Consider the following 87,019-nt stretch of genomic DNA (forward strand, 5'->3'; position numbering starts at 1 on the left):
GAAGAAAGGGATAAATAAGGGCGGGCGGCGAGGGAAACAACCGCAGCACCAGAGCGCAATGGTGCTTGCCGCCGCCGCACAAGTACAGTCAAGTGTGTCGATAGTAAGTATTAAGTCAACGCGGTCATAACCGCTTTCTGGTAAGCCGGACGCTGCTTCAAGCGCTCGTACCAGGCTTGCAGATGCGCTTGTGGCGCGCGTTCGATGGGCATCTCGAACCAGGCATAAATGAAACTGCCGAGCGGGATATCGCCCATGCCGATGTCTTGTCCAGAGAGATATGGCTGACTGGCCAAGGCATGATCGGCCATGCTCAGCAACTCATTGCATTCCTTGATCGCGGCGTTGATCGCAGCCCAGTCCTGCTTGTCCGCCGGCGTGCGCAAGACGCCCCAGAACACCGTGCGGAAGGGACCGGCAAAACTTGAAGTGGTCCAGTCCATCCATTTGTCAGCGATGGCTCGCGCTTGCGGATCCGCCGGATACCAGTGACTGTCGGGCGCATGTCTGGCCAGCAGATAGCGGACGATGGCGTTGGACTCCCACAGCACGAAACCGTCGTCTTCGATCACCGGCACCCGGCCATTCGGGTTCATCGCCCGGTACTCGGGAGTGTCGACTACTCCAAATGCGCCGCCGGCATCGATTGCCTCGTAGGCCAGGCCAAGCTCTTCAGCCGCCCACAATGGCTTCCTGACATTCGATGAGTTTTTCCGTCCCCAGATCTTCAGCATGACCGCCTCTTTTCAAATGAGTGGGCAGGCAGCATACGCCGGATCAGGTACGGCTCAAATCACTCTGCATATCGCCCAGCCGTTGCGGCTGCTGATCAGTGAACAGATGCGGATAGCACTTTTGCAAATGTTCGAAGAAGAACGTTTCCGGGACATCGGCGAATTGGCCGTGATCGACCAGATACTCCATGAGCTGCGCGCCGTCGCGATTGAACGGGTGGAAAACGCTGTCATTGATACCGTCGAACTCCAGCGGCGCAACGTTGAACAATTCGCATAGCTTCTGATTGAACGCCGGTGTGGCTTTGACCCAGCGTCCATTGAGGAACAGTTCGGTGTACCCGTGCATGGCGAACATGTCGCTTTTCAGCAACTCAAGCAGACGTGGCGTCGATAAGTGATTTTTTACGTCGGCCAGACCGATACGCGCCGGGATCCCGCAATGCCGCGCACAACCGGCAAGCAGCGTGGCTTTGGGCACGCAATAACTCTCCCCCGTCGTCAGCGCATAGCTGCCACGCAAGGTCTGCGGATCGCGACTGAAGGTGTAGGGGTTGTAGCGCACCGCCTCACGCACCGCGTAATAAAGATTGATCGCCCGCTCGAGCGGATCGCGGCTGGCACCCCGATGCTGTTCGGCGAACTCCACCACTGCCGGGTGGTCACTATCGATGAAGCGGCCGGGACTCAGATACTCGCGCATGACGACAATCTCCTGGGTGAGCCCCGAGTCTAGCGACAGCGTCAGCACAGAGATAACGACGTTTCGGCCAAACTTGGACGCAAAGACGCGGGATCAGCGAACGATTTCCCACACGTGTTGCCCACCGAACCTACGAAAACCATCCGGGGTTTCCCACGATTTCAATCACCTTGGTCTGACCACCCGGTTTTACAGATGCCGTCTAAGCTCTGGAGGGTCGATTTGCCTTGGTTCACGGAGGACTGAATATGCTGTTGTTGTGGATACTGGTTTTGATCGTTGGAGTGGCGTATCTCGCCCACCGGCGTATTTCACCTCTGCCTGCGTTGGGCATCGTGGCCGTCTACCTGCTGGCGATGGGTATTTTCAGTCATGCGCCGGGCTGGTTGTTGCTGGTGTTCTGGGTGCTGCTGGCGGTGGTCGCTGCCCCGCTGCTGCTGCCTGATCTGCGTCGCAAGCATTTCACTGCGCCGTTGTTCAACTGGTTCCAGAAAACCCTGCCACCCATGTCGCAGACCGAACGCGACGCAATCGACGCCGGCACCGTGTGGTGGGACGGTGAGCTGTTCAGCGGCCGCCCGGACTGGGACAAATTGCTGGCCTATCCCAAGGCGCAATTGAGTGAGGAAGAACAGGCGTTCATTGACGGCCCAACCGAGGAACTCTGCGCGATGGTCACTGACTGGCAGATCGGCCAGTCGATGGACCTGCCACCCGAAGCCTGGGCGCATATCAAGGAACACGGTTTCTTCGCCCTGATCATCCCGAAAGAATTCGGTGGCAAAGGCTTCTCGGCTTACGCCCACTCGCAGGTGGCGATGAAACTCGCTACCCGTAGCGGTGACCTCGCGTCCACCGTGATGGTGCCGAACTCCCTCGGCCCGGCCGAACTGCTGCTGCATTACGGCACCGACGAACAACGCAATCACTACCTGCCACGGCTGGCCCGTGGCGATGACATCCCGTGCTTCGCCCTCACCGGTCCGCTCGCCGGGTCCGATGCCGGTGCGATGCCCGACACCGGGATAATCTGCAAAGGCCAATGGGAAGGTCAGGAAGTCATCGGCCTGCGCCTGAACTGGGAAAAACGCTACATCACCCTCGGTCCTGTCGCGACCCTCCTCGGCCTGGCTTTCAAGGCCTACGACCCGGAGCATCTGCTGGGCGACAAGGAAGACCTTGGCATCAGCCTCGCGTTGATTCCGACCGATACCGCTGGGGTGGAAATCGGTCGTCGTCACCTGCCACTCGGCGCGGCGTTCATGAACGGCCCGAACTCGGGCAAAGACGTGTTTATTCCGCTGGACTTCCTCATCGGCGGTCAGGAGATGCTCGGCAAGGGCTGGATGATGCTGATGAACTGCCTGTCGGTCGGCCGTTCGATCTCGTTGCCGGCAGTCGGCACTGGCGCGGCCAAATTCACCAGCCTGGTCACCGGTCAGTACGCGCAGATTCGCGAGCAGTTCAATGTACCGCTGTCGGCTTTCGAAGGTATTCAGGAAGCCATGGCGCGCATCGGCGGCAACGCCTGGATGATGGACGCGGCGCGGATGCTCACTGCCAACGCAGTGGATCTGGGCGAGAAACCGTCGGTGCTCTCGGCGATTCTCAAGTATCACCTCACCGAACGCGGCCGCGAGTGCATCAGCCACGCCATGGATGTTCATGGTGGCAAGGCGATCATCATGGGCCCGAACAACTACCTGGGGCGTAGCTGGAACGGCGCGCCGATCTTCATCACCGTGGAAGGTGCAAACATCCTGTCGCGCAACCTGATGATCTTCGGTCAGGGCGCGATTCGTTGCCATCCATTCGTGCTGAAGGAGATGGCCCTCGCCGGTCGTGAGGACAAGGATCAGGCGCTGAAAGAGTTCGATGGTTTGCTGCTCAAACACATCGGTTTCGCCGTAAGCAATGCGGCCAGTACGCTGGTGTTGAACCTCGGTTTCGGCCACTTCGAACACGCGCCGGGCGACAAGATCAGCCAAGGCTACTTCCGCGCACTGAACCGTCAGGCAGCGGCGTTCGCCATGCTCGCCGACTTCAGCATGATGTTGCTGGGCGGCGAACTGAAACGTCGCGAGCGTCTGTCGGCACGTCTGGGTGATGTGTTGAGCAACCTGTATCTGGCCTCCGCCGCGCTCAAGCGTTATCACGATCTGGATTCGCCAGCGTACATGGAGCCACTGTTCCGTTGGGCGATGGAAGAAAGCCTCGGCCAATCGGAACGGGCGCTGGATGAATTGCTGCGCAACTTCCCGAACAAGGTATTCGGTTGCCTGCTGCGAGCCATCGTGTTCCCGTTCGGTCGTCGTCACAAAGGCCCGTCGGACAAACTCGGTGCCGAAGTGGCAGGCGTGATTGGTCGCGCCAAAGGTGATCCGGCGCTGGAAGAACTGCTTGCCGGTTGCTATCGCCCGCAGTCGGCAGACGATGCCGTCGGCGCGCTGCAACACGCCAGCGATCTGCTCAATGCTGCGCAGCCGTTGCACAAAAAACTGCACACCTCGCTGAAAAGCGGTCAGGTCAAACCGGTCGCGGGCGAACACGCCATCGATGCAGCGCTTGAAGCTGGAGTATTGCAACCGGTGGAAGCACAGAGCCTGCGCGATGCCGAAGCCGCGCGACGCAAGGTGATCGACGTCGATGACTTCGACAAAGAGGAACTGAAACTGGCAGAGGGCAAAGTCCGCTGATCCTGACAACCATGTCCAAGAGGGCGCGGGAGCTTTATACTCCCGCGCCCGTTTTGCTCTTGAGGACTTATCTCGTGTCCAACGTCGTTGCCGATCATCTTGTTTTGCTCGACCACCTGCGCAGTATCCTGGTCGCCGTAGGTGAGGCCGAACAGGTTCCCGAAGAAAGCCATGCCTTGTTCCTGGAGCGCTTCGACGAACTGCTGGCATCGCTGCCGATCGATCCGATCGAAAGCCAGTACCTGGGCCAGGACATCCTGACTCAAGTGATTAGCCGTTATCCGCAAATCGCCCACCTGATCCCGCGCGATCTGTTGTGGTTCTTCGCCGGCGACTGCCTGCATTACTTGTCCGATGAAGAGATCGACCTGTATCAGGCACTGGAAGAACGTCGCTACGAAGCCGAACAGAACGATGAACCGTTCGACTGGAACCAGGAAAAACAACTGCTGGCGATGTCCGCTCAGGACAGCAAGCACTGATATAACAGTGGGTTGAAGATCAAAAAATCGCAGCCTTCGGCAGCTCCTACAGTGGACTCACGCAATCCTCTGTAGGAGCTGCCGAAGGCTGCGATCTTTTGCTTTGCGCTACAACAACCCTTCACTTTCGGGCAATTCATACGCCATCGCCGCGTTGCTTTCCCCCACTGATTTGCCCGGCTTGCTCAAGGTCGGCTCTTTCTGCAGGCACTCCACCAGATAGTCGATGAACACCCGCAACTTGGGTGGCAGATAGCGCGTCGGCGAATGCAGCAACCACAATCCGCCGTGATAGGACGCGAGGAACGTCCAGTCCGGCAACACCTGCACCACCAACTTTTGCTCAAGCGCGTAACGGGCGGTGAAATACGGCAGGCTGCCGATGCCGATGTGCTGCAACACCGCGCCCAGCCGCACGCCTGTGTGATTGGCGGCATAGCGACCGCGGACACCTACCGTCACCGCCTTACTACCCTTCTTGAATTTCCAGCGCGCATCACTCGGGGTTTCCCCCAGATAAATACAACTGTGATTGAGCAGATCATGCGGGTGAGTCGGTATGCCGTGCTCGGCCAGGTACTGCGGCGTGGCACAGAGCAAGTGGTCGATGGTCAGTAGTTGCCGCCCAACCAGCCCGGCCGGTGGTCGATCGGTGATGCGAATCGCCAGATCGACATGGTCGTCGATCAAATCGACCTGCCGATCCTCCAGCAACAACTCGACATCGACCTTGGGATAACGCCGCAGAAACTCGGGCATGTGCGGATGAATCACAAAGCGCCCTACTGCTTTCGGCACGCTGACGCGCACCAGTCCTTCCGCTTCATGGGTGAACTGGCCACTGATTTCCATCACCGATTTGGCCGCGCTGACCATCTCCTGGCAACGCTTGAAAACCTCTTCCCCGCCGTCACTCAAACGCAGCTTGCGCGTGGTGCGCTGCAGCAACCGCGTGGCCAAGGCTTTTTCCAGCCGCGAAATACTGCGGCTCACCGCTGATGGCGATGAACCCAGTTGCCGAGCGGCTTCAGAGAAACTGCCGGTCTCCACGACCTTGACGAAAATCGCCATTTCACCGAGCAGCGGTAGCGGCAGATTGATGCTCACAGCGCACAAGTCCTTTGATGTTTGAACGGATTATCACGTTATTGCACGATTCATATAATAAAAACAGAAACTTTAATAAGGGCATGGAATATGACGCTTCGCCTCTTTTTCCATAGTGATGACCTCAAGGCTAATGTGGAAGTCCTCGACTGCACGCCCCAAGAGAACGAATTCGCCGTGGTCTTGCGCGCCACACTGTTTCATCCGCAAGGCGGCGGACAGCCGTGTGATACCGGTTGGATCGGTGAAAGCCAGGTATTGCGTGTGGTGCAGGAGCCGGACCGGATCATTCATTTTGTCGACCGGCCGGTGGAACTGGGCATGACCTGCATCCGCATCGACGAACAGCGCCGCCACTTCAATACACGCATGCATTCGGCCGGGCACCTGATCGGGCATTTCGTCCAGGCGCTGGGCTGGATGCCGATCAAAGCCCATCACTGGCCGGATGAAGGCCGAGTGCAATTCAAACCCGGCGACACCGCGCAGGAAGTCGATGCAGAGACCGTTCAACACGGGATCGACCAGTGGATCGAACACGACCTGCCCCGCCTGACCTCACTGCGCGAAGGCGCGCGGGAAATCGGTTTTGGTGAACTGCCCGCCTACGGCTGCGGCGGCACCCATGTACGCAGCCTGAAGGATCTGGGCACAGTCACGATCGCGTCCCTTTCGCAGAAGAAAGGCACGCTGTCCGTCCACTACAGCGTGGATTGAGCATTTCGGACGCTGCCTCACGCAGCGTCCGACGCCGGGGAACCGCATTCGTGGGTTCCGTTGACTATCGATAGATGGACCTAAAAAAATGATGCTAGACGTCGAGCGTCTCGATGAGACGTGCATAAAAAAACTGGCCAACGAAGAAGTCCTCGCCATTCGCGTCAAAGGCTTTTTGCCAGAACCGCTGGCCATTCAGATTGGCGACAAGATTCTCGCTCCAGGCTTTGAGGGTTACATCAACGCCCCCAGTATCGGCCGCATCGGCATGGCATTTTACGAGGCGGAAAATCAGCCGCTGCTGATTGAGGACTACTTCGAACGCGCCACCAGCAACATCGCTGAACTGCGCAATCGCTGCGCGCCCTACTCCTCACCGATCGACACCTTGCGCTGCATGCTCGACGAATCCTGGCCGGCCGGCGCGCACCTGGAAAACCTCTACGGCCGGAAAATGTATGTCGGCCTTTCGCGCGTGGTGAAACCCGGCGTGTGCTTCCTCGCCCATCACGACATCTTCGCCAAGGATGCTCCGGACAGCTTCCAGGCCCGCAGTCTGGAAGCGCAGTTCGCCTGCAACGTCTATCTGAACATGCCAACCGAGGGCGGTGCGTTGCAGATGTGGGACGACGACATCAGCCCGGATCAATTCGATGAAATGCGTGGCGACAGTTATGGCATTGAACCAGCGCTGCTCGGTCCACCTGCGCTTGAAGTCCGACCGCAACCCGGTGATTTCATCATGTTCAACTCGCGGCGCATGCACTCGGTGACCCCGGGCGTGGCCGATCCGCGTTTGAGCCTTTCCTTTTTTGTCGGCTATCGCGGCAATGCTTCACCCCTGACCTATTGGAGCTGAGATGTATTCGAATTATCTGGGCGAGTTTCTGGCGCTGGCAACCATTCACTTTCTGGCTGTGGTTGCTCCCGGCCCGGACTTCGCAGTCACCATTCGCCAAAGCGTACGGTTCGGCCGATTGGTAGGGATCTGCACGGCGTTGGGGATTGGCGCAGGGATTTCCGTGCACGTGCTCTACACATTGCTTGGCGTCGGCGCGCTGATGCACACCACGCCGTGGTTGCTGACCGTGGCCAAAGTGGTGGGCGGTGCTTACATCCTGTATCTGGGCGTCAGCCTGTTGCGCAGCAAACCCAAATCGGCCGTTGAAGGTGAAAAAGCTGCGGACGAGCCCGTGGTCGAACAAACGCTGCTCAAAGCTTTCAGCACCGGTTTTCTGACCAATGCAACCAACCCCAAGGCCACACTGTTTTTCCTGGCCATCTTCACCACGATCATCAGCGCCAGCACGCCCCTGCAGATCCAGGCCTTTTACGGGCTGTGGATGTGCTTTGTGAATGCATTGTGGTTTGTCGTGGTCGCGCTGTTCTTCTCAAGCAATCGGGTTCGCCTGCTGTTCATGCGCATGGGCCATTGGTTCGAGCGCACCATGGGCGTGGTGCTTATTCTGTTTGCAGGCCGACTGATGCTGTCCTGGTAAGCAGATGCAAAACGCAAAAAGGCCCGCCGAATCGCTTCGGCGGGCCTTTTTCTTTATGACAGATGACACAACCACAAATCGCGCGCATACAAAAACGCCGCTCTGTTGAGCGGCGTTTTTGTGAATATGGAGCGGGAAACGAGACTCGAACTCGCGACCCCGACCTTGGCAAGGTCGTGCTCTACCAACTGAGCTATTCCCGCAATGGCGTCCCCTAGGGGACTCGAACCCCTGTTACCGCCGTGAAAGGGCGGTGTCCTAGGCCACTAGACGAAGGGGACACGCTACCCGGAACACATGGTGTGTGTTTCGGTGTCCAGATCCGTATCCGAAGACTTGGTTCTGGTTTCACTCAGCACCGCCCGAAAGCGCTGCTGTTTAAAATTGGAGCGGGAAACGAGACTCGAACTCGCGACCCCGACCTTGGCAAGGTCGTGCTCTACCAACTGAGCTATTCCCGCATTGGCGTCCCCTAGGGGACTCGAACCCCTGTTACCGCCGTGAAAGGGCGGTGTCCTAGGCCACTAGACGAAGGGGACACACTACAACATTCACTCCCTGCCGCGCTTCGCTGTGTGCTTTACGCTGCAAGTGGCGCGCATTCTATGGATGGATTGAGAGGTCGTCAACCCCCTGATATAAATTTATTTAAATCAATGACTTCGACGACCTTTACGGCGGCAATCGGGCTTTTCCGTCGCCCGACGATTGACGCCTATATTCCGCCACTCGCCAAGACGCTATAGTCCACCCACAGTGATGGCAATCTGCACTCGCAGAGCCAGCATTCATATAAGCAGCGTGCGGCCGATACAGATTGAACCTGCCGATCCAACTCGTCGAGCGGCGCTAGGCGGCTAAATGCCCAGCCACTACACTCGCATGCGAACCCTATAAAGAGGTCTTACCGGTGACACCACTCATGATCACCCTGCTAGTCGTAGCCGGGATCGCAATTCTGATCGCCATTGGCTACATGAACCATGTGGTGGAAAACAACAAACTGGAGAAGGCCCGCACCAAGGTCGAACTCAACGACCGCCTGCGCCGTTGCGGCGAACTGACCGAAACCTTCCCCGGCCAGTTCATGACCCCGGCGCTCAAGCTGCTGCTGACCCGTCTGGAACTGAACGTCTGCCAGCGCCTGCTGAACCTGGAAAAAACCAGCGCCACCACCAAATCACGCATCACCGAACTGAGCGCCCTGGTCGCCCAAGGCGAATCGATCCCGGTCAACAACCCACCGGCACCGATCCTGACCGAAGCCAAAGCCAAAGACGTGCGCTTCCTGCTCGAAGCCCTCCACGGCCAGATCACCCGCGCCGCCCACGATGGTTTCCTGCCACCGAATGAAGCCAAACACTGGATCCGCGAAGTTCGCCACATTCTGGTGCTGCTGCACATCGAATTCTTCAACAACCTCGGCCAACAGTCCCTGCAACAAAACCAGCCCGGCCAGGCCCGCCTCGCCTTCGAACGCGGCGTGCAATACCTGCGCAAACAGCAGGATCCGCAGATGTACGCAGAACAACTGCAATACCTGGAAAAACTCCTGGCCCGCGCGAACGCCCAGGTCATGGACAAGATTGCACCGGTTGAAGGTGAAGAAAACCAACTGACCGCCGGCCTCAAAGATGTCGAGGCCGATGCGGACTGGAAGAAGAAAGTGATTTACGACTGATTGCAGATGCTGGAAGAGAAGCCACCGAAAGGTGGCTTTTTTGTGGGCTCGCGGGAGTGAACCTGATAGAAAACCGGTGAATGTGAGGCCGCTTTCGCGAGCAGGCTCGCTCCCACAGGGGGCTGAGTACATCTGACAGAGGTTGGTCGGCTATCCGGCCGCCATCGCGAGCAGGCTCACTCCCACATTGGGACTGAGTACATCCGATAGCGGATTGGTCGGCTATCCGGCCGCCTTCGCGAGCAAGCTCGCTCCCACAAGGGGCGCTGAGTACATCTGACAGAGGTTGGTCGGCTATCCGGCCGCCATCGCGAGCAGGCTCACTCCCACATTGGGACTGAGTACATCCGATAGAAAATTGGTCGGCTGTCAGGCCGCCTTCGCGAGCAGGCTCGCTCCCACAAGGGGGCTGAGTACATCTGACAGAGGTTGGTCGGCTATCCGGCCGCCATCGCGAGCAAGCTCGCTCCCACAAGGGGGCTGAGTACATCTGACAGAGGTTGGTCGGCTATCCGGCCGCCATCGCGAGCAGGCTCACTCCTACATTGGGACTGAGTACATCCGATAGAAAATTGGTCGGCTGTCAGGCCGCCTTCGCGAGCAAGCTCGCTCCCACAGAAAAGCAAAAGCAACGCCCACCTCGCAACCGCATCAGCTTCTCACCACTCAACAGGATGAGCGTTAGCTCGGCTGCCGCTCTTGATCTTGATCCACCAGCGACGTCGGAAGGCTGAGTGGAGGGATTGATCCGGGCGTGGGAGCGCAGCGACCGTTTGGCGCAGCCAAACACAGCGAGAGGAGGTGCAGCGAAGCAAACCGTAGGCGCTGCGCCCGGATCGATCCCGGAGCGAAGGAACCCCGAGCCCCAGCGAGCGGGCCGCACGTAGGAGCAAGCGTTTTTGGTTACTTTTTAGGCGTTTGTAAAAAGTGACCCGCCGTAAGGGCGGAACCCTAATCAGCAACACCCGAAGCAACGGATATCCCCCCAAAACCCCAAGAGCCTGGTCGGCCCAAAGGCCGCCAAGCGTCAAAGCGTCAAAGCGTCAAAGCGTCAAAGCGTCAAAGCCGAAAATGCCCAACCATCCCGCGCAACTCCCCCCCCAACTGCGCCAGCTCAACACTCGAAGCCGCATTTCCACGCATCGCGATCGACGACTGATCCGCACTCGCACGAATACTCGTCACACTGCGATTGATCTCCTCCGCCACCGAACTCTGCTCCTCGGCCGCCGCCGCAATCTGCTGATTCATCTGCTGAATCAACGACACCGCCGCCGCAATACTCCCCAGCGCACTCTCGGTCTGCAACGCATCACTGACCGCCAGCTTCACCAACTCCCCGCTGCTCTGAATCTGCTGCACCGACGAATGCGCCGCCAAGCGCAAAGCACTGACCAGCCGTTCAATCTCCTCAGTCGATTGCTGCGTGCGCCGAGCCAAAGCACGTACCTCATCAGCCACCACCGCAAAGCCCCTGCCCTGCTCCCCGGCCCGCGCCGCCTCGATGGCGGCATTCAGCGCCAATAGATTGGTCTGTTCGGCAACACTCTTGATCACCCCGAGCACCGTGCCGATATTCTGGATTTCAGCACTGAGGCTTTCGATGCTCGAACTGGCCGACGTCGCCGAGTCAGCCAATTGCTCGATGCGCGCCATGCTCTGGCGCACCACCTGCTGCCCACTCTCGACTTTGTCATCCGCCGTTTGCGCGGCCAGCGCCGCTTCTTCGGCGTTGCGTGCAACGTCGTGAACGGTGGCGGTCATCTGGTTCATCGCCGTGGCAACCTGCTCGGTTTCTTCCTTCTGACTGCTGACCTCAAGGTTGGTCTGCTCGGTGACCGTCGACAACGATTGCGCTGAACTGGCCAATTGCTCAATCCCCGCCTGCAAACCACTGACGATGGTACTCAGACCCGCGCCCATCTGTTGCATCGCCAGCATCAACTGGCCAATCTCGTCGCGACGGGTCACTGCCACAGTCGCACTCAAGTCACCGGCGGCAATCTGCTGCGCGACCTGAATCACACTGCGCAATGGCGCGACGATAAGTCGGGTGATCAGCCACGCGGCGAGTAATCCCACCAGCAATGCCAGCGCCGATGAGCCGATGATCAGCAGCGAGTTTTTCTTCAGTTCTGCCTGCATCGCGCCGTCTTCAGCGACATACGCCTGATTCACCCGCTCAACCACTTGGTCGGCACGCTGGTGCAATTGCTCGTAGACGGTTTTTTCCTGCGCGAGCAACCCGGTGTATTCGGCCAATTTGTCGTTGAAACCGGCGATGTGCCCAGACACTTCATTGAGCACGGTGAGATAGCCCTCGTCCTTGACCGTGGTTTTCAATTCTTCGGCCTGCGCCTGCGCTTGTGCGGCCTGTTCGATATTGCCCTTGCCAGCACTGTCGGCATCGCCCTTGCGGCTTTGATCGAGACGAATCCGCGCTTCGTTCATCGCTTGCAGCATCAACCGCGAAACCTGGCTGACCTGACTGGCCTGCTCGATGAACTGTGCGCCGTCCTTGCCCTCGGTGTCCTTCAAGGTATAAGCACCGTCGTCGGCAAGTCCGGCCTGCAATACGTCAAGATTGTTGGCCACACTGGACACCGACCAACTGGCCATTTCCAGCGCCAGGTCCTTGGCCTGAGTCAACGACACAAACTCGTCGAACGCCTTACGATAAGCGCCCAGCGACTGCTGCACATCATTCATGACCGGCACATTCGCCGCCGACTGCGCTTTGAGCTGATCAGCCAGAGCAACCAGTTCGTCGACGCCCTTGCGCAGGGCATCGGCCGTCTTCGGATCGCCCCGCAAGGCATATTCCTGCTCGAGCAGGCGCACCTTGAGCAAGCCACTGTTGAGCGAAGACATCTGTTTCAGCCCGTCGAAACGCTGACTGATGGTTTGCAGGGACCAGACGCCGATGGCCGCCACCAGCGCGGTCAGAAGCAAAACCAGCACAAACCCGATACCCAGTTTTTTCGCCATACCGAGGTTGGCAAAACGTCCTTGCATGGCCGAAATCATTGCGCGTAGTCCCCTGCCATTGTCAGTAGAGCGAAGAGTCGCAACGGCCATGAAGCAGCACAAGTCTCTGGCGTCGGAATAATGGCAAAAAGCTACGCCTGCGTCGTTTTCAGAACACTTGAGGTCGATCCGAACCGGTGTAGCGAAAAAACTGCCGGGCGCGTGGATCACAAGCGTAGGCGACGTTGATGCGCAGCCAATCGCCCGACTCGCCATTGGGACTGAATGCATCAGGCGCTGACAGCAACACGCCGCAACGTTGAGCCTGCCGACGCAGCCGAATCTGATCGGTCATGCGCGAGCGCGCCCAGATGAACAAGCCACCCGCAGGCTTGCCGAAAACCTCCCAGTCGGCGTCCTCCAGCGCCTGCAACGCGGCCGCGCGATCGGCATTCAGGCGTTGACGCTGGCGCTGCACCAGTTTGCGGTAAGCGCCGCTGACCATCAGGCTGGCCAGCACCGCTTCGGTAAACCTTGACGCCCCCAGACCGCTGATCATCTTGACCTGCGCCAGCCGTCTGACCATGTCGCTGTCGGCAAAAACGAAACCGACCCGCAACGAGCTGCTCAGCGTCTTGGAAAAACTGCCCACGTAAATGACTCGCCCCTCATCATCCAGAGCCGCCAGGCGCGTGCCGTTGCCGGTGTGCAAGTCTGCGTAGACATCGTCTTCGATCACGCGCAAATCGTAGGTCTTGCTCAGTTGCAGGATGCGTTGCGCTACGCTCGGCGACAGGCAACTGCCGGTGGGGTTGTGATGATGGCTGTTGATGAATAACGCGCCGGGGCGAAACTGTTGCAGCAACGCTTCCAGTGCGTCGATATCCGGCCCGTTCGGGGTGCGACGCACCTCGAGCATGCGCACGCCGTGCATCCGCAGGAGATCGAACAACGGCGCGTAACCGGGCGTCTCGACCACCACGCAGTCTCCAGCCTTGAACAAGGTGCGCACGATCAGATCAAGCGCATGGCTGGCGCCGCAGGTACTTAGCAACTGCGCACTGCGGGCCTCGATACCGAACAGTTTCAGGCGCTTGGCGATTTGCTCGCGCAACGCTGGAAGCCCCAAGGGCGTGCTGTAGTTGAACAGGCTGGCCATGTCGGTGCGGGCCACCTCGCGCAGGGCATAACTGAGGTCGTCAGGTTCACGCCAGCTATGCGGCAGTCCGCCCGCGCCAAGTTTCAAGCCGCCCGCGGCCTCGCACACGGCATCGCACCAGGCGAACCGGCCCTCGAATGGCGCCAGCTCATCTTCTGCGCCTGTTACCGAGGGCGAGGCGGCGACAATGAACCCGGTGCCCTGGCATGAACTCAGAACACCCTGCGATACCAGCCGCTCACACGCCTCGACCACACACGACTGGCTGAGCAGATTGCCCCGGGCGATTTGCCGCACGGACGGCAAACGGGTGGCCGGCGGTACGCCACTTTGCAGGATCCACTCGGTCAGTCCGTCAACAATCTGCTGCACGACCGGCACCATTGCCTGTCGATCAATTCTCAATTCCATGAGCAAGCAAACTCCTGTCCGTTTTGCTGGCGGCAGTAAATCACAGCCGCGCCGGACAGGCTGTGCGACAACGCCGCCAAAAGCGACCGTTCTAACCGTTTGATACACATTGTTTAAGAGGCTTCACGGAACTGACCGCTGCCCACAAAAAAGCCCGCAACGAATGCGGGCTGTTGTTCTTGGGCGTGATTCAGAAAGCGGTGACGCCACCATCCACTGCCAGCGAGTGGCCGGTGGTGAATGCCGCACCGTCGCTGCACAGGTACAACACGGCACTGGCGATTTCTTCGACCTTGCCGATGCGCCCGACCGGGTGCATGGCGTTGGCGAACTCGCCTTTCTTCGGATCGGCCTCATAAGCGCGGCGGAACATGTCGGTATCGATCACCGCCGGACACACAGCGTTGACGCGGATTTTCTTCTTCGCGTATTCGATGGCTGCCGATTTGGTCAGACCGATCACCGCGTGCTTCGACGCCGCGTAGATGCTCATCTTCGGCGCCGCGCCCAGTCCCGCCACCGAGGCGGTATTGACGATCGCCCCGCCACCCTGCGCCAGCAGCAGTGGCAGTTGATACTTCATACATAGCCAGACGCCTTTGACGTTGACGCCCATGATTGCGTCGAACTCATCCATCGAGCCTTCGGCCAGTTTGCCTTTTTCAATTTCGATGCCGGCATTGTTGAAGGCGTAGTCGAGACGGCCGTAGGTATTGATGACCTCGTCCATCAGATTCTTCACTTCGCTTTCGACGGTCACGTTGCAGCGCACGAAGGTCGCTTCGCCGCCGGCTGTACGAATCAGCGCCACCGTGCCCTCGCCCCCTGCCGCGTCCAGATCGGCGACCACCACTTTCAGGCCTTCGGCGGCGAACGCCTGCGCGGTCGCACGGCCGATGCCGTTGGCCGCGCCAGTGACTACAGCAACCTGACCGGAAAACGTCATGCTCATTGTTATGTCCTCGAAGGGATAGATGCAGGGGATGTATGGAATGGCAGCATAGCCATTGAGGTCTGCCGAGCGTCAGCACTATCCAATGGCTGTTTATGTGCCCATGCGTCGCAGTGATAAAACCGGCCAGGTGATCATCACTGCACTGGATCGGCGTGCATTCGCCGCATCAGCCAACCTTGCGCCAATGCCGGCGAAGGTCTATCAACAAGGCTTCATTCCGTTCGAGTGCCTGCCATGACCAACCAGACCAATCGCCAGTTCCTGCTCGCCAAACGCCCGGTGGGAGCGGCCAACCGCGAGACCTTCACCTATCAGGAAGTACCGGTCGGCGAACCGGCGGCGGGCCAGATTCTGGTCAAGAACGAATACCTGTCCCTCGATCCGGCGATGCGTGGCTGGATGAACGAGGGCAAGTCCTACATCCCGCCGGTCGGTATCGGTGAAGTCATGCGCGCGCTGGGCGTAGGCAAAGTCATTGCTTCGAACAACCCTGGCTTTGCGGTCGGGGACTACGTCAACGGCGCCATTGGCGTGCAGGATTATTTCCTCGGCGAGCCAAGAGGTTTCTACAAAGTCGATCCGAAACTGGCACCGCTGCCGGTGTACCTGTCAGCGCTGGGCATGACCGGCATGACCGCCTACTTCGCCCTGCTGGATGTCGGCGCACCGAAGGCCGGCGACACCGTAGTGTTGTCCGGTGCAGCGGGCGCAGTGGGCAGCATCGCCGGGCAGATTGCCAAGCTCAAAGGCTGCCGCGTGGTTGGCATTGCCGGCGGCGCCGACAAGTGCAAATTCCTTATTGATGAGTTGGGTTTTGACGGTGCCATCGACTACAAGTCCGAAGATGTCGTGGCCGGGCTTAAACGCGAATGCCCGAAAGGCGTCGATGTGTATTTCGATAACGTTGGCGGCGACATCCTCGATGCGGTGTTGAGCCGTTTGAACATGAAGGCGCGGGTGGTTATCTGCGGCGCGATCAGCCAGTACAACAACAAGGAAGCGGTCAAGGGGCCAGCCAACTACCTGTCGTTGCTGGTCAATCGTGCACGGATGGAAGGTTTTGTGGTGATGGATTACGCGGCGCAATACGCCAGCGCCGCGCAGGAAATGGCCGGCTGGATGGCCAAGGGGCAGCTCAAGAGCAAGGAAGATATCGTCGAAGGGCTGGAGACCTTCCCGGAAACGCTGATGAAATTGTTCAGCGGTGAGAACTTCGGCAAGTTGGTGCTGAAGGTTTAAGACCAGCACAAAAACCAATGTGGGAGCGAGCCTGCTCGCGAAAGCGGTGGTTCAGTCGATACTGACTTCGACTGATACACCCTCTTCGCGAGCAGGCTCGCTCCCACATTTGGATCTTCAGTGTGGCTTAGGCGATTTCGGCGACAACCGAAGCCAGCGCCTGCGCCGGATCCGCCGCCTGGCTGATCGGACGGCCAATCACCAGATAATCGGAACCGGCATCCAGCGCCTGACGCGGGGTCAGGATGCGGCGCTGATCGTCCTGCGCGCTGCCCGCCGGACGAATTCCCGGGGTCACCAGTTGCAGCGAAGGGTGCGCAGTTTTCAGTGCCGAGGCTTCCAGCGCCGAGCACACCAGACCGTCCATGCCAGCCTTTTCGGCCAGCGCGGCCAGACGCAGAACCTGCTCTTGTGGCTCGATATCCAGACCGATACCGGCCAGGTCTTCACGCTCCATGCTGGTCAGCACGGTCACGCCGATCAGCAACGGCTGCGGGCCGCTGCGTTTATCCAGCTCTTCACGGCAAGCGGCCATCATGCGCATACCACCGGAGCAATGCACGTTGACCATCCACACGCCCATCTCGGCAGCGGCTTTCACGGCCATCGCGGTGGTGTTGGGAATGTCGTGGAATTTCAGGTCGAGGAATACTTCAAAACCCTTGTCACGCAGGGTGCCGACAATTTCGGCGGCGCAACTGGTGAACAGTTCCTTGCCCACTTTGACCCGGCACAGTTTCGGGTCCAACTGGTCGGCCAGCTTCAGTGCGGCGTCACGGGTAGGGAAATCCAGGGCGACGATGATAGGAGTCTGGCAGGCGGACATGAATGGGCTCTCAGGCAGGTCGAAATCGGCGCGCATTGTAGCGGAACCGGCGGCAGCGCGGCACCCGATGATCGGTAAATCGTCGCGCTGGCCGTGATCAGCATAGCGCTCGCTGCTATTGTGTCGACTCCGATACACAACCGACACGCCAGCAACAAGCACCCGCGCTAGCCTCGCCAGCCGCAATACGTCCTTACATCAGCACTTCCCGCCTCACGGCCGGACGCCTATGCTGAAACCACAACCTCGCAGCCCATCTTTTGTGGTTGGCGGCCTACTGGCAGATGAACAGCCTCATGCACAACACCCAAATGACCGCGACGGATGAGCCTAAAGACGACAAGCGCTGGAGCATTCGCGCGCTGATCGTCGATGATGACGTACCGATCCGCGAGCTGATGATTGACTACCTCGCGCGCTTCAATATCCAAGCCAGCGGCGTCACCGACGGCGCGGCGATGCGTCAAGCGATGCAGGCCGAGCATTTCGATGTTGTCGTGCTGGATCTGATGCTGCCCGGCGAAGACGGCTTGTCGCTATGCCGCTGGCTGCGCGCTGAATCGGACATCCCGATCCTGATGCTCACCGCACGTTGCGAACCGACCGACCGCATCATCGGCCTGGAACTGGGTGCCGATGACTATATGGCCAAACCGTTCGAGCCACGCGAACTAGTCGCGCGCATTCAAACCATTCTGCGCCGGGTGCGCGACGATCGAACCGAACAGCGCGCGAACATTCGTTTCGACAACTGGCGTCTGAACAGCGTCCTGCGCCAGTTGATCGCCGACGATGGTCTGGTGGTGCCGCTGTCCAACGCCGAATTCCGCCTGCTGTGGGTGTTTATCGAACGTCCGCGTCGGGTACTCAGCCGCGAGCAACTGCTCGATGCGGCCCGGGGTCGCTCGATCGAAGCCTTCGACCGCAGCATCGACCTGCTGGTCTCGCGTCTGCGGCAGAAACTCGGCGACGACCCGAAAGCCCCGCAGTTGATCAAAACCGTGCGCGGTGAGGGTTACCTGTTCGACGCGCGGGACATCGGCTGATGCGGGCGCGCTTCGACACGCTGTTCGGGCGCCTGTTTGGCGTGCTGTTCGTGGCGATTGTCCTGGCGCACCTGCTGGCGTTCGCCTGGTTCCGCCTCTACGGGCCACCGCCGCCCCCGCCGCCACCGGAGTTCTCCCAAGGCGCCGAAGGGCAACCGATGGCACATGATCCGCGCTACCCGCCACGGCCACCGCGTCCGTGGTTCGGTGGCCCGGTGGTGCCGCTGACCTTTCAGTTCATCACGCTGATGATCGCGGCCTGGTACGGCGCCAAACTGCTCAGTCGCCCGATCCAGCGCCTGAGCGACGCCGCCGAACGTCTCAGCGAAGACCTCGACAGCCCGCCACTCGACGAGTCCGGCCCGCGGGAATCGCGACAAGCCGCCTACACCTTCAACCTGATGCAGCAACGCATTCGCGAACAGGTGCAACAGCGCGCACGGATGCTGGGCGCGGTCTCACATGACCTGCGCACACCGCTGTCACGCTTGAAACTGCGCCTGGAGAACATCAGCGATGAAAAGCTGCAAGGCCAGATGCGCCAAGACCTCGACGACATGATCGGCATGCTCGACGCCACCCTCACCTATCTGCACGAACAGCGCACCAGCGAAGCCTTGCAGTTGATGGATGTGCAGGCGCTGGTCGAATCGCTGTGCGAAAACGCTCAGGACCAAGGTGCCGACGTGCAGGTCAGCGGCCATTGCGCACCTCTGCCGGTGCAGCCGATGGCGCTGCGTTCGTGCCTCAACAACCTCATGGACAATGCCCTGCGTTATGCCGGCCAGGCACGCATCGAATTGCAGGATCAACGCGAGCAACTGCTGATCCGCGTGATCGACCACGGCCCGGGGATTGCCGAGGACAAGCGTGAAGCGGTGTTTGAACCGTTTTATCGCCTGGAAGGCTCGCGCAATCGCAACTCCGGCGGCGTCGGGCTGGGTATGACGATTGCCCGCGAAGCGGCACAGCGTCTGGGTGGTCAGCTCAACCTAGAAGGAACCCCCGGCGGCGGCCTCACCGCCATCATTCGCCTGCCGCGCACCTGAGAAACAAACACTCCTACAAGGTATTTGGTGTTCATTCCATCGTGTGTACCCACCGGTACAAATCCCACATACCCCCGACAACTTGCGCCCCGACGCTGCATAAGCCGGTACACCCACCGGTTTTCCATTCCAGGGAGTGAATCCGATGATTGGTAGCGTCAGCAACTACACGAGCTATACCAGCACCAGCAGTACCTCCACGCAAAACGCCCGCAGCCAGCAACTGCAAAAAGAACTGTTCGCCAAACTCGACAGCAACGGCGACGGCGCGGTGGATCAGGACGAACTGAAAAGCGCCCTGTCACAGAAATCCGACGACGGCCTGCTGGTCAACCTGAGTAAACAGTTCGGCGATCTGGACAGCGATGCCAGCGGCAGCCTCAGCGCCGAAGAATTGACCGCCATGGCGCCCCCGCCACCGCCACACGATCAAGCACCGGACACTGACCTCGCCGACGCCCTGATCAGCGCCCTCGACAGCGACGGTGACGGCGCCATCAGCAGCGACGAACTGTTCAGCCAACTTGATGCGGATGGCGACGGCAGCGTGACCGCGACAGAACTCGGCAGCGCACTGCAAGCCAGCGACAGCGCGACTTCAACCACCAGCACTGACACCAGTGCCGCGCTGCTCAAGGTTCTCGATAGCGACAGCAGCGGCGGTGTAAGCAGCGACGAGCTGAAAGCGGCTTTACAGGCAGGGCGAGAACGGCCGGATGAAGAACAGACCGCTTCTACCCAGAGCACCACCGAAGCCCTGAACCGCATGATTGCCAATTTGAGCAAACAGTACTCGCTGGAGAAAACGGCGTCGGTGGGCAAGTATTTGAATGTGGCGACTTGAGTCGAAGACACTATTTGCCGCGGACAATCAAAAGCCCCTCACCCTAGCCCTCTCCCAGAGGGAGAGGGGACTGACCGAGGTGTTTGGGAGAGCTACGCCGACTTGAAATACCGAGTCGAACTCAGATTCTGGAACAGATCAAAAGCCCCTCACCCTAGCCCTCTCCCAGAGGGAGAGGGGACTGATCGAGGTGTTTGGGAGAGCTACGCCGACATGAAATACCGAGTCGAACTCAGATTCTGAAACAGATCAAAAGCCCCTCACCCTAGCCCTCTCCCGGAGGGAGAGGGGACTGACCGAGGTGTTTGGGAGAGGTACGCCGACGTGCGATACCGCGTCGAACTGAGGCTTTGAAAAGCACACATTTCAGCCCCCTCTCCCTCGGGAGAGGGCTGGGGTGAGGGGCAGCAACAACGCAAATCAAAAGCCGAACACCCGCGCTCTTCACCACTCAATAGGCCGAGTGTCAGCTCGCCTGCTCTTGATCTTGATCCACAGGCGACGTCGGAAGGCTGAGTGGAGGGATTGATCCGGGCGTGGGAGCGCAGCGACCGTTTGGCGCAGCCAAACACAGCGAGAGGAGGTGCAGCGAAGCAAACCGTAGGCGCTGCGCCCGGATCGATCCCGCAGCGAAGGAACCCCGAGCCCCAGCGAGCGGGCCGCACGTAGGAGCAAGCCTTTTGGGTTACCTTTTCGGCGTTTGGAAAAGGTGACCCGCCGTAAGGGCGGAACCCTAAGCAGCCGTTACCGCAGCAATGGATATACACCCAAACCCAAAACCCAAAACAGCTACCGCCGATCCTCAACCCGCCCCTGACTCTTGCTCCAATCCGTCAACAAACTATAAGCCACCGCCAACAACGTAGGCCCGATAAACAACCCGATAAACCCAAACGCAATCAACCCGCCAAACACCCCAAGCAACACAATCACCAACGGCAAATTCCCCCCGCGGCTGATCAAATACGGCTTGAGCACGTTATCCACCCCACTGATGACAAACGTCCCCCAGATCCCGAGAAACACCGCCATCCCGTACTCACCCTTCCACGCCAGCCAGGCCGTCGCCGGCACCCACACCAACGGCGGCCCCATCGGAATCAGACTCAACAGGAAGGTAACAATCCCGAGCACCAGCGCCCCCGGCACCCCGGCAATCAAAAACCCGATCAACGCCAGAACCGCCTGCGCCGCCGCCGTGCCGATCACCCCGTTGACCACCCGCTGCACCGTACCCGCCACCAACTCGATGTAATACCCGGCACGATCCCCGATCAAGCGCTCCAGCAGACTGTGCACAAACGCCGCCAGTCGCGGCCCGTCACGATAGAAAAAGAACACAAAGACAATGCTCAACGTCAGCTCGAGAATCCCGCCACCAATCTGCGCACTGCGCGCCAGCAGCCAGTTACCGACCTGCCCCAGATAAGGTTTGATCGACACCATCAGCGCGGCGCCCTGCTGATCGATGCTGTTCCACAGCCCGACCAGGCGCTCGCCCACAAACGGCAAAGTCCCCAGCCACACCGGCGCTTCCGGCAGACCGTCGACCTGCACATCCTTGATGAACGCCGTGGCATCACGCACATGATCCCCCACGTTGAACCCCAGCCAGACCAGCGGCGCGGCCACCAGCAGCATCCAGCCCAGCGTCAGAATCCCCGCAGCCAGCGACTCACGGCCATTGAGCCAGCGGGTCAACAGACGCATCAGCGGCCAACTGGCGAATGCCAGCACCGCGCCCCAGAACAGGGCCGACCAGAACGGCGCCATCACCCACAGGCTGGCACCAAACAACACCAGCAGCAGGATCTGCACCAGCAGGCGATCGTTATTGAGCATGTAAGGTCTCGAAAAAGTCAGTCAGGCAAAGAGTAGGCGAACACGCAGTTCGTGCTCGCCCGAAACAGCTTAACGCAACAGATCAATGCGCAGGCCAGAGCCTTCTACACTGCCGGTCTCCATGCGTGCCGCCCGCACGCCCTGATTGATCAGAGCCTGTCGCCAGGCCTCGGCTTTCGGCCCGGACACCGTCACGCGCAACGTCGTATCGAGATTAAGGCCACGGGAAATCAGGCGTAGCCAGGTGTCATCCGGGTCATTCACGCGATCAGGAAAATCCAGCTCACCGGTGCTTTTCAACTGACGCAACAGGGTCGCCGAGGTCGGCAGCAGCTCACCCAACGGTGCAGCCGCCTCGAACTGTTCGACATGCAGATAGGCTTTGCGGTTGCCGCGCGTGATGCTGTAAAGCGCCACCAGCGTGTTGTCACGCGGTGCGGCCAGTCTCAACAACAGATACGCCTGTTGTTCGTCAGCACCGTACAACTTGGCGTTGCCGAACACCTCGTTGGCCCACAGGCTGCTTTCACCGCAATCACGCGCCTGACACCAGAACAGCAATTCGGCGTCCTGCTTTTGCAGGGCTTCACGAGCGGCAGTAAAGGCTTCGGTGGCGGAGTGTTCGGGGGGCAACTCGTAGGTCACCGAAGTGGTCTGGCCACGGGCGGTGACCTGACCGTCGAAACGCAGCTGCCCGCTGATCTTGCGGATCGAGCCCAGCGGATAGATCCGCTCAAGCTCCACAGGCGGGCGGTAGTCGACGATCTGTGCATCGGCCAGACGCGGCACGATCTGCAGATCCTGACTGCCCGGCACATCGGCGGCAAACGAAACGGTACTGAAACAGCACAGTGCCAACAGACTGAGTGACCGCATAGTCAGGCTCATCGGATCGGCAATGCTGGATGATTCGAGGTCGCAGCGGTATAGAAATCCATCGTAGTTGTCTCCCATTTCAACCCGTCCAGCCTCGACAGTTGCCTGCGGCAAGTCAAGGAATGGCGAAGAACCGATTGAAACAGTCTGCGACAAGGTCCGCTCCGGCCTCATCGTTCAGGTGCAAATGGTGCCCGCCCGCCAACTGTTCCCGGCTAAAGGGTAGACGCTCCAGCAGCTCCGGATGTTTGGCGAGCATGCCGTCAGCCGCGACCACCAGTTGCGCCGGGCAACTGACCCGAAGTGCGAAAGCCATTGCCTGTTCCTGGGTCAGACGCAGCGGCGATGGCAGGGTCAGGCGATTGTCGGTGCGCCAGGTGTAACCGCCGGGCACCGGCATCAGACCGCGCTGGGCCAACAATTCAGCCGCCTCACGGCTGACCGCCACCAGACCTTTCATGCGCGCTTCGATGGCACGGTCGAGGGTGCTGTAAACCGGTTTGCGCTTCTCGCGCAGATCCAGTTGCGCTTGCAGGGCCATGCCCATGCGCTCGGCTGCATTTTCGCCTTTGTCTGTAGGAGGAATGACGCCGTCGATCAGCGCCAGATGGCTGATGCGCTCCGGCAGCGAACCCGCCAGCACCAGCGAAACAATCGCGCCCATCGAATGCCCGAGCAGGCCGAAACGTTTCCAGCCCAGTTGCTCGGCGACCTGCAGCACGTCATGGGCGTAATCCCACAGCGCATAGCCGGCGCCGTTCGGCCGGTGCCCGGAATGTCCGTGCCCGGCCATGTCCAGCGCGATGATGCGCAAGCCTTTGAGCTTCGGCGCCAGACGGGCAAAGCTGTTGGCATTGTCGAGCCAGCCATGCAGTGCAATCACCGGCAGCCCGTCCTCGGGACCGAATAAATGCGCGGCCAGTTCGATATGCGGCAGGCTCAGGCGCACTTCTTCGAAGGTCGGACTCATGCGCAATCCTTGTTCTGACGGTGCTCCCAACGGGTAAACAGATTCTTCAACAACCGCGCGGTGTCCTGCGGACGCTCAAGCGGGAACATGTGGCCGCCGGGCATGCTCAACGCCTCGCCCTGGGCCAGACGCGAAACGAAACGGGTGTGATGGCGCATGACCACACGGCTCTTGTGCCCGCGCACCACCGCCAGCGGCACCTGTAATTGCCGGGTGCGTCCGGGGCTGGTGTGCGGCACGCCGCGATAGATGCTGATTTCGGTCGCCGGATCGAAGCGCAGGCGCAGCTTGTCGCCGACCTGGTGCAAACCGTGCTGCAGGTAGGCATCGAAGCATTCCGGGTCGAAACCACGGAACAGTGTCTTGCCAGCAAAATAGCTGCGCGCACTGTCGAGGTCGGCGAACTCTTCGCGGCGCCCCAGCGTCCGTCCGGCCGGGGTCAGTCTGTCGATGAAGCCAAAGCGCTTGGCCGCGCGGATTACCCACTGATCAGTGCGGGTCAGCACCGGCGAATCGAGCATCACCACGCCGCGATACAGCTCAGGGCAACGCAGCGCCGCGTGCAAGTGCAGTACGCCGCCGAACGAATGGCCGACGCCCCACACCGGCTGATCCTGCTGCTGCAAATGGTGGATCAACTCGTCGACGAGGTTGTACCAATTGTCATCCGCCGGAAAACGCGGGTCATGGGCATGCTGCTCCAGATGCGCAACCCGGTACTCGGGCGCCAGCGCCGCGAACAACTTGCCATACGTGCCCGAAGGGAAGCCGTTGGCGTGGGCGAAAAAGATCGGTTGCGACATGCTGGCAAATCCATGAGCGGGAAACGTGGCGTTGATTGTCCGTAAGACCGCGCCTTACAGCAATGACCGTAACTGCCAGGAATGATGACAGTCCGGTCAGCGTGATGGTGTGTCAGAGAGATCGCGTCCCCCCTCACCCCAGCCCTCTCCCCCAGGGGGCGAGGGGGAAAGGGAGCCGATCTGCATGAATTTCAAAACCTGAGTTCGGCTCGGTATCTCAGGTCGATGTACTTCGAATAAACCACTCGGTCAGTCCCCTCTCCCTCTGGGAGAGGGTTAGGGTGAGGGTGGCTGCTCACCCAACGGCACCACCGCCATGGTCAACCGCGACACACAACTGGCCTTACCTTCATCACTGGTCAAGCGAATGTCCCACACATGCGTGGTGCGACCAATGTGAATCGGCTTGGCCACCGCCGTCACCCGCCCACTGCGCAAGCCGCGCAGATGGTTGGCGTTGATCTCAAGTCCCACGCAGTAAAACTTGCTGGCATCGATGCACAGATAGCTGGCCATCGAACCGACGGTTTCCGCCAGTACCACCGAGGCGCCACCGTGCAACAAACCATAGGGCTGATGGGTGCGATGGTCGATGACCATGCTCGCGGTCAGCGATTCTTCGTCGAACGCTTCGAAGCGGATGTCCAGCACTTCGCCGATGGTGTTCTTCTGGATTGCGTTCAACTGCTCGATGTTCGGAGTGGTTCGCCACAAGCTCATCGCAGACTTCCTTTGTTGTTTTAGTGGTCGCTCAATCCTGCCACAGCACCGCCTCGCTGCGCTCGCTCCATTCTTCGAAACGCGCGCCATAGGTGTCTTCGATGACGTTGCGCTTGATCTTCAGGGTTGGCGTGAGGAAGCCGTTTTCCACCGCCCAACTGTCCTTGACCACCACCAGTCGACGCAGGCGTTCGTGCTTGTCGAGCACGGCGTTGACCTCTTCGAGGAGTTTTTCCAGGCTCGAATGCAGGCTCGCCCGGCCCTCCTCCTGATTGACCGTCGACAAGACGCACAAGCCGAGTGGCGCGCTTAGGCCGTCACCTACCACACACACCTGTTCAATCCGCGAATGCACGGCCAAGCGATTTTCGATCGGTGCCGGGGCAACATATTTGCCCTTGCTGGTCTTGAAGATTTCCTTGAGGCGACCAGTCAGGCGCAGGCGCCCTTCAGCATCCTGCTCGCCCTTGTCGCCAGTGCGCAGAAAGCCGTCCTCGGTCAACGTTTCGGCGGTTTTCTGCGGTTCCTTGAAATAGCCGAGCATGTTCGCCTGACTGCGCACCTGCACCTCGCCCGACTCATCGATACGTACTTCGACATCCGGGCACGGCTTGCCGATCCAACCCTGCTTGTATTGCCCCGGCAGGCAGATGTGCGAGTAGCCGCAACTCTCGGTCATGCCGTAGACCTCCAGCACATCCAGGCCAAGTTTCTGATACCAGGCGAGCAAGGTCTGCGGCACCGGCGCGGCACCGGATAACGCCACTCGCAAAGCATCCAGCCCCAGGCCTGCCAGTACCTTGTGACCAACGCGCTTGCCAATGAATGGCAGACCGAGAAGAAAATCCAGACGTTTCGCCGGGATCTTGCTGTACACGCCCATCTGGAATTTGGTCCAGATGCGCGGCACACCGAACATCGCGGTCGGCCGCGCTCGCTGCAGGTCAGTGATGAAGGTCTCAAGGCTCTCGGCGAAGAAAACCGTCTGCCCGGTGTAGATCGACGCCAGTTCCACGAACATGCGCTCGGCGACGTGGCACAGCGGCAAGTACGAGAGCAATCGATCGTTCTCGTTAAGCCCGAACAGTTGCGTGCCGCGCGTCGTGGCGAAACCGAGATTGGCAAAACTGTGCATCACGCCTTTGGGCAGGCCGGTGGTGCCGGAGGTGTAAATGATCGTCGCCAATTGCTCGGCATCGGGACGGGGATCATCCTGAATCGGCGAACTGCGCTGCAAGTCGGCCCAAGTAAAATCGAAATCCCCGGGCGGGTGCAGTGGCAAGCTGATGGTCGGCAGATCCGCCGGCACGCCTTTGCACATGCCCGGCCAGTCGTCGAGCTTGCCGATGAAGGCCAGGACGCTTTCCGAGTGATTGAGCACTTGCGCGACAGAGTCGGCGGTGAGGTTGGGATACAGCGGAACGGAGACGTGCCCGGCCATCCAGATCGCCAGGTCGGCGATGATCCAGTGCGCACAGTTTTTCGAGATCAGGGCGATATGGCTGCCCTGCGGCAACTCCCGCGCACGCAACCAATGTGCGGCGCAGCGGGCCTGATGGCCAACATCCGCCCAGCTCAGCGTCTCGACCTGGCCGCCGCCAATGGGCTGCACGAGGAAGCGCTGGCGCGGGTGCCGGGCTTCACGTTCGTAGAACACGTCCAGCGGCAAACGGAAGGCGGCAGACATGCGACTCGCTCCTGTTTTTTGGGTCTGGAGCAAGCGTAGTCAACCAAGCAAGTGCTTGGTTGGAAAATTCACACAAATAATTTCAGGCTGTACGCGGTACCTGTAGGCCTTCGCCTGCTCGCGATAGCGGGTTGTCAGTCGACATAAATAGCGACTGATATACCGCTATCTCGAGCATGCGAAGGCCTACAGGGTCGGTGTTTACAATTTCAGGGATGTTTGAGGCTGTTGAGGTTCATCGAGCCGATCAGCAGTTCAGGGCTTTCCAGCTCCGCCAACCCGGCAGTACTGACCTTCTCCGGCGGATACCCGGCGCCATGTTGCAGATAACTCAGCAGATTGCCCACCAGCGGGTTGTGACTGACCAGCAGGACGTTGCTCACCGACACCAGTTGATCGGTGACCTTGTCCGGATCAACCTCCGGCGTCAGCCACTCGACCGTGCGAATCTCCGGCTCGAAACCCAGCGCCTCACGAACTATCTGCGCAGTCTGTTGCGCGCGCAGATAAGGGCTGGCGTAGATCGCCGTCAGCGGTTGGCCGATCAAATGGGCCGCGCTGTTCAAGACTTCTTTACGGCCGTGATCGGTCAGTTCCCGTTCGGAGTCGGGGCACGAGCCGTAAGGCACGGCTTCACCGTGACGTAATACCCAGAGTTTCATAGCTTGGGTTCCTCATCTCGAACCGGATGCGGTGCCGGTGCGACGGCGTGCGGCGCTTCACCTTCCGGAGTACGCGGGGTTGGCCAGTCGGCGAACGGCCACGGTTTCTGGTCGCTGTGGAAACTGCCGAAACGGCCGATCTGCGCCAGAAACTGGCTCAGGCTGTCGCCGAAATTCATCAGGCTGGCGCTCGGGGCGCCATAGATCAAACGATAGATCAGTTGCACCAGCACCACCGCGCCGAGGATGAACTGCGCCACTTGCCAGACCAGCACGTAGACGATCATCCACAACACGCGCAGAAGGATGGATTCGTACTTGGCTTCGGTTTTCGGATCGTTCATGACTTGCTCCGTGCTGAATCAGTTGAAACCACTGGTGGAAATAAAATCGACGTCGGTTTTCGGTTCGGCTCGCATCAGTAGACCGATCACCTGTTCCAGCGTGCGTCCTTCGAACAGGATTGCGTGCAGCCCGGCGACCAGCGGCATGTACACGCCGACTTCCTGCGACTTGGCCTTGAGCACCTTCAAGGTGTTGACCCCTTCAGCGACTTCACCGAGACGTGACACCGCTTCGTCGAGACTCAAGCCCTGACCCAGCGCAAAACCGACTTGATAGTTGCGACTCTTCGGCGACGAACAGGTCACGATCAGATCGCCGACACCGGCCAGACCGAGGAAGGTCATGGGGTTAGCGCCCTGATTCACGGCAAAACGGGTCATTTCCGCCAGTGCCCGGGTGATCAGCATGCTCTTGGTGTTCTCGCCCATCTCCAGCGCCACCGCCATGCCGGCGATGATCGCGTAAACGTTTTTCAACGCACCGCCCAACTCGACACCGAAACGGTCAGCACTGGCGTAAACGCGGAAGGTACGACCATGCAACGCAGCCTGCACGGTTTTACACAGTTCTTCGTCTTCGCTGGCGACCACGGTGGCGGTCAGTGCGTGCTCGGCAATCTCGCGCGCCAGGTTCGGCCCGGACAACACGCCGATGCGCGCCTGCGGGGCGATTTCTTCGAGAATCTGGCTCATCAGTTTGAAGGTCTGCGCTTCGATGCCTTTGGTCAGGCTGACCAGCATCTTGCCGCTCAACCGCTCGGCGTGAGCGGCAAGCACCGTGCGCAACGCGCTGGACGGCAGCGCGACAAAGCACAGATCGCAGGCGTCGAGGGTTTCCTGCAGGTCGGTGACGGCAGTCACCCCCGGCAGAATCTTGATGCCTTTGAGGTAACGCGGGTTTTCGCGATTGACCCGGATGGCCTCGGCCTGCTCGGGGTCACGCATCCACTGCCGGACTTGATGGCCGTTCTCGGCCAAAAGATTGGCCACGGCGGTACCAAAACTTCCGCCTCCCAGGACCGCAATCGGGCGCTGTTCAGTCATATGCAATCCGTTAATCCATACCAGTGGCGATGCTGGCATTATACGGGGCGGCCAACGCGCGGCCAGCCCCAGCAACAATTACCGACACTTGTAGGAAGAAGACCAATAAAACCTAGGAAAATGCCTGCAACGTGACTGGAAATGTCGCTGCCCTCGGTTAACATGCGCGCCAATTCTTCGCTATCAAGGTTGTGTCGTGTCATTTGGCTCTGCGTCCCCGCGTTCGTCCGTCTTACTGGCGCTGCTGTTCAGCCCGCTAGTGCTGGCCGACGACCTGTTCATGGACAACGAAGCACTGCCACAGGTACTGACTGCCACGCGCCTGAAACAAACCCCGGCGGAAGTGCCAGGGAGCATGACCGTAATTGACAACGAACTGATCCACGCCAGCGGTGCCCGCGATATCAGCGAACTGCTGCGACTGGTACCGGGGATGATGGTCGGCAACATCAGCGGCAATCAGGCGGCGGTCAATTACCACGGCACCAACGCCAGCGAAGCGCGGCGCATGCAGGTGCTGATCGACGGTCGCTCGGTGTACCGCGCCGGTTTGTCCACGGTGGACTGGAGCGATATTCCGGTGGCCATGGAAGACATCGAGCGCATCGAAGTTTTTCGCGGCCCCAACACTGTCAGCTACGGCGCCAACGCGCTGATGGCGGTGGTCAATATCATCACGCGAAACCCGGCGGACAGCCACGGTACGCGGCTGAAGTACACCCGCGGTCAGCGCGGCATCAACGATTTCTACGCCAGCCAGGGCACCGGCTGGAATGGCGGCGATCTGCGCCTGTCGCTGTCCGGGCAAGAAGACGACGGCTTCGACAGCGATCGCAGCGGCGCCGATTACCGCGACAGCCGGCGCTTGAACCGTTTCAGTCTCGCGGTCAGCCACACCCTCAGCGATAACCAGAGCCTCGACTGGCAGGTCAACGCCAAGGACGGCAGCAACCAACGGCCGTACACCTATCGTCCGGTGTTCTCCGGGATTACCGCCGCCGGGAACAATTCCGACGTAGTCGCCAAAGATTACGCCGGCTCGGTGCGCTGGAACCTCGATCTCAACCCGGAGCACAGCCTTTATATACAAGGCTCGGCGCAACACTGGGATCGCCAGCAAACCTGGCGCGCCTGTGATGCCGAGGTGTCATTCAGCCCCGAACTGACGCAACTGTGGCAACTCAACCCGAATTACACCGAACGTCTGGCGCGCAACATCACCCGCTTCACCGGCCCCGGCGCGGCGCCCGGCACCCCGCAGGAAATGGCCCTGGCCAATCAGGTGCTCGAGCAATGGCGTAACGGCGCCAGCCGCACCCTGTGCGGCGACATCGACCAGAGCGCGCGGGAATCGCGTTACGACCTCGAATTGCAGGACACCCTCAGCCTGTCTGACAGCCTGCGTCTGGTCAGCGGTATGAACTATCGTTACGACCGCGCCGACTCCGAAACCTACTTCAACGGCACACTGGACGACACCACGTGGCGCGCGTTCGGCCAACTGGAATGGCGCGCCACGGAGCATTGGCTGTTGCAGGGCGGTGCGATGTTCGAAAACACGCAACTGATCGGCAGTTCGCTGACCCCGCGATTTGCCGTCAATTACCTGATCAACCCGCGCCACGGCCTGCGCGCGGTTTACTCGGAAGCGATCCGCTCGCCGGACATGTTCGAGAACAACGTCAACTGGAGCTATCAGGTCAGCAACCTGCGGCCTTCGGCTTACGGCCAGTCGTCGGCGCGGTACTTCGTCAAGACGCGCGGCCCGGGCGATCTCGATCAGGAGCACATGCGCTCGCGGGAGCTGGGCTACAACGGCTACTTCGCCGAGCTGGGCCTGGCCCTGGATGTGAAGCTGTTCTACGACGAGATCACCGGAATGATCAGTGAGCCGCTGCGTAACAACCAATACATCGCCAGCAACGCCAACAGCTCGCGGTTTCGTGGCACCGAAACCCAGCTCGACTGGCGCGTGAGTCTGGCCGACCGCTTGCGGTTCACCTACGCCTTCGTCGATGCCGAAGCGAGCAATCCGCTGGATCAACAATTCACCTCACGCAATAGCGGTTCGGCCGGTTGGCTGCGCGATTGGGGCCATGGCTGGAACAGCGCCCTCTTCTATTACGGCGACAACGCGCTCAATGGCTACCGTTTCGAGCGGGTCGACACGCGCATCGCCAAACGCATCCCGCTGGGCAAAGCCCAGCTGCAACTGGCCGGCGTACTGCAACAGCGCCTCGACCATGAGCCGACCACCTTCGTCGACAATAATTACGACGAGCGTCGGGTGATGTATTTCAGCGCTGAGCTGGAGTTCTAGGATGCGCTACGGGCCGTCACGGAAGCTGCCAACCCTTGGCCACTGGCTGGCCGGGGTTTGCCTGTTTCTGACCGCTTGGCTGCATGGCGTGGCGGTGCAGGCCGCCGATATTCTGTTGACCGGTGCCGAGGAAAGTCCCGGCGTGCAAGCATTCGTCCAGGCACTCAGCGAATTGCGTCCGACTGACAACGTGCATTTCCAGCCGTTGGCCAGTCTGCCGGCACCGGGAAAACTGCCTGCCAGTCTGCGCCTGATTCTGCTCGACCTGCCGAGCCTCGACTGGCGCCTGCAAGACCCCCAAGGCCCGGCAACGCTGGTGCTGCGCATCAGTCGTCTGCAAGCGCGCCAGCGCCTCGGCAGCGCGCAACCGGCGCACCTGAGTTTGCTCTGGAGTGATCCACCGCTGAGCCGCCAGTTGCAGTTGATCCGGCGCATCCTGCCCCAGGCCCGGCGGATCGGCGTGCTGTTCGATGAGCACAGCGAATTCCTCCTCAAGGAGCTGAATCTCGCCGCTGCGCCGCTGAATCTGCAAATCGTCAGCGAGCGCTGGGACAACACCCACGACAGCCGCCCTTTGCAAACCGTGCTGAAAAACAGCGACGTATTGCTGGGGCTCGACGATCCCGATCTGTACAACCCGAAAACCGCGAAAAACCTGCTGCTCAGCAGCTATTCACGGCAAGTCGCGCTGGTCGGTCCCAACGTGGCGTTCGTCCGCGCCGGCAGCCTGGCGAGTACCTACAGCGATCAGAACGACTGGCTGGCCGTGCTCGATCATTTGCTCGACCAATCGCCGGCCAGTTGGCCGCGAACGCTTTACCCCGCACGTTTTAAAGTCTCAAGTAATGCGCAGGTCGCTCGTTCCCTAGGGATCGAGCCGCTGAATGAAGCGTCTGTCGCCCAAGCGCTGGCTGAAGGAGAACGCCGTCCATGAGTTTTCGTCGCCGTTGGGACATCAACACCCGCACCCAGTTGATCAGTCTGGGCCCGGCGCTGTTGTTGACCTTGTTGCTGATCAGCTTCTTTACCTTTGTGCGCATTCAGGATTTGCGCCAGGAGCTGAACCACACCGGCCAACTGATCGCCAACCAACTGGCACCCGCCACTGAATACGGGGTGATTTCCGGCAATAACGAAGTGCTGGAAAGCCTGCTCAAAGCGACACTGGCCACGCCCAACGTGCGCTTTCTCGAAATACAGGACAGCGCCAACCGGATTCTGGTGTACGTCGAACAGCCCGCCGCCGCGCACAGCCGCCCGCATCAGGTTGAAGTGTTTCAGGCACCGGTGCGCCTGCAACGCATCGCCCTGCACAATGATTTCTTTCAGGACGGCAAGGTCAGCAACGGCGGGGCCAGCGAGGACTATCTGGGCCGAGTGATCGTTGGCTTGTCCAACGATGCCTTCAGCCAGCGCCAGCAGGAGATTCTGTTCAAGGCTGGGATTCTCGCGCTGTTCGCCCTGCTCTTCACTTTTGTATTGGCACGACGCCTGGCCGGCAGCCTGTCGCAGCCGATTCGCGACATCGGCGATGCGGTCAAGGCGATTCAGGACGGCGATTACAAAACGCCGCTACCGATTGTCGATGACACCGAACTGGGCGCGCTGTCGCAGCACATCAATAACCTCGCCCAAGCGCTGGAACAGGCCAGCCGTGAGCAGCACCAGGCCATGGCGCAACTGATTCAGACCCGCGAAGAGGCGGAAAAGGCCAACAACGCCAAGTCGGACTTTCTGGCGATGATGAGCCACGAACTGCGCACGCCCATGAACGGCGTGCTGGGCATGCTGCAACTGCTGGAAACCACTGAGATGACCGAGGAGCAGGTCGAATACGCCGCCCTCGCCTCGGAGTCCACCGAACACCTGCTGAAAGTCATCAACGATATTCTCGACTTCTCGCGCATCGAACGCTCGGAGCTGGAACTGGAGCACATCCCGTTCAACCTCGCCGAACTGATCGGCGCCTGCGCCCAGTCGTTCCAGCACAGCGCGGTGCAGCGAGGGCTGGCGCTGAATCTGCGGATCCCGGACGACATGCGCGGTTTGCAGGTGCAGGGCGATCCGACGCGGATCCGGCAGATTCTGGTCAACCTGGTTGGCAATGCGCTGAAATTCACCGAACAGGGCCGGGTCAGCATCGAGGCGCAGTGGCAATCGCTGGATCACGAATTACTGTGGTTCACCTGTTCGGTGCGTGACAGCGGCATCGGCATCTCTTCTGAAAGTCTGGAGTTGATGTTCAATGCCTTCCAGCAGGCCGACAGTTCGATTTCACGGCGCTATGGCGGCACCGGTCTCGGTCTGCCGATCGCACGTACATTGGCCGAACGCATGGGCGGCACCTTGCGCGCGCAGAGCGAGGAAGGTCGCGGTTCGGTATTCACTCTGGAAATTCCGCTGGCACTCTATAAGCAGGCGCTGCCGCCCCTGGCTGCGCCGCGTGCACTGAACGGCAAAGAGCATGGTGAAGGACGCAATGTCTTGCTGGTCGAAGACAATCCAGTGAACCAGACAGTTATTGAAGCGATGCTGCGCAGTCTGGGCTTTACTGTCAGTGTTGCTACCGATGGCGCACAAGCTGTGCGCAGCGCCGAGGGCAGCGACTTCGAAGTGATTCTGATGGATTGCCGTTTGCCGATCATCGATGGCTATGAGGCCACCCGACAGATCCGTTGCCTACCCGGACGCAGCGAAGTGCCGATCATCGCGCTGACCGCCAACGCCTTGCAGGGCGACCGGGAAACCTGCCTGTCGGCGGGCATGAACGATTATCTGGCGAAGCCGTTCAAACGTAATGATCTGCAGCAGATTCTGCAGCGCTGGGTGTCGTAGTGTGGGCCTTTCGACCATCTGCGACTGGCGTGAAAAGCGAAAGTGCGGCAGTCTTAGGCACCCGAACGAGCCTCAAAAGGGGCTTGAATAAAAATTTCAGTGCACAAGTGTACATTCATGTCCTTGGTGCTGTGACTTTCACCACAACGCAATAGTCTATGAGTAGGCTGCCGGTTCGAGGCATGAACGCTTCGAACGGTCGGGAAGATTTGCCCCACCTGCCGCATGGGATTATTGAGGAGCTCGCATGACCAAACAAAACGCCTTTACTCGGGAAGATCTGCTGCGCTGCAGTCGCGGTGAGCTGTTCGGCCCAGGTAACGCGCAACTGCCCGCCCCGAACATGCTGATGGTCGATCGCATCACCCTGATCAGCGAAGAAGGCGGCAAGTACGGCAAAGGTGAATTGGTCGCCGAGCTGGATATCAACCCTGACCTGTGGTTCTTCGCGTGCCACTTCGAAGGCGATCCGGTGATGCCGGGCTGCCTGGGTCTGGATGCCATGTGGCAACTGGTCGGTTTCTTCCTGGGCTGGCAAGGCCTGCCGGGCCGTGGCCGTGCGCTGGGTTCAGGCGAAGTGAAGTTCTTCGGTCAGGTGCTGCCGACCGCCAAGAAAGTCACCTACAACATTCATATCAAACGCGTCCTCAAGGGCAAGCTGAACCTGGCCATCGCCGATGGTTCGGTGACTGTCGACGGTCGCGAAATCTACACCGCCGAAGGCCTTCGCGTCGGCGTGTTCACCTCCACTGACAACTTCTAAGGGTTATTCGCATGCGCCGCGTCGTTATCACTGGTCTGGGCATCGTTTCGTGCCTGGGCAATGACAAAGAGACCGTCTCCGCTAACCTGCGTGCAAGCCGCCCTGGCATCCGGTTCAACCCGGAATATGCTGAAATGGGTCTGCGTAGCCAGGTTTCCGGCTCCATCGACCTCAACCTTGAAGAACTGATCGATCGCAAGATCTATCGCTTCGTCGGCCACGCAGCCGCGTACGCCTACCTGGCCATGAAAGACGCCATCACTGACTCCGGCCTGACCGAAGAGCAAGTGTCCAACCCGCGTACCGGCCTGATCGCTGGTTCCGGTGGTGCTTCCACGCTGAACCAGATGGAAGCGCTGGACATCCTGCGCGAGAAAGGCGTCAAGCGCGTTGGCCCGTACCGTGTAACGCGGACCATGAGCAGCACCGTTTCCGCTTGTCTGGCCACGCCATTCAAGATCAAAGGCCTGAACTACTCCATCGCATCTGCCTGCGCCACCAGTGCTCACTGCATCGGTACCGCCATGGAACAGATCCAGATGGGCAAGCAGGACATCGTCTTCGCCGGTGGCGGTGAAGAAGAGCACTGGAGCCAGTCGTTCCTGTTCGACGCAATGGGCGCTCTGTCCAGCAAGCGTAACGACACCCCGGAACAAGCTTCCCGTGCCTACGACGCTGACCGTGACGGTTTCGTCATTGCCGGCGGTGGCGGTATGGTCGTGGTTGAAGAACTGGAACACGCTCTGGCCCGTGGCGCGAAGATCTACGCCGAAATCGTTGGCTACGGCGCAACGTCCGACGGCTACGACATGGTTGCCCCGAGTGGCGAAGGCGCGATCCGTTGCATGCAGATGGCGATGTCCACCGTTGATACGCCGATCGACTACCTGAACACCCACGGCACTTCGACTCCGGTCGGCGATGTTGCGGAAATGAAAGGTGTGCGTGAAGTGTTCGGCGACAAGGCTCCAGCGATCAGCTCGACCAAGAGCCTGTCCGGTCACTCCCTGGGCGCCGCCGGCGTTCACGAAGCGATCTACTGCATGCTGATGATGGAAGGCAACTTCATTGCCGGTTCCGCCAACATCGACGAACTGGACCCTGAAGTGGCCGATCTGCCGGTGCTGACCAAGACCCGCGAAAACGCCACCATCAATACCGTGATGAGCAACAGCTTCGGCTTCGGCGGCACCAACGCCACGCTGGTACTGAAGCGCTGGGAAGGCAAGTAATTCCCCGCTGAGCCACACATGAAAACGCCCCGACTGGTTCGGGGCGTTTTTTTGCCCGAAGAAAATAGCAGGTACACCGCAAAACCCTGTGGGAGCGAGCCTGCTCGCGAATGCGATATTCCAGTCATCCTATCGTCGTCTGACCCACTGAATTCGCGAGCAGGCTCGCTCCCACAATGGGTTTCGGCGCTTCTGAAAATGAAACTTCTGTCATGAAACCTACCGCCCTGCGACCGAATGTCGCGGATTACGCGGGCTGCAGCACTGTTGCAAAAAACGCAATAACACCTTGCGCAAATCAAGCGTTTACTTAGCAAGCTAACAAATCATATAAAAGAGTCCTGCACACGCCTTGCTGCAGATAACTTGAGATTTGGAGCTAGCAGATGACTGTAAAAGTAACTGAACGCGACGATTCACACATGTCCCACGAAGGTGTAGCCGCCGGTATCCGCATCTGGGATGTGCATCAACAAGACTTGCTGGTCGGCATGTTCCACAACGAGATCGATGCCCACAACTACAAGGCCGAACTCGAAGTGCAAGAGCAACAACGCGAAGCCCGTTCCTCCTGATTCAACCACAGCATTGAAAACGACAAACCCCGCCATGAGCGGGGTTTGTCGTTGTTACAGCTTTATCGATTTACCACATCAGATCATCAGGGATCTGATAAGCCGCGTACGGATCGTCCTCGGTGCTGACCTCTTCGGTCTGCACGTTGAGCTGGACGATGCGCTGTGGATCGCGCTCCTGGATCTTCAGGGCCGCTTCACGCGGGATCACTTCGTAGCCGCCGGCATGGTGCACGATCGCCAGCGAACCGCTGCTGAGCTTATTGCGCATCAGCGTGTTGACCGAGATGCGCTTGACCTTCTTGTCGTCGACGAAGTTGTAGTAATCCTCGGTGGTCAGCTTCGGCAGACGCGAGACTTCGATCAGTTGCTTGACCTGTGCTGCACGCGCCTTGGCTTCGGCTTTCTCTTTCTGCTGGCGGTTCAGCTCCTGGTCACGCTTGACCTTCTCGGCCATGGCTTCCTGGGCGGCACGCTGCTGCGAGTCATCCAGTTCGATCTGACCTTTGTGCGCCAGACGTTGCTGCTTTTGCTTGTCCTTGCTGACTTGCTTGGCCTGCTTTTGGTTGACCAGGCCTGCTTTGAGCAACTGGTCGCGAAGGGAAATACTCATGGTGCTTACTCACTTGGGCAGTGGCTCAGCCGCAGCCGGGCAAATTCTTTTCCTGACGTTTGGCTTCACCCCACAGGGCGTCCAACTCTTCGAGGGTGCAATCTTCTATGGGACGGTGGGTGTCGCGCAATGCCTGTTCGATAAATCGGAAACGTCTTTCGAACTTGCCGTTGGCGCCACGCAGCGCAGTTTCCGGGTCGACCTTCAGATGCCGGGCCAGGTTGACCACGGAAAACAGCAGATCGCCGATCTCGTCAGCTACGGCGACGGGATCGTTTTCGGACATGGCTTCGAGGACTTCATCGAGTTCTTCACGCACCTTGTCGAGCACCGGCAAGGCGTCTGGCCAGTCGAAACCGACCTGGCCTGCGCGCTTCTGCAACTTGGCCGAACGCGACAATGCCGGCAACGTTGCCGGCACGTCATCGAGCAGTGACAGTTGCTCGGGCGCGGCAGATTTCTCCGCGCGCTCTTCAGCCTTGATCTCTTCCCAGCGCTGCTTGACCTGTTCTTCGCTCAAGCGCGGCACATCCAGCGGTGCGTAGAGATCACCGGTGGGGAACACGTGGGGATGACGACGGATCAGCTTACGGGTAATGCTGTCGATCACCCCGGCGAATTCGAAGCGCCCTTCTTCCCTGGCCAACTGGCTGTAATACACCACTTGGAACAGCAGATCGCCGAGCTCGCCCTGCAAGTGATCGAAGTCGCCGCGCTCGATGGCGTCGGCCACTTCGTAGGCTTCTTCGAGGGTGTGCGGAACGATGGTCGCGTAGGTTTGCTTGATGTCCCACGGGCAACCGTATTGCGGATCGCGCAGACGGTTCATCAGGTGGAGCAGGTCTTCAAGGCTGTACATACAAAATCTCACTCAACCCTTTCTGCGATCTTGATCGTTCCCACGCTCTGCGTGGGAATGCAGCCCGTGACGCTCCGCGTCACTGGACGCAGAGCGTCCCTAGAGGCATTCCCACGCGGAGCGTGGGAACGATCAATCGAAGTCATCTTCAAGGGGTACGGTTACGCCGCGTTTCGATGATGTTCGGCAACTGCGAAATCCGCCCGAGCAACCGCCCCAGCGCATCCAGCCCCGGGATCTCGATCGTCAGGGACATCAGCGCGGTGTTGTCTTCCTTGTTCGAGCGGGTGTTGACCGCCAGCACGTTGATGCGTTCGTTGAGCAATACCTGCGAGACGTCACGCAGCAGACCGGAACGGTCGTAGGCGCGGATAACGATGTCCACCGGATAGGTGAGCACCGGCACCGGGCCCCAACTGACCTGGATGATCCGCTCCGGTTCGCGCCCACCCAGTTGCAGCACCGAGGCGCAGTCCTGACGGTGAATGCTCACGCCACGGCCCTGAGTGATATAGCCGACGATCGCATCGCCCGGCAGCGGCTGGCAGCAACCGGCCATCTGCGTCATCAGGTTGCCGACGCCCTGAATCTGAATGTCGCCGCGCTTGCCCGGTTTGTAACCGGTGGCTTTGCGTGGAATCAGTTCCAGCTGCTCGTTGCCGCGCTCCGGTTCGACCAGTTGCTGCGCGAGGTTGACCAGTTGCGCCAGACGCAGGTCGCCGGCACCGAGGGCGGCAAACATGTCTTCGGCGGTTTTCATGTTGGCCTTGTCGGCCAGCTTGTCGAAGTCCACCGCAGGCAGACCGAGGCGCGTCAGTTCGCGCTCGATCAGGGTTTTACCGGCGGCAACGTTCTGATCGCGCGCCTGCAATTTGAACCAGTGAACGATCTTCGCCCGCGCCCGCGAGGTGGTGACGTAACCGAGGTTCGAGTTCAGCCAGTCGCGGCTCGGCGTGCCGTGCTTGCTGGTGATGATCTCGACCTGCTCACCAGTCTGCAGGCTGTAGTTGAGCGGTACGATGCGGCCGTTGATCTTCGCGCCACGGCAGTTGTGGCCGATCTCAGTGTGCACGCGATAAGCGAAGTCCAGCGGTGTCGCGCCTTTCGGCAAGTCGATGGCGTGGCCATCGGGGGTGAAGATGTAGACCCGATCCGGCTCGATATCGACGCGCAGCTGTTCGGCCAGACCACCGATATCGCCCAGCTCTTCGTGCCACTCGAGGACCTGACGCAGCCAGGAAATTTTCTCTTCGTAGTGGTTCGAGCCGGATTTGACGTCGGTGCCCTTGTAGCGCCAGTGCGCGCAGACACCGAGCTCAGCCTCTTCATGCATCGAGTGCGTACGGATCTGCACCTCGAGCACTTTACCCTCAGGGCCGATCACCGCCGTGTGCAGCGAGCGGTAGCCGTTCTCTTTCGGGTTGGCGATATAGTCGTCGAACTCTTTCGGGATGTGCCGCCACAAGGTGTGGACGATGCCGAGCGCGGTGTAGCAGTCACGCATTTCCGGGACCAGCACGCGCACCGCACGCACGTCGTAGATCTGGCTGAATTCCAGACCCTTGCGCTGCATTTTGCGCCAGATGGAATAGATGTGTTTGGCCCGGCCGCTGATGTCGGCATCGACGCCGGTGGCCTGCAATTCATCCTTGAGCTGGGTCATCACATCGGCGATGAAACGCTCACGGTCCAGCCGTCGCTCGTGGAGCAACTTGGCAATCTGCTTGTATTGATCCGGCTCGAGATAACGGAAGGACAAGTCCTCCAGTTCCCATTTGATATGACCGATGCCGAGGCGGTGCGCGAGCGGCGCATAAATGTCGAAGACTTCGCGGGCGACGCGGTTACGCTTTTCGTCGTCGGCGGTTTTCACCGCACGAATCGCGCAGGTGCGTTCGGCGAGTTTGATCAGGGCAACGCGAACGTCATCGACCATCGCCACCAGCATCTTGCGCAGGTTTTCCACCTGCCCTTGCGTGCCCATGACCATCGACTGACGCGGGCTGAGGCTGGCACTGATGGCGGCCATGCGCTGCACGCCGTCGATCAGCTTGGCCACCACCGGGCCGAAGCGCTGGCCGACGGCCGCGAGTTCGATCTGGCCTTCGCGCACACCGCGATACAAAACCGCTGCGACCAGCGAATCCTGATCGAGCTTGAGGTCGGCGAGAATCTCGGCGATTTCCAGGCCAGTACTGAAGCTGCCGGAGCCTTCGGCCCACAGATTCTTCCTGGCATTGGACTGTTGTTCGGCCTCGCGAGCGAACTCGCAGGCTTCTTTCAAGGCTTCGCGATCCAGTGCCAGATCGACACTGACCGCGTGATCGAGCCAAGCCTCGAGATTGATACTGCCGTCAGTGTTGATCGGCTGGTGTGCTCTCACCTGTACCATCTTGCTTTACCTTCCCTACGACGCAGATTCAATGCGTCAAATCGCTGACCCTTGTTGCCCGTTTGCGCTCGCGGGGCTAAAGCGAGCGCTGCACGGACAGATCAGGCGGATTCAGACGAGCCATCCTGGCTCGCTTCAAATAACGCCATGGCCTCGACATGTGCCGTCTGAGGAAACATATCGAGAATCCCGGCACGTTTTAACCGGTAGCCCTGCTTGATCAATTCGACCGTATCGCGCGCCAGAGTTGCAGGGTTGCACGACACATACACCAACCGTTTGGCACCCAGGGTCGCCAGCTTGCGAACCACCTCGAAAGCACCGTCACGCGGTGGGTCCAAGAGTACCGCAGAAAAGCCGTTTCCGATCCACTGGGCATCGGTCAAAGGCTGGGATAAATCGGCTTGAAAAAACTTTGTGTTATGCAAATTGTTACTAGCCGCATTGGCTTCGGCGCGATCGACCATGGTCTGCACGCCTTCGACCGCAACGACTTCGCGAACGGTTTTGGCCAGCGGCAAGGCAAAGTTGCCCAGGCCGCAGAACAGATCCAGCACGCGCTCGTCGCTACCGGGTTGCAGCCAGTCCAGCGCTTGCGCAACCATGGCTTCGTTGACGCCGGCGTTGACCTGGATGAAGTCACCCGGGCGGTACGCCAGATCCAGATCCCACTGTTCCAGGCGATAGCCCAGCGCCTGGGTCGCATCGACCGGTTGCGGCTCGCCTTCGCCATGCAGCCACAATTGCGCTTCATGGAACTGGCAGAAGTCCTTGAGAATGGTCAGATCCGCTTCCGACAACGGCGCCATGTGCCGCAGCAGCACCGCCAGTGACGAGCCACTGAACAACTCGACATGGCCCAATGCTTGCGGTTTGCTCAAACGACGGAGCATCTCCGGCAAACGGGTCATGATCGGTTGCAAGGGCTGTACCAGCACCGGGCATTCGTTGATCGCGACGATGTCCTGGCTGCCGGCGGCACGGAAACCGACTTCGAGTTTCTTCGCCTTCATGTCCCAGCGCACCGCGATGCGGGCACGACGGCGATAGCCAAATTCGGGACCGGTCAGCGGCGCTGCCCACGCGTCAGGTTCGACACCGGCGACACGCGACAATTGCTCGGCGAGCATGCGCTGTTTCAGGGCAAGCTGTTCGCTGTGGGGCAAGTGCTGGACGCTGCAACCGCCGCAACGACCGGCGTGCTGACACGGTGCCGGGCGACGCAGTTCGCTGGCCTTGAACACGCGCTCGGTGCGCGCCTCGACCACTTTGCCGTGGGCGCCGAGCACCCGCGCTTCGACCTCTTCGCCGGCGAGGGCGCCGAGGACGAACCAGGTTTTGCCTTCGAAAAACGCGATACCGCGACCGTCATTGGCCAGGCGCTCGATGGTCAAGCGCTGCTTTTTGCCGGTCGGAATTTGCGCGGCCTTGCTCCCACCTGTGGGCTGGAAGCGCAGGCCTCTCTCGTGCTTGGCCATCAGTTGGGCGCGTCGAAAATGCCGGTCGACAGGTAACGGTCGCCACGGTCGCAGATGATCGCGACGATCACCGCGTTTTCAACTTCTTTGGACAGGCGCAGCATCGCTGCCACCGCACCGCCAGAGGACACGCCGCAGAAGATACCTTCTTCGCGGGCCAGACGACGGGTGACGTCTTCGGCCTCGCTTTGCGCCATGTCGACGATACGGTCAACGCGGTCGGCCTGGTAAATCTTCGGCAGGTATTCCTGCGGCCAGCGGCGGATGCCGGGAATGGCCGAGCCTTCCATCGGTTGCAGACCGACGATCTGCACGCTGTCGCTCTGCTCTTTCAAGTAGCGCGACACGCCCATGATGGTGCCGGTGGTGCCCATCGAACTGACGAAATGGGTAATGGTGCCCTGGGTCTGACGCCAGATTTCCGGACCTGTGGTGGTGTAGTGCGCCTCAGGATTGTCGCCGTTGGCGAACTGATCGAGCACCTTGCCACGGCCTTCGGCTTCCATCCGCTGGGCGAGGTCGCGGGCGCCTTCCATGCCTTCTTCCTGGCTGACCAGAATCAGCTCGGCACCGTACGCGGTCATCGCCGCTTTACGCTCGGCGCTGGAGTTGTCCGGCATGATCAGGATCATCTTGTAACCCTTGATCGCAGCGGCCATGGCCAGCGCGATCCCGGTGTTACCCGAGGTCGCTTCGATCAGCGTATCGCCGGCGTGGATCTGCCCGCGCAACTCGGCGCGAGTGATCATCGACAACGCCGGACGGTCCTTGACCGAACCTGCCGGGTTATTCCCTTCGAGCTTGAGCAATAGGGTGTTGCTGGTAGCACCGGGCAGGCGCTGCAAACGCACCAGCGGCGTGTTGCCGACGCAATCGGCGATGGTTGGGTACTGCAAGGTCATGGCGTATTCGCAATCCAGACGTGCGGGGGCGCCTATCATACCGGCAAACCCGCGCAGGCCATATCACGCAAAGTGCGGTGCTTATGGTTTATGGGAATAAGGGATTGAAAGTCGCACCAGTGGTGCGACTTTTACGGTGGGTCATCTTAATTGGCGGTGATGCGTATGGCCTCTTCGCGAGCAGGATCGCTCCCACAGGGAGTAGTGTCATTCGCAGAATAGTGTCAGCAGTGATGACACTATTAACTGTTGATCACACAATCTGCGGCGAACCGAGTTCCAATGTGGGAGCGAGCCTGCTCGCGAAGGCGTCAGTCGGCGCAACACCGTCATCCGCCAGCAACCGCAAATTCAACCGCAACCCTGCCCCGCTATTTTCCGCCCAAATACTCCCGCCCTGACGCTGCACGGCATTGCGCGCGATGCTCAGCCCCAAGCCAAATCCACCGTCGCCGGGCCGCGAGCCGTCAAGGCGGGTGAAAGGCGAGAAGATCCGTTCCAGATCCCCTTCCGCTACGCCGCCGCCCTGATCTTCCAGCCACAGGTGCCAGTAATCGCCATCGCGCCGTCCATCGAGCCGCACAATCCCGCCCGCAGGCGAATGCCGAATCGCGTTGCGCAAAATGTTCTCCAGCGCCTGCGCCAGGGTATTCAAGTTGCCGCGCACCCAGCACGACGCCTCGACCGCGCACTGCAATTGCAGACTCGGCCAGCCGCTTTCATAACAGGCATTGTCGGTGAGCATTTCCCACAGCGCCTGGATCTGAATCGCCTCGTCGGGCAATGGCGAGCGCTCGGTATCGAGCCAGGCCAGTTGCAAGGTGTCTTCGACCAGTCGTTGCATACCGTCGACTTCACGACCGATACGTTCGCGTAGCTGCACCAAATCTTGCTCGCTCTCGCTGGCCACGCGCAGGCGGCTCAGCGGCGTGCGCAATTCATGGGACAGATCGCGGAGCAATTGCTGTTGCAGGGCGACGGTGGATTGCAGGCGCTCGGACATGGAGTCGAACGCCCGCGCCAGCTCGCCGAGTTCATCCGGGCGCTGGGTGATACCGCTCGACAGCCGCACATTCAATTGATCGGCACGCCAGGCGTTAGCCTGTTCGCGCAGGTTGTTCAGGGGCACGACCAGCAAGCGGTACAGACCGACACACAGCAATAACGTGAACAGACCTGGAATCACGCCGTTGGTGATGACGCGCCAGAACACCCGGTACTTACCCGGAACAAATCGTTCGGGCAATTCGATCACCAGGCTGCCGGCAGACGGCTCTTTGGGGAAAGGAATGCGCAGCCACGGGCGGCCTTTCTTGTGGATCGGCCAGTCGAGCCCACGCAAGAAGGTCAGGTGCTGAATTTCCTGATCATTCAGCGGATCATTGCTCAGCGACTGCAGGTTGCCACCGATCACACCGACCCAACTGGCTTCGCGCAACTCCATGCTCTGCAACCAGTCATCGACCCCGCTGCGGCCGCCGTGCTGCCACGCCTGTTCCGCTTGCGCGGCGTAACGCGTCAGTGTGCCGCGCGCGTCGTCGGAGAGGAACTGGTTGCGCTCCTCCATATAACGGCCCCACGACCAGCTCAGCCAGATCATCAGCAGACAAAATGCGACCAGCAGAAACGCCAGTTTCCAGAACAGTGAATGCCGCCCCGGCAGTTCAGAGCGTTTCATCGGCAGCGCTCAGAACGTAACCCTTGCCCCAGACCGTACGCACTTCCCGCTCGGTGTAACCGATGGCTTTCAGTTTGCGGCGGATCTGGCTGATGTGCATGTCGAGGCTGCGGTCGTGGGCCGCGTAGCCGCGCTGCAGAACGTGCTGATAAAGGAAGGCTTTGCTCAGCACTTCCTCATCATTGCGGTTGAGGGTTTCCAGCAAGCGGAATTCGCTGCGGGTCAGCCCGGCGGGTTGTTCGCGGAAAAACACATCGCACTGTTCGTCATCGAAGCGCAGCGTACCAACCGCCACTGGCGCCGCCAGCGCTGCCGGGCGCCGATCCAGCGCAACCCGGCGCAGGATCGCTTCGATGCGCACATGCAACTCGGCCATGCTGAACGGCTTGGGTAAATAATCGTCAGCACCGAGACGGAAACCGCTGATGCGATCCGCCTCGGCGCCGAGGGCCGACATCAGCAGCACTGGCGTCGTGTGGCTCTGGCGCAATTGCGTCAACACCTGCAAACCGTCCAGGCCCGGCAAGAGAATATCCATCAGCACCACGTCGAACGGCTGGCGCGTGGCGATGTTCAGGCCTTCCTGACCGTTCTGGCACCACGTCACCTGAAAGCCGCTGCGGCCCAGATGTTCGTGAACATAGGCGCCGAGTACCGGATCGTCTTCGATGGAGAGAATGCGTGGCTGGCCAGCGGAAACAGGAGTCATGAGTATCTGCAAGTAATTCTCAGTTGAGACTGATTATTCAAGATTGCCGGGCATCGGGCAACTCAAGGTTGACCGAGCTGACCAACGAGCAGCGACGCCCTGCCCCGACGCGAGCGCATTTTTCCGGAGATTGCCCGCGAGCAAATCGCTACACTGCGCCAATGTCGCGTGCCGGATGCACGCATGAGTCAACAGATCAGCGGGATGCAGGAGATAGGCGTGCTCAAGAAACTGGGAATCAAAGGTCGCGTGTTATTGCTGACCTTGTTGCCGACCAGCCTGATGGCGCTGGTGCTGGGTGGTTATTTCACCTGGACGCAGCAGGCCGACTTGCAGACCCAATTGATGCAGCGCGGCGAAATGATTGCCGAGCAACTGGCGCCGCTGGTGGCACCCGCCATGGGCCATGGCAACAGCGAATTGCTGGAGCGCATCGCCACGCAATCCCTTGAACAGCCGGACGTGCGCGCGGTGACCTTCCTCGCCCCGGACCGCTCACCGCTGGCGCATGCCGGCCCGACCATGCTCAATCAGGCACCGAGCGGCGACAGCGCGCATTTGCAACGGCGCAGCGGCAATGACGCGACGCGTTACCTGATGCCGGTGTTCGGCAAACATCGCAACCTCGCCGGCGAACTGATCCCGGACGAGTCCGAGCGACTGCTTGGCTGGGTCGAATTGGAGCTGTCGCATAACGGCATGTTGCTGCGCGGTTATCGCAGCCTGTTTGCCAGCCTGCTGCTGATTGCCGCCGGTCTGGCGGGCGCCGCCCTGCTGGCGTTGCGCATGGGCCGCACCATCAACCGTCCGCTGAGCCAGATCAAACAAGCCGTCGCGCAACTCAAGGACGGCCATCTGGAAACGCGTTTGCCACCGCTCGGCAGTCAGGAGCTGGATGAACTGGCCTCCGGGATCAACCGCATGGCCGGCACACTGCAAAACGCCCGCGAAGAGTTGCAGCACAGTGTCGATCAGGCCACCGAAGACGTGCGCCAGAACCTGGAAACCATCGAGATCCAGAACATCGAACTGGACTTGGCGCGCAAAGAAGCGCTGGAGGCGAGCCGGATCAAATCCGAATTCCTCGCCAACATGAGCCACGAAATCCGCACGCCGCTCAACGGCATTCTCGGCTTCACGCATCTGTTGCAGAAAAGCGAACTGACCCCGCGCCAGCTCGATTATCTGGGCACCATCGAAAAGTCTGCCGACAGCTTGCTGGGGATCATCAACGAGATCCTCGACTTCTCGAAAATCGAGGCTGGCAAACTGGTACTCGACCATATTCCGTTCAACCTGCGCGATCTGTTGCAGGACACCCTGACCATCCTCGCCCCTGCCGCACACGCCAAGCAATTGGAGCTGGTCAGTCTGGTCTACCGCGACACGCCGCTGTCGCTGGTCGGTGACCCGTTGCGCCTGAAGCAGATCCTCACCAACCTGGTCAGCAACGCGATCAAGTTCACCCGCGAAGGCACCATCGTTGCCCGCGCTATGCTCGAAGATGAACACGAGGACAGCGTGCAGTTGCGCATCAGCATTCAGGACACCGGCATCGGCCTGTCGAATCAGGACGTGCGCGCGTTGTTCCAGGCCTTCAGTCAGGCCGACAACTCGCTGTCGCGGCAACCGGGCGGCACCGGCCTCGGGCTGGTGATTTCCAAGCGTCTGATTGAGCAGATGGGTGGCGAAATCGGCGTCGACAGCACACCGGGCGAAGGCTCGGAATTCTGGATCAGCCTGAGCCTGCCGAAAACCCGTGACGACGCCGAAGACTTGCCGGCCGCGCCGCTACTCGGGCGCCGCGTGGCGGTACTGGAAAGTCATGAACTGGCGCGTCAGGCCTTGCAACATCAACTGGAAGACTGTGGCCTCGATGTCACGCCGTTCAATACGCTGGAAACCTTGACCAATGGCGTCACCGGCGCGCACCAGACCGATCAGGCGATTGATCTGGCGGTCATCGGCATCACCAGCAACGACATGCTGCCCGAGCGTTTGAATCAGCACATCTGGGACCTCGAACATCTGGGCTGCAAAGTGCTGGTGCTGTGCCCGACCACCGAACAGACGCTGTTTCATCTGTCGGTACCGAACCCGCACAGTCAGTTGCAAGCCAAGCCGGCCTGCACGCGCAAACTGCGTCGCGCGCTGGCCGATCTGGTCAACCCGCGCCAGCCGCGCAATGAGCCAGGGGAACCGCTGTCGAGCCGCGCGCCGAAAGTGCTCTGTGTCGACGACAACCCGGCCAACTTGCTGCTGGTGCAAACCCTGCTCGAAGACATGGGCGCCAAGGTGCTCGCGGTGGAAAGCGGCTACGCGGCGGTCAAAGCCGTACAAAGCGAGTCCTTCGATCTGGTGTTGATGGACGTGCAGATGCCGGGCATGGACGGCCGTCAGAGCACCGAAACCATTCGCCAGTGGGAAAGCGAGCGGCATTGCACACCGCTGCCGATCGTCGCCCTCACCGCCCACGCCATGGCCAACGAAAAACGCGCGTTGCTGCAAAGCGGCATGGACGATTACCTGACCAAACCGATCAGCGAACGGCAACTGGCGCAGGTGGTGCTGAAATGGACCGGCCTGGCCTTGCGCAATCAAGGGCCGGAGCGGATCAGCGACAGCGCGGCGGGCAATAATGAACTGCCGGTGCTCGATCACGAGGAAGGTTTGCGCCTGGCCGCCGGCAAGGCTGATCTGGCGGCAGACATGCTGGCCATGTTGCTCGCCTCACTGGAGGCCGACCGTGAGGCCATCCGCGCGGCGTGCGAAAACCGCGACCAGAATGCATTGATCGAACGCGTCCATCGCCTGCACGGTGCCACCCGTTATTGCGGCGTACCGCAATTGCGCGCGGCCTGCCAGCGCAGCGAAACCCTGCTCAAGCAGGACGACCCCAAGGCCGTGGCAGCGCTGGAAGAACTGGAGCGCGCGATCAACCGGCTCGCGGCACAAGCGAAGATCAGCGCCTGATCCACGGCAATGCCGGCCAACACCGGCAGCGCTAAAGTGGGTTCGGGTGATTCAATCCGTGTCGATGTTCCAGGAGGATTTCATGCGCACGCTCGTTTTCAGTAGCCAGACCTATGACCGCGACAGCTTTCTCGCCGCCGCTTGCCCGGCAGGTATCGAGCTGCACTTTCAAGCGGCCCGGCTCAGCCTCGATACGGCAGCGCTGGCCGATAGACATGAAGTGGTCTGTGCGTTCATCAATGATGATCTCAGCGCTCCCGTGCTGGAGCGCTTGGCTGCGGGCGGCACGCGCCTGATTGCCCTGCGCTCGGCGGGCTACAACCATGTCGATCTGGCCGCAGCGAAACGTCTCGGACTGGCCGTGGTGCGCGTGCCAGCCTACTCGCCGCATGCGGTGGCCGAACACGCCGTGGCGCTGATCCTGGCCCTCAACCGTCGCCTGCACCGTGCCTATAACCGCACCCGTGAAGGCGATTTCAGCCTGCATGGCCTGACCGGTTTCGACCTGGTTGGCAAAACCGTGGGGATTGTCGGCACCGGACAGATCGGCGCCACGTTCGCGAAAATCATGCACGGTTTCGGTTGTGAGCTACTGGCTTACGATCCCTTCCCCAACCCAGATGTTCTGGCGTTGGGTGCGCGTTACCTGAGCCTGCCGGAACTGCTCGCGCAGTCGCGGATCATCAGCCTGCACTGCCCGCTCAACGAGCAAAGCAAACACCTGATCAACCGCGACTCACTGGCGCACATGCAGGCGGGCGCCATGCTGATCAATACCGGCCGTGGTGGGCTGGTCGACACACCGGCACTGATCGATGCATTGAAGGACGGCCAACTCGGCTATCTGGGGCTGGATGTCTATGAGGAAGAGGCACAACTGTTTTTCGAGGATCGCTCCGACCTGCCTTTGCAGGACGATGTGCTGGCGCGATTGCTGACCTTTCCCAACGTGATCATCACCGCGCATCAGGCCTTTCTGACCCGTGAAGCACTGGGTGCAATTGCCGCAACCACCCTGCACAACATCGCGACCTGGGCGGCGGGAACGCCACAGAACCAGGTCGAGGGCTGAGGTTTTTTGAGCTTATTTCGGTGAAAGCGAAGACGCCAGAATCAGCATCGCCAGCCAGCCGAAACCAAAAAAGCGCTGTTTCATCGAGTGGCCGTAGCGCAGCAGGAACCAGACGAAAAACATCGGCAGCAGGAAGATCATGATCTTCAGCCAGCCTTCCACCGGACGACTGCCGTCGGCATTGGCCTGCTCTGTGGCCGGTTGCTCGGTTGGCTGCTGGCGCCGACGCCGCGCGGCGGCCGGCATGACTTTCGGTAAAGGTTGCGGTTCAGGCGCTGGAGCAGTGACTTCGGGCACAGCCTTGTTACGCGGCAGACTGCCAAAAGAAATCGTCGAAGGCTGAGCCGGGGCCGCAGTTGCCTGCGCCGGGGCGTGAGCGGTTTGCTCCGCCATCGGAGCTCCACAATGAATGCAGGCCGAGGCTTCGGAGCTGATGCTCTTTTTGCATTCATAACATTCGATCAGCGCCATGTTCCGTTCCTTCAGATTCGAGGCCGGCAGTTTGCCATGAGTGTCGCGGTATTTGAACCGGATCGAAGGTCGTACGCGCGCATCATTCTGCAATCAACCCCGTGCTAGCATGTCGCGCATATTTGGAGGACCCATGGTCGAACACGATTTCCGCTATACCCTGATGAACCCGCAACACACCCTCACCGAATGCCGCGCCCTCGTTCCGGGCCGCTATCAGGTCACCGGCAATGGTGGCTCGATTCGCATCGGTGACGCGCTGTTGGTCACCCTCAAAGGCAGCAAGGACTTGTCCATGCGCCTGACCGTTGAAACCGTCCGCCACCTGATCAACCCGCCGGGCCAATGGACCGCGATGACCACTGGCCCGGTGTTCGGCGAACTGGCGATCCACACCTGGCAGGTCAATTGCGACAACTGCGCCAAAGAGCTGAGCTTCGAATTTGCCGTGGACGCCAAACTCGGCAAGGCTGCCGAGAAACCGGCTGCCACCGCGCGCATCGCCGAGCTGGGCTGGAAAGCCGTTGGCGAAAAGCACCTGTGCCCGAAATGCCAGGAGCCTGCGTGATGAAACGGCTTGCCCTGACCGCTATGGTCGGTGTGGGTCTGGTGGGTTGCGCGGCAGAGCCTGTGCAACTGCAACAGAACCGCAGCTACATTCTGGAGTGGATCGGCGAGCGCCCGCTGATGGATTACAGCCACCTGACCGTGACCCTTGGCGATGATGGCCGTGCCTACGGCAACGGCGGCTGCAACCATTGGTTTGCGCCGTATACGCTGGACGGCGACAAGCTGACCTTCGGCAAGATCGGCAAGACCCGCAAACTCTGTGCACCGGCGTTGATGGAGCAGGAACAACGCTTCCTGCAGGCGCTGGAACACGTCGAGCGCTGGGACATCTCGCCGATCGAGCAGATGCGCTTCTGGCCGGCTGAAGGCAAGCCTTTGCGTTGGTGGCTGGAAGAAGGCTAAAAAGCCCTCACCCTAGCCCTCTCCCAGGGGGAGAGGGGACTGATTGGGGGATATTGGGGAGCTACGCCGACCTGAAGGGTCTTCATCGAATCCATAATCGATCGAATCCCGCTCTTGCGACTGCCTAATCGAGCGGATCTGGTTTTGACGAATTCACAATCGACTCGATCTCTCAGGTCGATGTACCTCGCCAGACACCTCGGTCGGCTCCCTCTCCCTCTGGGAGAGGGCTGGGGTGAGGGGCTTTTGACGTTACTTGGTTGCCTGCAACGCCTCCAGCTTCGCCATCACCCCCGCCGCCGTCTGCTCCCCCATCAACTGCTCCCGCACCTTGCCTTTGTTGTCGATGATGTACGTCACCGGCAGCGCCTCACTGCGCGGTAACTCAAACAACTCCGCCGGATCCTGCGCCAGCACGGTGAACTTGATGCCCAGTTTTTCACTGGCGTCTTTCAGCTCCACACCTTGCACATTGTCAAAGTTGACCCCGAACACGCCGACGTTCTTGCTCTTCAGCTCGTCAGCCAGATGGTTGAGTTCCGGGATCTCGGTGCGGCACGGGCCGCACCATTCGGCCCAGTAGTTGAGCACCACCCATTGCTTGTCGAGACGTTCGGACGCGACCTTCTGACCGTTCTGGTCAATCCCGTAATCATTGCCGCAGCCCCCCAGCATCAACGCCCCGATTATCGTCAATGCCGCTGCCAATCGCCGTGTCATGTCGTGTTCCTTGAGAAAATTTGAAGGCGCCTGCGACCCATTGCCTCCGAAGGTTCTGGATTGCGCGCTGCACAGTTAGAATAGCCGCCACTTTACGCCAGAAGCGACCCGCCATGACCGATCTGACGCTTTATCACAATCCGCGCTGCTCGAAATCCCGCGGCGCGCTGGAGCTTCTTGAAGCCCGCGGCCTGACCCCGAACGTCGTGCGGTACCTCGAGACCCCGCTGAATGCAGCGCAAATCAAGGCCCTGCTCGGCAAGCTCGGGATCAGCGCACGTCAGTTGCTGCGCACCGGGGAGGATGAATACAAAATGCTTCAACTGGCTGACGAAAGCCTCAGCGAAGCGCAATTGATCGACGCTATTGCCCAGCATCCAAAACTGATGGAGCGACCGATTCTCGAGGTCGGCGACAAAGCGGTGATCGGTCGTCCACCCGAAAATATCCTGGAGTTGTTGCCGTGAGCGCGCCGTACATTCTGGTGCTGTATTACAGCCGCAACGGCTCGACCAACGAGATGGCCCGGCAGATTGCCCGCGGTGTCGAACAGGCTGGCCTCGAAGCGCGCCTGCGCACCGTGCCGGCGATCTCCACCGAGTGCGAAGCCGTGGCCCCGGCCATCCCGGAGGACGGCGCGCTGTACGCAACGCTGGATGATTTGAAGAACTGCGCTGGCCTCGCCCTCGGTAGCCCGACGCGTTTCGGCAACATGGCCGCGCCACTGAAGTACTTCCTCGACGGCACCAGCAACCTGTGGCTGACCGGCGCCCTCGTCGGCAAACCGGCTGGCGTGTTCACCTCCACCGCCAGCCTGCACGGCGGTCAGGAAACCACCCTGCTGTCGATGATGTTGCCGCTGCTGCACCACGGCATGCTCATCACCGGCCTGCCGTACAGCGAGTCGGCGCTGCTGGAAACCCAGGGTGGCGGCACGCCTTACGGTGCAAGTCATCACGCCGGAGCGGACGGCAAAAAAGGCCTTGATCAGCACGAAGTTGCACTGTGCCGTGCGTTGGGTCTGCGGCTGGCCAAAACCGCTCAGAAACTGGTGGGCTGAGATGGCGAAGAAGCCGAAGATTCTGCCGAGTGTCGAGTGGCTTGAGCCACGGGTGAAGGCGATGCGGGTGCTGAGCCTGCTGAGCTTTTTCGCCCTAGCCGGTCTGCTCGCGGCCTACTATCTGCTGTTCGCCGACCTGCACGGCGCGCGGCCATGGGTGATTCTGCTGGTCGAGCTGATCCCGTGGATCATCCTCGCCCCGGCGATGATCATGGGCAGCGCCCGTGGGCATTCGTGGATGTGTTTTGTGGTGAATCTGTATTTCATCAAGGGCGCACTGGCGGCGTATGACCCGAACCGACAGTGGTTTGGGGTGCTGGAGATGGTCGCGAGCCTGGCGGTGTTCTGCTCGGCGCTGTTGTATGTGCGGTGGCGGTATCAGTTGAATCGTAAACTGGCTGGCGAGGGCGAGATCAGCGTCGCCTGACGAATAGCTATCGCGAGCAGGCTCACTCCTACAGGGGATCTGTGGCGTTCACAAATCCCCTGTGGGAGCGAGCCTGTTCGCGAATGGGGCGACGCGGTCTTAATGGTTGACGGTGTACGCGAGCATCATCGAAATCTGGCTCATCGCCCGTCCGCCGCTCTGCTCATGCCACTGGTTGAACGTGTCCTGGACAATCGCCAGGTCACGCAGACTGGTCGGCACCTTGTCGACGATCTTCTGTGCATTCAGCGCCGCAACCACGTCGTAGCTCGGCACAAACGTATCCTTGCCGACCATGCGCAAAAAGCGTGGCGCCGACAGCCCGCCCAATTGATGGCCGTGTTTTTTCAGGTACGTCCACAGGCCGACGATATCGGTCACCGGCCAGTCGGCAATCAACGCGCCAAAACTGCCCTTGTCTTTCTCGACATCGAGAATGAACTGCGCATTGCGCGGCACGCTCTTGAGCTTGCCCAGGTGACGGATAATCCGCGCATCCTGCATCAGGCGTTCAAGGTGTTCGGCGCTCATCAGCACGACTTTTTCCGGGTCGAACTTGAAGAACACTTCTTCGAAGGCCGGCCACTTGGCGTCGACCAGACTGTGCTTGAGGCCGGCGCGAAATACGCGCAGGGCCATGGTCGAGAGGTAACGGTCGTCGCTGATCTTGCGCAGTTGTGCCGGGGTCTTGGGAACGGGCAGATGGGCTTCCAGTTCAGCCGCCGAACCGAAGCGGTTCAGACAGTATTCGTGCAGCCACTTGTAATCGCGCATGCCCTCTCCTGGGAATTGAAAATGAAATTCTACCTTTGAACACAAAACACTGTGGGAGCGAGCTTGCTCGCGAAAGCGGCATGTCATTCAACATTGATGCCGGCTGACACGACGCCTTCGCGAGCAAGCTCGCTCCCACAGGGAATGGGTTTACAGATTGACGATGTTGACGAAGCGCGAAGCCGCGGTCTCGTCGATCTTCAGGCTGGTGAAGTCGAACAGGTTGCGGTCGGCCAGTTGCGACGGAATCACGTTCTGCAGGCTGCGGAAGATGCTTTCGGTACGGCCCGGGGTCTTGCGTTCCCAGTCCTGAAGCATTTCCTTGACTACCTGACGCTGCAGGTTTTCCTGCGAACCGCAGAGGTTGCACGGGATGATCGGGAATTCCTTGAAGTCCGAGTACGCCTGAATGTCTTTCTCGTTGCAGTAGGCCAGCGGACGAATCACCACGTTGCGGCCGTCATCGGCGCGCAGCTTCGGCGGCATGGCCTTGAGGCTGCCGTTGAAGAACATGTTGAGGAAGAACGTCTCGACGATGTCGTCACGGTGGTGACCGAGAGCCATTTTCGTCGCGCCGATCTCATCGGCAAAGGTGTACAGCGTGCCGCGACGCAGGCGCGAGCACAGCGAGCAAGTGGTCTTGCCCTCCGGGATCAGTTCCTTGACCACCGAGTAGGTGTCTTTCTCGACGATGTGGTACTCGACGCCCAGCTCTTTCAGATAGGCCGGCAGCACATGCTCGGGGAAGCCCGGCTGCTTCTGGTCCATGTTCACCGCAACGATCTCGAACTTGATCGGGGCAACCTTTTGCAGGTGCAGCAGCACATCGAGCATGGTGTAGCTGTCCTTGCCGCCGGACAGGCAGACCATGACCTTGTCGCCATCTTCAATCATGTTGAAATCGGCGACCGCTTCGCCGGCCAGACGGCGCAGGCGCTTTTGCAGTTTGTTCTGGTTGACCGTAAGAGTGCCCATGACGCGAAATCCGTGAGGTGTGACGAAAGGCCGGCATTTTACGCAAAAACCCCGGGGTTGTGGGCACAGGTTGTCGTGGGCCAAGGATGTCATCTTTACAGACCCCGAGGCGATTAAGCCCCCTGTTTACAGCGCGATTTGCTCTAAGCCCCTAATACCTGTGCGGGTAAGACCTTTCTATACTGCGACATAAGGTCGCACACATCTGAAGACCTGAATTTGCTCGGCCACCTTGGCCCGTAGGCGCTCCGTTGGGGGGCGATGGCAATAACAAGAGGAGTGACTGGCATGATCCATCACGTAGTGGGACTTTTTACCCACCCCGATCAGGAATGGAAGGAAATCCGTGGCGACCAAGAGGAAAGCATCAGCCACATGTACCTCACCCACACGCTGATTCTGGCGGCGATCCCCGCTGTCTCGGCGTTTATCGGCACTACTCAGGTTGGCTGGGTGATCGGCAACCGCGCACCGGTGATGCTTACCTTTGAAAGCGCACTGTGGATGACGATCATGTCGTACCTGGCCATGCTCGGCGGCGTCGCGGTCATGGGCGCTTTCGTGCACTGGATGGCGCGTACCTATGACGCCAACCCGAGTCTGGCCCGTTGTGTCGCATTTGCCACTTATACCGCGACACCGTTGTTCGTCGGCGGTCTGGCGGCGCTGTATCCGCATATGTGGCTGGGGATGATCGTCGGTACGGCGGCCATTTGCTACACGGTTTATCTGTTGTATGTGGGGCTTCCGACGTTCATGAATATTCCATCGGACGAAGGTTTCCTGTTCTCAAGCTCAGTACTGGCGGTGGGGCTGGTGGTGCTGGTCGCCATCATGGCGTTTACCGTGATCGTCTGGGGGCTGGGCGTGGGACCCGTCTATACCAACTGACTCGACAGGCTGAATACAGGCCGCCGCAAGGCGGCCTTGTCATTTCAAGGATGACCATTCGGCAGCTTGGCGATTCGCAAGTCCACAGGGTTGCGGCATACTCGACACCTCTGGAGATCCATCAAGCATGCCCGAGCAACTCAATACCCGCGTCGAAGACTGTTACCAACTCGCTGAATCCTTTTTCAAACGCTCCTTCCCACGCCCTGTCGTCAGCCTCAAGCTGCGTGGGCAAAAAGCCGGTGTCGCGCATCTGCACGAGAACCTGCTGCGCTTCAATCCTCAGCTGTACCGGGAAAACACCGAACATTTCCTCAAGCAGACCGTGGCCCACGAAGTCGCACACCTGATCGCCCATCAGTTGTTTGGCGAGCGTATCCAGCCACATGGCGAGGAATGGCAACTGATCATGCGCGGTGTTTACGAACTGCCGCCGGATCGCTGCCACACCTATGCAATCAAGCGCCGCAGCGTGACCCGCTATATCTACAAATGCCCATGCGCTGACAGCGATTTTCCGTTTTCGGCGCAGCGCCATAGTCTGGTACGGCAGGGACGGCGTTACCTGTGTCGCCGATGCCGGAACACGTTGGTGTTCAGTGGCGAGATGCGCGTCGAATAGTCAGTTTTTTATTGCCTGTTCTGGCCTCTTCGCGAGCAAGCTCGCTCCCACCGTGGAATGCATTCTCCTGTGGGAGCGAGCTTGCTCGCGAAAGGGTCGGTACAGGCACTAAAGAATCACTTTGGATGAACGCAATTCGGCAATCCGCTCAGCACTAAACCCCAACTCGCCCAACACCTGATCCGTATGCTGCCCCAACGCCGCGCCAACATGCCGCGGCGCCGGCAACGCCTCGGAAAATTTCAACGGGCAGGCCATCTGCGCCTGCGTCGAGCCATCCCCACGCGGCACCTGCGTCACCAGTTTCCGCGCCTGCAATTGTGGGTGGCGCACCGCCTCACCCAGACTCAACACCGGCTCGACGCACGCATCGATCCCGGCAAACATCTCGCACAGCTCGGCAAAGTCATGTTTTTCAAACTCGACCGTCAGCGCGTATTTCAACGCCCGCTGTTGTTCAGGCTTGGGCGACAGGCCCTGCGCGGCCAACTCCGGCCGCCCCAGCGCCGCACACAATTGCTGCATGAACCCCGGCTCCAGACTGCCCACCGACATCCAGCGTCCATCGCGAGACCGATAGTAGTCGTAGAAACTGCCGCCATTGAGCATCTGCTCTTCCCATTCAGGCTCTTCGCCACAAGCCAGATAGCCGGCACCGGCCATGGCATTCAGGCTGAACGCGCAGTCAGTCATGCTCACATCCAGGTGCGTGCCCTGCCCCGATTGCTGACGGGCAATCACTGCCGCGAGCAAGCCGATCACCCCGTGCAGCGAACCACCCGCCACGTCCGCCACTTGCATGCCCAGCGGCAACGGCCCGCTATCGGCACGGCCGGTGTAACTGGCAAGGCCGGCCAGCGCCAGGTAGTTAATGTCATGCCCGGCGCGATCCTTGTACGGCCCGGTCTGGCCGTAACCGGTGATCGACACGTAGATCAGCTTCGGGTTGATCGCCTTCAGCGCCTCATAACCCAGGCCCAAACGCTCCATGACACCGGGGCGAAACTGCTCGAGGACGATGTCGTAATCGGTCAGCAATTGCTTGACCACGTCCAGCGCCTCGGGCTGTTTGAGGTCCAGGGCCAGGCTGCGCTTGTTGCGATTGAGGTAGGCATGACTGGCCGAAACTCCGCCATCATGCGGCGGCAATACCCGCAGCAGGTCCATGCGCGTTGGTGATTCGATGCGCAGCACTTCAGCGCCCATATCCGCCAGCAACAGCGAGGCGAACGGCCCCGGCAGCAATGTAGAGAAATCGAGAATCTTCAGTGAGGCCAGCGGTGCGGACATGGGCGAACTCCTTGGGCGATGCACTCAGCCTAGGCAGCGATACCGCCTACGGCAATCACCGGAAATGTCAGCGGGTGTGACCGTTACGCTCAAACAGCAGGCAAGAAAAAACCCGCCGAAGCGGGTTTTTCCAGGCAAGCAGTGCTTACTTCACATTGCTTGGGGTTGGGCCTTCAGCCACACCCAGATCATCTTCAGGACGGGTATCAGCGATACCGCGGCCGCCCGAGGCCAGCTCGGTTTGCAGCTGATCGGTATCCAGCTCCTTGACCCACTTGGCAACCACGATGGTCGCTACAGCGTTACCAACCAGGTTGGTCAGTGCGCGGGCTTCGGACATGAAGCGGTCGATACCGAGGATCAGCGCCAGACCGGCCACCGGCAGGTGACCTACCGCCGACAGGGTGGCAGCCAGCACGATGAAGCCCGAACCGGTCACGCCTGCCGCACCTTTGGAGGACAGCAGCAATACCAGCAGCAGGGTGATCTGGTGAGTGATGTCCATGTGAGTGTCGGTCGCCTGAGCGATGAACACGGCCGCCATGGTCAGGTAGATCGAAGTACCGTCGAGGTTGAACGAGTAACCGGTCGGGATCACCAGACCTACTACGGATTTCTTCGCGCCCAGACGCTCCATCTTGATCAGCATGCGTGGCAATGCCGATTCCGACGAGGACGTGCCCAGTACGATCAACAGTTCTTCACGGATGTAACGCACCAGTTTAAACACGCTGAAACCGTGAGCACGGCAGATCGCACCCAGCACCACCACCACGAACAGGATGCAGGTGATGTAGAAGCAGATCATCAACTGGCCCAGTTGCACCAGCGAGCCGACGCCGTAGGCACCGATGGTGAAGGCCATCGCGCCGAAAGCACCCAGCGGCGCCAGTTTCATGATCATGTTGATGATGTTGAACATCACATGGGCGAAGCGATCGATCATGTCCAGCAGCGGACGACCGTACGAACCCAGGCGATGCAGGGCGTAGCCGAAGATCACCGAGAACATCAGCACTTGCAGGATGTCACCGGTGGCGAACGCGCCGACGATGGTGTTCGGGATTACATTGAGGAGGAAACCGACAATGCTCTGGTCTTTACTGGCCGTCACATAAGTGGCGATTTTCGAGGCGTCCAGGGTGGTGACGTCGATGTGCATGCCGGCGCCCGGTTGCACAACGTTGACCACGATCAGACCGATCAGCAGGGCAATGGTGGAAACGATTTCGAAGTACAGCAGCGCGTAGCCGCCAGTCTTGCCCACGGATTTCATGTTCTGCATGCCGGCGATGCCGCTGACAACGGTGCAGAAGATGATCGGGGCGATGACCATTTTGATCAGTTTGATGAACCCGTCACCCAGCGGCTTGAGGGCCACACCGGTCTGAGGGTAGAAGTGACCAAGCAGGATGCCGATGGCGATGGCAACGATCACCTGGAAATACAGGGATTTGTACAGTGGCTGACGAGTCGTCATTGCAGGTTTCCTCAAGCGTCCCGCGTGGCAACATCCATCTGTTGGCCGCGAAACCTTAATTGCGAACCCTCCTGCACTGGAGGGATTTGTTGTTGGAGCAGCGTTTTCCATCAGGGCCAAACGCACGCTTCTGTGGCTTGTATCGCAAACGTCGTGCCACTTTGGTGCGATTGCCTGCAAGCCTTTTGATATCAGGGATTACACCGTCATGGATGTCACCATTCGGTGACTCAAGTGTGGCGGATTTCCGCCAACTCGCCGCTTCTCGTCCTACAATTTGGCGGAAATCCGCCTTGTAGGCGTGTCCAGCCGCCGGCTACCATCCGGCGCCTGAGGAAGGATCTGCCGCTTATGCGCGAACGCACCATCGCCAGTCATTTCGCCCGTGCCGCCCTCGGTGGCGCGCGCCGCCAAGGGTTCGATTACTCGGGCCTGCTGCTGCAACTGGGCATCAGCCCGGAACTGCTCGACGAGCCGCGCGCACGCATCGCTCCGGAACAATTCACCCGGTTGATTCAGGGCCTGTGGCTGGCGCTGGATGACGAATACCTGGGTTTCGGCAACGCCCCGAGCAAGCCCGGCAGTTTCGCCATGATGTGCCACGCCTCGATCCACTGCCGCAATCTGGAGAAAGCGCTGCAACGCGGTTTATTGTTTTATAGCCTATTCCCCGAAGCCCCGCGCCTGAGCCTGACGCGCGAAGACGAATGGGTGCGTTTGAGCCTCGACGATTCGCAGATGTGCGACCCGGATCACTTTCTCACCGAGAGTTTGCTGGTGATCTGGCATCGTCTGGGCAGTTGGCTGATTGGCCAGCGAATTCGCCTCGAGCAGGCAACTTTCAGCTATCCCCGCCCCGATCACGGCGCTGAATATGACCTGTTGTTCCCCTGCCCGCTGACTTTCGGTACCGAGCAAAGCAGCCTTTTATTCCACAGCCGCTATCTGTCTATGCCGCTGTTGCAGGATGAACGCACCCTCAAACACTTCCTCGAACGCTCCCCCGCCGACCTGCTCTCACGCCCGGACGACGGCGACAGCCTGAGCAGCCGCCTGCGCCGTTTGCTCAGTCGCGACACGGCACACTGGCCGGATCTGGAAGCGGTGGCGGCGCACTTGCACATCAGCCCGCAAACGCTGCGCCGGCATTTGCGTGAGGAAGGCAGCAGTTTTCAGGAGTTGAAGGATCAGTTGCGGCGAGATATCGCCATTTATCATTTGGGCCGTGCGGATCTGTCGTTGCAGCAGATTGCCGAGCAGCTCGGATTTTCCGAGCCGTCGGCGTTTCATCGGGCGTTCAAGAAGTGGACCGGGCTGACGCCGGGGGCTTATCGGGCGCAGGAGCAGTGAGACACAAAAATCAAAAGCCCCTCACCCTAACCCTCTCCCGGAGGGAGAGGGGACTGAATGGGGGATGTTCAAGATGTACGCCGACCTGAACGCTCTCTACTGAATCCATAATCGATTGGCTATTTCAGGTCGATGTATAACGCTAGACACCTCAGTCGGCCCCCTCTCCCTCTGGGCGGTCCGACGTTTCGGGAGGGTTGGGGTGAGGGCACTCGCAATCACACCGCAGGAAAATGAATCCTGAACGCCGCCCCGCCCATCGGCGAATCCCCCAGCGCGAGTTTGGCGTTGTAGCTTTCAATAATGTCCTTGACCACCGCCAACCCGATCCCCTGCCCCGGATGCTGGGCATCCAGCCGCTCGCCACGCTCGAGAATCCGCGCACGCTGATCCGGCGGCACGCCCGGGCCGTCATCTTCGACGCACAGTTCAATCCCGGCCAGAGTCTCACGCACGCTGATGCGCACCTCGCCCAGGCACAGGCGATAGGCGTTTTCCAGCAAGTTGCCCATCATCTCCAGCAACGCGCCCTGCTCGATCGGCACATAGCAATGCTCGGGTAAATCAAACGCCACCCGCACGTGCTTATCGCGGTAAACCTTGTCCAGCGTGTCGCAGAGGCTTTTGAGCACCGGTTGCAGGCGCACCTGGTGTCGCACCAGTCCGCTTTTGCGCAAGCTGGCCCGTTGCAGTTGGTAGCTGATCTGCTGGCTCATGCGTTCGATCTGGCTTTGTAGCACCCAGGCCTGATCGCGCTCTTCGGGACGTTGAGCCATGTCCTCGCTAACCCCTTGCAACACCGCCAACGGGGTTTTCAAGCTGTGCGCCAAGTCATCGAGGGAATCGCGGTAACGACTGCGCTGCTGACGCTCGCTGTGCAGCAAACGGTTGAGCGAGCCGGTCAGGCGCAGCAGTTCGCGTGGATGTTGTTCGGTGAGGCTTTCACGGGTGCCGCCTTCGATTTCGTCGAGTTCCTGACTGAGCCGGCGCAAGGCTTTGAGTCCCCAGGTCAAGCCGATCCACAACAGCGCCAGCAACACGAGTAACGCAGCGCCGAAGCCCAGATAGAGATTTTCACGCAGGCCTTCGAGGGTGGTTTCGTACTCGCGCACCGGTTGCAGGGCGACGATGCTGAACGCCGCGCTTTTGCCGCCGAGCAATTTCACTTCAACGTCGTAGACGAAGAATTCCTGGCCGTTGGATTCACGAATCCGCGCGAACTCGTTACCGAGGCCGTCATAACGCGGTTTGTAGTTGATCTGCTCTTCCTGGGTGGCTTTCGAGCGCCATACCAGATGCCCTTCGCGGTCGTAGATGTAGCCGAGCAAACGGAAGTCGGTGAGATTGAAGCGCTCATCCGGCAGTTGCGTCGGCATCACCAGCCGACCGTTTTCAATGCGCGCGGCCGAGATCAGCGTGGTGACATCCGAAGCCAGCCGCTGCTCAATGGAATCCTGCAAGGCGAGGCTGAACGCGCCTTGCATCGCCGGCAGCAAGGCAAGCATGAACAACACCGCCAACGTGGTGGCGGCGAGCATCAAGCGAACGCGAAGGGAACGAATCAAGTGCAGCGCTCATTGAACAGGTAGCCGAGGCCGCGCACGGTGTCGATCGGCTTGAACCCGGCCGGGCCTTCGAGCTTGCGCCGCAGACGACCGACCAGCACTTCGATGACATTCGGATCGCGCTCGTCGTCGTCCGGGTAGAGCTGCTCCATCAAGCGATCCTTGGGCACCACTTGTTGATGGTGGCGCATGAGGTATTCGAGGATGCGGTACTCGTAGGCGGTCAGCGCCAGCGGTTGCTCGTCAAGGCTCGCCTGTTTGCGATTGAGGTCGAGCAGCAGCGGCCCGGCGACGATGGTCGACTGGGTGAACCCGCTGGAACGGCGCAGCAAGGCGTTCAGGCGCGCGTCGAGTTCTTCGAACTGGAACGGCTTGACCACGTAATCGTCGGCGCCGGCGGCGAGGCCTTCGACCTTGTCCTGCCAGTTGCCACGCGCGGTGAGGATCAGGATCGGGAAGGTCTTGCCCGCCGCGCGCAATTGGCGAATCAGGTCGAGACCGCCCATGCCCGGCAGGCCGAGATCGATCACCGCCAGGTCAAAGTTGAACTGTCCGGTCTGGTACAGCGCCTCTTCGGCATTGGCCACGGACTCGACCACGTGACCACTTTCTGTCAGGCGGGTTTGCAGGTGATGGCGCAACAGCGCTTCATCTTCGACGACCAACAGTTTCATGCCCTTCTCCTAATCACTTGAAATCTCCACAACCACCTGTGGGAGCGAGCTTGCTCGCGAAGGCGGTTATTCAGTCAACGATGATGTTGAATGAAACATCGCTTTCGCGAGCAAGCTCGCTCCCACAGGGTTCCAAGGCGATTCGCTCCTTAGAAATTGTAGTTAGCGGACAGGTAAGTCTGCGCGCTGCTGGTCAAATCCAGCGAACCTTGCTTGCTGCCACCGCGTTCGCTCATCTCGGTGCTGGCATTGCTGCGCAGGTAACGGTAACCGAGTTCGACCGAAGTGTTTTGCGATACTTGTTGCAACACACCGAGCTGACCGCCGACGGCGTAACCGATATCACTGTCGCGGCTAAAGCCTGGCGATTCCTGAGTCAGCTTGGTCAAACCCGCCGTCGCGCCACCGAACAACTTGGTGCTGCCGCCTACCGGGTAGAACAGATCGTAGCTGCCCAGCAGGTTTTCCTGACGCAGTTTAATGCCATTGTGCGAGCCCGACACGTTGTCGTAGGTGGCGTAGTAGCGACCCTGGCTGTTTTGCTGACCGAGGCGTACGCCGTAGGTGTTGTTACCGTCGATGGCGCCGGTGGCGTTCGGGTGGTCGAGGTTGTTGTTCAGTGCGTGGGACTTGTTGATCTTGTCGCTGGTCTGGCCGAAGGACAGGCCGGCGAAGTTCGAAGTGGTATCAGCCTGGGCCGCGATACTGGCGCTCATTACGGTCAATGCCAGCAACAGTTTGTTAAAAGTCATGGATATTTCCTCTTTCACAGTGCTGTTTGGGTATGGCGCAAGGTTACTGACCTCCCCCTGTACCGCCCCTGAACCGTCTCTGAACCTGACCTGAACCAAATGAACTAGGCTGTTTTGACCCTTTATTGTCAGGAGACCCGACCATGCGCCTGTTCCTCGCCCTTACTTTGCTGGCTGTCAGCAGCCTCACTCACGCTGCGATCAAGACTGAAGAAATTCCCTATCAGAGCGCCGACGGCACGAAACTGATCGGCTACTACGCCTACGACGACGCCATCAAAGGCAAACGCCCGGGTGTCGTCGTGGTGCACGAATGGTGGGGCCTGAACGATTACGCCAAACGCCGCGCACGCGATCTCGCCGCACTTGGCTACAGCGCGTTGGCGATCGACATGTACGGCGAAGGCAAGAACACCGAGCACCCGAAAGACGCGATGGCGTTCATGCAGGCGGCGACTCAGGATGCGGCGGCTTCCAGCAAGCGCTTTGAGGCCGGGCTGAATTTGCTGAAGAAGCAGCCGCAGACCGACGTCAACAAAATCGCCGCCATCGGTTACTGCTTCGGCGGCGGCGTGGTGCTCAACGCCGCGCGACAAGGAGAGCCGCTGGCAGGGGTGGTGAGTTTCCACGGTGCGCTGGCGACCAAGACCCCGGCGACACCCGGCAGTGTGAAGGCGAAGATTCTGGTCGAACACGGTGCGCTGGACAGCATGGTCACTCCAGACAATGTCACGGCGTTCAAGACGGAAATGGACAAGGCTGGCGCTGACTACAAGTTCGTCAGCCTCGACGGCGCCAAGCACGGTTTTACCAATCCGGATGCCGATCGCCTGAGCCATGGTGAACACGGTGGCCCGGACATCGGGTACAACAAAGCAGCGGACGAAAAATCCTGGGCGGACATGAAAGCGTTCTTGCAGAACATCTTTAGCTGACCCCTCCGCACCTGATCGTTCCCACGCTCCGCGTGGGAATGCAGCCCGGGACGCTCTGCGTCCCAAAGCGAACGCAGAGCGTCCATTGAGGCATTCCCACGCAGAGCGTGGGAACGATCATCTCGACCTTGTCTCGACTAACCGGCAAAATGCCCGCCATGAATCTCACCCCCACCCTGCCCGCCTGCTGCACCGCGCTCGACAGCCACTGGCCGTTGCCGACGGTGTTGCCTGATACCGTGCTTCTCAGCACCCATTTCGATCCGGCACAACTGCTCGGCGATGATTTCCAGCGCAGCGCCGTCGTTGCCCCGCCAAGCATTCAGCGCTCGGTGGCCAAACGTCAGGCGGAATTCCTCGCCGGGCGGATTTGCGCCCGTGCAGCGTTGCAGCAACTGGAAGGCAGCAGCGTTGTGCCAGCGATTGGTGAAGACCGCGCGCCGATATGGCCCGCGCATATCTGCGGCTCGATCACGCACAGCACCGGACGCGCGGCAGCGATTGTCGCCGACAAAAGGCACTGGCGCGGTTTGGGCATGGACCTGGAAAACCTGCTCGACACCGAACGTGCCGAGCGGCTGGCTGGGGAGATTCTGACGCCACCTGAAATGCAGCGCATGACGGCCGCCTCGCGGGATCAGTTGGCGCTGTGGGTGACGCTGACGTTTTCGGTGAAGGAAAGTCTGTTCAAAGCGCTGTACCCGATTGTGCAGAAGCGCTTTTATTTCGAGCATGCAGAAGTGCTGGAATGGACGGAGGCGGGTCAGGTGCATTTGCGCTTGTTGACAGACTTGTCCGCTGAATGGCGCAACGGTACTGAACTGGAGGCGCAGTTCGGGGTGCAGGATGGGCAGTTGCTGAGTCTGGTCAGCATCAAGGCCTGAAATCTTTCGGTGCCTGCAAGGGCCTCTTCGCGAGCAAGCTCGCTCCCACAGGAAACCGCATTTCAAATGTGGGAGCGAGCTTGCTCGCGAAGGCGGCATCGCGGCCACCACAAGAATTACCGGCGTTCCTGATTGCGCGGCCAACTCAGGCTGAAGCAAGCCCCACCCAGGCTCTTGCTCTTGCCAATGATCGCCCGGCCGTCATGCCAGTGAATGATCCGCCGCACAATTGACAAGCCCAGGCCATGCCCGCCCGACGCCCGCGTACGGCTGTCATCCAGGCGTAGAAACGGCGTGAAAATCCGCTCCCACGCCACTTCCGGCACGCCCGGCCCGTCATCCTCGACATCCACGCGACAGCGCAATTGCCCGACCTGATAACTGACCGTCACCTTCGAACGCGCATGGCGCATCGCGTTGCTCACCAGATTCTGCAGCGCCCGATGCAGATAACGTGGCTCGGCTTCGACCCAGGCATCATCGTTATCCGCCGCAGACAGACACAAACCACGTTGCACCGTGACCTCGGCACGCAGCGGCGCCAGCTCTTCAATCACCTGATTGACCAGCGCATCCAGATCGATGCGCTGGAACGTCAGCGCCGGCGAACCCTGCTCCAGTCGCGCATAGGTGAGCATTTCATCGACCAGCTTATCGAGGTCTTCGATGTCGTGATCCATGCCTTCGCGGTATTTCTCCAGCGCTTGCGGGGTGGTCGCCGAGCCGATCATTTCCAGACCGAAACGCAGACGCGCCACCGGCGTGCGAAGTTCATGAGAGACCGCACGCACCAGTTCGCGCTGGATTGCCAGTAGCTGCTGCAAGTGCTCGGCCATGCCGTTGAACGCCGCCGCCAGACGCCCGACCGAGTCGGCACCGCGCGCCGGCACACGAGTTTCCAGGCTGCCCTTGGCAATCCGCGTGGCCGCTGCTTCGAGGCCGCGTAAACGGCGTTCGAGCTGGCGCACCAACAGATAAACAATGAGGCCGATCAGGCTCAGACCGAGTGCCGCAATCAGCACCAGCCATTCCGGCGGGTACGGGTTCATCTGATACAGCGGCCCGATTTCCAGCACCCACGGCGTGCCGACCATGCCGGCAAACACGCGGATCGAATCGCCGCCCTTGCCCAGCGCCATCACCGTGTCGCCTTCGGCCACGCGGCGGCTCTGGTCTTCGTCCATGTCGGCGTCATTCACCGTGACCAGGCGCAGATCGAAACCGAAGCCCTTCTCGTCCTTTATCTGTGCGAGGCGCTTGGGTTGCTCGGCGACCGGCACGCGCACCAGTTCATCGGCCAGCAGGTAAATGGTTGCGCGGGCCAGTTGCTCGCTGATTTGCTGAACTTCACCCACCAGTACGAGCTGTTCCTTGTCGCTGACCATCCGGTAAACCTTCGCTGCGTGCGGACCGGTCTGCTCGACCAACGCCTGCCCCCGTTGCACGCGGGTGCGCTGGGTCAGATCGAGATCGGTCTCGGCAAACTTCTTCAGCGCCAGCGGGATCCCCAGCAAACGCTCCCACACCAGCAACGCGCGATGGCGCTCGGTTTCATTCATCGGTTGCAGGTTGCCGGCCATCAGCGAGAACGTGCCGTGGGCCAGCCGCTCGCGATACTGCTCGCTGCGCACCTGATTGAGCAGATTCAGCGCCAGCACGCCGAGCACCGCCACCAGAATCAGCGCTGCGCACATGCCGCCGTAGATGCGCAGGAAGATCGAGTTCACAGCGGCAGATCTACGCAGGCTTCAGGAACGAACAGATAACCTTTGCTGCGAATGGTCTTGATCAGGCGTGGATGGTCGGGGTCGTCGCCGATTTTCGGGCGGATGCGCGAGATGCGCACATCGATCGAACGGTCCTGACCGTCATAGCCGATGCCGCGCAGTGCGGTGAAGATTTCTTCGCGGGACAGAATCCGCCCGGCGTTGGACACCAACAGCCAGAGCAGATCGAATTCGGCGCTGGTCAACTCGATGCCGTTGTCGCTCAGCCACGCTTCACGCAAGGCGTTGTCGACCACCAACGGGCCGAATTGCAAACGGCGGGATTTTTCGGCGAGCGGTTCAGGTGTGTCGCTACGGCGCAGCAACGCCTGAATTCGTGCCAGCAACAGGCGTGGGCGCACCGGTTTGCACACGTAATCGTCGGCCCCGAGATCGAGCCCGTGGATCTGATCGGCATCGTCGGTGCGCGCGGTGAGCATCAGAATCGGCCCGTCATACTGATTGCGCACCTTGCGACAGATGCTCAGGCCATCCTCGCCCGGCAGCATCAGATCAAGGATCACCAGATCCGGCTGCTCCTGGATGATCCGCGCAGCCGCCAGCGCCCCGTTGCCTTCGATATCCACGCGCAGTCCATTGGCTTGCAGGTAGTCGCGCGTCAATTCGGCCAGCCGCTGGTCATCCTCGACGATCAATACCTCAAAGGCTTGTTGCTCCACCGCTGACCTCTGCTTTCTATTGTTATTAATAAAGGAGGAACGTCTGCCTCAACACTATTCCCTGTGGGAGCGAGCCTGCTCGCGAAGGCGTCGTATCAGCCCACATCTGAGTCAGCTGACATAGCGCATTCGCGAGCAGGCTCGCTCCCACAGCTTCAGATCCTCCCGACCTTTTGTCATGTTTAAGGAGGATAAGAATGCCTGCGCATGGGCCGATTGTATAAACGGCGTACAGCCAGAACACAAGTCGGTAAATGCGTTCGGACAAGGCAGTTTTTTGTGATAGGGTTCGCGCCCTTAAAAATCCGCTGAAGCGTTTTTCCCGGTGAAAAAACAGTGACAGACGGTCTAGCTCAGCAGGTTCGCGGCCTACACGCGAATTCCGGATTTCTTACACAATTTACGCACAGGTTTATCCACAGCTAGTACGTTGCAAGCACCCGTGAAACGCATTATCTTGTAGCACGGCGCAGGGAGAGACCCCACATATAGGGTTTTCCGCTTAAACGCCCAACCACATTTCAGACCTGAAACTCAAGCGATTTATTGCCTGTTTCCGGTTGAACCCAGCAAGTTTTTCAAAGCCCAAACCGCACTTGCGGATGGCACCGTTTTTTAGCTCGCAGCGACGAGAACGGTACGGGTGTTGCAGTCATTACTGTCACCCGGGAAGGAATCCGGCTCGAGCCCTGGCTCGTAGCCAAAAACTTCGGCAAGGATGCGGCTTCATCAGCCTTTTTTCCTACTGTCCCGAAGTTGTTATACCCGACGCCCGTCGGCTGTAGTGCTTCTGGACAGAACGGTGGGCACCATGATGGTGCCCAAACAAACATAGAGAATGTGGAGACCACCCCCCATGCAAACCGACACAACTCGCGAGAACCCGCAGGGCACCTTGCCGCAGGCCGCTGATTCGAATTCGGATCTGGCAGCCACCGCGCCTGGTCAACTGCGCGTGATCAAGCGCAATGGCACTGTCGTTCCTTACACCGATGACAAGATCACCGTCGCTATCACCAAAGCGTTCCTCGCAGTTGAAGGCGGCACCGCTGCCGCTTCGTCGCGAATCCATGACACCGTTGCCCGTCTGACCGAACAGGTCACCGCGACCTTCAAGCGTCGCATGCCGTCGGGTGGCACCATCCACATCGAAGAAATCCAGGACCAGGTCGAACTGGCCCTGATGCGTGCCGGTGAGCAGAAAGTCGCTCGCGACTACGTGATCTACCGTGACGGTCGTTCGAAAGAACGTGCTGCCCACGCGCCGGCCGAAGAAGCGGTCAACGCTCACCCGTCGATCCGCATCACCCGTGCCGACGGCAGCCTGGCGCCGCTCGACATGGGCCGCCTGAACACCATCGTCACCGAGGCCTGCGAAGGTCTGGAAGAAGTCGACGGCGACCTGATCCAGCGCGAAACCCTGAAAAACCTGTACGACGGCGTGGCCCTGACCGACGTCAACACCGCCCTGGTGATGACCGCCCGTACCCTGGTCGAGCGTGAGCCGAACTACTCGTTCGTGACTGCCCGCCTGCTGATGGACACCCTGCGTGCCGAAGGTCTGGGTTTCCTCGGTGTGGCCGAAAGCGCCACTCACCACGAAATGGCCGACCTGTACGCCAAGGCATTGCCGGCTTACATCGCCAAAGGTATCGAGTTCGAACTGCTGAACCCTGTGCTGGCCTCCTTCGACCTGGAAAAACTGGGCAAGGCGATCAACCACGAGCGTGATCAGCAATTCACCTACCTGGGTCTGCAAACCCTGTACGACCGTTACTTCATCCACAAGGATGGCGTGCGTTTCGAACTGCCGCAGATCTTCTTCATGCGCGTGGCCATGGGCCTGGCGATCGAAGAGAAGCACAAAGAAGACCGTGCGATCGAGTTCTACAACCTGCTGTCTTCCTTCGACTACATGTCGTCGACCCCGACCCTGTTCAACGCCGGTACCCTGCGTCCACAGCTGTCGAGCTGCTACCTGACCACCGTGCCGGATGACCTGTCGGGCATCTACCACGCGATCCACGACAACGCCATGTTGTCGAAATTCGCCGGTGGCCTGGGCAACGACTGGACGCCTGTTCGCGCTCTGGGTTCGTACATCAAGGGCACCAACGGCAAGTCGCAAGGCGTTGTGCCGTTCCTCAAAGTGGTGAACGACACCGCTGTAGCCGTTAACCAGGGTGGCAAGCGCAAAGGCGCTGTCTGTGCCTACCTGGAAACCTGGCACATGGACATCGAAGAGTTCATCGAACTGCGCAAGAACACCGGTGATGATCGTCGTCGTACCCACGACATGAACACCGCCAACTGGATCCCTGACCTGTTCATGAAGCGTGTCTTCGATGACGGCAAGTGGACCCTGTTCTCGCCATCCGAAGTACCGGACCTGCACGACCTGACCGGCAAAGCCTTCGAAGAGCGCTACGAGTACTACGAAGCCCTGACCGAATACCCAGGCAAGGTCAAACTGTTCAAGACCATCCAGGCCAAAGACCTGTGGCGCAAAATGCTCTCCATGCTGTTTGAAACCGGCCACCCATGGCTGACCTTCAAAGACCCGTGCAACCTGCGTAGCCCGCAGCAGCACGTCGGCGTGGTTCACAGCTCGAACCTGTGCACCGAGATCACCTTGAACACCAACAAGGACGAAATCGCCGTTTGCAACCTGGGCTCGATCAACCTGCCGAACCACATCGTTGACGGCAAGCTGGACACCGCCAAGCTGGAACGTACCGTGAACACCGCTGTACGCATGCTCGATAACGTGATCGACATCAACTACTACTCGGTGCCACAAGCGAAGAACTCCAACTTCAAGCACCGTCCGGTCGGTCTGGGCATCATGGGCTTCCAGGACGCGCTGTACCTGCAGCACATCCCTTACGGTTCCGACGCTGCTGTCGAGTTCGCCGACAAGTCGATGGAAGCGGTCAGCTACTACGCGATCCAGGCGTCCTGCGACCTGGCTGACGAGCGTGGCGCGTACGAGACGTTCCAGGGTTCGCTGTGGTCCAAAGGCATCCTGCCGCTGGATTCGCAACAGATCCTGATCGAAGCCCGTGGCCAGAAGTACATCGATGTCGACCTGAACGAAACCCTCGACTGGGCACCGGTTCGCGCCCGTGTACAGAAAGGCATTCGTAACTCCAACATCATGGCCATCGCACCGACCGCGACCATCGCCAACATCACTGGCGTATCGCAGTCGATCGAACCGACCTACCAGAACCTGTATGTGAAATCGAACCTGTCGGGCGAATTCACCGTGATCAACCCGTACCTGGTTCGCGACCTCAAGGCTCGCGGTCTGTGGGACTCGGTCATGATCAACGACCTGAAGTACTACGACGGTTCGGTTCAGCAGATCGAGCGTATCCCGCAAGAACTCAAAGAGCTTTATGCGACCGCGTTCGAAGTGGACACCAAGTGGATCGTTGACGCCGCCAGCCGTCGTCAGAAGTGGATCGACCAGGCCCAGTCGCTGAACCTGTACATCGCCGGCGCATCGGGCAAGAAGCTCGACGTGACCTACCGCATGGCCTGGTACCGTGGCCTGAAAACCACTTACTACCTCCGTGCCCTGGCCGCGACCAGCACCGAGAAGTCGACCATCAACACCGGCAAGCTGAACGCTGTTTCCAGCGGCGGCAACCACGGCGACGATTCGGTTCTGGCAGCACCTGCCGGTCCTGCTCCAGTGCCAAAAGCTTGCGCGATCGACGAGCCGGATTGCGAAGCTTGCCAATAAGCTGAGCTGAATCAGGCGTTGCGAGACGTCTGATTCTTCCAGGCAAAAGAAACCCCCGACAGACTTCTGGTGTGTTGGGGGTTTTCTTTTGTGCGCCGTTTACTTTCGGCAGCGCTTACAGAGGTTGCGTACATCCGGCAGAGGCTGCCTGGCTTTCAGGTCGCCTTCGCGAGCTCGCTCCCACAGTGGGATTGGGAGTGTTCAATCGGAGATTGGTCGGAGTGGAGTCGCTGTAAGAGCGAACCGCCAGCCGCAGCACCCGCAGCACCCGCAGCACCCGCAGCAACGGATATACACCCAATCAAAACATCCCCAAAAAATCCCAACAAAAAAGCCCCTCAAAAGAGGGGCTTCCTTGCACAAGCAGCTACCAGAATCAGGTCATCTGAATGATGGTCTGCATGATGGTGCTCTGCGTCGAGATGGTCTTGGCGTTCGCCTGATAGTTGCTCTGGCCCTTGATCAGGTCTACCAGCTCGTTGGTCAGGTTAACGTTCGACTCTTCCAGCGAGTTGGAAACCACCTCACCCAACGTACCGGTTTTCGGCGCATCGTAGCCCGGAATACCCGAAGCGAAAGTCTCCTTCCAGCTAGTGCCGCCGACTGCCTGCAAGCCTTGTTCGTTGGTGAAACTCGCCAGTGCGACCTGGCCAATGGCCTTGCTCTGGTTGTTGCTGAAGTTGGCGAACAGCGTACCGGTACCGTCGATGGTCAGGTTGGTGATCTGGCCAGTGGCGTAACCATCCTGCGTCGGAATCGAACGCGCAGTGTCTGCGTTGTACTGGGTGGTCTGAGCCATCGAAATGGTGATACCTGCCGGGTTCGCGGCCGCACCATTAGCCTTGAACGTACCATTGACGACATTACCCGGCACCCAACCCGTGAGCTTCAGGTCACTGCTGATCACCGGGCCAGGCAGAGTGCTGACCTGCGTCAGCTTGCCAGCGGAGTCAAAGGTCATGGTGGAAGGCACCGGCGCAGTGACTTTTGGATCACTGCCCGTTGCATCCGGGTTACGACCGTCCACCAGGGTATAGACCTTCCAGGTGTTGGCACCGGTTTTCACCACGTACTGATCCATGGGGTGCATGTTGCCCTGGCTGTCATAGATCGGCGTGCTGAACGATTTGGTGTAGGTCGCGAGGTTGCTCGGATCGAACTTGCCGGCGGCCACTGTGTCGTCGATCACTGGCGCAGTCGAGTTCAGGTTGATGGTCGAGGTCACCAACGAGGTGGACTTAGGCGCCAGGTTTGAAGTGTCGATCTTGAGGTCGGTCAACACACCATTGACGATCTTACCGTTGGCATCCACACCATAACCTTGCAGACGCGAGGTGTAGTCGGTGTTGGTGATGTAACCGGCGTTGTCGACCTTGAACGTACCGGCACGGGTGTAGGACACCGAGCCATTGTTGCTCATGGTGAAGAAACCGGAACCGTTGATGCCCATGTCCAACACGTTGCCGGTGTTGTTGATGTCACCTTGGGTGAACTGCTGGGAAACGTTGGCCAGACGCACACCGTTGCCGATCACTTTGCTGCCGCTGCCCAGGCGAGTCGACGAGTAAACGTCTTCGAATTCTGCACGGGACGATTTGAAACCGGCGGTCGCGACGTTGGCGATGTTGTTGCCGGTCACGTCCAGTTGTTTGTTGGCTGCATAGAGACCGCTAAGGCCGATATTGAAAGACATATTCCACTCCTTTGTGCCGGTTAGTCGGCTCTATATACCAATGGTTTGTACTTTGGACAGGGCAACGGTGCCCTTGCCGGACAGGTTGAGCATCAGCTCGCCGCCGGTCTGGCTGATCGTCACGCTGGTGACGGTGGCCGGCAGGTAGGTCGCCATGTCGGTCGAGGTGCCATTGATCGATGCGTTGGCCTTGACGGTATAGGTACCGGTCTTGACCAGATTGCCGTCCTTGTCCTTGCCGTCCCAGGTGAAGCTCGCGCTGCCTGCGGCGCGACTGCCCAGATCGATGGTGCGAACCACCGTGCCGCTGCTGTCGGTGATGCTGACCGTGCCGCCGGCAATCGACGACGGAACGGTGACCGAGCCGGTCATGCCTTTGCTCGGATCGTCGAGCTGAACCGAGTTGGTCTGCACGATCACATTGCGGCCCACCAGCGACGAAGCCTGCAACGCCTGCGAGGAGTTGTAGTTGCCGGCCAGCGAGCTGACAGTGCTGTTGAGGGTGGTGATCCCCTCAAGGCTGCTGAACTGTGCCAACTGCGCAACGAAGGCACTGTTGTCCTGCGGATCAAGCGGGTTCTGGTTTTTCAGCTGGGTGACCAGCAATTGCAGGAACGCATCCTTGCCCAGTGCCTGGCCGCCGGTGGCGCTGTTGGTAGCCGAAGCAATGCCACCGGTGGTCGAACTGGTCTTTTTCGACGAGTTCGACAGGATGTCATTCATGCTCAAGCTGCTGGTGGTATCGGAAACACTCATGGCCGTCGCCCCTTATTACTGACCGAGGGTCAGTACCTTCTGCATCATGGTTTTGGCGGTGTTCATCATTTCGGCATTGGTCTGGAACGAGCGGCTCGCGGAAATCATGTCAGCCATTTCTTCCACCACGTTGACGTTCGGGTAGTAGACGTAGCCTTTGGCGTCGGCCGCCGGATGGTTCGGCTCGTAACGCGCTTCGAGGTTGCTCTGGTCTTCGACCACACCGAGCACCTGTACACCCTGACCGGCCGCGTCCTGGCTCTGGAACAGCGAATTGCTGCCGCTGTTCTGGCCGCCCTGGAACATGGTGGCGAACACCGGGTGACGGGCGCGATAGGTCTGGTCGATGCTCGACGAGACGGTTTCGGCGTTGGCGATGTTCGACGCCACGGTGTTCAGACGCGTGGTTTGTGCGCTCATGCCGCTGCCGGCAATGTTGAAAACGCTGGACAGGGACATGGATTACTCTCCGCGCAGGGCTGACACCAGCCCTTTGAATTTGCTGTTGAGCAGGGTGAAGCTGGCCTGGAAGCCGACGGCGTTTTCCGCGTAGTTCGACTGTTCCAGTTGAGCGTCCACGGTGTTCTGGTCGATCGACGGTTGCATCGGCGTGCGATACATCAGCGATTCGTCGCCATTGCCCAGGCCTTCAGCTTCGATGTGACGGCTGTTGGTCATGTTCAGGGCGATGGTGCCGTTAGCGTTTTTCTGGGTCTGTGCTTCAAGCACTTTGGAGAAATCCAGATCCCGAGCCTTGTAGTTCGGGGTGTCGGCGTTGGCGATGTTGTTGGCCAGCACTTCGGCACGCTGGGCGCGGAAGCCCAATGCCTTTTCGTGAATGCCGAGCGCTTTATCGAAGCTGATGCTCATGTCGGGAACCTTCAGGTGACCGGTTTTTCGTAACTGAGCTTTAGCAAGCGCCGTGCCAAACGGCAAAACACCCATAAACCGGGGCTTTGCAGGGAGTCGGCAAAGCGGCAATGCCAGAAAAGCGGCAACCGGTTTCCGCCGGATGCCGCTTTTCTGCCGCTTGCCGTCCTTGCCAGGTCAACGCATATCCCCTGCTCGCGAAGGTGGCGTGTCAGTCGCCAACTGTTTTACTGACAGACCGCTTTCGCGAGCAGGCTCGCTCCCACAGGGGGGGTGTGGTGTTCGTGAGAAATAAAATAATTGGGGCATAAAAAAACGGGAGGCCTTAAGGCTTCCCGTTTTTTTGTATTGCCGCTGCAATCATTTCGCCTGGTAAATAATCCCCGGGCTGCACTGCACCATCTGGTAATGATCCGGCAAACCGTTCAACGCTTCGGAAGCGCCAAGGAACAGATAACCGCCCGGCTTCAACGTGCTGTGAATGCGCAACAGGATGTCTTTCTTCACTTCGGCAGAGAAGTAGATCAACACGTTGCGGCAGAACACGATGTCGAACTTGCCCAGCGCGGCATAGCTGTCGAGCAGGTTGAACGAACGGAACTCTACCCGGTTCTTGATCGGCGCCTTGATCACCCAGCGGCCCGGCCCTTTCGGGTCGAAGTAACGCTGCAGGCGTTCCGGCGACAAACCACGACCGATGGCCAGGCTGTCGTACTCGCCGGTCTTGCAGTTGGTCAGCATAAGGCCGGACAGATCAGTGGCAACAATCTGCACGCCCATCTTCAGTTGACCAAGGTTGGTCCGCTCGAACTCGTCGATCGACATCGACAGCGAGTACGGTTCCTGGCCCGACGAGCACGCCGCTGACCAAATCCGCAAGCGCTGGTTGGGGCTGGCCTTGATCGCTTCAGGCAGCACCTTGTTCTTCAAGACTTCAAACGGATAGGTGTCACGAAACCACAGGGTTTCGTTGGTCGTCATGGCATCAACTACCTGCTCGCGCAAACCGCTGCGCGGCTGGGTCTGGATGCGCTGAACCAGCTCACCCAGGGATTTGATGCCTTGCTGCTCCATCAGTTTGTTGAGACGGCTCGAGACCAGGTACTGCTTGTTTTCACCGAGCAGAATGCCACAGGCTTTTTCCAGGAAGACCCGGAACTGTTCGAAATCCAAATTACCCGTAGACAATGATGCCGCCTCTTAAATCGTGTTGACCGCCAGGAGCAAAACGCTCCTAGCTGATATCTGCTGCTTTGATCCGGTCGACTACCCGGGATGCGAGGTCATCAGGACGGAATTTGGCCAAAAAGTCATCTGCACCGACTTTCTTGACCATCGCCTGATTGAATACCCCCGACAACGAAGTATGCAGGATGATATGAAGCTTTTGCATGCGTGCGTCGCCGCGGATTTCCGCCGTCAGGGTGTACCCGTCCATCTCCGGCATCTCGATGTCGGAAATCATCATCAGGAACTCTTCTTCCGGCTTCTTGCCCTCATCGACCAGCTTGCGCAGGTAATCCAGCGCCTGTTTGCCGTCGTTCAGCGCCACCACTTCGACCCCGATTGTCTGCAGACAACGCGTGACCTGCTTGCGCGCCACCGACGAGTCATCGACCGTCAAGACACGCAATGACAGTGCCTTGGTCTGGGTCTCGACATCGACCACGCCCACCGAAATCGCTTCCGGTGTCGGCGCAACTTCCGCCAGCACTTTCTCGACGTCGATGATTTCGACTAACTGATTGTCCACCCGAGTCACAGCCGTCAGGTAGTGATCGCGCCCCGTGCCCTTGGGCGGTGGATGAATCTCTTCCCAGTTCATGTTGACGATGCGCTCCACCGAGCGGACCAGGAAACCCTGGGTCTTGGTGTTGTACTCCGTGATGATCACGAACGGGTTGTTCTTGTCCTTCAACGCTCCGGAACCGGTGGCCATTGCCAGATCAAGGATCGGAATGGTCGCCCCCCGAATATTTGCCACCCCGCACACGACAGGACTGGACTTGGGCATCAACGTCAGCGACGGGCACTGCAACACTTCCCGCACCTTGAACACGTTGATTCCGTAGAGCTGCTGACCGTCGAGACGGAACAACAACAGCTCCAGGCGATTCTGCCCCACCAGTTGCGTGCGCTGGTTCACCGAATCCATTACACCAGCCATGCCCAGACTCCTACACCAACGCCAAGTGTTGTTGCGACGCACATTCATTGCTAAACGGCACGGCGCTTGCTTTTTAACTCGTATGAACGCTCAAACGACATTTTTCCGACACCTGACCTCCCGCGCTCGCAAAAGCCTTTGCGCGATGTCCGCCGTCTGCTGCTTTTTCGCTGGCAGCCCTGCCATTGCTGATGCGGTTACCTTGCCTGACATGCTTATCGGCGTCACTCAGGGCTTTCTTGAGTTCACCGTAGAAGACTATCTGGCCACCAGTCAAACGGAAGGCCGCTACGAGATCGAAGTAAACCAGCTCGACCCTCGTATGCGCATGCCTATGTGCGACAAGGAATTGACAGCGACTTTGGAGAGTCCGGCACGTCCGCTGGGCCGGGTTACCGTGAAGGTCCGCTGTGAGGGCGCCTCGCCCTGGACTGTGTTCGTGCCCGCTCAAGTCCGCCTGTTTCGCGAGATTGTGACAACCACCCGACCGCTGAAACGTGCAGGGATCATCGAACCACAGGACGTGACCCTGCGTGAACGCGACGTGAGCACGATCAACCAAGGCTTTCTGACCTCGGTAGACGAAGCGATCGGGCAGAAATTAACCCGACCAACGGTAGCCGATCAGGTCATTACCCTGGTCCATCTGGAACAGGCGGAAGTCATTCGCAAGGGTGATCAAGTGGTCATTACTGCGCGCAGCGGCACGCTCGCCGTGCGCATGCCCGGTGAAGCGCTGGCCAATGGTGGTTTGAAAGAACAGATCCGGGTGAAAAACCTCAACTCGCAACGGGTCATCAAGGCGCAAGTCACCGCGCCCGGCCAAGTGGAAGTGGCGATGTAGAAAACTGGCGCTGCCCCCGGCTGTTCCCTAAACTGTGCCGCAGCAGGACACGCGCCGGCGCATGCAAGGCTCATTGTAAATGTGCCTAAAGTTTTCCAGGGGATGGCCGAAAACATGGCAAGCGTCCAAATTCCCAGAGGTTTTTATCATGGTCATCGATTTCAGCCGTTTGAACAGCTCCTCGTCACTTACGGGCAGTACACGTACCAGCAGCGCCAAGGAAACCGCCGAAACCGGTACCTCCGCGCCGCTGAATACCCAGGCCGAACCGGCCAGTACCGCAAAAAGCGGGGAATCGGTACACCTCAGCAATGAGGCTCAACAGTTGCAGAAGGTCACTGACAAGCTGCGCGATCAACCTGCTGTCGACAAAGCCCGTGTGGCCGAGTTGAAAGCCGCGATTGCCGATGGCAGCTATAAAGTCGACAGCAACCGTGTAGCCAGCAAACTGCTCAACTTCGAAGCCCAGCGCTAGGCTTTTGCCGGCGCCAGGCTTTTGGACGCTTAAAACCCAAGGCCAGCCATGCACGACACTAATTTATTGCAATTGATCAACGACGACTTTGCTCCAGCTCAACAATTGCTGGAGTTGCTGCAAACCGAATCCCTCGCGTTGCACGGTCGCGACATGCCCTTGCTGGAAGAAATTCTGGCGCATAAACAGGCATTGATCATTCTGCTTGAACAGCATGGCCGCAAACGCAGCGAAATCCTCGCCAGCCTCAACTTGCCGACAGACCGCAGCGGTCTGGAGCAACTGGCTGGCCAGTCGAGCATTGGCGAGCAGTTGCTGAGCCAGGGCGATGCCCTGACCGATCTGATTGCTCAATGCCAGGCGGCCAACCTCAAGAATGGCCAGTCGATCCAGATCCAGCAGGCCGCCACGGCCAATCAGCTGAAGATCCTCACCGGCGGTGAAGCGCCGGCGCTGTATAACGCCAGCGGTACATTTGCCAAACCCGCCACACCGCGTCCGCTCAGCCAGGCATGAGCCGTTGATGCGCCAGCTCTATCAACCCGCGAAACATGCTGGCAAAATGCTGGCTAGTCGTCATATTTTGTCTGGAGATTGATAAACCGTGTCCAACGCCCTCAGCGCGGATGATGCTCCGCAGCCCCCTAAGGTGCTTACCACGCCACTGGAAATCTCCAGCAACCTGCGCCAGCTGCAAGAAAGCCACGATCCGCTGATCATCACCTTTCATGAGCGCAGCCAGCGCTTCCAGAGCTATCTGATCAAAGTCGACCGCGACAGCGCTACGATCGCACTGGACGAGATGATCCCGCGTGATGGCGAACGCTTCCTGCAGGCCGGTGAGCCATTCAAGGTTGAAGGTTTTCATGAAGGCGTGCGCATCGCCTGGGAATGCACCGGCACGCTGAATATCGAAGAATCCGAGGGTGATCGTTTCTACACCGGCGCACTGCCGACTGAAGTGGTTTACCACCAGCGCCGCAATGCCTTCCGCGCAGCACTGAAACTGACCGATCTGGTCAGCGTTGAACTGGGCGGTGAAAAACTCAAGGCGCCAATCAACGGCAAACTGCTGGATATCTCCGCGACCGGCTGCAAGCTGCGTTTCGAAGGTGATATCACCGACCGCCTGCAATTGGGCCAGGTTTATGACCGCTTGATCGCCCCGCCGCTGTTCGGCAACCAGCCGATCTCCGTCGAATTGCGCTATCTGCATTTCGAAGAAAAACTCAACATCACCTTTGCCGGTCTGCGTTTCCACAACATCAGTGGCCAGGCTGCGCGCAACGTTGAGCGTTTCGTGTATCAGTTGCAACGTGAAGCACGCCGTTTCGACAAAGACGATCTCTGATTCGTTGCGGCCAATAAAAAGGGCAGTCCTTGGCGGGACTGCCCTTTTTTTATGCGCGGTGTTTTTGTTCAGTTCAGGGTCTACCGCCACTGAGATCAGGCGCGGGTTTATCGGTATCCGGTTCGACTTCTGCCGCAGGCTCTGACGGAGTATCAGCTTCAGGCTCGGGACTTGCCGGCGCCTGCACAGGGTCTTGCACCATCTGCTCCTGCACCACCTGCTCATCTACCCGAGGATCAAGGGCCGCCACCAGCGGTGAGCTGGACATGCTGTCCGGCATGGCCACGTGATGCAGCGGCGCATCGTCGACCTGATGCAGATTGGTCACGGCTTTCGGCCGTATCCGCCATACCAGCACCAGCGCGAAGAAGCTGAAGAACGCATACAGGCTCTGACTGCCGAACAGCTTCATCAACACACCTGCCAGCAACGGCCCGATGCTCGCGCCGACACCATAAGTCACCAGCAGCATCGCCGTCAGCGACACGCGGCGATCACCTTCCACATGGTCATTGGAGAATGCCACCGCCAGTGGGTACAGACAGAACTGCACCAGCGAGCACAGGAAACCAACCCCGAACAACACCTCCAGCGGAACCTGCGGCAGCACGGCCAACGGCAACGCCGCCACCGCCAGAAACCCGGCAAAGCAGCGAATCAACAGCGCACGGTCATAACGATCGGACAACCAGCCCAACGGCCACTGCACCAGTAAACCGGCAAAGATGCAGCTACCCATGAACAGACCAACCTGCTCGGTTGATAGCCCTTGTTGCGAGGCGTACAGCGGTGCCAGACCGTAAAACGAGCCGATGATCAAACCGGCACCCAGCACCGTACTCAACGACTGCGGTACGCGCTTGATAAAGAAGCGTGGCTCCATCGGCGCCGGATGCAGTGGCGCCGGGTGAATCCGCCGCGTCAATGCCACGGGCACCAGACACAGGGCGAAACACAGCGCGACCAGCATCAGCAGTTCCAGCCCCAGGCCCGGGTGCATGACCAGAATCAGTTGGCCGAGGACCAGGCCCAGGTACGAAGCGATCATGTAGCCGCTGAACACCAGGCCACGCTGATTGGCGTCCGCCTGTTCGTTGAGCCAGCTCTCGATCACCATGTATTGGCACATCATGCCCAGACCGACGATGGTCCGCAGCACCAGCCACGCCGGCAGCCAATCGACCAGACCGTGGCCAAGCACCGCCGCCCCGACGATCCCGGCACAGGCTGAATAAGCACGGATGTGCCCGACCCGGGCAATCAGTCGGTGACCGATCTTGCCGCCCAGCACCAGACCGAAATAGTTGGCCGCCATCAGCGCGCCGACCCAGAGGCCGTCGACATTGTCAGCGGCCAGACGCAATGCCAGATAAGTGGATAGAAGGCCCGAGCCGATCAACATCATCAGCGAGGCGAAATACAGTGCTCGAAAGGATTTCCAGATTTGGCGCATCGGCGTTCCGAGCGGCTCCTTGCAGTAAATATCGGGCTACCAGAACGATAGCCCGATGGCGGCGGTACGTCAGGCCTGGGCTGCTAGAACACGTCGTTCCCAGGGAGTGATTTCATCAAAGAAGCTGGTCAACTCCATGGTCTTCGAAGCGATGTAGCCTTCGATGAACTCCGGTCCGAACAGTTCCCTCGCCAATTGGCTACGTTTCAGACGTTCGAGCGCGGCGTGCAAGGTACACGGCAGCGCAAGATTGTCCGGCACCGCGAACTCGCCCTGAATCGCTTCGCTCGGTTCCAGCTCATTCTCGATCCCGTGCAAACCGGCAGCCAGACTGGCGGCGATCGCCAGATACGGATTCGCATCGGCGCCCGGCAAACGGTTTTCCACCCGACGGGCAACCGGCGAACTGGCCGGAATTCGCAGGCCGGCCGCCCGGTTGTCGTGCGACCAGCAGGCGTTGTTCGGTGATGCGTACGGATGGCACAGGCGCTGATAGGAATTCACATTAGGTGCAAACAGTGCGGTGAAATCAGCCATGCCCGCCTGCTGGCCACCGATGAAGTGACGGAACATCGCGGTCGGCTCACCGTGCGCATCACTGAAGACATTCTTGCCGCTAGCGGTCTCGACGATGCTCTGATGAATGTGCATCGAACTGCCTGGCGTGTGTGCCAGCGGCTTGGCCATGCACACCACGGTCAGGCCGTGCTTGAGCGCGACTTCCTTGAGCAGGTGCTTGAACAGGAACGTCTGATCGGCCAGCAGCAGTGGATCACCATGCAGCAGATTGATCTCGAACTGGCTGACGCCCATCTCGTGCATGAAGGTATCGCGCGGCAGACCGAGTGCCGCCATGCACTTATAGACTTCGTTGAAGAACGGCCGCAGACCGTTATTGGAACTGACGCTGAACGCCGATTGGCCATCCTCGCGACGCCCGTCAAGGCCTACTGGCGGACGGAACGGCTGGGTCGGATCGGTATTCGGCGCGAAGACAAAGAATTCCAGCTCGGTCGCCACCACCGGCGCCAGGCCGCGCGCGGCATAACGGGCAATGACTTTCTTGAGCTGACCGCGAGTCGACAGGTTGGAGCTTTCGCCGCTCAACTCATCGGCATCGCAAATCGCCAGGGCACGCGGCTCGTCACTCCATGGCAAACGATGGATCTGGGTCGGGTCGGCAATCAGGGCGAGATCGCCGTCGTCGCTGCCGTAAAACCGTGCTGCCGGGTAACCGCCCATGATGCATTGCAACAGCACGCCACGGGCCAGCTGCAGACGCCGCCCTTCGAGGAAACCCTCAGCGGTCATCACTTTGCCGCGCGGCACGCCATTCAGATCCGGCGTAACACATTCAATCTCATCAATGCCGGTCAATCGCTGCGCGAGTGAACCCTGGCCATCGGTTGTCATGACGCAATCCTTGTTATTGTGCGAGCCGCGAACGGCGACCCGCACAAAATAGGCTCCGGCTGTTCGGAATATCAAGCAGCGTCAAAGAAAAACCTGTGTCACGGCAGATAAAGGCTGAACACCCCGCCGCCAAGCGGTCCGCCGTTGCGGATTTCGGTGCGTCCTTCGACACCATTGCGCTGATGCAGCGCCGCGATACGATTGGCGAAATACAAACCGAGCCCGGTGCTGCCACTGCTGTGATTGATGCCCTGTACATAATCGGCCTGGCGCTCGAGCATCTCGGCCGGATAACCGTCGCCGTCGTCGTTGATACTCAGCACCAGTTGCCCAGCCTCGTCACTGACGGTGATCAGCAGCGATTCGCGGGCGTAACGAATGGCGTTATTGATGCAGTTGCCCAGCACCGAGGCAATCAGCTCACGGTCGAAGAAACCCAACGGGCTCAGCGGATCGACTTCATAGGTGGCGATGATCCCGCGACTGGCAAACACTTCCTGATGCGCCGCCAGTTGCGCCTCGATAAAGTCATCGAGTTCGTGATAGGCCGGTTGCAGCGGCATCTGGTTGACGCCGAGCTTGTACAGCCCGAGCAGTTGCACCAGCATGCCGTTGAGATGGGCAAACTCGAAGTCGATCACACCCTGCTCCGCGCCTAACCGTTGCGCCTCAGGCAACCGTGCCAGCCATTGGCTGTGGGCCTGCATGAGCATGGCCAGCGAGTTCTTCATGTCGTGGACGGTGGAGGCGATCACCGTAGAAAAATCCAGAGCTTGCTCGTCGTGGTTCATTCGCCAAACGCCTTGCTTTTCAGCTTCTGATAACGCGCAAAACGCGCGTCGGTGTCGGGCATCAGGCCAACCATTTTCAGGCAGGCCCGACATTCTTCCAGTTCCGCCGACGGCACACTGGTGTCGGTGCCGTGGAGCAGCGACTGGGCCATGTTCAGCGCGATACTGATGTTCTTCGGTTGCATCTTCAGCGCCTTGCGGAACACCTCACGGGCCTCCACCAGGTTGCCGGTCTTGTACACGCGCACGCCCTGACGGTTGAGGTCAGCAGCGGCGTTGCTGGAACTGAGGATAGTCGGGTCATCAGTGAGCTTGGCGATGTCTTTCATTACTGCCGGATCGTCACCGTAGATCTCCGCGCAGCTCTTGAGCATCGAGGTGCCCGCCTCGGCCTGTCCGAGCATCTGCAATTGCTTGGCGACCAACAGCGCAGCTTCCGGACTCATGAACTGCTCCATGCCGTCGAGGCGCATCAGCGCTTGCTCGGTGAGCTTGTCAGCGGTCTCGGCATCGTTGAGCAGCAGGCTGGTGGCTTTCATCAGACGCGCGCGAATCTGCAGGCCGGGGTCGCTCGGGTTTTCTTTGGCCACCGCACTGAGCGTGGTGTTGATCTCCAGGCGTGTGCGCGTGTCGAGACCGCGCTCACTGCCTTTGCTGATCAGCGCGTGAGCCAGGCCGAGATTACTTTCCGGATCCTTGAAGCGCGACTGCGCGCCTTGCGCTACGGCCTGACGATAGGCGCGGGACGCGGTGTCGAAGTCTTCGTTGGCCATCGCCAGCTTGCCCAGCAACGCCTGCCGACGCACCGCCAAGGGAGACAGGCGAATCGCCTCCTCCAGCACCCGTTGCGCACCTTTGCTATCGCCTTCTGCGACCAGTACATCGGCCATGCCGTCGTACAGCGCCGGCATCATCGGGAACACCTTCAGGGCCTTTTCATAAACGCCCTTGGCTTGCGCCACCTGGGCACGTTTGAACAGCAATTTGCCAAGTCCGGCAAATGCCCATGGCAACGGCCGGTCAGCAATGATGCTGTCATAGAGACGTTCCAGCGCTTCGTTCTGATTCATCTCGCGCAGCGCATCGGCGCGATAACGCAGGCACAGCGGCGAATAGCGAATGTCCTGCTTGCACAGGGCGATGCAGGCGTTAAGCACCTCGACCGGTTTGCCGCGATCGAGGGCTTGTAGAATCGGTTTGAGCAACGTCTTGCGCTGTTCCAGACGCTCCAGGCGCTGGGCCAGGCCGGAGCGGTTGAACGGCTTGGTCAGGTACGCATCCGGTTCGTGCTCCAGAGCACTGAGCACCATCGCCTGACTGGTCTCGGCCGTCACCATGACAAACACCGCTTCATGGCTGATGAGCTTTTCCGACATCAGATCTTCAAGCACCTGCTGGCCGTTCTTCTTGCCATCGCCGAGATGGAAATCCTGCAGGATGAAATCGTAGGACTTCTGCGCGCACATCTTCAGCGCCTGCTCACCGGTATCGGCCGTGTCGACGTCCTTGACCCCGAGCTCACGCAGCATCGAACGCACGGAACTGCGGAAATCCGAGAAATCATCGACGATCAGAAAACTTTTTTGGTGATACGACAGCATCGAAGATTTCCAGGCAATTGAAGTGAGGGCAATTTCAGGCGCGCAGATGATAGCTGGCGGCAAAATGCTATCAAGCGATTTCGCGCGACTTTTAAGTCACCGAATGGGTTATCGGCCAGAAGTGCGGTTCCCTGAAGCCAGCGCTTCAAGATTCCTCTGCGAGCATTTACCCTGCGCACCAGGACAACTTCCCACTACAAGGCTTACATCGTGTACATCAAAGGACGCTACATCGTGTCCGCCTGCGCTCTGCTGTTTGTTCAGCAGGCAATGGCAGCTGGAATGGATTGCACAAAAGCGGCGAATGCCGTCGAAAACACTGTTTGCGCGAACAAGTCGCTGTATGAACTGGATGCGCAGATGGGGGTGGTTTATCGGGATTTATTCAAGGTTTCTGCTCCCGCACAACCTGAGCTCAGGCGCACTCAACGACTGTGGCTGAAAGCCCGCAACGAATGCGCCGAAGACATTTCGTGCCTGGATCAGCACTATCGCGAGCGCCTGCAAGTGCTGCTGGCACAGTGGCAGGCAGCCGTTGCCTATCAACCGGATGACCTCGATGAACAGGCGCTGGACGACCTGCAAAAGAGCATTCAAGCCGCCAGTAAAGATGATCCCGAATTTGCGCTGGACCGAGCACTCGCCGCGCTCGCCGTGAAAACAACTGCCGGCGGTTTTCACGGCGATGCCAGTGAAGAGGATTCGTCGATAACGCACTTTCCGACTGCACAACCCAAAGGCGTTACTGCAAATGAATGGCGAGCCTTGACCGCTTCGCGGATCACTGACGCTGCCGAAACCGGCCTGACCTCTTACACTTTGCAGGATCTGGATGGCGACGGGCAGCGCGATCTGATTGTAAATACCTACGCCGGGGGCACAGGTCTGTTCACCTATGTGGAAACCTGGCGTCGCGACGGAGAACGGTTCGTCAAACGCTCTGTTGAGCCCGGAAGTTCGCTGTTCTACACCAACGATCGCGGTGCCAATCAGTCGGTAGACTGGATAAACCTGCGTGACAAAACTTACGCGGCTTATCGAAACAGCGAGTACGGCGTTGATCGGATCTACTTGCTCAACCCGCTGCAAATCAACGTCCAGGTGCCTACGGTGACGATCCGTTATCACTACGACCTCGACGTGCCCGTTCTTCAACACAAAGATGACGGCAACAGCACGTTTGAACTCGAACCCGATCTGCACCGAGCGCTCAATCTGGCAGTGGCGAAAGTAAATGAGACCGCTGCTATCCCTTCAAAAGAACCGCTCTGCCCTATTCCGGCTACAGGCGCCGGTGAAAACGATTACTACAGCTTTGGCCCGGCGCATTACAGCATTGAAAAAGTAGCCGACCTGCCAGTCTTCATTGGCAATGATTGTTACATCGGCGCCTTGATCGACTGGTTCGGCAGTTACAGCGAAAAGAATGGTTTGTTCGCGCAACTGGCATTGCGTAAACCGGACAGCGATGACGGCAGCCGCACATACGAAGTCTACGGTCGCCGACACATAACCGAAGTCAGTACCTCAATGGGTAAAATTGAGCTGAACGAGGGTTAACCGCGTATCCAGTCTGATGTTGAAGATCAATGATGCAGTCGCGGCACGTTGTGGCAATTCGTCGGCTGACGGTAATACAAAAGCCCCGTCGCAATTTCGATTGCGACGGGGCTTTTGTATTTGAACTTGATAGTCTTCCCGAACTTTTTATCCCTGATAAACTTTCCTGCGGGCAAAACAAAACCCCAACTGCTTTCGCAATTGGGGTTTCGGAATTTAATCTTGACGATGACCTACTCTCACATGGGGAAACCCCACACTACCATCGGCGATGCATCGTTTCACTGCTGAGTTCGGGATGGGATCAGGTGGTTCCAACGCTCTATGGTCGTCAAGAAATTCGGGTACTGACTCGTGACCAGATGGCCTCGCTTCAGCAAATTGGGTATGTGATAGCTTTCGGTGTTTGTGAACTTCGAACTTTCGGTTCGTTTCGTCTTCACACACCGCAATCTGGTCTCTTCGACGCAAATTGCTTGGGTGTTATATGGTCAAGCCTCACGGGCAATTAGTATTGGTTAGCTCAACGCCTCACAGCGCTT

General features: G+C 59.6%; 79 protein-coding genes, 4 tRNA genes, 1 rRNA gene and 1 pseudogene. 35 read left to right on the plus strand and 50 right to left on the minus strand.

The window, feature by feature from the left end:
• Window positions 1–110 precede the first annotated feature (110 nt).
• Together AC0ZWN_RS03685 and AC0ZWN_RS03690 are read right to left on the minus strand one after the other, a co-directional pair.
• The gene (locus tag AC0ZWN_RS03685) at window positions 111–734 is read right to left on the minus strand and encodes a glutathione S-transferase family protein (RefSeq protein WP_093435475.1); all 624 of its coding nucleotides are present in this window, start codon (window positions 732–734) and stop codon (window positions 111–113) included.
• Between the two features lie 43 nt (window positions 735–777).
• Window positions 778–1,437: a transglutaminase-like domain-containing protein gene (locus AC0ZWN_RS03690; RefSeq protein ID WP_093435478.1), complete on the minus strand. Its 660-nt coding sequence runs from the start codon at window positions 1,435–1,437 to the stop codon at window positions 778–780.
• 248 nt (window positions 1,438–1,685) lie between these two features.
• Here AC0ZWN_RS03690 and AC0ZWN_RS03695 point away from each other — a divergent pair, with 248 nt between their 5' ends.
• Window positions 1,686–4,133, plus strand: coding sequence for an acyl-CoA dehydrogenase (locus AC0ZWN_RS03695; protein WP_476334088.1), 2,448 nt, complete (start codon window positions 1,686–1,688; stop codon window positions 4,131–4,133).
• 74 nt (window positions 4,134–4,207) lie between these two features.
• Window positions 4,208–4,615, plus strand: coding sequence for a PA2817 family protein (locus tag AC0ZWN_RS03700; protein WP_039760212.1), 408 nt, complete (start codon window positions 4,208–4,210; stop codon window positions 4,613–4,615).
• 108 nt (window positions 4,616–4,723) lie between these two features.
• Here AC0ZWN_RS03700 and AC0ZWN_RS03705 read toward each other — a convergent pair whose 3' ends face one another.
• Entirely contained in the window at window positions 4,724–5,722 is a 999-nt protein-coding gene (locus AC0ZWN_RS03705; RefSeq protein ID WP_186620447.1) for a LysR family transcriptional regulator, read from the minus strand.
• Window positions 5,723–5,812: 90 nt separating this feature from the next.
• Between AC0ZWN_RS03705 and AC0ZWN_RS03710 the strand changes: the two genes are divergently transcribed.
• The 3 genes from AC0ZWN_RS03710 to AC0ZWN_RS03720 all read left to right on the plus strand — a co-directional run bounded on the left by AC0ZWN_RS03710 (window position 5,813) and on the right by AC0ZWN_RS03720 (window position 7,938).
• Window positions 5,813–6,439, plus strand: coding sequence for an alanyl-tRNA editing protein (locus tag AC0ZWN_RS03710; protein ID WP_476334089.1), 627 nt, complete (start codon window positions 5,813–5,815; stop codon window positions 6,437–6,439).
• A gap of 88 nt (window positions 6,440–6,527) precedes the next feature.
• Window positions 6,528–7,298 (plus strand): 2OG-Fe(II) oxygenase, encoded by a 771-nt coding sequence (locus AC0ZWN_RS03715; protein WP_007908184.1) that lies wholly within the window; start codon window positions 6,528–6,530, stop codon window positions 7,296–7,298.
• A 1-nt stretch (window position 7,299) separates the two neighbouring features.
• Entirely contained in the window at window positions 7,300–7,938 is a 639-nt protein-coding gene (locus AC0ZWN_RS03720) for a LysE family translocator (RefSeq protein ID WP_476334090.1), read from the plus strand.
• 127 nt (window positions 7,939–8,065) lie between these two features.
• Here the strand turns inward: AC0ZWN_RS03720 and AC0ZWN_RS03725 are convergent.
• From AC0ZWN_RS03725 to AC0ZWN_RS03740, 4 genes are all read right to left on the minus strand, one after another.
• Window positions 8,066–8,141 (minus strand) — tRNA-Gly (locus tag AC0ZWN_RS03725).
• Window positions 8,142–8,143: 2 nt separating this feature from the next.
• Window positions 8,144–8,219, minus strand: a tRNA-Glu gene (locus tag AC0ZWN_RS03730).
• Window positions 8,220–8,323: 104 nt separating this feature from the next.
• A tRNA-Gly gene (locus tag AC0ZWN_RS03735) sits at window positions 8,324–8,399 on the minus strand.
• Between the two features lie 2 nt (window positions 8,400–8,401).
• Window positions 8,402–8,477, minus strand: a tRNA-Glu gene (locus tag AC0ZWN_RS03740).
• Window positions 8,478–8,860: 383 nt separating this feature from the next.
• Between AC0ZWN_RS03740 and AC0ZWN_RS03745 the strand changes: the two genes are divergently transcribed.
• Complete coding sequence (locus tag AC0ZWN_RS03745; protein ID WP_476334092.1) at window positions 8,861–9,619, plus strand: hypothetical protein; 759 nt, start codon at window positions 8,861–8,863, stop codon at window positions 9,617–9,619.
• Window positions 9,620–10,678: 1,059 nt separating this feature from the next.
• Here AC0ZWN_RS03745 and AC0ZWN_RS03750 read toward each other — a convergent pair.
• From AC0ZWN_RS03750 to AC0ZWN_RS03765, 4 genes and pseudogenes are all read right to left on the minus strand, one after another.
• A complete protein-coding gene (locus tag AC0ZWN_RS03750; RefSeq protein WP_427120779.1) occupies window positions 10,679–11,560 on the minus strand; it encodes a methyl-accepting chemotaxis protein in 882 nt (293 codons plus the stop codon).
• Window positions 11,540–12,862 (minus strand): annotated as a pseudogene (locus AC0ZWN_RS03755) (HAMP domain-containing protein); the annotation flags it as partial. The pseudogene AC0ZWN_RS03755 and the gene AC0ZWN_RS03750, both read right to left, overlap by 21 nt.
• Window positions 12,756–14,156 (minus strand): aminotransferase-like domain-containing protein, encoded by a 1,401-nt coding sequence (locus AC0ZWN_RS03760; protein ID WP_476334093.1) that lies wholly within the window; start codon window positions 14,154–14,156, stop codon window positions 12,756–12,758. The pseudogene AC0ZWN_RS03755 and the gene AC0ZWN_RS03760, both read right to left, overlap by 107 nt.
• A 190-nt stretch (window positions 14,157–14,346) precedes the next feature.
• The gene (locus AC0ZWN_RS03765) at window positions 14,347–15,108 is read right to left on the minus strand and encodes an SDR family oxidoreductase (protein ID WP_007917441.1); all 762 of its coding nucleotides are present in this window, start codon (window positions 15,106–15,108) and stop codon (window positions 14,347–14,349) included.
• A 103-nt stretch (window positions 15,109–15,211) separates the two neighbouring features.
• On the opposite strand from AC0ZWN_RS03765, the gene AC0ZWN_RS03770 reads away from it, so the two are divergent.
• Both AC0ZWN_RS03770 and AC0ZWN_RS03775 read left to right on the plus strand, forming a co-directional pair.
• Window positions 15,212–15,349, plus strand: coding sequence for a hypothetical protein (locus AC0ZWN_RS03770; RefSeq protein WP_460091920.1), 138 nt, complete (start codon window positions 15,212–15,214; stop codon window positions 15,347–15,349).
• On the plus strand, window positions 15,346–16,350 hold the full coding sequence (locus AC0ZWN_RS03775) for an NADP-dependent oxidoreductase (RefSeq protein ID WP_414871747.1): 1,005 nt from the start codon (window positions 15,346–15,348) through the stop codon (window positions 16,348–16,350). The genes AC0ZWN_RS03770 and AC0ZWN_RS03775 overlap by 4 nt, the downstream gene beginning before the upstream one ends.
• 127 nt (window positions 16,351–16,477) lie before the next feature.
• Here the strand turns inward: AC0ZWN_RS03775 and pyrF are convergent, their stop codons facing one another.
• Window positions 16,478–17,176, minus strand: coding sequence for an orotidine-5'-phosphate decarboxylase (gene pyrF, locus AC0ZWN_RS03780; RefSeq protein ID WP_175559628.1), 699 nt, complete (start codon window positions 17,174–17,176; stop codon window positions 16,478–16,480).
• Window positions 17,177–17,472: 296 nt separating this feature from the next.
• On the opposite strand from pyrF, the gene AC0ZWN_RS03785 reads away from it, so the two are divergent.
• The 3 genes from AC0ZWN_RS03785 to xopAW all read left to right on the plus strand — a co-directional run bounded on the left by AC0ZWN_RS03785 (window position 17,473) and on the right by xopAW (window position 20,115).
• Entirely contained in the window at window positions 17,473–18,222 is a 750-nt protein-coding gene (locus tag AC0ZWN_RS03785) for a response regulator (RefSeq protein WP_476334094.1), read from the plus strand.
• On the plus strand, window positions 18,222–19,271 hold the full coding sequence (locus AC0ZWN_RS03790) for a sensor histidine kinase (protein ID WP_476334095.1): 1,050 nt from the start codon (window positions 18,222–18,224) through the stop codon (window positions 19,269–19,271). The genes AC0ZWN_RS03785 and AC0ZWN_RS03790 overlap by 1 nt, the downstream gene beginning before the upstream one ends.
• A gap of 145 nt (window positions 19,272–19,416) precedes the next feature.
• Window positions 19,417–20,115 carry a XopAW family type III secretion system calcium-binding effector gene (gene xopAW / locus AC0ZWN_RS03795; protein ID WP_476334096.1) on the plus strand — a complete coding sequence of 233 codons (699 nt, stop codon included), beginning with the start codon at window positions 19,417–19,419 and terminating at the stop codon, window positions 20,113–20,115.
• A gap of 789 nt (window positions 20,116–20,904) precedes the next feature.
• Here the strand turns inward: xopAW and AC0ZWN_RS03800 are convergent.
• From AC0ZWN_RS03800 to AC0ZWN_RS03840, 9 genes are all read right to left on the minus strand, one after another.
• Complete coding sequence (locus tag AC0ZWN_RS03800) at window positions 20,905–21,957, minus strand: AI-2E family transporter (RefSeq protein WP_116256259.1); 1,053 nt, start codon at window positions 21,955–21,957, stop codon at window positions 20,905–20,907.
• 69 nt (window positions 21,958–22,026) lie between these two features.
• On the minus strand, window positions 22,027–22,833 hold the full coding sequence (locus AC0ZWN_RS03805; RefSeq protein WP_093442271.1) for a DUF4892 domain-containing protein: 807 nt from the start codon (window positions 22,831–22,833) through the stop codon (window positions 22,027–22,029).
• A gap of 115 nt (window positions 22,834–22,948) precedes the next feature.
• Window positions 22,949–23,803 carry an alpha/beta hydrolase gene (locus AC0ZWN_RS03810; RefSeq protein ID WP_476334097.1) on the minus strand — a complete coding sequence of 285 codons (855 nt, stop codon included), beginning with the start codon at window positions 23,801–23,803 and terminating at the stop codon, window positions 22,949–22,951.
• Window positions 23,800–24,606: an alpha/beta fold hydrolase gene (locus tag AC0ZWN_RS03815; RefSeq protein ID WP_476334098.1), complete on the minus strand. Its 807-nt coding sequence runs from the start codon at window positions 24,604–24,606 to the stop codon at window positions 23,800–23,802. The genes AC0ZWN_RS03810 and AC0ZWN_RS03815 overlap by 4 nt, the downstream gene beginning before the upstream one ends.
• A gap of 276 nt (window positions 24,607–24,882) precedes the next feature.
• Entirely contained in the window at window positions 24,883–25,326 is a 444-nt protein-coding gene (locus tag AC0ZWN_RS03820; protein WP_095051070.1) for a hotdog fold thioesterase, read from the minus strand.
• 31 nt (window positions 25,327–25,357) lie between these two features.
• Window positions 25,358–27,013, minus strand: coding sequence for an AMP-binding protein (locus AC0ZWN_RS03825; protein ID WP_476334099.1), 1,656 nt, complete (start codon window positions 27,011–27,013; stop codon window positions 25,358–25,360).
• A 209-nt stretch (window positions 27,014–27,222) separates the two neighbouring features.
• The gene (gene sixA, locus AC0ZWN_RS03830) at window positions 27,223–27,675 is read right to left on the minus strand and encodes a phosphohistidine phosphatase SixA (protein WP_095051068.1); all 453 of its coding nucleotides are present in this window, start codon (window positions 27,673–27,675) and stop codon (window positions 27,223–27,225) included.
• On the minus strand, window positions 27,672–28,019 hold the full coding sequence (locus AC0ZWN_RS03835) for a DUF4389 domain-containing protein (protein WP_008087808.1): 348 nt from the start codon (window positions 28,017–28,019) through the stop codon (window positions 27,672–27,674). Before AC0ZWN_RS03835 ends, sixA begins: the two co-directional genes overlap by 4 nt.
• Window positions 28,020–28,037: 18 nt before the next feature.
• Window positions 28,038–29,063 carry an NAD(P)H-dependent glycerol-3-phosphate dehydrogenase gene (locus AC0ZWN_RS03840; RefSeq protein WP_476334100.1) on the minus strand — a complete coding sequence of 342 codons (1,026 nt, stop codon included), beginning with the start codon at window positions 29,061–29,063 and terminating at the stop codon, window positions 28,038–28,040.
• A 196-nt stretch (window positions 29,064–29,259) separates the two neighbouring features.
• Here AC0ZWN_RS03840 and AC0ZWN_RS03845 point away from each other — a divergent pair, with 196 nt between their 5' ends.
• The 6 genes from AC0ZWN_RS03845 (at window position 29,260) to AC0ZWN_RS03870 (ending at window position 36,788) form a co-directional block, all read left to right on the plus strand.
• Entirely contained in the window at window positions 29,260–31,383 is a 2,124-nt protein-coding gene (locus tag AC0ZWN_RS03845) for a TonB-dependent receptor plug domain-containing protein (RefSeq protein WP_476334101.1), read from the plus strand.
• Between the two features lies 1 nt (window position 31,384).
• Window positions 31,385–32,317, plus strand: a complete 933-nt coding sequence (locus AC0ZWN_RS03850) for an ABC transporter substrate-binding protein (protein ID WP_476334102.1) — start codon at window positions 31,385–31,387, stop codon at window positions 32,315–32,317.
• Entirely contained in the window at window positions 32,314–34,218 is a 1,905-nt protein-coding gene (locus tag AC0ZWN_RS03855; RefSeq protein ID WP_093442229.1) for an ATP-binding protein, read from the plus strand. Before AC0ZWN_RS03850 ends, AC0ZWN_RS03855 begins: the two co-directional genes overlap by 4 nt.
• 247 nt (window positions 34,219–34,465) lie before the next feature.
• Window positions 34,466–34,981 carry a 3-hydroxyacyl-[acyl-carrier-protein] dehydratase FabA gene (gene fabA / locus AC0ZWN_RS03860; RefSeq protein ID WP_003227150.1) on the plus strand — a complete coding sequence of 172 codons (516 nt, stop codon included), beginning with the start codon at window positions 34,466–34,468 and terminating at the stop codon, window positions 34,979–34,981.
• Between the two features lie 11 nt (window positions 34,982–34,992).
• The gene (gene fabB / locus AC0ZWN_RS03865) at window positions 34,993–36,213 is read left to right on the plus strand and encodes a beta-ketoacyl-ACP synthase I (protein ID WP_007968959.1); all 1,221 of its coding nucleotides are present in this window, start codon (window positions 34,993–34,995) and stop codon (window positions 36,211–36,213) included.
• A 386-nt stretch (window positions 36,214–36,599) separates the two neighbouring features.
• Entirely contained in the window at window positions 36,600–36,788 is a 189-nt protein-coding gene (locus AC0ZWN_RS03870) for a hypothetical protein (RefSeq protein WP_034155814.1), read from the plus strand.
• Window positions 36,789–36,858: 70 nt separating this feature from the next.
• Here AC0ZWN_RS03870 and AC0ZWN_RS03875 read toward each other — a convergent pair whose 3' ends face one another.
• The 7 genes from AC0ZWN_RS03875 to AC0ZWN_RS03905 all read right to left on the minus strand — a co-directional run bounded on the left by AC0ZWN_RS03875 (window position 36,859) and on the right by AC0ZWN_RS03905 (window position 45,419).
• A complete protein-coding gene (locus AC0ZWN_RS03875) occupies window positions 36,859–37,401 on the minus strand; it encodes a DUF2058 domain-containing protein (protein WP_016987455.1) in 543 nt (180 codons plus the stop codon).
• A 25-nt stretch (window positions 37,402–37,426) separates the two neighbouring features.
• Window positions 37,427–38,260: a nucleoside triphosphate pyrophosphohydrolase gene (gene mazG / locus AC0ZWN_RS03880; protein WP_095125219.1), complete on the minus strand. Its 834-nt coding sequence runs from the start codon at window positions 38,258–38,260 to the stop codon at window positions 37,427–37,429.
• Between the two features lie 148 nt (window positions 38,261–38,408).
• Window positions 38,409–40,652 (minus strand): GTP diphosphokinase, encoded by a 2,244-nt coding sequence (gene relA / locus AC0ZWN_RS03885; protein ID WP_077574114.1) that lies wholly within the window; start codon window positions 40,650–40,652, stop codon window positions 38,409–38,411.
• Between the two features lie 101 nt (window positions 40,653–40,753).
• Window positions 40,754–42,130, minus strand: coding sequence for a 23S rRNA (uracil(1939)-C(5))-methyltransferase RlmD (gene rlmD, locus AC0ZWN_RS03890; protein ID WP_476334104.1), 1,377 nt, complete (start codon window positions 42,128–42,130; stop codon window positions 40,754–40,756).
• Window positions 42,130–43,032, minus strand: a complete 903-nt coding sequence (cysM, locus tag AC0ZWN_RS03895; protein WP_026000780.1) for a cysteine synthase CysM — start codon at window positions 43,030–43,032, stop codon at window positions 42,130–42,132. The genes rlmD and cysM overlap by 1 nt, the downstream gene beginning before the upstream one ends.
• Window positions 43,033–43,285: 253 nt before the next feature.
• A complete protein-coding gene (locus tag AC0ZWN_RS03900; protein ID WP_476334106.1) occupies window positions 43,286–44,710 on the minus strand; it encodes a histidine kinase sensor domain-containing protein in 1,425 nt (474 codons plus the stop codon).
• Window positions 44,697–45,419 (minus strand): response regulator transcription factor, encoded by a 723-nt coding sequence (locus AC0ZWN_RS03905; protein ID WP_476334107.1) that lies wholly within the window; start codon window positions 45,417–45,419, stop codon window positions 44,697–44,699. Before AC0ZWN_RS03905 ends, AC0ZWN_RS03900 begins: the two co-directional genes overlap by 14 nt.
• A 219-nt stretch (window positions 45,420–45,638) precedes the next feature.
• Here AC0ZWN_RS03905 and AC0ZWN_RS03910 point away from each other — a divergent pair, with 219 nt between their 5' ends.
• Together AC0ZWN_RS03910 and AC0ZWN_RS03915 are read left to right on the plus strand one after the other, a co-directional pair.
• Window positions 45,639–48,392 (plus strand): response regulator, encoded by a 2,754-nt coding sequence (locus tag AC0ZWN_RS03910; protein ID WP_476334127.1) that lies wholly within the window; start codon window positions 45,639–45,641, stop codon window positions 48,390–48,392.
• A gap of 82 nt (window positions 48,393–48,474) precedes the next feature.
• A complete protein-coding gene (locus tag AC0ZWN_RS03915; RefSeq protein ID WP_258708679.1) occupies window positions 48,475–49,464 on the plus strand; it encodes a 2-hydroxyacid dehydrogenase in 990 nt (329 codons plus the stop codon).
• Window positions 49,465–49,476: 12 nt separating this feature from the next.
• Here the strand turns inward: AC0ZWN_RS03915 and AC0ZWN_RS03920 are convergent, their stop codons facing one another.
• A complete protein-coding gene (locus AC0ZWN_RS03920) occupies window positions 49,477–49,935 on the minus strand; it encodes a hypothetical protein (RefSeq protein ID WP_476334109.1) in 459 nt (152 codons plus the stop codon).
• A 133-nt stretch (window positions 49,936–50,068) separates the two neighbouring features.
• Here AC0ZWN_RS03920 and AC0ZWN_RS03925 point away from each other — a divergent pair, with 133 nt between their 5' ends.
• Entirely contained in the window at window positions 50,069–50,503 is a 435-nt protein-coding gene (locus tag AC0ZWN_RS03925) for a hypothetical protein (RefSeq protein WP_476334110.1), read from the plus strand.
• Window positions 50,503–50,907 (plus strand): META domain-containing protein, encoded by a 405-nt coding sequence (locus AC0ZWN_RS03930; RefSeq protein WP_093442194.1) that lies wholly within the window; start codon window positions 50,503–50,505, stop codon window positions 50,905–50,907. The genes AC0ZWN_RS03925 and AC0ZWN_RS03930 overlap by 1 nt, the downstream gene beginning before the upstream one ends.
• A gap of 252 nt (window positions 50,908–51,159) precedes the next feature.
• On the opposite strand, the gene AC0ZWN_RS03935 is transcribed toward AC0ZWN_RS03930, so the two are convergent.
• Window positions 51,160–51,627: a TlpA disulfide reductase family protein gene (locus AC0ZWN_RS03935; protein WP_007917494.1), complete on the minus strand. Its 468-nt coding sequence runs from the start codon at window positions 51,625–51,627 to the stop codon at window positions 51,160–51,162.
• 113 nt (window positions 51,628–51,740) lie between these two features.
• Between AC0ZWN_RS03935 and arsC the strand changes: the two genes are divergently transcribed.
• The 3 genes from arsC to AC0ZWN_RS03950 are packed head-to-tail and all read left to right on the plus strand — an operon-like array spanning window position 51,741 to window position 53,114.
• Window positions 51,741–52,094, plus strand: a complete 354-nt coding sequence (gene arsC / locus AC0ZWN_RS03940) for an arsenate reductase (glutaredoxin) (protein ID WP_093442189.1) — start codon at window positions 51,741–51,743, stop codon at window positions 52,092–52,094.
• Window positions 52,091–52,687 carry an NAD(P)H:quinone oxidoreductase gene (wrbA, locus tag AC0ZWN_RS03945; RefSeq protein ID WP_095125223.1) on the plus strand — a complete coding sequence of 199 codons (597 nt, stop codon included), beginning with the start codon at window positions 52,091–52,093 and terminating at the stop codon, window positions 52,685–52,687. The genes arsC and wrbA overlap by 4 nt, the downstream gene beginning before the upstream one ends.
• A 1-nt stretch (window position 52,688) precedes the next feature.
• Window positions 52,689–53,114, plus strand: coding sequence for a DUF2069 domain-containing protein (locus tag AC0ZWN_RS03950; RefSeq protein WP_460065622.1), 426 nt, complete (start codon window positions 52,689–52,691; stop codon window positions 53,112–53,114).
• 99 nt (window positions 53,115–53,213) lie between these two features.
• On the opposite strand, the gene AC0ZWN_RS03955 is transcribed toward AC0ZWN_RS03950, so the two are convergent.
• Window positions 53,214–53,888 (minus strand): DNA-3-methyladenine glycosylase I, encoded by a 675-nt coding sequence (locus AC0ZWN_RS03955; RefSeq protein ID WP_476334112.1) that lies wholly within the window; start codon window positions 53,886–53,888, stop codon window positions 53,214–53,216.
• 150 nt (window positions 53,889–54,038) lie between these two features.
• The gene (gene ttcA / locus AC0ZWN_RS03960; protein ID WP_476334113.1) at window positions 54,039–54,863 is read right to left on the minus strand and encodes a tRNA 2-thiocytidine(32) synthetase TtcA; all 825 of its coding nucleotides are present in this window, start codon (window positions 54,861–54,863) and stop codon (window positions 54,039–54,041) included.
• A 288-nt stretch (window positions 54,864–55,151) separates the two neighbouring features.
• Between ttcA and AC0ZWN_RS03965 the strand changes: the two genes are divergently transcribed.
• Together AC0ZWN_RS03965 and AC0ZWN_RS03970 are read left to right on the plus strand one after the other, a co-directional pair.
• Window positions 55,152–55,754, plus strand: a complete 603-nt coding sequence (locus AC0ZWN_RS03965) for a Yip1 family protein (RefSeq protein WP_016773629.1) — start codon at window positions 55,152–55,154, stop codon at window positions 55,752–55,754.
• A 127-nt stretch (window positions 55,755–55,881) separates the two neighbouring features.
• Complete coding sequence (locus AC0ZWN_RS03970; protein WP_007917517.1) at window positions 55,882–56,376, plus strand: SprT family zinc-dependent metalloprotease; 495 nt, start codon at window positions 55,882–55,884, stop codon at window positions 56,374–56,376.
• A 108-nt stretch (window positions 56,377–56,484) separates the two neighbouring features.
• On the opposite strand, the gene AC0ZWN_RS03975 is transcribed toward AC0ZWN_RS03970, so the two are convergent.
• Entirely contained in the window at window positions 56,485–57,666 is a 1,182-nt protein-coding gene (locus AC0ZWN_RS03975) for a CaiB/BaiF CoA transferase family protein (protein WP_476334114.1), read from the minus strand.
• A gap of 145 nt (window positions 57,667–57,811) precedes the next feature.
• Window positions 57,812–59,146: a dicarboxylate/amino acid:cation symporter gene (locus AC0ZWN_RS03980; protein ID WP_095123044.1), complete on the minus strand. Its 1,335-nt coding sequence runs from the start codon at window positions 59,144–59,146 to the stop codon at window positions 57,812–57,814.
• Window positions 59,147–59,497: 351 nt separating this feature from the next.
• Here AC0ZWN_RS03980 and AC0ZWN_RS03985 point away from each other — a divergent pair, with 351 nt between their 5' ends.
• Window positions 59,498–60,496: an AraC family transcriptional regulator gene (locus AC0ZWN_RS03985; RefSeq protein ID WP_095051055.1), complete on the plus strand. Its 999-nt coding sequence runs from the start codon at window positions 59,498–59,500 to the stop codon at window positions 60,494–60,496.
• Window positions 60,497–60,714: 218 nt separating this feature from the next.
• Here the strand turns inward: AC0ZWN_RS03985 and AC0ZWN_RS03990 are convergent, their stop codons facing one another.
• From AC0ZWN_RS03990 to AC0ZWN_RS04000, 3 genes are all read right to left on the minus strand, one after another.
• Window positions 60,715–62,061: an ATP-binding protein gene (locus AC0ZWN_RS03990; protein WP_038367433.1), complete on the minus strand. Its 1,347-nt coding sequence runs from the start codon at window positions 62,059–62,061 to the stop codon at window positions 60,715–60,717.
• Complete coding sequence (locus AC0ZWN_RS03995) at window positions 62,058–62,735, minus strand: response regulator transcription factor (RefSeq protein ID WP_093442145.1); 678 nt, start codon at window positions 62,733–62,735, stop codon at window positions 62,058–62,060. Before AC0ZWN_RS03995 ends, AC0ZWN_RS03990 begins: the two co-directional genes overlap by 4 nt.
• Before the next feature lie 149 nt (window positions 62,736–62,884).
• A complete protein-coding gene (locus AC0ZWN_RS04000) occupies window positions 62,885–63,487 on the minus strand; it encodes an outer membrane beta-barrel protein (RefSeq protein ID WP_116256252.1) in 603 nt (200 codons plus the stop codon).
• 143 nt (window positions 63,488–63,630) lie between these two features.
• On the opposite strand from AC0ZWN_RS04000, the gene AC0ZWN_RS04005 reads away from it, so the two are divergent.
• Together AC0ZWN_RS04005 and AC0ZWN_RS04010 are read left to right on the plus strand one after the other, a co-directional pair.
• Window positions 63,631–64,422, plus strand: a complete 792-nt coding sequence (locus tag AC0ZWN_RS04005; protein ID WP_476334117.1) for a dienelactone hydrolase family protein — start codon at window positions 63,631–63,633, stop codon at window positions 64,420–64,422.
• A 158-nt stretch (window positions 64,423–64,580) separates the two neighbouring features.
• Window positions 64,581–65,306 (plus strand): 4'-phosphopantetheinyl transferase family protein, encoded by a 726-nt coding sequence (locus tag AC0ZWN_RS04010; RefSeq protein ID WP_476334118.1) that lies wholly within the window; start codon window positions 64,581–64,583, stop codon window positions 65,304–65,306.
• 116 nt (window positions 65,307–65,422) lie between these two features.
• Here AC0ZWN_RS04010 and AC0ZWN_RS04015 read toward each other — a convergent pair whose 3' ends face one another.
• Both AC0ZWN_RS04015 and AC0ZWN_RS04020 read right to left on the minus strand, forming a co-directional pair.
• Window positions 65,423–67,033, minus strand: a complete 1,611-nt coding sequence (locus AC0ZWN_RS04015; protein WP_116256249.1) for an ATP-binding protein — start codon at window positions 67,031–67,033, stop codon at window positions 65,423–65,425.
• On the minus strand, window positions 67,030–67,752 hold the full coding sequence (locus tag AC0ZWN_RS04020) for a response regulator (RefSeq protein ID WP_099756938.1): 723 nt from the start codon (window positions 67,750–67,752) through the stop codon (window positions 67,030–67,032). The genes AC0ZWN_RS04015 and AC0ZWN_RS04020 overlap by 4 nt, the downstream gene beginning before the upstream one ends.
• Before the next feature lie 856 nt (window positions 67,753–68,608).
• Here AC0ZWN_RS04020 and AC0ZWN_RS04025 point away from each other — a divergent pair.
• Window positions 68,609–71,503, plus strand: coding sequence for a ribonucleoside-diphosphate reductase subunit alpha (locus AC0ZWN_RS04025; protein WP_116256247.1), 2,895 nt, complete (start codon window positions 68,609–68,611; stop codon window positions 71,501–71,503).
• 376 nt (window positions 71,504–71,879) lie between these two features.
• Here AC0ZWN_RS04025 and flgE read toward each other — a convergent pair whose 3' ends face one another.
• The 6 genes from flgE to AC0ZWN_RS04055 form a co-directional block, all read right to left on the minus strand.
• On the minus strand, window positions 71,880–73,196 hold the full coding sequence (gene flgE, locus AC0ZWN_RS04030) for a flagellar hook protein FlgE (protein ID WP_095051109.1): 1,317 nt from the start codon (window positions 73,194–73,196) through the stop codon (window positions 71,880–71,882).
• A gap of 30 nt (window positions 73,197–73,226) precedes the next feature.
• Entirely contained in the window at window positions 73,227–73,952 is a 726-nt protein-coding gene (gene flgD / locus AC0ZWN_RS04035; RefSeq protein WP_476334119.1) for a flagellar hook assembly protein FlgD, read from the minus strand.
• Window positions 73,953–73,967: 15 nt separating this feature from the next.
• A complete protein-coding gene (gene flgC, locus AC0ZWN_RS04040; RefSeq protein WP_003227217.1) occupies window positions 73,968–74,411 on the minus strand; it encodes a flagellar basal body rod protein FlgC in 444 nt (147 codons plus the stop codon).
• Window positions 74,412–74,414: 3 nt separating this feature from the next.
• On the minus strand, window positions 74,415–74,822 hold the full coding sequence (flgB, locus tag AC0ZWN_RS04045) for a flagellar basal body rod protein FlgB (protein ID WP_007917581.1): 408 nt from the start codon (window positions 74,820–74,822) through the stop codon (window positions 74,415–74,417).
• Between the two features lie 360 nt (window positions 74,823–75,182).
• On the minus strand, window positions 75,183–76,010 hold the full coding sequence (gene cheR, locus AC0ZWN_RS04050; RefSeq protein ID WP_016983976.1) for a protein-glutamate O-methyltransferase CheR: 828 nt from the start codon (window positions 76,008–76,010) through the stop codon (window positions 75,183–75,185).
• 46 nt (window positions 76,011–76,056) lie between these two features.
• Window positions 76,057–76,989 carry a chemotaxis protein CheV gene (locus AC0ZWN_RS04055; protein ID WP_007917585.1) on the minus strand — a complete coding sequence of 311 codons (933 nt, stop codon included), beginning with the start codon at window positions 76,987–76,989 and terminating at the stop codon, window positions 76,057–76,059.
• Between the two features lie 82 nt (window positions 76,990–77,071).
• On the opposite strand from AC0ZWN_RS04055, the gene flgA reads away from it, so the two are divergent.
• The 4 genes from flgA (at window position 77,072) to AC0ZWN_RS04075 (ending at window position 79,659) form a co-directional block, all read left to right on the plus strand.
• Entirely contained in the window at window positions 77,072–77,833 is a 762-nt protein-coding gene (flgA, locus tag AC0ZWN_RS04060) for a flagellar basal body P-ring formation chaperone FlgA (protein WP_026000512.1), read from the plus strand.
• Window positions 77,834–77,981: 148 nt separating this feature from the next.
• A complete protein-coding gene (gene flgM, locus AC0ZWN_RS04065; RefSeq protein ID WP_476334120.1) occupies window positions 77,982–78,308 on the plus strand; it encodes a flagellar biosynthesis anti-sigma factor FlgM in 327 nt (108 codons plus the stop codon).
• A gap of 48 nt (window positions 78,309–78,356) precedes the next feature.
• Window positions 78,357–78,824: a flagella synthesis protein FlgN gene (locus AC0ZWN_RS04070; RefSeq protein ID WP_476334122.1), complete on the plus strand. Its 468-nt coding sequence runs from the start codon at window positions 78,357–78,359 to the stop codon at window positions 78,822–78,824.
• A gap of 88 nt (window positions 78,825–78,912) precedes the next feature.
• Window positions 78,913–79,659: a flagellar brake protein gene (locus AC0ZWN_RS04075; RefSeq protein WP_093442101.1), complete on the plus strand. Its 747-nt coding sequence runs from the start codon at window positions 78,913–78,915 to the stop codon at window positions 79,657–79,659.
• A gap of 73 nt (window positions 79,660–79,732) precedes the next feature.
• On the opposite strand, the gene AC0ZWN_RS04080 is transcribed toward AC0ZWN_RS04075, so the two are convergent.
• From AC0ZWN_RS04080 to AC0ZWN_RS04095, 4 genes are all read right to left on the minus strand, one after another.
• Window positions 79,733–81,112 (minus strand): MFS transporter, encoded by a 1,380-nt coding sequence (locus AC0ZWN_RS04080; RefSeq protein ID WP_116256244.1) that lies wholly within the window; start codon window positions 81,110–81,112, stop codon window positions 79,733–79,735.
• 69 nt (window positions 81,113–81,181) lie between these two features.
• Complete coding sequence (locus tag AC0ZWN_RS04085; RefSeq protein ID WP_476334128.1) at window positions 81,182–82,423, minus strand: glutamine synthetase family protein; 1,242 nt, start codon at window positions 82,421–82,423, stop codon at window positions 81,182–81,184.
• Window positions 82,424–82,623: 200 nt separating this feature from the next.
• On the minus strand, window positions 82,624–83,316 hold the full coding sequence (locus tag AC0ZWN_RS04090; protein WP_093442086.1) for a sensor histidine kinase: 693 nt from the start codon (window positions 83,314–83,316) through the stop codon (window positions 82,624–82,626).
• Window positions 83,313–84,917, minus strand: a complete 1,605-nt coding sequence (locus AC0ZWN_RS04095) for a response regulator (RefSeq protein ID WP_476334124.1) — start codon at window positions 84,915–84,917, stop codon at window positions 83,313–83,315. Before AC0ZWN_RS04095 ends, AC0ZWN_RS04090 begins: the two co-directional genes overlap by 4 nt.
• A gap of 210 nt (window positions 84,918–85,127) precedes the next feature.
• Between AC0ZWN_RS04095 and AC0ZWN_RS04100 the strand changes: the two genes are divergently transcribed.
• Complete coding sequence (locus AC0ZWN_RS04100) at window positions 85,128–86,477, plus strand: lysozyme inhibitor LprI family protein (RefSeq protein WP_476334125.1); 1,350 nt, start codon at window positions 85,128–85,130, stop codon at window positions 86,475–86,477.
• A gap of 220 nt (window positions 86,478–86,697) precedes the next feature.
• On the opposite strand, the gene rrf is transcribed toward AC0ZWN_RS04100, so the two are convergent.
• A 5S ribosomal RNA gene (rrf, locus tag AC0ZWN_RS04105) occupies window positions 86,698–86,813 on the minus strand.
• Between the last annotated feature and the right edge of the window lie 206 nt (window positions 86,814–87,019).

The sequence above is a fragment of the Pseudomonas sp. 3B-A001-10F genome (assembly GCF_056313565.1).

Coding starts and splice junctions, on each gene's coding strand:
- AC0ZWN_RS03685 (WP_093435475.1), bottom strand. CDS start 734: ATGCTGAAGATCTGGGGACGGAAAAACTCATCGAATGTCAGGAAGCCA.
- AC0ZWN_RS03690 (WP_093435478.1), bottom strand. CDS start 1,437: ATGCGCGAGTATCTGAGTCCCGGCCGCTTCATCGATAGTGACCACCCG.
- AC0ZWN_RS03695 (WP_476334088.1), top strand. CDS start 1,686: ATGCTGTTGTTGTGGATACTGGTTTTGATCGTTGGAGTGGCGTATCTC.
- AC0ZWN_RS03710 (WP_476334089.1), top strand. CDS start 5,813: ATGACGCTTCGCCTCTTTTTCCATAGTGATGACCTCAAGGCTAATGTG.
- AC0ZWN_RS03715 (WP_007908184.1), top strand. CDS start 6,528: ATGATGCTAGACGTCGAGCGTCTCGATGAGACGTGCATAAAAAAACTG.
- AC0ZWN_RS03720 (WP_476334090.1), top strand. CDS start 7,300: ATGTATTCGAATTATCTGGGCGAGTTTCTGGCGCTGGCAACCATTCAC.
- AC0ZWN_RS03745 (WP_476334092.1), top strand. CDS start 8,861: ATGATCACCCTGCTAGTCGTAGCCGGGATCGCAATTCTGATCGCCATT.
- AC0ZWN_RS03750 (WP_427120779.1), bottom strand. CDS start 11,560: ATGCTGGCGATGCAACAGATGGGCGCGGGTCTGAGTACCATCGTCAGT.
- AC0ZWN_RS03760 (WP_476334093.1), bottom strand. CDS start 14,156: ATGGAATTGAGAATTGATCGACAGGCAATGGTGCCGGTCGTGCAGCAG.
- AC0ZWN_RS03765 (WP_007917441.1), bottom strand. CDS start 15,108: ATGAGCATGACGTTTTCCGGTCAGGTTGCTGTAGTCACTGGCGCGGCC.
- AC0ZWN_RS03770 (WP_460091920.1), top strand. CDS start 15,212: ATGCGTCGCAGTGATAAAACCGGCCAGGTGATCATCACTGCACTGGAT.
- AC0ZWN_RS03775 (WP_414871747.1), top strand. CDS start 15,346: ATGACCAACCAGACCAATCGCCAGTTCCTGCTCGCCAAACGCCCGGTG.
- pyrF (WP_175559628.1), bottom strand. CDS start 17,176: ATGTCCGCCTGCCAGACTCCTATCATCGTCGCCCTGGATTTCCCTACC.
- AC0ZWN_RS03785 (WP_476334094.1), top strand. CDS start 17,473: ATGCACAACACCCAAATGACCGCGACGGATGAGCCTAAAGACGACAAG.
- AC0ZWN_RS03790 (WP_476334095.1), top strand. CDS start 18,222: ATGCGGGCGCGCTTCGACACGCTGTTCGGGCGCCTGTTTGGCGTGCTG.
- xopAW (WP_476334096.1), top strand. CDS start 19,417: ATGATTGGTAGCGTCAGCAACTACACGAGCTATACCAGCACCAGCAGT.
- AC0ZWN_RS03800 (WP_116256259.1), bottom strand. CDS start 21,957: ATGCTCAATAACGATCGCCTGCTGGTGCAGATCCTGCTGCTGGTGTTG.
- AC0ZWN_RS03805 (WP_093442271.1), bottom strand. CDS start 22,833: ATGCGGTCACTCAGTCTGTTGGCACTGTGCTGTTTCAGTACCGTTTCG.
- AC0ZWN_RS03810 (WP_476334097.1), bottom strand. CDS start 23,803: ATGAGTCCGACCTTCGAAGAAGTGCGCCTGAGCCTGCCGCATATCGAA.
- AC0ZWN_RS03815 (WP_476334098.1), bottom strand. CDS start 24,606: ATGTCGCAACCGATCTTTTTCGCCCACGCCAACGGCTTCCCTTCGGGC.
- AC0ZWN_RS03820 (WP_095051070.1), bottom strand. CDS start 25,326: ATGAGCTTGTGGCGAACCACTCCGAACATCGAGCAGTTGAACGCAATC.
- AC0ZWN_RS03825 (WP_476334099.1), bottom strand. CDS start 27,013: ATGTCTGCCGCCTTCCGTTTGCCGCTGGACGTGTTCTACGAACGTGAA.
- sixA (WP_095051068.1), bottom strand. CDS start 27,675: ATGAAACTCTGGGTATTACGTCACGGTGAAGCCGTGCCTTACGGCTCG.
- AC0ZWN_RS03835 (WP_008087808.1), bottom strand. CDS start 28,019: ATGAACGATCCGAAAACCGAAGCCAAGTACGAATCCATCCTTCTGCGC.
- AC0ZWN_RS03840 (WP_476334100.1), bottom strand. CDS start 29,063: ATGACTGAACAGCGCCCGATTGCGGTCCTGGGAGGCGGAAGTTTTGGT.
- AC0ZWN_RS03850 (WP_476334102.1), top strand. CDS start 31,385: ATGCGCTACGGGCCGTCACGGAAGCTGCCAACCCTTGGCCACTGGCTG.
- AC0ZWN_RS03855 (WP_093442229.1), top strand. CDS start 32,314: ATGAGTTTTCGTCGCCGTTGGGACATCAACACCCGCACCCAGTTGATC.
- fabA (WP_003227150.1), top strand. CDS start 34,466: ATGACCAAACAAAACGCCTTTACTCGGGAAGATCTGCTGCGCTGCAGT.
- fabB (WP_007968959.1), top strand. CDS start 34,993: ATGCGCCGCGTCGTTATCACTGGTCTGGGCATCGTTTCGTGCCTGGGC.
- AC0ZWN_RS03870 (WP_034155814.1), top strand. CDS start 36,600: ATGACTGTAAAAGTAACTGAACGCGACGATTCACACATGTCCCACGAA.
- AC0ZWN_RS03875 (WP_016987455.1), bottom strand. CDS start 37,401: ATGAGTATTTCCCTTCGCGACCAGTTGCTCAAAGCAGGCCTGGTCAAC.
- mazG (WP_095125219.1), bottom strand. CDS start 38,260: ATGTACAGCCTTGAAGACCTGCTCCACCTGATGAACCGTCTGCGCGAT.
- relA (WP_077574114.1), bottom strand. CDS start 40,652: ATGGTACAGGTGAGAGCACACCAGCCGATCAACACTGACGGCAGTATC.
- rlmD (WP_476334104.1), bottom strand. CDS start 42,130: ATGGCCAAGCACGAGAGAGGCCTGCGCTTCCAGCCCACAGGTGGGAGC.
- cysM (WP_026000780.1), bottom strand. CDS start 43,032: ATGACCTTGCAGTACCCAACCATCGCCGATTGCGTCGGCAACACGCCG.
- AC0ZWN_RS03900 (WP_476334106.1), bottom strand. CDS start 44,710: ATGAAACGCTCTGAACTGCCGGGGCGGCATTCACTGTTCTGGAAACTG.
- AC0ZWN_RS03905 (WP_476334107.1), bottom strand. CDS start 45,419: ATGACTCCTGTTTCCGCTGGCCAGCCACGCATTCTCTCCATCGAAGAC.
- AC0ZWN_RS03915 (WP_258708679.1), top strand. CDS start 48,475: ATGCGCACGCTCGTTTTCAGTAGCCAGACCTATGACCGCGACAGCTTT.
- AC0ZWN_RS03920 (WP_476334109.1), bottom strand. CDS start 49,935: ATGGCGCTGATCGAATGTTATGAATGCAAAAAGAGCATCAGCTCCGAA.
- AC0ZWN_RS03925 (WP_476334110.1), top strand. CDS start 50,069: ATGGTCGAACACGATTTCCGCTATACCCTGATGAACCCGCAACACACC.
- AC0ZWN_RS03930 (WP_093442194.1), top strand. CDS start 50,503: ATGAAACGGCTTGCCCTGACCGCTATGGTCGGTGTGGGTCTGGTGGGT.
- AC0ZWN_RS03935 (WP_007917494.1), bottom strand. CDS start 51,627: ATGACACGGCGATTGGCAGCGGCATTGACGATAATCGGGGCGTTGATG.
- arsC (WP_093442189.1), top strand. CDS start 51,741: ATGACCGATCTGACGCTTTATCACAATCCGCGCTGCTCGAAATCCCGC.
- AC0ZWN_RS03950 (WP_460065622.1), top strand. CDS start 52,689: ATGGCGAAGAAGCCGAAGATTCTGCCGAGTGTCGAGTGGCTTGAGCCA.
- AC0ZWN_RS03955 (WP_476334112.1), bottom strand. CDS start 53,888: ATGCGCGATTACAAGTGGCTGCACGAATACTGTCTGAACCGCTTCGGT.
- ttcA (WP_476334113.1), bottom strand. CDS start 54,863: ATGGGCACTCTTACGGTCAACCAGAACAAACTGCAAAAGCGCCTGCGC.
- AC0ZWN_RS03965 (WP_016773629.1), top strand. CDS start 55,152: ATGATCCATCACGTAGTGGGACTTTTTACCCACCCCGATCAGGAATGG.
- AC0ZWN_RS03970 (WP_007917517.1), top strand. CDS start 55,882: ATGCCCGAGCAACTCAATACCCGCGTCGAAGACTGTTACCAACTCGCT.
- AC0ZWN_RS03975 (WP_476334114.1), bottom strand. CDS start 57,666: ATGTCCGCACCGCTGGCCTCACTGAAGATTCTCGATTTCTCTACATTG.
- AC0ZWN_RS03980 (WP_095123044.1), bottom strand. CDS start 59,146: ATGACGACTCGTCAGCCACTGTACAAATCCCTGTATTTCCAGGTGATC.
- AC0ZWN_RS03985 (WP_095051055.1), top strand. CDS start 59,498: ATGCGCGAACGCACCATCGCCAGTCATTTCGCCCGTGCCGCCCTCGGT.
- AC0ZWN_RS03995 (WP_093442145.1), bottom strand. CDS start 62,735: ATGAAACTGTTGGTCGTCGAAGATGAAGCGCTGTTGCGCCATCACCTG.
- AC0ZWN_RS04000 (WP_116256252.1), bottom strand. CDS start 63,487: ATGACTTTTAACAAACTGTTGCTGGCATTGACCGTAATGAGCGCCAGT.
- AC0ZWN_RS04005 (WP_476334117.1), top strand. CDS start 63,631: ATGCGCCTGTTCCTCGCCCTTACTTTGCTGGCTGTCAGCAGCCTCACT.
- AC0ZWN_RS04010 (WP_476334118.1), top strand. CDS start 64,581: ATGAATCTCACCCCCACCCTGCCCGCCTGCTGCACCGCGCTCGACAGC.
- AC0ZWN_RS04025 (WP_116256247.1), top strand. CDS start 68,609: ATGCAAACCGACACAACTCGCGAGAACCCGCAGGGCACCTTGCCGCAG.
- flgE (WP_095051109.1), bottom strand. CDS start 73,196: ATGTCTTTCAATATCGGCCTTAGCGGTCTCTATGCAGCCAACAAACAA.
- flgD (WP_476334119.1), bottom strand. CDS start 73,952: ATGAGTGTTTCCGATACCACCAGCAGCTTGAGCATGAATGACATCCTG.
- flgC (WP_003227217.1), bottom strand. CDS start 74,411: ATGTCCCTGTCCAGCGTTTTCAACATTGCCGGCAGCGGCATGAGCGCA.
- flgB (WP_007917581.1), bottom strand. CDS start 74,822: ATGAGCATCAGCTTCGATAAAGCGCTCGGCATTCACGAAAAGGCATTG.
- AC0ZWN_RS04055 (WP_007917585.1), bottom strand. CDS start 76,989: ATGGCTGGTGTAATGGATTCGGTGAACCAGCGCACGCAACTGGTGGGG.
- flgA (WP_026000512.1), top strand. CDS start 77,072: ATGAACGCTCAAACGACATTTTTCCGACACCTGACCTCCCGCGCTCGC.
- flgM (WP_476334120.1), top strand. CDS start 77,982: ATGGTCATCGATTTCAGCCGTTTGAACAGCTCCTCGTCACTTACGGGC.
- AC0ZWN_RS04070 (WP_476334122.1), top strand. CDS start 78,357: ATGCACGACACTAATTTATTGCAATTGATCAACGACGACTTTGCTCCA.
- AC0ZWN_RS04080 (WP_116256244.1), bottom strand. CDS start 81,112: ATGCGCCAAATCTGGAAATCCTTTCGAGCACTGTATTTCGCCTCGCTG.
- AC0ZWN_RS04085 (WP_476334128.1), bottom strand. CDS start 82,423: ATGACCGCTGAGGGTTTCCTCGAAGGGCGGCGTCTGCAGCTGGCCCGT.
- AC0ZWN_RS04090 (WP_093442086.1), bottom strand. CDS start 83,316: ATGAACCACGACGAGCAAGCTCTGGATTTTTCTACGGTGATCGCCTCC.
- AC0ZWN_RS04095 (WP_476334124.1), bottom strand. CDS start 84,917: ATGCTGTCGTATCACCAAAAAAGTTTTCTGATCGTCGATGATTTCTCG.